This is a genomic window from Mucilaginibacter sp. MD40 (assembly GCF_002288635.1).
Taxonomy (GTDB): Bacteria; Bacteroidota; Bacteroidia; order Sphingobacteriales; family Sphingobacteriaceae; genus Mucilaginibacter.
In genome coordinates, this window is sequence record NZ_NRSW01000001.1 from 287,772 (window position 1) to 403,114 (window position 115,343).

Annotated in this window: 105 protein-coding genes, 1 tRNA gene and 1 riboswitch (2 of these 107 cut by a window edge); of the genes, 62 read left to right on the top strand and 44 right to left on the bottom strand. The window is 44.8% G+C overall.

Translation table 11 applies throughout. The annotated features are described in order from the left end of the window. From CKK33_RS01300 to CKK33_RS01310, 3 genes are all read right to left on the bottom strand, one after another. On the bottom strand, window positions 1-548 hold the 5' portion of the coding sequence (locus CKK33_RS01300; RefSeq protein ID WP_095702371.1) for a hypothetical protein. The gene continues 415 nt to the left of window position 1, outside the view; 548 of the gene's 963 nt are visible here — the first part of the coding sequence; its start codon is at window positions 546-548; the stop codon falls past the left edge of the window. Between the two features lie 66 nt (window positions 549-614). Beyond that, window positions 615-1,568, bottom strand: coding sequence for a tryptophan 2,3-dioxygenase family protein (locus tag CKK33_RS01305; RefSeq protein WP_095702372.1), 954 nt, complete (start codon window positions 1,566-1,568; stop codon window positions 615-617). A 19-nt stretch (window positions 1,569-1,587) separates the two neighbouring features. Further along, entirely contained in the window at window positions 1,588-2,082 is a 495-nt protein-coding gene (locus CKK33_RS01310; RefSeq protein WP_095702373.1) for a hypothetical protein, read from the bottom strand. Window positions 2,083-2,181: 99 nt separating this feature from the next. Further along, a riboswitch (Fluoride riboswitch) is annotated at window positions 2,182-2,246 on the top strand. Between the two features lie 28 nt (window positions 2,247-2,274). On the opposite strand from CKK33_RS01310, the gene CKK33_RS01315 reads away from it, so the two are divergent. Next, window positions 2,275-3,591 carry a voltage-gated chloride channel family protein gene (locus tag CKK33_RS01315; protein ID WP_095702374.1) on the top strand — a complete coding sequence of 439 codons (1,317 nt, stop codon included), beginning with the start codon at window positions 2,275-2,277 and terminating at the stop codon, window positions 3,589-3,591. Window positions 3,592-3,658: 67 nt separating this feature from the next. Next, window positions 3,659-4,138: a universal stress protein gene (locus tag CKK33_RS01320; RefSeq protein ID WP_095702375.1), complete on the top strand. Its 480-nt coding sequence runs from the start codon at window positions 3,659-3,661 to the stop codon at window positions 4,136-4,138. Window positions 4,139-4,308: 170 nt separating this feature from the next. On the opposite strand, the gene CKK33_RS01325 is transcribed toward CKK33_RS01320, so the two are convergent. The 3 genes from CKK33_RS01325 to CKK33_RS01335 form a co-directional block, all read right to left on the bottom strand. Next, window positions 4,309-5,622: an HAD-IB family phosphatase gene (locus CKK33_RS01325; RefSeq protein WP_233138126.1), complete on the bottom strand. Its 1,314-nt coding sequence runs from the start codon at window positions 5,620-5,622 to the stop codon at window positions 4,309-4,311. 108 nt (window positions 5,623-5,730) lie between these two features. Then, window positions 5,731-6,627, bottom strand: coding sequence for an SDR family oxidoreductase (locus CKK33_RS01330; RefSeq protein ID WP_095702376.1), 897 nt, complete (start codon window positions 6,625-6,627; stop codon window positions 5,731-5,733). Between the two features lie 86 nt (window positions 6,628-6,713). Continuing rightward, window positions 6,714-7,292 carry a Crp/Fnr family transcriptional regulator gene (locus tag CKK33_RS01335; protein WP_095702377.1) on the bottom strand — a complete coding sequence of 193 codons (579 nt, stop codon included), beginning with the start codon at window positions 7,290-7,292 and terminating at the stop codon, window positions 6,714-6,716. 101 nt (window positions 7,293-7,393) lie between these two features. On the opposite strand from CKK33_RS01335, the gene CKK33_RS01340 reads away from it, so the two are divergent. The 7 genes from CKK33_RS01340 (at window position 7,394) to CKK33_RS01370 (ending at window position 14,200) form a co-directional block, all read left to right on the top strand. After that, window positions 7,394-8,164, top strand: coding sequence for a Ku protein (locus CKK33_RS01340; protein ID WP_095705709.1), 771 nt, complete (start codon window positions 7,394-7,396; stop codon window positions 8,162-8,164). A 76-nt stretch (window positions 8,165-8,240) separates the two neighbouring features. Continuing rightward, on the top strand, window positions 8,241-8,786 hold the full coding sequence (locus CKK33_RS01345) for a ferritin-like domain-containing protein (RefSeq protein ID WP_095702378.1): 546 nt from the start codon (window positions 8,241-8,243) through the stop codon (window positions 8,784-8,786). A 174-nt stretch (window positions 8,787-8,960) separates the two neighbouring features. Then, complete coding sequence (locus CKK33_RS01350) at window positions 8,961-9,422, top strand: PA2169 family four-helix-bundle protein (RefSeq protein WP_095702379.1); 462 nt, start codon at window positions 8,961-8,963, stop codon at window positions 9,420-9,422. Window positions 9,423-9,552: 130 nt separating this feature from the next. Continuing rightward, complete coding sequence (locus tag CKK33_RS01355) at window positions 9,553-10,287, top strand: acyl-CoA desaturase (protein ID WP_095702380.1); 735 nt, start codon at window positions 9,553-9,555, stop codon at window positions 10,285-10,287. A 279-nt stretch (window positions 10,288-10,566) separates the two neighbouring features. Then, window positions 10,567-11,823, top strand: a complete 1,257-nt coding sequence (locus CKK33_RS01360) for a pyridoxal phosphate-dependent aminotransferase (protein WP_095702381.1) — start codon at window positions 10,567-10,569, stop codon at window positions 11,821-11,823. Window positions 11,824-11,888: 65 nt separating this feature from the next. Beyond that, complete coding sequence (locus tag CKK33_RS01365; protein WP_095702382.1) at window positions 11,889-12,599, top strand: SAM-dependent methyltransferase; 711 nt, start codon at window positions 11,889-11,891, stop codon at window positions 12,597-12,599. After that, on the top strand, window positions 12,599-14,200 hold the full coding sequence (locus tag CKK33_RS01370; protein WP_095702383.1) for an FAD-dependent monooxygenase: 1,602 nt from the start codon (window positions 12,599-12,601) through the stop codon (window positions 14,198-14,200). Before CKK33_RS01365 ends, CKK33_RS01370 begins: the two co-directional genes overlap by 1 nt. A 76-nt stretch (window positions 14,201-14,276) precedes the next feature. Here CKK33_RS01370 and CKK33_RS01375 read toward each other — a convergent pair whose 3' ends face one another. The 6 genes from CKK33_RS01375 to CKK33_RS01400 form a co-directional block, all read right to left on the bottom strand. Next, on the bottom strand, window positions 14,277-14,801 hold the full coding sequence (locus tag CKK33_RS01375) for a hypothetical protein (protein WP_143822877.1): 525 nt from the start codon (window positions 14,799-14,801) through the stop codon (window positions 14,277-14,279). Window positions 14,802-14,838: 37 nt separating this feature from the next. Further along, on the bottom strand, window positions 14,839-15,567 hold the full coding sequence (locus CKK33_RS01380; protein WP_095702385.1) for an intradiol ring-cleavage dioxygenase: 729 nt from the start codon (window positions 15,565-15,567) through the stop codon (window positions 14,839-14,841). 110 nt (window positions 15,568-15,677) lie between these two features. Further along, the gene (locus CKK33_RS01385) at window positions 15,678-16,373 is read right to left on the bottom strand and encodes a LytTR family DNA-binding domain-containing protein (protein ID WP_095702386.1); all 696 of its coding nucleotides are present in this window, start codon (window positions 16,371-16,373) and stop codon (window positions 15,678-15,680) included. A 5-nt stretch (window positions 16,374-16,378) separates the two neighbouring features. Further along, window positions 16,379-17,590, bottom strand: a complete 1,212-nt coding sequence (locus CKK33_RS01390; protein ID WP_095702387.1) for a sensor histidine kinase — start codon at window positions 17,588-17,590, stop codon at window positions 16,379-16,381. A gap of 70 nt (window positions 17,591-17,660) precedes the next feature. Beyond that, on the bottom strand, window positions 17,661-18,260 hold the full coding sequence (locus CKK33_RS01395; RefSeq protein WP_095702388.1) for a tRNA-(ms[2]io[6]A)-hydroxylase: 600 nt from the start codon (window positions 18,258-18,260) through the stop codon (window positions 17,661-17,663). Window positions 18,261-18,385: 125 nt separating this feature from the next. Beyond that, window positions 18,386-20,041, bottom strand: a complete 1,656-nt coding sequence (locus CKK33_RS01400) for an SUMF1/EgtB/PvdO family nonheme iron enzyme (RefSeq protein ID WP_095702389.1) — start codon at window positions 20,039-20,041, stop codon at window positions 18,386-18,388. Between the two features lie 229 nt (window positions 20,042-20,270). Here CKK33_RS01400 and porV point away from each other — a divergent pair, with 229 nt between their 5' ends. The 16 genes from porV (at window position 20,271) to CKK33_RS01480 (ending at window position 38,863) form a co-directional block, all read left to right on the top strand. After that, on the top strand, window positions 20,271-21,449 hold the full coding sequence (gene porV / locus CKK33_RS01405; RefSeq protein WP_233138127.1) for a type IX secretion system outer membrane channel protein PorV: 1,179 nt from the start codon (window positions 20,271-20,273) through the stop codon (window positions 21,447-21,449). Then, window positions 21,449-21,931 (top strand): 2-C-methyl-D-erythritol 2,4-cyclodiphosphate synthase, encoded by a 483-nt coding sequence (gene ispF / locus CKK33_RS01410; protein ID WP_095702390.1) that lies wholly within the window; start codon window positions 21,449-21,451, stop codon window positions 21,929-21,931. The genes porV and ispF overlap by 1 nt, the downstream gene beginning before the upstream one ends. Before the next feature lie 80 nt (window positions 21,932-22,011). Continuing rightward, complete coding sequence (locus CKK33_RS01415; protein WP_143822878.1) at window positions 22,012-23,310, top strand: hypothetical protein; 1,299 nt, start codon at window positions 22,012-22,014, stop codon at window positions 23,308-23,310. Between the two features lie 118 nt (window positions 23,311-23,428). Next, window positions 23,429-26,275, top strand: coding sequence for an excinuclease ABC subunit UvrA (uvrA, locus tag CKK33_RS01420; RefSeq protein ID WP_095702392.1), 2,847 nt, complete (start codon window positions 23,429-23,431; stop codon window positions 26,273-26,275). 119 nt (window positions 26,276-26,394) lie between these two features. Continuing rightward, a complete protein-coding gene (locus tag CKK33_RS01425) occupies window positions 26,395-27,387 on the top strand; it encodes a glycosyltransferase family protein (RefSeq protein WP_095702393.1) in 993 nt (330 codons plus the stop codon). Between the two features lie 70 nt (window positions 27,388-27,457). Beyond that, complete coding sequence (locus CKK33_RS01430) at window positions 27,458-28,444, top strand: DUF6427 family protein (protein ID WP_095702394.1); 987 nt, start codon at window positions 27,458-27,460, stop codon at window positions 28,442-28,444. 45 nt (window positions 28,445-28,489) lie between these two features. Continuing rightward, entirely contained in the window at window positions 28,490-29,182 is a 693-nt protein-coding gene (gene purQ, locus CKK33_RS01435) for a phosphoribosylformylglycinamidine synthase subunit PurQ (protein ID WP_095702395.1), read from the top strand. Continuing rightward, on the top strand, window positions 29,182-29,922 hold the full coding sequence (locus tag CKK33_RS01440) for a type III pantothenate kinase (protein ID WP_095702396.1): 741 nt from the start codon (window positions 29,182-29,184) through the stop codon (window positions 29,920-29,922). The genes purQ and CKK33_RS01440 overlap by 1 nt, the downstream gene beginning before the upstream one ends. After that, window positions 29,915-31,240: an outer membrane protein transport protein gene (locus tag CKK33_RS01445; protein ID WP_095702397.1), complete on the top strand. Its 1,326-nt coding sequence runs from the start codon at window positions 29,915-29,917 to the stop codon at window positions 31,238-31,240. Before CKK33_RS01440 ends, CKK33_RS01445 begins: the two co-directional genes overlap by 8 nt. An 8-nt stretch (window positions 31,241-31,248) precedes the next feature. After that, complete coding sequence (gene lptC, locus CKK33_RS01450; RefSeq protein WP_095702398.1) at window positions 31,249-31,827, top strand: LPS export ABC transporter periplasmic protein LptC; 579 nt, start codon at window positions 31,249-31,251, stop codon at window positions 31,825-31,827. 115 nt (window positions 31,828-31,942) lie between these two features. After that, a complete protein-coding gene (locus CKK33_RS01455; protein WP_369803584.1) occupies window positions 31,943-34,030 on the top strand; it encodes a SurA N-terminal domain-containing protein in 2,088 nt (695 codons plus the stop codon). Between the two features lie 81 nt (window positions 34,031-34,111). Next, complete coding sequence (locus CKK33_RS01460; RefSeq protein WP_095702400.1) at window positions 34,112-34,627, top strand: DUF2480 family protein; 516 nt, start codon at window positions 34,112-34,114, stop codon at window positions 34,625-34,627. A gap of 34 nt (window positions 34,628-34,661) precedes the next feature. Beyond that, on the top strand, window positions 34,662-35,444 hold the full coding sequence (locus CKK33_RS01465) for a DUF3108 domain-containing protein (RefSeq protein WP_233138129.1): 783 nt from the start codon (window positions 34,662-34,664) through the stop codon (window positions 35,442-35,444). Between the two features lie 8 nt (window positions 35,445-35,452). Further along, on the top strand, window positions 35,453-36,016 hold the full coding sequence (locus CKK33_RS01470) for a DUF3109 family protein (protein WP_095702401.1): 564 nt from the start codon (window positions 35,453-35,455) through the stop codon (window positions 36,014-36,016). Between the two features lie 76 nt (window positions 36,017-36,092). Then, entirely contained in the window at window positions 36,093-37,229 is a 1,137-nt protein-coding gene (gene gmd, locus CKK33_RS01475) for a GDP-mannose 4,6-dehydratase (protein ID WP_095702402.1), read from the top strand. 20 nt (window positions 37,230-37,249) lie between these two features. Continuing rightward, window positions 37,250-38,863 carry a gliding motility protein RemB gene (locus CKK33_RS01480; RefSeq protein WP_095702403.1) on the top strand — a complete coding sequence of 538 codons (1,614 nt, stop codon included), beginning with the start codon at window positions 37,250-37,252 and terminating at the stop codon, window positions 38,861-38,863. Between the two features lie 74 nt (window positions 38,864-38,937). On the opposite strand, the gene CKK33_RS01485 is transcribed toward CKK33_RS01480, so the two are convergent. Beyond that, window positions 38,938-39,423 (bottom strand): hypothetical protein, encoded by a 486-nt coding sequence (locus CKK33_RS01485; protein WP_095702404.1) that lies wholly within the window; start codon window positions 39,421-39,423, stop codon window positions 38,938-38,940. Beyond that, a complete protein-coding gene (gene tilS / locus CKK33_RS01490) occupies window positions 39,420-40,754 on the bottom strand; it encodes a tRNA lysidine(34) synthetase TilS (protein WP_095702405.1) in 1,335 nt (444 codons plus the stop codon). Before tilS ends, CKK33_RS01485 begins: the two co-directional genes overlap by 4 nt. 50 nt (window positions 40,755-40,804) lie before the next feature. Here tilS and CKK33_RS01495 point away from each other — a divergent pair, with 50 nt between their 5' ends. After that, a complete protein-coding gene (locus CKK33_RS01495) occupies window positions 40,805-43,201 on the top strand; it encodes an OstA-like protein (RefSeq protein WP_158223371.1) in 2,397 nt (798 codons plus the stop codon). A gap of 4 nt (window positions 43,202-43,205) precedes the next feature. Here CKK33_RS01495 and CKK33_RS01500 read toward each other — a convergent pair whose 3' ends face one another. Continuing rightward, complete coding sequence (locus tag CKK33_RS01500) at window positions 43,206-43,787, bottom strand: non-canonical purine NTP diphosphatase (protein WP_095702407.1); 582 nt, start codon at window positions 43,785-43,787, stop codon at window positions 43,206-43,208. Window position 43,788: 1 nt separating this feature from the next. Continuing rightward, a complete protein-coding gene (locus tag CKK33_RS01505; RefSeq protein ID WP_095702408.1) occupies window positions 43,789-44,400 on the bottom strand; it encodes a hypothetical protein in 612 nt (203 codons plus the stop codon). A 155-nt stretch (window positions 44,401-44,555) separates the two neighbouring features. Here CKK33_RS01505 and CKK33_RS01510 point away from each other — a divergent pair, with 155 nt between their 5' ends. Then, entirely contained in the window at window positions 44,556-45,947 is a 1,392-nt protein-coding gene (locus CKK33_RS01510; RefSeq protein ID WP_095702409.1) for a peptidylprolyl isomerase, read from the top strand. Between the two features lie 9 nt (window positions 45,948-45,956). Continuing rightward, the gene (locus CKK33_RS01515) at window positions 45,957-46,919 is read left to right on the top strand and encodes a MoxR family ATPase (protein ID WP_095702410.1); all 963 of its coding nucleotides are present in this window, start codon (window positions 45,957-45,959) and stop codon (window positions 46,917-46,919) included. An 89-nt stretch (window positions 46,920-47,008) separates the two neighbouring features. On the opposite strand, the gene CKK33_RS01520 is transcribed toward CKK33_RS01515, so the two are convergent. From CKK33_RS01520 to mutL, 6 genes are all read right to left on the bottom strand, one after another. After that, on the bottom strand, window positions 47,009-47,875 hold the full coding sequence (locus CKK33_RS01520) for a nuclear transport factor 2 family protein (RefSeq protein WP_095702411.1): 867 nt from the start codon (window positions 47,873-47,875) through the stop codon (window positions 47,009-47,011). A gap of 93 nt (window positions 47,876-47,968) precedes the next feature. After that, the gene (gene cysS, locus CKK33_RS01525; RefSeq protein WP_095702412.1) at window positions 47,969-49,459 is read right to left on the bottom strand and encodes a cysteine--tRNA ligase; all 1,491 of its coding nucleotides are present in this window, start codon (window positions 49,457-49,459) and stop codon (window positions 47,969-47,971) included. A gap of 45 nt (window positions 49,460-49,504) precedes the next feature. Then, the gene (locus CKK33_RS01530; RefSeq protein ID WP_095702413.1) at window positions 49,505-50,617 is read right to left on the bottom strand and encodes an endonuclease/exonuclease/phosphatase family protein; all 1,113 of its coding nucleotides are present in this window, start codon (window positions 50,615-50,617) and stop codon (window positions 49,505-49,507) included. A gap of 3 nt (window positions 50,618-50,620) precedes the next feature. Next, window positions 50,621-51,460, bottom strand: a complete 840-nt coding sequence (locus tag CKK33_RS01535) for a rhomboid family intramembrane serine protease (protein ID WP_233138130.1) — start codon at window positions 51,458-51,460, stop codon at window positions 50,621-50,623. Window positions 51,461-51,526: 66 nt separating this feature from the next. Continuing rightward, window positions 51,527-52,243, bottom strand: a complete 717-nt coding sequence (locus CKK33_RS01540; RefSeq protein WP_095702415.1) for a rhomboid family intramembrane serine protease — start codon at window positions 52,241-52,243, stop codon at window positions 51,527-51,529. Between the two features lie 39 nt (window positions 52,244-52,282). Beyond that, window positions 52,283-54,145, bottom strand: coding sequence for a DNA mismatch repair endonuclease MutL (gene mutL, locus CKK33_RS01545; RefSeq protein ID WP_095702416.1), 1,863 nt, complete (start codon window positions 54,143-54,145; stop codon window positions 52,283-52,285). 216 nt (window positions 54,146-54,361) lie between these two features. Here mutL and CKK33_RS01550 point away from each other — a divergent pair, with 216 nt between their 5' ends. Both CKK33_RS01550 and CKK33_RS01555 read left to right on the top strand, forming a co-directional pair. Continuing rightward, on the top strand, window positions 54,362-55,996 hold the full coding sequence (locus CKK33_RS01550; RefSeq protein ID WP_095702417.1) for an amidohydrolase: 1,635 nt from the start codon (window positions 54,362-54,364) through the stop codon (window positions 55,994-55,996). Next, window positions 55,983-57,803 (top strand): serine hydrolase, encoded by a 1,821-nt coding sequence (locus CKK33_RS01555; protein ID WP_095702418.1) that lies wholly within the window; start codon window positions 55,983-55,985, stop codon window positions 57,801-57,803. Before CKK33_RS01550 ends, CKK33_RS01555 begins: the two co-directional genes overlap by 14 nt. A gap of 104 nt (window positions 57,804-57,907) precedes the next feature. On the opposite strand, the gene serS is transcribed toward CKK33_RS01555, so the two are convergent. Continuing rightward, entirely contained in the window at window positions 57,908-59,179 is a 1,272-nt protein-coding gene (gene serS / locus CKK33_RS01560; RefSeq protein WP_095702419.1) for a serine--tRNA ligase, read from the bottom strand. A 109-nt stretch (window positions 59,180-59,288) separates the two neighbouring features. Here serS and rsmI point away from each other — a divergent pair, with 109 nt between their 5' ends. Continuing rightward, window positions 59,289-60,011, top strand: coding sequence for a 16S rRNA (cytidine(1402)-2'-O)-methyltransferase (rsmI, locus tag CKK33_RS01565; protein WP_095705712.1), 723 nt, complete (start codon window positions 59,289-59,291; stop codon window positions 60,009-60,011). Window positions 60,012-60,056: 45 nt separating this feature from the next. On the opposite strand, the gene CKK33_RS01570 is transcribed toward rsmI, so the two are convergent. Further along, window positions 60,057-61,460, bottom strand: coding sequence for an MBL fold metallo-hydrolase RNA specificity domain-containing protein (locus CKK33_RS01570; protein WP_095702420.1), 1,404 nt, complete (start codon window positions 61,458-61,460; stop codon window positions 60,057-60,059). A gap of 130 nt (window positions 61,461-61,590) precedes the next feature. On the opposite strand from CKK33_RS01570, the gene CKK33_RS01575 reads away from it, so the two are divergent. Further along, window positions 61,591-61,959: a BlaI/MecI/CopY family transcriptional regulator gene (locus tag CKK33_RS01575; RefSeq protein ID WP_095702421.1), complete on the top strand. Its 369-nt coding sequence runs from the start codon at window positions 61,591-61,593 to the stop codon at window positions 61,957-61,959. Between the two features lie 5 nt (window positions 61,960-61,964). Next, window positions 61,965-63,911, top strand: a complete 1,947-nt coding sequence (locus tag CKK33_RS01580; protein ID WP_095702422.1) for a M56 family metallopeptidase — start codon at window positions 61,965-61,967, stop codon at window positions 63,909-63,911. A gap of 62 nt (window positions 63,912-63,973) precedes the next feature. On the opposite strand, the gene CKK33_RS01585 is transcribed toward CKK33_RS01580, so the two are convergent. The 3 genes from CKK33_RS01585 to CKK33_RS01590 form a co-directional block, all read right to left on the bottom strand. After that, on the bottom strand, window positions 63,974-64,657 hold the full coding sequence (locus tag CKK33_RS01585; protein ID WP_095702423.1) for a PAS domain S-box protein: 684 nt from the start codon (window positions 64,655-64,657) through the stop codon (window positions 63,974-63,976). 32 nt (window positions 64,658-64,689) lie between these two features. After that, the gene (locus CKK33_RS19375; protein WP_143822879.1) at window positions 64,690-64,845 is read right to left on the bottom strand and encodes a lmo0937 family membrane protein; all 156 of its coding nucleotides are present in this window, start codon (window positions 64,843-64,845) and stop codon (window positions 64,690-64,692) included. Window positions 64,846-64,973: 128 nt separating this feature from the next. Next, window positions 64,974-66,770: a M61 family metallopeptidase gene (locus CKK33_RS01590; RefSeq protein WP_095705713.1), complete on the bottom strand. Its 1,797-nt coding sequence runs from the start codon at window positions 66,768-66,770 to the stop codon at window positions 64,974-64,976. 188 nt (window positions 66,771-66,958) lie between these two features. On the opposite strand from CKK33_RS01590, the gene CKK33_RS01595 reads away from it, so the two are divergent. Genes CKK33_RS01595 through CKK33_RS01615 form a run of 5 tightly spaced genes read left to right on the top strand, consistent with a single transcriptional unit; the run spans window position 66,959 to window position 73,765 of the window. Beyond that, window positions 66,959-68,032: an efflux RND transporter periplasmic adaptor subunit gene (locus tag CKK33_RS01595; RefSeq protein WP_095702424.1), complete on the top strand. Its 1,074-nt coding sequence runs from the start codon at window positions 66,959-66,961 to the stop codon at window positions 68,030-68,032. Window positions 68,033-68,040: 8 nt separating this feature from the next. Next, window positions 68,041-71,160: an efflux RND transporter permease subunit gene (locus tag CKK33_RS01600; RefSeq protein WP_095702425.1), complete on the top strand. Its 3,120-nt coding sequence runs from the start codon at window positions 68,041-68,043 to the stop codon at window positions 71,158-71,160. A 5-nt stretch (window positions 71,161-71,165) separates the two neighbouring features. Further along, complete coding sequence (locus CKK33_RS01605; protein WP_095702426.1) at window positions 71,166-72,497, top strand: TolC family protein; 1,332 nt, start codon at window positions 71,166-71,168, stop codon at window positions 72,495-72,497. Between the two features lie 27 nt (window positions 72,498-72,524). Next, window positions 72,525-72,905 (top strand): response regulator, encoded by a 381-nt coding sequence (locus tag CKK33_RS01610; RefSeq protein WP_095702427.1) that lies wholly within the window; start codon window positions 72,525-72,527, stop codon window positions 72,903-72,905. Continuing rightward, on the top strand, window positions 72,902-73,765 hold the full coding sequence (locus CKK33_RS01615; RefSeq protein WP_095702428.1) for an N-acetylglucosamine kinase: 864 nt from the start codon (window positions 72,902-72,904) through the stop codon (window positions 73,763-73,765). The genes CKK33_RS01610 and CKK33_RS01615 overlap by 4 nt, the downstream gene beginning before the upstream one ends. Window positions 73,766-73,771: 6 nt before the next feature. Here CKK33_RS01615 and lnt read toward each other — a convergent pair whose 3' ends face one another. Then, on the bottom strand, window positions 73,772-75,376 hold the full coding sequence (gene lnt / locus CKK33_RS01620; RefSeq protein WP_095702429.1) for an apolipoprotein N-acyltransferase: 1,605 nt from the start codon (window positions 75,374-75,376) through the stop codon (window positions 73,772-73,774). A 38-nt stretch (window positions 75,377-75,414) separates the two neighbouring features. Next, on the bottom strand, window positions 75,415-76,377 hold the full coding sequence (locus tag CKK33_RS01625; protein ID WP_095702430.1) for an isopenicillin N synthase family oxygenase: 963 nt from the start codon (window positions 76,375-76,377) through the stop codon (window positions 75,415-75,417). 180 nt (window positions 76,378-76,557) lie between these two features. Here CKK33_RS01625 and CKK33_RS19380 point away from each other — a divergent pair, with 180 nt between their 5' ends. Further along, entirely contained in the window at window positions 76,558-78,363 is a 1,806-nt protein-coding gene (locus CKK33_RS19380; RefSeq protein WP_143822880.1) for a DUF6600 domain-containing protein, read from the top strand. Window positions 78,364-78,418: 55 nt separating this feature from the next. Here the strand turns inward: CKK33_RS19380 and CKK33_RS01640 are convergent, their stop codons facing one another. Continuing rightward, window positions 78,419-79,270: a ferritin-like domain-containing protein gene (locus tag CKK33_RS01640; protein ID WP_095702431.1), complete on the bottom strand. Its 852-nt coding sequence runs from the start codon at window positions 79,268-79,270 to the stop codon at window positions 78,419-78,421. 10 nt (window positions 79,271-79,280) lie between these two features. Beyond that, window positions 79,281-79,973 (bottom strand): ferritin-like domain-containing protein, encoded by a 693-nt coding sequence (locus CKK33_RS01645; RefSeq protein ID WP_095702432.1) that lies wholly within the window; start codon window positions 79,971-79,973, stop codon window positions 79,281-79,283. Window positions 79,974-80,385: 412 nt separating this feature from the next. On the opposite strand from CKK33_RS01645, the gene CKK33_RS01650 reads away from it, so the two are divergent. The 12 genes from CKK33_RS01650 to CKK33_RS01705 all read left to right on the top strand — a co-directional run bounded on the left by CKK33_RS01650 (window position 80,386) and on the right by CKK33_RS01705 (window position 94,627). After that, complete coding sequence (locus CKK33_RS01650; RefSeq protein ID WP_095702433.1) at window positions 80,386-80,697, top strand: hypothetical protein; 312 nt, start codon at window positions 80,386-80,388, stop codon at window positions 80,695-80,697. A gap of 97 nt (window positions 80,698-80,794) precedes the next feature. Then, a tRNA-Val gene (locus tag CKK33_RS01655) sits at window positions 80,795-80,869 on the top strand. 289 nt (window positions 80,870-81,158) lie between these two features. Then, complete coding sequence (locus tag CKK33_RS01660; RefSeq protein ID WP_095702434.1) at window positions 81,159-82,394, top strand: site-specific integrase; 1,236 nt, start codon at window positions 81,159-81,161, stop codon at window positions 82,392-82,394. A gap of 565 nt (window positions 82,395-82,959) precedes the next feature. Further along, window positions 82,960-83,400 carry a very short patch repair endonuclease gene (locus CKK33_RS01665; RefSeq protein WP_095702435.1) on the top strand — a complete coding sequence of 147 codons (441 nt, stop codon included), beginning with the start codon at window positions 82,960-82,962 and terminating at the stop codon, window positions 83,398-83,400. Between the two features lie 45 nt (window positions 83,401-83,445). Beyond that, entirely contained in the window at window positions 83,446-84,855 is a 1,410-nt protein-coding gene (locus CKK33_RS01670; RefSeq protein ID WP_198952428.1) for an ATP-binding protein, read from the top strand. Beyond that, window positions 84,852-87,521: a Z1 domain-containing protein gene (locus CKK33_RS01675; protein ID WP_198952429.1), complete on the top strand. Its 2,670-nt coding sequence runs from the start codon at window positions 84,852-84,854 to the stop codon at window positions 87,519-87,521. Before CKK33_RS01670 ends, CKK33_RS01675 begins: the two co-directional genes overlap by 4 nt. Beyond that, the gene (locus CKK33_RS01680; RefSeq protein ID WP_158223372.1) at window positions 87,514-88,455 is read left to right on the top strand and encodes a PD-(D/E)XK motif protein; all 942 of its coding nucleotides are present in this window, start codon (window positions 87,514-87,516) and stop codon (window positions 88,453-88,455) included. The genes CKK33_RS01675 and CKK33_RS01680 overlap by 8 nt, the downstream gene beginning before the upstream one ends. A gap of 1 nt (window position 88,456) precedes the next feature. Next, window positions 88,457-90,502: an AIPR family protein gene (locus CKK33_RS01685; protein ID WP_095702438.1), complete on the top strand. Its 2,046-nt coding sequence runs from the start codon at window positions 88,457-88,459 to the stop codon at window positions 90,500-90,502. A gap of 109 nt (window positions 90,503-90,611) precedes the next feature. Then, a complete protein-coding gene (locus CKK33_RS01690; RefSeq protein WP_095702439.1) occupies window positions 90,612-91,742 on the top strand; it encodes a DNA cytosine methyltransferase in 1,131 nt (376 codons plus the stop codon). A gap of 3 nt (window positions 91,743-91,745) precedes the next feature. Then, complete coding sequence (locus tag CKK33_RS01695) at window positions 91,746-93,413, top strand: ATP-binding protein (protein ID WP_095702440.1); 1,668 nt, start codon at window positions 91,746-91,748, stop codon at window positions 93,411-93,413. A 505-nt stretch (window positions 93,414-93,918) separates the two neighbouring features. Then, the gene (locus tag CKK33_RS19860; protein WP_369803585.1) at window positions 93,919-94,164 is read left to right on the top strand and encodes a helix-turn-helix domain-containing protein; all 246 of its coding nucleotides are present in this window, start codon (window positions 93,919-93,921) and stop codon (window positions 94,162-94,164) included. A 64-nt stretch (window positions 94,165-94,228) separates the two neighbouring features. Further along, complete coding sequence (locus CKK33_RS01705; RefSeq protein ID WP_095702442.1) at window positions 94,229-94,627, top strand: DUF1398 domain-containing protein; 399 nt, start codon at window positions 94,229-94,231, stop codon at window positions 94,625-94,627. A 436-nt stretch (window positions 94,628-95,063) separates the two neighbouring features. Here CKK33_RS01705 and CKK33_RS01710 read toward each other — a convergent pair whose 3' ends face one another. From CKK33_RS01710 to CKK33_RS01730, 4 genes are all read right to left on the bottom strand, one after another. Further along, window positions 95,064-95,285, bottom strand: coding sequence for a hypothetical protein (locus CKK33_RS01710; RefSeq protein ID WP_095702443.1), 222 nt, complete (start codon window positions 95,283-95,285; stop codon window positions 95,064-95,066). Further along, entirely contained in the window at window positions 95,282-96,403 is a 1,122-nt protein-coding gene (locus tag CKK33_RS01715; RefSeq protein ID WP_095702444.1) for a S1/P1 nuclease, read from the bottom strand. Before CKK33_RS01715 ends, CKK33_RS01710 begins: the two co-directional genes overlap by 4 nt. Window positions 96,404-96,651: 248 nt before the next feature. Continuing rightward, a complete protein-coding gene (locus CKK33_RS01725) occupies window positions 96,652-97,239 on the bottom strand; it encodes an alpha-ketoglutarate-dependent dioxygenase AlkB (RefSeq protein WP_095702446.1) in 588 nt (195 codons plus the stop codon). Continuing rightward, window positions 97,199-97,567, bottom strand: coding sequence for a hypothetical protein (locus CKK33_RS01730; protein ID WP_095702447.1), 369 nt, complete (start codon window positions 97,565-97,567; stop codon window positions 97,199-97,201). The genes CKK33_RS01725 and CKK33_RS01730 overlap by 41 nt, the downstream gene beginning before the upstream one ends. A 132-nt stretch (window positions 97,568-97,699) precedes the next feature. Here CKK33_RS01730 and CKK33_RS01735 point away from each other — a divergent pair, with 132 nt between their 5' ends. The 4 genes from CKK33_RS01735 to CKK33_RS01750 are packed head-to-tail and all read left to right on the top strand — an operon-like array spanning window position 97,700 to window position 100,733. Further along, on the top strand, window positions 97,700-98,077 hold the full coding sequence (locus CKK33_RS01735) for a LexA family transcriptional regulator (protein WP_143822882.1): 378 nt from the start codon (window positions 97,700-97,702) through the stop codon (window positions 98,075-98,077). Beyond that, window positions 98,061-99,314 carry a Y-family DNA polymerase gene (locus tag CKK33_RS01740; protein ID WP_095702449.1) on the top strand — a complete coding sequence of 418 codons (1,254 nt, stop codon included), beginning with the start codon at window positions 98,061-98,063 and terminating at the stop codon, window positions 99,312-99,314. Before CKK33_RS01735 ends, CKK33_RS01740 begins: the two co-directional genes overlap by 17 nt. 36 nt (window positions 99,315-99,350) lie before the next feature. Continuing rightward, on the top strand, window positions 99,351-100,064 hold the full coding sequence (locus CKK33_RS01745) for an SDR family NAD(P)-dependent oxidoreductase (RefSeq protein ID WP_095702450.1): 714 nt from the start codon (window positions 99,351-99,353) through the stop codon (window positions 100,062-100,064). 54 nt (window positions 100,065-100,118) lie between these two features. Continuing rightward, window positions 100,119-100,733, top strand: a complete 615-nt coding sequence (locus CKK33_RS01750) for an SOS response-associated peptidase (RefSeq protein ID WP_095702451.1) — start codon at window positions 100,119-100,121, stop codon at window positions 100,731-100,733. Between the two features lie 131 nt (window positions 100,734-100,864). Here CKK33_RS01750 and CKK33_RS01755 read toward each other — a convergent pair whose 3' ends face one another. After that, on the bottom strand, window positions 100,865-101,296 hold the full coding sequence (locus tag CKK33_RS01755; RefSeq protein WP_143822884.1) for a DUF5655 domain-containing protein: 432 nt from the start codon (window positions 101,294-101,296) through the stop codon (window positions 100,865-100,867). 109 nt (window positions 101,297-101,405) lie between these two features. Between CKK33_RS01755 and CKK33_RS01760 the strand changes: the two genes are divergently transcribed. From CKK33_RS01760 to CKK33_RS01770, 3 genes are all read left to right on the top strand, one after another. Beyond that, complete coding sequence (locus CKK33_RS01760) at window positions 101,406-101,567, top strand: DUF3606 domain-containing protein (protein ID WP_095702453.1); 162 nt, start codon at window positions 101,406-101,408, stop codon at window positions 101,565-101,567. A 63-nt stretch (window positions 101,568-101,630) separates the two neighbouring features. Then, complete coding sequence (locus CKK33_RS01765; protein ID WP_095702454.1) at window positions 101,631-101,852, top strand: hypothetical protein; 222 nt, start codon at window positions 101,631-101,633, stop codon at window positions 101,850-101,852. A 188-nt stretch (window positions 101,853-102,040) separates the two neighbouring features. Then, window positions 102,041-102,262: a hypothetical protein gene (locus tag CKK33_RS01770; RefSeq protein WP_095702455.1), complete on the top strand. Its 222-nt coding sequence runs from the start codon at window positions 102,041-102,043 to the stop codon at window positions 102,260-102,262. A 405-nt stretch (window positions 102,263-102,667) separates the two neighbouring features. On the opposite strand, the gene CKK33_RS01775 is transcribed toward CKK33_RS01770, so the two are convergent. Then, window positions 102,668-103,483 carry a helix-turn-helix transcriptional regulator gene (locus CKK33_RS01775; protein ID WP_095702456.1) on the bottom strand — a complete coding sequence of 272 codons (816 nt, stop codon included), beginning with the start codon at window positions 103,481-103,483 and terminating at the stop codon, window positions 102,668-102,670. Window positions 103,484-103,770: 287 nt separating this feature from the next. Here CKK33_RS01775 and CKK33_RS01780 point away from each other — a divergent pair, with 287 nt between their 5' ends. The 4 genes from CKK33_RS01780 (at window position 103,771) to CKK33_RS01795 (ending at window position 109,655) form a co-directional block, all read left to right on the top strand. Next, window positions 103,771-104,889, top strand: a complete 1,119-nt coding sequence (locus CKK33_RS01780) for an alpha/beta fold hydrolase (RefSeq protein ID WP_158223374.1) — start codon at window positions 103,771-103,773, stop codon at window positions 104,887-104,889. Window positions 104,890-105,998: 1,109 nt separating this feature from the next. Further along, window positions 105,999-107,624 (top strand): sensor histidine kinase, encoded by a 1,626-nt coding sequence (locus CKK33_RS01785; protein WP_095702458.1) that lies wholly within the window; start codon window positions 105,999-106,001, stop codon window positions 107,622-107,624. Further along, the gene (locus tag CKK33_RS01790; RefSeq protein ID WP_095702459.1) at window positions 107,621-108,376 is read left to right on the top strand and encodes a LytTR family DNA-binding domain-containing protein; all 756 of its coding nucleotides are present in this window, start codon (window positions 107,621-107,623) and stop codon (window positions 108,374-108,376) included. The genes CKK33_RS01785 and CKK33_RS01790 overlap by 4 nt, the downstream gene beginning before the upstream one ends. A 52-nt stretch (window positions 108,377-108,428) precedes the next feature. After that, window positions 108,429-109,655, top strand: a complete 1,227-nt coding sequence (locus CKK33_RS01795) for a transglutaminase domain-containing protein (protein ID WP_095702460.1) — start codon at window positions 108,429-108,431, stop codon at window positions 109,653-109,655. Window positions 109,656-110,085: 430 nt separating this feature from the next. Here CKK33_RS01795 and mobC read toward each other — a convergent pair whose 3' ends face one another. The 7 genes from mobC to CKK33_RS01830 all read right to left on the bottom strand — a co-directional run. Continuing rightward, a complete protein-coding gene (gene mobC / locus CKK33_RS01800) occupies window positions 110,086-112,041 on the bottom strand; it encodes a conjugal transfer protein MobC (protein WP_095702461.1) in 1,956 nt (651 codons plus the stop codon). Between the two features lie 10 nt (window positions 112,042-112,051). Continuing rightward, the gene (locus tag CKK33_RS01805) at window positions 112,052-113,269 is read right to left on the bottom strand and encodes a relaxase/mobilization nuclease domain-containing protein (RefSeq protein WP_095702462.1); all 1,218 of its coding nucleotides are present in this window, start codon (window positions 113,267-113,269) and stop codon (window positions 112,052-112,054) included. Next, a complete protein-coding gene (locus tag CKK33_RS01810) occupies window positions 113,236-113,646 on the bottom strand; it encodes a hypothetical protein (RefSeq protein WP_095702463.1) in 411 nt (136 codons plus the stop codon). Before CKK33_RS01810 ends, CKK33_RS01805 begins: the two co-directional genes overlap by 34 nt. A 146-nt stretch (window positions 113,647-113,792) precedes the next feature. After that, window positions 113,793-114,038, bottom strand: a complete 246-nt coding sequence (locus CKK33_RS01815) for a hypothetical protein (protein ID WP_095702464.1) — start codon at window positions 114,036-114,038, stop codon at window positions 113,793-113,795. 132 nt (window positions 114,039-114,170) lie between these two features. Next, window positions 114,171-114,776, bottom strand: coding sequence for a ParA family protein (locus CKK33_RS01820; RefSeq protein ID WP_095702465.1), 606 nt, complete (start codon window positions 114,774-114,776; stop codon window positions 114,171-114,173). A gap of 96 nt (window positions 114,777-114,872) precedes the next feature. Continuing rightward, a complete protein-coding gene (locus tag CKK33_RS01825) occupies window positions 114,873-115,133 on the bottom strand; it encodes a hypothetical protein (protein WP_095702466.1) in 261 nt (86 codons plus the stop codon). Next, window positions 115,126-115,343, bottom strand: the 3' portion of a protein-coding gene (locus CKK33_RS01830; RefSeq protein WP_198952430.1) for a helix-turn-helix domain-containing protein. It continues 91 nt past the right edge of the window; 218 of the gene's 309 nt are visible here — the last part of the coding sequence; the start codon falls outside the window, past its right edge; its stop codon occupies window positions 115,126-115,128. Before CKK33_RS01830 ends, CKK33_RS01825 begins: the two co-directional genes overlap by 8 nt.

Sequence of the window (115,343 nt, forward strand, 5' to 3'; positions counted from 1 at the left end):
AATTCTTTAAGGTTAATACCTTTTAACAGGGCCGTACGCAGGTTTCCTTTTAATTCCGAAAAATCCATATCAGAGGTTGCCAATGCTATTTCTGTCCCCATCAAAATCAGGTTACCCTCGCTGGTGCCCCCACCTCTGAAACAACCTATAGCAAAGCACACACGTGGTACCTTATAGTCCGGAATAGCCGCTTTCATTTTTGCAAAACCGCTATCCAGCATGGCTGTGTATGCTGAAATATTTTCGGTCTTTAAACGAACCTGTTTCAGATATTTAGGGTAGCGGCGTATGGTATTCACCAATTCAGGAGCGGTATACCCGCGTATACTGATGAACATCTTTCCCTCAGTGCTCATCCTGTCCAGGTAATACTTTTGAATAATGGCAATACTATCCTCCCTGGTTTGGGCATCCTTTAAACTATCCACAGCTTCCCAAAAATGGCCGAGGTCGCTGATTACATAGTTTTCTTTAATTGTGAAAGAGGTAACGGCAAAACAGATGATACCGCAGGTAATGATGGTGAAAAAATAGCTAACAGGTTTCATGGCACTGCAATTTAGCTAAATCAAAACTATATTGAGGCCAATACAAACTTAAAATTGCTAACTGGACTACAGCTCGCTCACCACCTTTTCTACCCAACCTTTACCCCATTCGTTAACCTCTTGTTCGCTCCACAAAGAAGGGTAAAATATACGCTTCTGGAAACGGGGTGGCAGGTATTTTTGCCAGTTGGTACCACCGGTAGCCTTAATTTCCTCTGGCTCGCGGTGCAGGTAACGCACGGCAGATTTATAGTGACTCAACGGCCAGTTTACATTTACGTTAATATCTAACTGGCGCAATTGTTCTTCAAGGGCCCTGGTGTTTTCGCCCTTCAGCTGCATTTGGTGTAGCAAAGTGTTAAAATTGGTACGATGTACCGATTTGCCTAACTCGATAAATGTTTTGGCGTATTTTTTCTCGAACTGATTTAGCGTAAGCGTTTTTTTACCGGTTGATAACTCGGTAGCGCCATATTTCCAGTAGATCTGGTCAAATTGCTGCTCAACAGATGCGTCGCGTAGCTTGTCCCGATATGCGGGAGCAACCAGGTTAATAAAGTCTGTAGCGTGGATCTCTATCATGCGGTATTGCCCGCTCTGGAAACCGCTGGCCGGTAGCAGCGACATCCTGAACTGCAGGAATTGCTCTTTCTCCATACCATCCACCATGATCTCGAATGAGTTGGTTAATGCCTCAAAATACCGGTTAATCCTTTTTACACGTGCGGTAAAAAAATCTACGGTAAGGCTTTCCTTTTCCGCAATTTGCTTGCACTCGTGTAACGAAAGCTTAAAATACAGCTCTGTTATCTGGTGGTACATTATAAATATCTCCTCATCCGGGAACTGCGTCTTGGGGCTTTGCAGGCTCAGCAGCGTATCCAGATGAATGTAATCCCAATAGGTCAAAAAGTCGGCATGCAGCAAGCCATCCAGGTAGGAGGTCATGTCCTGCCCCATCGCATCATATTTTTCCTGCAGCAGGTTTAATCTTTTTTCAATTTCGGGCGAGATGCTCATAAGAGCAAATATAGGAAAGTTAATTTTTTGATTGCGATGCTTCAATTTTCTCAATACACCGCATTCGGTCTTTTACAATATCCGCCATACCTTTAAAATACCACGGCTCGGAGCTTCTATCAAAGCTGAATTTAAAATCTATCCATAAAAATTTGAAGCCTATTATATAGCCGCCGCCATCGGTACAGTCGGGGCAACCAAAGGTTCTTGTTAAGTTGGATAGCAGCAGCAAAGGGGCATTAAATTTAAGGTCGCTGAAGTCACCCTTGATTATCTGTATAGCCTCTACGCTTTTTTTTGAAGGCTTTTGAAGAATGAGTTGGTCGTCGGTAATCGCGTATTCCAGATTGCACATATCACATTCGCCTGCAAAATAACCTACGTACTCCGTTCCAAAACTAAGCCTAATGATCGACATGGCAAATAAGGCAGTAATGATCAAAGCCGCTTTTGTACGCTTAGAAAGCTCTGTCCAACTGATACTAATATTTACCGATTCTTCTTTAATACCCATATCATTAATAACCCTTAGATGATAAGGTAACCCGATTTCATAGAGAAGTAGTTGAAAATGTTTCTTGATTTTTAATTTTGATTTTTTAATTTTGACTTATTCACAAAAGGCAATGGTGTTCTGCCTATTTGAACCGCTGCAAAGCTGATGACGCCTACTCAAATGGATTTTTTATTTATTTGCTTGTAGGCTATGTTCAAAAATATCATCTCAAAACAGTTAAATCTTTTTAGTTATCTATTGCGGTGGACGCTTATTAGTATACCTGTAGCTATTGCCATTGGTAGCGTAGTCGCTTTTTTTCTGTGGCTGCTTAGCTGGGCCACCCATTTCAGGTTTGGGCATACCTGGTTACTTTATCTTTTGCCCCTGGCTGGTATTGCCATCCATTTACTTTATAAATGGTACGGGCAAAGCGCCGAACGCGGTAATAACCTCATCATCGATGAGATACACCAGCCGGGTGCAGGTGTACCTAAGCGTATGGCCCCGCTTATTCTGCTGACAACCGTTATCACCCATTTATTTGGTGGCTCGGCCGGGCGCGAGGGAACAGCGGTGCAAATTGGAGGGAGCCTCGCTAATTTATTTGGCTCCTGGTTTAAACTGAATGAGGCGGATAAAAAGCTGATACTTACCGCCGGCGTTGCAGCCGGATTCGGGGCTGTTTTTGGTACGCCGCTAACGGGTACCATCTTCGCGCTTGAGGTTATTGCTATAGGGCGCATACAGTATAATGCTTTGCTGCCTTGTTTAATTGCCGCTCTTATTGGAGATGTTACCGTATCAGCATGGGGTGTACATCATACCCAGTATCATATTGATGTGATAAACGCGGGCGGAGATTTTTACGGCAAGCATTTACCGCTAAGCTTTTTGTTACTGGGTAAAATAATACTATCATCTGCTTTATTTGGCCTGGCGTCAATGGCATTTGCCCGGGCGGTACACCTGGTTAAGAATACCGCTCTAAGGTTAATAAAGATAAGCTGGCTCATCCCGGCAATAGGCGGTATAATTATCATCGTTTTAACGTTTGCGTTAGGTAAACCCGACTATCTTGGACTGGGGGTGGATGCGGAATATCCTGGTGCGGTAACCATAGTATCCGCCTTTAAACATGGCGGTGCCGATGCTTTTAGCTGGTTATGGAAATTGATCTATACCTCCGTAACGCTTGGAACGGGTTTTAAAGGCGGTGAGGTTACACCCCTATTTTATATTGGGTCCACATTGGGTAATAGCCTTGCGGATATACTAAACGCGCCGGTTAGTCTTTTTGCCGCGCTTGGCTTTATCGCTGTATTTGCCGGTGCTACCAACACGCCGCTGGCATGTACGCTGATGGGTATTGAACTCTTCGGCGGAGAGTATGCCATGTTCTTTGCAGTGGCCTGTTTTACGGCTTACTTTTTTAGCGGCGAACAGGGTATTTACTCCGCGCAGCGAACAGACACTGCCAAGTTGGGTGGTTACCGAAACAGGCTATTTTCGAAATACAAACTTTAGCAACGAAGCCCTCAAAACATATTCGCGGCTGATTGTTTATAGCTTAAATCCTTAATCCTCATAAAACATGAAGATCAGCCGCATTTTGATCGGTATAGATGACAGCAAATATGCTGAGTACGCTACCAGCTATGGCTTTGATTTAGCTAAAACCTTTAACGCCCATGTAGCACTGGTACACATTGTTGAACCTGCCGTTACGCCTGATACCGGCAGCGGTGCCGATAACCTGATGGGTATGCCATTGCCTACGGCAGATTATAACGACGTTACCGTGATGGATATACAGCGCGAACATGCCGATAACATCATTCACCAGGTAATTGAAAAGTACGGTAAAGGTTTAGAGATCACCCATTTTAATGAATTTGGTTCAACTGCCGATGGCATACTTAACTGCAGCGAAGAGTTCAAAGCCGATCTGATCGTTATCGGTACGCATAGCCGTACGGGTATCGACAGGTTGCTGATGGGAAGTGTAGCCGAAAAAGTGATACGCAATGCGAAGGTACCGGTAATGGTAGTACCGCTTGGGGAAAAGGATTAAGCTTTAATCACTTTAGTCACGGCAAAGAGCTGAAAAAAATATCTTGTCATTCTGAGCAACAGCGAAGAATCTACTATCTCGCAGGTAGATGCTTCGTTCCTCAGAATAACAACTTTATAAATACACCTATGAGGTTGCCCCGCTACGCTCGCAATGACACCTTCAATAAGTTAATACAGCAGCCTAAACTTAATGGTGTGTTCAATAGCCTTTAACTCGTTAAGCACCTGGGTATCGTAACCGGCGTCCACATCGGTAATTACGTAACCAATTTGCGGGTTGGTTACCAGGAACTCGCCTACAATGTTAATGTTGTGGTTGGCGAATACCTCATTTATTTGCGCCAGTATGCCGGGTACGTTCTTGTGAATGTGTATCAGGCGGTGAGCATTGTTAACACGTGGTGGCTGCAGATCAGGGAAGTTGCAGCTCATATGGGTTTTACCCTCATTCATAAAGGCGATAACACGCTTGGGGATAAAATCTGAGTGACGAGGGTTTTGCTTCGGATCATCAAAAATGATGATGCCTTTTTCCCCGGCAGCTTCAGAGAGTTTTTTGCTGGCCACCTTTCCAAAGCAACCTATCACTTTCAATCGGCCCGCATTTTCTAATTGCTCAATGGTTGGTTGATGGTGTTCGTCGCAAAATAAAACGCCGGCCTCTTGCAAGTACTTATCCTCAATTGTGGATTGGTGGCGGATGTTATAGCCCTCGCGTTTCATCTGGCTTAGCGCTTCCTCGTCAATATCGCCCACTACCAAACATTTAATGCGGTTTTTAGGATATGATATAGCACGCGGTAGTTTATTGATGTACAGGAACTCATCAAAACTTGGTGTAATATGGTCAGCTTTTTCAGCTACCGATTTACGTTCGATATTCTCGGTAAAGGCAAAGAACTTTTTGATCATGCCCGACTCTTTCAACTGAAAATCAGAGTAGCCATCGCCTATGCCGTAAATATCGCCCTGCAGGTTAAGCTCTTTCAGCAATTTTACTTTTCCACCCTCTTGCGATAGCGGGTTTTCTTTATCGTAGCCGATGATATTTCCCTCGTCGTCAAACACAAAAGTATTGGCGTAGATATTCTCTTTCTTGATATGGTATTCCGTTACTACCGGCGTAATGAACTCCTTAAAGCCACCGGAAACGATCAACACCTCATCCTGGTGCTTTTTAAAGAATACCGTGTTGCGGGAGAACGACGTAGAAACCTTCTTTTTTAAATGACTTATCAGCATTTTAAGGTGCTCGCGGTTGGCGCAAAGCAACTTAACCCGCTGCTGCAAACTTTCGGTGAACGACAGGCGCCCTTCCATTGATGCATTGGTAAGGTCTTCAATCTGTTTATAGATATCCTCGCGCTGCGGATGGTTTTTAAGCGAAATGCGGGCCAACTCATCCAGTGCCTCTACCTGTGTAAAGGTGCTGTCGAAATCTATAATAAAGTATTGCTCAATTTTTTCGGGCTGCGACGTCATAATCACAAATGTGCAAAATTTTTGTGACGCAGGCTAAGTAAAGTGTAATTACCACACCACCCCTATAGATAAAGTTGCGGGGCGTTAATTGCTTACGCCCCTGCAATTTTACTTAAAATATATACCCGACTCGAGGTCATCCATTAGTGTTGGGCTTGTAGGTTCCCACCCGAGGGTTTCGCTGGTTATAGTATGCGATGTTGGGTTATCGAGCATTACAAAATGCTGGATCCATCCAAAGTGTTCCGTAGCCTCATCGCCGGTTTTTGAAACAACTGACAGGTTAAGGTTGCGGCCAATTACTTCCGCAATGTCTTTTAACGGCACCCCTTCTTCTGATGATGCGTGATAATTGGCATAGTCAGCCGCTTTCTCCAAAGCCAGTACGTAAAGTTTAGCGGCATCAAGGCGGTGTACGCCCGTCCACCGGTTGGTGCCGCCATCAACATAGGCAGATACCCCCTTTTCTTTGGCCAGCCTTACCAGTATGGGCACAAAGCCATGATGGTCGCCCTCGCCATGTACTGATGGAGATAAACGCACTATAGACACTTTTACACCTTTTTCGGCGGCAGCGCGTGCAGCCTCTTCTGTTGCTACACGCGGGAACTGTTCTGATGTAAAAGAAGGCTGCTTATCTTCAGTTGCTAAACCATTACCCGATAATAACGCTGTGCCCGATGTAATCACAAATGGGCGCGATGAACCCTCCAAAACAGAGGCTATGGCTTCGATCACTTTACGGTCTAACTCACAGCTGGCTTTAAAATTTGAAAAATCGTGGATAAAGCCGCAGTGGATTACGGCATCGGCAGCAGCAGCTCCGGCTTTTACGCTCTCTATATCTTCCAGCGAACCGCGATGCACATCGGCACCGGCATTGGCAACTGCCTGTGCCGCTTCGTCTGAACGGACAAGCCCCAATACCTGGTGCCCTGCTTTTATTAACTCCCGGATGACGGCCGAGCCCACAAAGCCCGAAGCGCCGGTTACAAATACTTTCATGTTAATGTGTTATTTATAAGTAAATCAATAACACAAATGTCTGCCGGCCCAGCGCCTAAAAAGAGGACATTTGTCCTTATTTTATTTTACCGCTTTACCTGCGCATGCCTTACGCGGGTTAGCGTTTTAAGCGATACACCAAGATACGAAGCCACCATGTGCAGCGGTATCCGGTTAAAAATATCCGGGTAGCTGCGTACAAAATCTTCGTAGCGTTCCTCTACGGTGGCACTCATAGTATTAAATACGCGTTCGCGTGTCATGGCCAAATTGCGGGCAATAATGTTTTCGCTGTATATTTTCAGTTTTGGGATAGCAACAGACAACGATACGAAGTCGCGTTTGGCCCATAGCAGCATATGTGTGTCTTCCAGGGCCTCAATATCATAAAGCGTAGGCGTGCCATTGCCAAGGCTTTCGGGCTCGGTCATCCAATGGTGTTCGGGCGCAAAATACATATTGTGCTCGCTGCCGTCCTCGCGGGTACGAAAAAGCCTGAGCATGCCACCGAGTATAAATATCTTATGGCGGCATATCTCACCAGCCTGCAACAACATATCCTTACGGCGCACCTTTTTTTCAGTAGCTACAGATAACATCAAGCTTATCTCTTCATCATTAAGGTGGATATATTCCTTTGCGTAGTTACTGAAGTTATTCATCATTTCAAAAATAACGAAAATGGCGGCTTGTTAGATATGCGACTCATGCGTTAAAACTCTTTAGCATAGCATTGGTTATGTTAATTCACATCAACAGTAACGCTATGAGATCGATATGGAAAGGTTCATTAGGCTTTGGGCTGGTTAGCATACCGGTTAAGCTTTATTCGGCAGTGCAAACTACATCGCTTGACTTTGATATGCTGGACAACCGCGACCATGAACGTATACGTTACCAGCGCGTTAATGAGAAAACTCACAAAGAAGTACCGTATGATAAGATTGTAAAGGGCTACAAGCTTAACGACGATTATGTGATAATGGATGATGCCGACTTTGAGGCCGCGGCCCCCGAGAAAAGCAAGGTAATAGAAATTGAAAGCTTTGTTGATATTGATGAAGTGAACCCGATGTTTTATGAAACATCCTATTACACCGAGCCCGACACCAAAAACAACAAAGCTTATGCACTATTGATACAGGCCTTAAAGCAATCGGGCAAGGCAGGCCTGGCACGTTTTGTTCTGCGCAGCACCGAAAGCCTTTGTATTGTGCACCCGGTAGAAAATGTGCTGGTAGTAACGCGCATACGGTTTGGCCAGCAAATACGCGGCACTGAAGAATTAAATGTTGCCGATGATGTGAAAGTAAGTAAGAAAGAACTGGATGTGGGCCTGGCCCTGATAAAGCAATACGCCGAAAAGTTTGATGTATCTAAATTCAAGGACGAGTATACCAATGAATTACTTAACATCATCAAGCAAAAATCTAAAGGTAAGCGGGCAACCATAAAAAAACTTAAACCGCATAAAACAAAAAGTAATGATCTGTACGATCAGTTAATGCAAAGCTTGCAGACCAAGAAAGGAGCTTAAATTAAATAATTATCCTAATAAGAAAACATATAGCGGTAGGTTGTGTTCTATAAAAGAACATTAACATCTATATGCTATGGCAACTAAAACAAAAAAATCACCCGAAACCACGGAAATAGCCGAAGAGTCGGCTTTGAACGAATTATTTATTGATGAGTTAAAAGACATTTATTGGGCAGAGAAACACCTGACCAAAGCGCTGGACAAACTGGCTAAAAAAGCCACCACAGAAGAATTGCGCAATGCTATATTAACACACAGAGACCAAACCGAAAACCAGATTACCCGCCTTGAGTCTGTTTTTGAATCTATCGATGAGAAAGCCGTGGCCAAGAAATGCGAAGCAATGGACGGCTTGATCAAAGAAGCGGACGAGATTGTAAAAAGTACCGAAGATGGCAGCATTACACGTGATGCGGGCATTATTTCGGCCTGCCAGAAGGTAGAGCATTATGAGATCGCGTCATACGGTACGCTTAAATCATTAGCCGGTGTCTTAGGTTATACCGAAGCGGTTGAACTACTGGACGCTACGCTGCAGGAAGAGAAGCAAACCGATGAATTGCTTACGCAATGTGCCGAATCGTCTATCAACCAACCGGCAAAAAGAGAAAAAGCATAATTAAAATCTGAACAGAATTGTAAAGCCGCAATCAGGCAATTGCGGCTTTCTGTTTATGTACCGGTCTTATAATTGTTTACCAACATTTGTTATTTCAATTTGAAAAATAATTAATTTCAAATTAAAGTATGGCATGGTGGTTGCAATAAATTTATTAAATTAAAAACTACCATTATGGAAACTACCACAGAAAAAGCAGTTGAAGTATTAAACGACTTAATAGAAATCAATAACGACCGCATTGATGGATTCACCCGTGCATCAAAAGACCTGGGCGAAGGTGATTTAGACCTTAAAGCAGTATTTGACAAATTTGCCAGCGACAGCCGCAAAAATGTACAGGAATTAAGTGCAGCCGTAGGTCAATTAGGTGGCGAGCTGGAAACAGGCAACTCTGTAAGCGGTACTTTACACCGCGCATGGATCGATGTAAAAGCTACCTTTAGCGGCCACGACCGTAAAGCCATATTAGATGAGTGCGAACGTGGTGAGGATGCCATTAAAAAAGCATACCAGGACGCGTTAACCGAAGATAATGGCCTGGCACCACAACACATTGAAATGTTATCGCGCCAGCAGGATGCCGTTAACGAAGGCCATGATAGCATTAAAGCACTGCGTGACCTGCATGCATAATACATTTGATTAATTTAAAGAGAGCCACTTGCTAAAACAAGTGGCTCTTTTGTTTTTTTGTTAGGATGAACAGTTTAGGGCATTTAACCGTATCTTTGTATCCTTTTATAAATACTGCAAATTTACAAGTGTGATTATTTTAATATTTTTTCTTGCGCATTGGTTTCTGTCGCTATTCTTTCAAACGTTTTTCCTGCACCGTTACGCGTCTCATAAAATGTTTACCACCAATAAGTTTTTTGAGCGTACATTTTATGTTATGACCTATATTTTCCAGGGGTCGTCATATTTAAACCCGCGTGCTTATGCTATTATGCACCGCGAGCACCATGCCTACAGTGATACGGAGAAAGATCCGCATTCGCCCCACTTTTTTAAGGACGTTTTCCAGATGATGTGGTACACCGCTCAAACGTATAAAATGCACGAACGACGTTTAAAAGAACCGGAAGAACGTTTTAGGGGCAACTACCCTGAGTGGAAGTTCCTTGACGTAATTGCTTCATCAATGGTATCACGTATCGTATTCGGTTTGCTATATGTAGCTTTTTACATTCAGTTTGCTACCGCCTGGTGGATGTTCCTGCTGCTACCCATACATTTTCTGATGGGCCCGCTGCATGGAGCCATTGTAAACTGGTGTGGCCACAAATACGGTTACGCTAACTTTGATAACAACGATAAATCAAAAAACACTACCCCTTTTGATTTCCTGATGCTTGGCGAATTATTCCAGAACAACCACCATAAACGCCCAAACAGCGCAAACTTCGGCGCTAAATGGTTCGAGATAGACCCTGTTTACCCGGTAATGAAACTGATGCACTGGGCAAAGATCATCAAGCTGAGAAAAGCGTACGCCTGATAGCGTTGAAAGTATAATATATAGAGGCGAAAGGTGATGAACTTTTCGCCTTTTTTTATTATTACCGAATACGTAAGCAATAAGCCTCACCTAAATCCTCTCCAAAGTACGGGACTTAAAAAGGATTGTGTTTTAGAACCCTCTCCTCTGTATAAGATAGATTAAGGCTAACGATTGCTTCTCTCCTTGTAATAGCGGGATTTATCCGGCGTTACTTCAGAGCAGGCCGGGTTAGGCTTCATCTCTTTTTCTTATCTTTGGCACTCAATATATCCTATAATGAAAATATCGGTATTAGCACAAAATCTTCATGGCTCTGAGATCATCAAAATAGCCGGCGAGATAAACGAATTGAAAAAACAGGGCCAGAATATTGCCAACCTCACCATTGGCGATTTCGACGCTGATATTTACCCTATCCCGGCCGAACTGCGCGATGGCATCATCGACGCTTACAATCATAACCAAACCAACTACCCACCGGCTGATGGTATGCTTAGCCTGCGCGAGAGCGTTTCTGCATTCCTTAACCGTACTTTGGGGTTGGATTATGCTGCTAACCAGATACTGATATCAGGCGGATCGCGCCCTTTAATATATTCTACTTACCTGGCCTTAGTTGACCCGGGCGATAAAGTGGTTTTCCCTACACCATCATGGAACAATAACCACTACTGCGACCTTACCGGTGCCGAAGCCGTATTGGTAGAAACCCGCCCCGAAAATAACTTTATGCCTACGGCAGATGAGATACGCCCGCACCTGAAAGGCGCTACCTTGCTGGCACTGTGTTCGCCGCTTAACCCCACCGGTACCATGTTTGGTAAAAAGGACCTGGAAGAAATATGCGACCTGGTGATTGCCGAAAACAAAAGCCGTAGCGCGGATGAAAAACCGCTGTACCTTTTGTATGATCAGATCTATTCTCAGCTAACCTTCGGCGAGTACAAACATTATGATCCGGTGACCCTTCGCCCGGAGTTGAAAGATTACACCGTGTTTATTGACGGCGGCTCAAAATGTTTTGCCGCTACCGGTGTTCGTGTAGGCTGGGGTTTCGGCCCGGCGTTTATCATCAATAACATGAAGGCTATTGTTGGCCACATGGGTGCCTGGTCGCCAAAGGCCGAGCAGGTTGCTATGGCCGAATACCTGAAAAATGAAGGTTTCGTGAACAGCTACCTGGATACCCTGAAAGACAGGATACAGGCAAGCCTGAATACCCTGCATGAAGGTTTCCAGCAATTAAAAGCGGAAGGCTTCGCGGTTGATTCGATAGAGCCGATGGGCGCTATTTATCTGACCATTAAGTTAGACTATACCGGCAAAACAACCCCGGATGGCAAAGTACTGGAGAACAGCGCCGACGTAAACTTCTACCTGATAAAAGAAGCAGGTGTAGCCTTTGTACCATTCTCAGCTTTCGGCACAGGCGAAGAAGTGACCTGGTTCAGGGCATCAGTAGGCGCCACTGCATTGGAAGATATCGAGCAGATGACACCACGCATCAGAACAGCTTTAGCTAAACTGAAATAAAGAAACAATCTCATCTTAAACCCTCCCTTTTAGGGAGGGTTTAAGTGGGACCATAAACCTTTACCATGCCAAACGGAACACTCTATCTCATACCTGTCCCCCTTGCTGATGATGCCGCGGCTAAATCATTTACGCCGTACCTTACCGATACCATTAACAGCATTAAGGAATACATTGTAGAGAATGAGAAAACCGCCCGCAAGTTCCTGAAACAAGCCGGACTAAAAACGCCGCAAAGCGAACTGCTGATACATGATTACGGCAAGCATAATCGCGACAGCGGACTGAAGGATTTTTTTAAGGGATTATTGGCCGGTAACGATGTTGGCCTCATGAGCGAGGCTGGTTGCCCCGGCATAGCCGACCCCGGCGCTGATATTGTTGCCGAAGCGCATCGCAAAGGGATAACGGTAGTGCCATTGGTGGGGCCAAGCTCTATCTTGCTGGCGCTTATGGCATCCGGATTTAACGGACAAAGTTTTACCTTTCACGGCTATTTGCCGATAGACAAAGCTGACCGCACACGCCGCATTAAGGAGCTGGAGAATGCTGCCGAGCGCCATAAACAAACGCAATTGTTTATTGAAACTCCGTTCCGCAATGATAGCATGCTGCAGGAAGTTTTAAAAACCTGCAAACCCAATACGCGCCTTTGCATTGCCTGCGATATTACGGCACCTACAGAATTTATAAAAACCCAAACCATAGCAGCCTGGCAAAAACAGGTGCCCGATCTGCGGAAACGACCGGCTATATTCCTGCTATTCCACGCCTGATGCTGAGGCCGCCGCAACATACCAGCGTGCTCATTGTAGGAGCAGGTCCATCAGGATTGATGATGGCCGCGCAATTGCTGCGCTACGGTATACAACCGGTTATTATTGATAGTAAGCCCGGCCCTACAGACCAATCAAAAGCTTTGGCTGTGCAGGCGCGTTCGCTGGAGATCTATCGGCAAATGGGGGTGGTTGACAAAATATTACAGGAGGGCAAGAAAGCCAAAGGTTTAGCCTATTTTAAGGATGGAGATTACCTTGCAGAACTCAACCTTAATCAAATTGGTAGCCAGCAAACGCTGTTTCCATACATCCTGCTCTATCCACAAAGTAAAAACGAACGTGTACTGCTCGATTATTTAACACAAGCTACCTGCCCTGTTTACTGGCAAACCTCGCTTGTACAATTACGCCAGTTAGGCACTAAAAGCGAAGCGACCTTGCAGGCGGGCGAGCATACTTACCGAATCACCTGCGATTATGTAATAGGCGCTGATGGCGCGCATAGTACTGTGCGCAAGCAAATGGGCATGCATTTTAGCGGTGATACCTACAAGCATAAGTTTTTCCTGGCAGATGTTAAGCTAAGATCGGTTATGGATGATCAGCTCATCACTTTGTACATGGATAAACAGGGCTTCGCCGGTTTTTTCCCGCTGCCGGAAGCCGATAGTTTCAGGATAGTAGCCAGTTTGCCCGACGAGTTAGAGGATGAAGAAAACCCAACGCTTGAGGCGGTTCTGCCTGCTTTAAACAGGATCACCAAAAGAGAGATTCATGTAGAAAAGATCAATTGGTTCACCACATATAAACTGCATCATCGTATGGCTACGCAGTTTAATGAGGGTAACTGTTTCCTGGTGGGAGATGCCGCTCACATCCACTCGCCGGTTGGCGGCCAGGGCATGAACACCGGCCTGCAGGATGCTTATAACCTTGCCTGGAAACTGGCCGCGGTGATCAACGGACAAATAGCACCTCACATCATTAACAGCTACGGAGAGGAAAGAATGCCGGTAGCCAAAGAATTGCTAAATACTACCGATAGGATCTTCAACGTGGTTACTTCACGCACCTGGTTTGGCAATTTGTTAAAGCGCTATGTGGTACCACGCGTGCTCAAGTTTGGTTGGGAGAAAGAAAGTGCCCGCAATTTCTTTTTTAAACGAGCATCACAGATCGGCATCAGTTATCGCGATAGCAAACTGAGCTTATCATTAGGCAGGCCGACCGAGATAAAAGCCGGCGACAGGCTACCCTACTTGGAAATTTTCGACGAAAAGAAAAAAGCTAACACTGATTTGCATAGCTGGTGCGCTAAATCCGGTTTCACGCTCCTTACCTTTGGCCAAGTGCAAGAAAGCTTTTTATTCACCATAGCCAAGTGGCTTACGCAGGATTACAACGGCGCTATCAATTTCTTTCATTTGCCATACTCATCATCAAACCAGCAAGTGTTTGATAGCTTGCAAATAGCAGAGGGCACACGCAAAGCCATCATCGTAAGGCCGGATATGCATATCGGTTACCTCAATGACCTGATAGATATCAGCATGATGAATAATTACCTGCGAAATATTGTTGGTTTTAAAACCCGCTAAAAAGCTATGCCCCCGCATTGCTGCAGAGGCATAAACACTAAACCAAACACTATTATGAAAAAAATCAGGCGTTCTGTTATGCGGCTAATACATTCTGTTTATTTGAGGTAGCAATGCCAACAGGCTGGTAGCTGCTTATGGCTAAATGATCCTGCATTTTTACGGTGAATGTAGTTTCGCCGCTATTGGCAGATAGTACCAGGTATTCGCCTATGGTATTTAAAAGCAGTAATTCACTGGTTATGTAATTAATGGCAACTTTGTGTGCGCTGACGTCGGTGATGTCAGATTCTATTAATTCCATTTGGGGTACCTCAAAATTGATGCTGTTCCCAAGTGTATCAGTAAGTACCGGTATCTTATTCTTAAGCGTCTCAATAAAGTACCCTATTACAAAACTTAGCTTGTAATGTAACGAGTTGGCCCTGCCATCGTTATTCTTCATCTCGCTAAATGTCCTTAATACGTTGCCGGGATTATAGGCCTGTGACTTTAACAGAAACTCCCGGTAAGATGCCGAGAGGATACTGCGCTCAAAATCTGTTTTGGCCGATGAATCGATAACCTGTTTATAAGTAAGTTTAATGATAGCTTTAGACATAACGGTAGTTTTTGTGATTGATATTGTCCCGGTGATCTTATAATGCAATGCCGAATGTATATGTGCCCGTGTAGCCAGCTGCAATGCTGCCTGTTAAAGATGGCGTTTCGTTAGCCAGGTCGGTAGCCGAGTTTCCCAGAATGCCGTCATTAGCGTTACGGGTGGTGTTTACCCCTACGCCGTAATGCGTATGCACCGCATCAGAGATATTTTCAGGAAAGGCAAACTGGGCTGTCTTTTTTAATACATTGTTCACAAATATCTCGAAGTGGATATGTGTTGCCCTGCCCTGGTACCAGCCCGGATAAACTGTGGTAAAGGTTACAGCACCCTTAGCATCTGTGGTTTGGTAACCGCGTAAGAAAGTTTCGCCTACAAAGCTTTTACCGTTTTGGTTTCCATAGCCCGAGTAGTAGCCATCTTTACTGCAATGCCATATATCAACTCGTGCATTCTGCACTACATTACAATTATCGTTGGTATTTACTACCAGTAAGTTAAGCACTAACGGCACGCCTGTTTGTCCGCCGGTAATGTCTGACCGGTCAAGCGGGTTCTTTAACTCACCGCCGGGATAAGGATAAGGGCCTTCTACCTCAGTAGGAGTTACACGGCAGGCGCTGCTGCCTGCATTAGTATCAGCCGATGTTGTAGAACCGGTGCTGTCAATCGCCGCATCTGCCGAATCCTTTTTACAGGCGTCCAACAGCATGGGCGTTGCCGCGGCGGCGATGGCGAATGATCTTAAAAAATGTTTACGTTCCATATTTACAGAATTAGCAGGGGTGTGCGTTTATTTATTTCTGTAAAAGTAGATAGCTGGTAGAAAGTATTGAAAAGGGTATCGGTAAACGCCTGTTTTGTATCGATTACGCTTTACTTCATCCAGTTACGGACGAAATCAGCATAGCTATCGCTCACCGGCAATTCAATAGCAGGTAGTTTAACCTTACGGTTTTGTATGGAGATGATCTTGTTTACAGGCACAATATAACTACGGTGTATACGCTGAAACCTACCCTCGGGAAGTTTCTCTAAAACCCGTTTAAGGGGCATAAGTGTAAGGATGGTTTTGTCAAACTGGAGATGTATCTTGATATAGTCTTCCATACTTTCTATGTATTCAATATCCTTGTGGTTTATCTTCACCATTTTGTACTCCGAATAAACATACAGGCTTTCACCCTCGCCATCACCGTTGGTAGCATTTTTGTAACGATGATAGTCGGCCGCTTTTTCAATAGCCTTACCAAAACGTGCAACGTCAATAGGCTTAAGCAGGTAATCTATGGCCTCCAATTCAAAACCCTCAAAAGCAAAGTTTTTATACGCGGTGGTAAATATCACCATTGGCTTTTTATCCAGCGCACGCACCAGGTCAATGCCGGTAATATCGGGCATGTTAATGTCTATGAATAGCAGATCAATGACGTTGTTCCGCAGGTATTCAGCGCCGGCAATGGCATCCTCAAAAGTTTGCATCAGGTTAAGCGACGGGAACTTGGAGATGTAGTTTTTCATCAGTTCCAATGCCAGCGGCTCATCATCTATGGCAACACATTTCAATTGCATATTTATCAGCTATATAAAGTAAGTATCACGGTAAATTGGTTATTTTCCTCGTTGATGTTGAGGATGTGTTTGCCGGGGTAAAGATATTTCAAACGCTCACGCGTATTAGTAATACCAATACCGGTACGCTCCAGGTTTTGGTTACGCTCAAATATGGGGTTTACGCAAAAGAACACAATAGCATCGGGCTTTACCAGCAGGTTAATGTCGATATTGCTTTGGTGCTGTTTACTTATACCGTATTTAAACACATTCTCCACGAAGGTCATCAATAGTATAGGCGCTATCTTTCTATTCGTCAGATCGCCTTGCACGGTAAAGCTAACCACGTTTTTGGCACCTAAGCGTAAGCGCTGAAGATCAATATAGTTGGCAATGCAGCTCACCTCATTCTGGAGGTCAACAAAATCTTCTTTCACCTCATCGGTAACGTAGCGCATAATGTTGGATAGCTTCATGATACTATCCGCCGTGTACTCATTGTTGGTGATAGCAAGCGTGTAGATATTATTAAGTGTGTTGAATAGGAAATGCGGATTGATCTGGGCTTTTAGAAATGATAATTCCGCGCTCGCTTTTTCAGCTTCGGCGCTAATGGCCCGCTGCTCGGTAGTTTGCCATTGTACAACAGTTTTAATAGCGGTACTCAAGGCCATGATCATCAGGAACAGGAACAAGCTCGACGAATCAAAATGCCTCCTTCTGCCATTGCGCCATCGCTCCCTGAACTGGGGAGGTGGCATTCCGCCGGGAGATATTCGGGCTCTTTGATTACTGTCAGGCTGTTGCATGTTTTGTGGCGGCGGTGGCTGTTGTCCATTGCTATCGGGCTTAAAATTGAGAGAAGCGCCCGCCGGAAAACCCATCGGTGGCGGGCCAAATTGCGATGCGGCCATTTGCGCAAAGGCCTTTTTATTTATGCTATGTAATAACTTATCGTAAGGTTTAAGTACATATACAGCACTAAGCAGGCAAAAGCAGATAATAGCATAATCAATATATTTTTTCCTGAGAAAGAACCTCGGAAAAAGGAAGTTAGTGTTGAGATAAAAGAGGGAAATATAAGTAGCACAAAATAGCCAGTAATAAGGAGACGCAATGATAGTGCCCATGGAAACGTTGCCATCGGGGCCGTTCAGGAACAACAGCGGGAAAGCCATAAATAACAGCCAGCAGGCTATATGTATAAGTACCGAAAAGGTTTTTAAGCGTAGCATCCCCAAAAGAATGGTTAATCAGCTTAAAAATAAGTAAAGTATCGGTAAGCAGGCAGTATGTGTAGACGAATTACCCGTGTATGGTTTCGGCTTTGCCGTAGTTTTGTATCACCTGCGCTTCGTAAGCCAAAAACTCCGTCCAGCGTTTGTCAACATCTACCTCAACAGCGTATTTTTTTGCCAGCCGGATAAACATGGCATAATGTGTAGCCTCGCTTACCATCAGTTCGTAGTAAAAGTCTGCTAATTCCTTATCATTAATATTGTCAGACAGCACCTTGAAGCGTTCGCAGCTGCGCGCCTCTATCATGGCTGAAAATAAAAGCCGGTCTATCAACTGTGCTTCACGCCCGCCTCCTATAATGATAAACTTGCGCAGCTCGTTCACGTAATTGTCTTTACGTTCTCGGCCCAAAGTGTAACCGCGTTGAATTATGAGCTGGTGAACGCGTTTAAAATGTTCCATTTCTTCCTGCACCAGGTCGCTCATTTCCTGCACCAGGTCGCTTAGGTTGGGGTTTTGTACAATTAACGTAATGGCGTTGCTGGCCGCTTTTTGTTCGCAAAAGGCATGGTCGGTAAGCAACTCTTCAATGTTACTTTCCACAACGTTCTTTACCCACAAAGGGTCGGTAGGTAATTGCAGCTTTAAAATGGTTTTCTCGTTCACAACTACAAAGATAGGGGTTAAAAGCAGAAAGGTGAAAGACTAAAGGCAAAAGCAAAACATCGCTGTAAAACAAAAAAGCCGCATCTTAAATAAGAAGCGGCTTTAGATATTCTGTATTACTAATTTTAGCGTGCCTTAAAGTTTTTTGCCTTTTTAACCGGCAGGTGAGGTTTTCCCTGTGGGTGTATCTCCGGCGCGCCCACCATAGTCATGGCGCAACGGAAACCTACTTCGGCGCTTGATTCATCCTGGTCCATAAAACGGCGTGCGGCAGGGTTTAACCAGTAAGCCATATCATTCCATGAACCGCCTTTGTACACCTTAGAGTGGTTATTCACCAAAGTAGTGGTGCCATAAAGCGCGGTATTAACAGTATCATTAAATCCTCGAAAATCGGCTGTATATGCTTTACCGGCTAAAGGATCTTTGGTTTGCGGCGTAGATGCACCAGCCTGCCCATTATTGCCGTTGGCGCCCTGTTGTTGGTTAGCCGCTTGCCCGCCCTGTTGCATGGCAAGCATTTCGCTGTATTTAAGTTTTTTATTTGAACGTGCCGGGTCTTTTATAGGACGGCCGTATTTATCTTTTGCGTAAAGGCCTTTTGAGGGATCAGACAGGCGTTTGTTGGAAAACTCGTTACCACGGAAAGGATTAAAATCATCCACTTCTTCAAACGATGTTTGGCGGTAGGTATCTGCCACCCATTCGTTTACATTTCCGGCCATGTTGTACAAACCGAAATCATTAGGTTCGTATGAACGTACCGGCGCAGTAATGTCGGCCTTATCATTCAAACCACCGCCAACACCGGCGTTATCGCCGCTGCCACGTTTAAAGTTAGCCAATATTAAACCCCTGGTCTTGCTTTTTGGCGAGCGTACGCCAAGGCCGTTCCATGGGTATATTTTACCATCGTTAATGTTTTCAAACTGAGTATTACCGGCCAGGGCAAGAGCAGCGTATTCCCACTCCGCTTCAGAAGGCAGGCGGTAACCTTGTTTCAGTACACCATCCTCCATACGTACCGGGCGCACGGCGCGGCCATTTTTACCGGTACCTGTATTTTTAGCGTTAGGGTTAAGGTCTGGTATCATTTTTTTACCATCAATACCCTGGCCGCGATATTGCCCGTTCAGGTAAATGTCAGTATTAAATGGCTGATCGGCTCCGGCACCTGCCGAGGCGTTACCCTGCCCCTGTTTGCCTGCTTTATCTTTCCAGGCAACCAGGTTACCGCGCTCACGCAATATGTTCTCATTCGTACGGTCGGTTCTCCATACACAATAGTCCTGTGCCTGGTCCCAGGTTACACCTACCACCGGGTAATCCTGAAAAGCCGGGTGACGAAGGTAATTATCAACGTAAGGTTCGTTGTAAGACAGCGGCCTGCGCCACACTAAAGTATCCGGCAGGGCATTATAATAAAGTTCCTGGTCGTTAGGGAAAGTAATATTTATCCAGTGCAGGTAATCGAGCCAATCCTGGTTAGATACCTCTGTTTCATCCATATAAAATGAAGGCACGGTAACCCTGCGCCTAACGTTGTTATATTCATAGGTAATATCCTGGTCGGCACTGCCACCCAGTACAAAAGTACCGCCTTCTATAGGTACAAGGCCTGGGCCGGGGGTTGGGTGCGTTTGTCTGAAACGCAAATAACCACCGTTGGTCCTGTCATTATAGGCCATGCCGGTTTTTTGCGATTGCTCCTTTTTACTGCAGCTGCTAAGCATCACACCTAAACCCAACATCACTAAAGCAGTATTAGTAATTACTCTCATGTTTATTTTGTAAATATTTGCTGGTAAATTTATAAAAAAATCAATAACAAATTCTCGTGTTAGAGGGCATGGGCAAAGCCGTTTACACCCTGTGGCTTTTTTAAACGGATAAAACCTACCGGCGGTTACAATTATTTGTACAAAATGGTAAAGCCACTGCGCTATTATTACGTATAATAGCGCATTATTTTTTGTTACTTATTAAAAATAATAAGATTAAATTGCACCAATGAAGTTTTTGAACACTAAGCACCTTGCACTAATTATATTGCTCGGCTTTCCTGCTTTCGCAAAAGCACAAAGTTCAACCAATGGTAGTGGCGCCAACGCCATACCTACGGCGGTGCCTTTCCTTAACATCACGCCCGATTCGCGCTCGGGTGCCATGGGCGATGCAGGCGTTGCGCTGTCGCCTGATGTTAACGCCAATTACTGGAACCCCGCTAAACTGGCCTTCTTAGAAGAAAACCACAATATATCGGTATCATACAGCCCATGGCTGCGTAACCTGGTGCCTGATGTTAGCCTCTCTTACCTCAGTTACGCGCACAAGATTGACGAGCGCAACAGCATTGGCGCATCATTACGATATTTTAACCTGGGGTCGATACAACTGATCGATGGTAACCAAACCGACCAGGGATCCTATACCCCCAATGAACTTGCACTTGATGTAGCTTTCGCGCGTAAATTTGGCAACAACCTGTCGTTAGGCTTGCAGGCACGCTATATTTATTCCAACTTTAGTAACGGTTCGTTCGTTACCGGGGGCAGCCAAACCAACAAGGCGGGAAAAGCTTTCGCGGCAGGCGTATCGCTATATTACGTTAAAGGTTATGGCGATAACAAAACCTTTTCATTTGGTACCAATATCTCTAACATAGGAACCAAAATAAGCTACGCGGATAACGGCCCCTCATACTTCCTGCCTACCAACTTAAAATTAGGCGTGGCCAATTCATGGAGTATTGATAGTTTGAGCAAGTTCACTGTAGCATTTGATGTGAATAAGCTACTGGTGCCTACCCCGCCCATCCGTGATAACCAAGGCAATATTATTCGCGGGCATGATGATAATGTATCTGTTCCAGCCGGTATATTCCAGTCGTTTGGCGATGCCCCGGGTGGCTTTAGTGAGGAGCTTAAAGAGTTTACCCTATCGCCCGCGGTAGAATATATGTATAACGACCTGCTTGCAGTGCGAGCCGGATATTTTTACGAGAACCCCCAAAAGGGCGGCCGCCACTACCTTACCACCGGTTTTGGTGTAAAGTATAAAGATTACCGGTTTGATTTCGCTTACCTTATTGCCAGCCAGCAGAACAGTCCGCTGGCCAACACCCTGCGTTTCACCCTTTCGGCCAGTTTTGGTGGTACAGGCAACGCGTCAACAGCAGCAAAAAAATAATGGCTAAAATAAAAGTAGGCTTTGGCTTTGATGTACATCAGCTCAAGCAGAACCACCCTTTCGTTTTGGGTGGTGTTACCCTCGAACATACCAGCGGCGCTTACGGCCATTCTGATGCAGACGTAATGTTGCACGCCATTTGCGATGCCCTTTTAGGCGCGGCTAACCTGCGCGATATTGGCTACCATTTCTCCAATAAAGACGACCGCTGGAAAGGCATCAGCAGCCTTATCCTCTTGCAGCATGTGGTAAAACTACTGGACGAAAAAGGCTGGAAAATAGGCAACATCGACGCGATGGTTTGCCTGGAAGCACCCAAAATTAACCCGCACATACCTGCTATGCAAGCCAATATTGCCAAAGCGGCGGGGATTGATATAGAAGACATATCTATTAAAGCTACTACCAACGAACAGCTTGGCTTTATTGGCCGCGAGGAAGGTGTGGTGGCTTATGCGGTATGCTTGATCGAGAAGGGGTAAAAAACTTTCAGGTTTAATGAAAGACATGTGTATGATATCAGTGTAACAACTTGTCGTAATATCACGTCTTAACTCCCGACATGAAAACAAGAAACCTTTTCCTATTCTTTATGCTGTACACTGCATTATGCAGCCGCGCTCAACAGCCGGATCATAAAAAAGTCTACACTTCAGATATTGATCATTTCTGGCAAGCCTTTGACAGCATAGCCACAACTACCGACACCTTAAAGCAGGTAGATATGATGCAACGCATATATGTAGACCAAGGCACACCCGGCCTAAAGGCGTTTATGAAAGCGAGAGATTACAATGCTGAGTTATGGGTAAAACTCATTCATCGCTATCCCAAGTTCTGGAAAAGCATCAGGAGTAATACACTTAGCGTTAAGGAACAGGTACCCGCCATCAATAAGAGTATAGATAACTTTGTAAAGCTTTACCCCCAGGCAAAGCCTGCGAAAATGTATTTCACCGTAGGCGGCCTGCGTTCCGGAGGCACCACTACCGATGATATGGTGCTCATAGGAGCTGAAATTGCCACGGCAGATGAACACACTGATGCCTCAGAACTTAATGATTGGCTTAAAAACGTTTTTAAAAATCAAAGTGGCGCCAATTTAGTGGCGCTAAATGTACACGAGTACGTGCATACCCAGCAAAAAATGAGTGATGCGGAACTTTTACTTGCACAAACTATTAAAGAAGGCTCGGCAGATTTCGTAGCAGAACTGGCAACCAAAATACCCAATAACAGTGCTTACATGGTATACGGCAGGGCGCATGAACAGGAACTAAAAGATAAATTCCGCATTGAAATGTTCAGTACCTCTACCCGCAACTGGTTGTATAACGGTTCTGATAATCCCCATCCTGATCTGGGCTATTTTATGGGTTATGTTATTTGTAAGGCCTATTATCAGCATCAAACTGATAAAAAGAAGGCTGTAAAAGATATTCTGGAACTTAACTACGGTGACGAGAAACAGGTAGAAGATTTTTTAGAACGATCACAATATTATCAACAACCCATTAATAAGCAGGAATTGATAGATGCTTATGAAAAACTGCAACCCATAGTCACCATCCTGTCGCCGGATATCAATGGTAAAAAAGAGGTTAGCGCCAGCTTAACCGAGCTTACCATTAATTTTTCGGAGCCTATGGCCAAAGGTTATTCTATAAGTTTTGGCGAAGGCGGCAAAGAGCATTTCCCTTTATCAGGCGTTATTGGTTTTTCAGAGGATAAAAGGTCCTTTATAGTAAAAATGGCTTTGCAACCGGGCAAAATTTATGATTTCATCATTACCGGGCGGTCGTTTTCATCACAGGCAGGCTACCCGCTAAAATCATACACCATACACTTTGAAACACACTAATGCTTAATGTTTGCAAGGTTAGGTAAAACCATCGCTTTTGAGTAACTTTGCGAAAATTTTTAGTAAACCGCCGGGAGCTAAAACCCTGGCAGCGTTTATGATGTTTCCATAGAGATATATGAGCGAAAAAATAGTAGATCTGGGCGAGCAAAGCGAAGTTGAGGTTTATGGCGCACGGGTACATAATTTAAAAAATATCGACGTTTCTTTTCCGCGCAACAAACTGGTGGTGATTACCGGGCTTAGTGGCAGCGGGAAATCATCATTGGCTTTCGATACCATTTATGCCGAGGGCCAGCGTCGTTACATGGAAACATTTTCAGCCTACTCGCGCCAGTTCATGGGCGGTATGGAGCGGCCTGATGTGGACAAGGTATCAGGCCTTAGTCCGGTAATTGCTATTGAGCAAAAAACCACCAGTAAAAACCCACGCTCAACCGTAGGTACCATTACCGAGATATATGATTTTATGCGCTTGCTTTTTGCCCGCGCGGGTGATGCCTATAGCTACACCACCGGCGAGAAGATGGAGCGGATGAGCGAAGACCAGATACTGAAAACCATCGCCGAAAAGTTTGACGGTCAGCCGGTAAATATTTTGGCACCGGTGGTTAAAGCGCGTAAAGGGCACTACCGTGAGCTGTTTGAGCAAATACGTAAACAAGGCTATTTGAAAGTTTACGTTGATGGCCAGATAATGGATGTAGAGCCCAAAATGCAGCTGGACCGTTACAAGATACACGATATTGATATTGTGGTTGACCGCCTGGTGATCAGCGAAGCCGATAGTAAGCGTTTGTATACCTCCGTTCAATCAGCGTTAAAAACAGCTAAGGGTATTATCCGTATTGCGGATAAGGATAATAACGTATCCTATTTTAGTAAATACCTGATGGATCCGGTATCAGGCATCTCTTATGATGAGCCGCAGCCTAATACCTTCTCGTTCAACTCACCTTATGGTGCCTGCGAAAAGTGTAATGGCCTCGGCTATATTTTTGAAGTGGATGAAGCTTCGGTGATCCCTAATCCCAAGCTGAGTATTATGAATGGTGGGCTTGCGCCTATCGGCGAATACCGCGAAACCTGGATATTCCAGGTACTGAAAGCTCTTGCTAAAAAGTACGACTTCTCCTTATCTACTCCCCTGGAGAAACTTACACGCGAACAACTGGATATCATCCTTAACGGTACGCCGGACATGATCACCGTACCGGTAGAATACAATAAATGGAACGTACAAAACTACCAGATCAGTTTCGACGGTATTATCCGTATGCTGGAAGAGCAGCAGGAACGCCGCGGCGATGAAGGTATTGATGACATGGAGAACTACCGGGTGTTGCGCACCTGCCCGGTTTGTAACGGCGCACGCTTAAAGAAAGAGTCGCTGCACTTTAAGGTTGACAAAAAGAACATCTTTGAACTGGCCTGCATGGACATTACCACGCTTGATGCCTGGTTCACCGGCCTGGAAGACCGCCTGAGCGAGCGCCAGAATGTGATCGCTAAAGAGATATTGAAAGAGATCCGTGCACGTATAGGCTTCCTGCTTGATGTTGGCTTGAGTTACTTAACGCTCGACCGTACCGCTAAAACACTATCAGGTGGCGAAGCGCAGCGCATCAGGCTGGCAACGCAGATAGGTTCGCAGTTGATGAACGTCATGTACATTCTGGACGAACCCAGCATAGGCCTTCACCAGCGCGATAACGAACGTTTAATAAATGCGCTTAAAAACCTGCGTGACCTGGGCAATACCGTATTGGTAGTAGAGCACGACAAGGACATGATACTGGAAGCCGACCATGTGATAGACATGGGCCCGGCAGCCGGCGTACATGGCGGTACTGTGGTGGCTCAAGGCACCCCGACACAGTTAATGAGCGCTACTACGCTTACCACATCTTACATTAACGGCAAAAAGGAAATAGCCGTCCCTAAAAAACGCAGGGAAGGTAATGGCAAAGTTTTAAGCCTTAAAAAGGCGACAGGCCATAACCTTAAAAAAGTTTCGGTTGATTTCCCGTTGGGTAAACTGATAGGGGTAACGGGAGTATCGGGCTCTGGTAAATCCAGTTTAATTATCGAAACCCTTTATCCTATTCTTAATCACCACTTTTTCCGGGCCAAGAAGCATCCGCTTCCATATGAGAAAATTGAGGGATTAGAGCATATTGATAAAGTAATTGAAATAGACCAAACACCTATTGGCCGTACGCCGCGCTCAAACCCGGCTACCTACACAGGCGTTTTCTCTGATATCCGCAACCTGTTTGTGGCTTTGCCGGAGTCGCGCATACGTGGTTACAAACCCGGCCGTTTCTCGTTCAACGTAAAAGGTGGCCGTTGCGAAACCTGCCAGGGTGCCGGCATGAAGGTGATAGAGATGAACTTTTTGCCGGATGTACAGGTCCCTTGCGAAGAATGCCAGGGCCGCCGCTACAACCGCGAAACTTTGGAAGTACGCTACCGTGGAAAATCTATCAGCGATGTGCTGGACATGAGCATTGAGGATGCTACGCCATTCTTTGAGCATATCCCGTCCATCTACCGTAAGGTAAAAACCTTGAATGATGTCGGTTTGGGTTACATTACCCTCGGCCAGGCGTCTACCACCCTATCCGGCGGTGAGGCCCAGCGCGTGAAACTGGCTACTGAGCTTTCTAAAAAAGATACCGGTAACACCTTCTATATATTAGATGAGCCAACCACCGGTTTACACTTTGAGGATATTAACGTACTCCTCGGCGTGTTGCAGCAACTGGTTGATAAGGGCAATACCGTATTGGTGATTGAGCACAACCTGGATGTAATAAAAGTGGTTGACCATGTGATAGACGTAGGCCCAGAAGGCGGCGCAGGCGGAGGCAAGATATTATTCAGCGGCACGCCCGAAGGGCTTTGTAAGGTTAAAGAAAGCTTTACCGGCAGATTTCTTAAAAAGGAAATGAATATTAAATAAGTTTGATGCAAGAATAGCAAATCCGGTACCTTATTCTTAGTTGCCGGCTTTACGCTTATTTCATCATTTAATAATTTTCAAAACACATTTCTTTACTAAATTGCCGCCAATTCTATTCTATGAAAATATTGTTCGGTATACAGGGTACAGGTAACGGCCACATCAGTCGCGCCCGTGAAATTGTGCCCCTGCTGCAGCAATATGGCGATGTTGACCTGTTGGTAAGCGGCACCGAAGCCGAGGTAAGTCTGTCCCAGCCGCTTAAGTATAAATTTCATGGTTTCAGCTTTGTATTCGGGAAGAATGGCGGTGTTGATAATTGGGCTACTTTCAAGATCATGAACCTGCGCCAGTTATGGAAAGATATGCATAGCCTGCCGCTGCAAGACTATGACCTGATCATTAACGATTTTGAACCCGTAAGCGCCTGGGCCTGCCGCCTGCAAAAAGTACCATCGGTATCGTTAAGTCATCAATGCTCATTCGTTTCCAGTAAAACGCCACGCCCTGCCAAATGGAACTATGCTGAATGGCTATTTAAATATTATTCGCCTACCACACACCATATCGGCTTTCATTTTGAACGGTATGATGATTTTATACATACCCCGGTTATCCGCGGTGATATCCGCCGGATGGAAACTTCTGATAAGGGGCATTACAGTGTTTATCTGCCGGCTTACAGCGATAAAACACTGGTAAAGCACCTAAGCCAAACTCGTGATGTAGAATGGCACATTTTTAGTAAACGACAGAAAACACCTTATCGTGAAGGAAATGTGCAAATCTTTCCGGTAAACAACGAGGCTTTTAACGCCAGCCTGGCCAGTTGTACCGGCCTCCTTACCGGAGGCGGCTTTGAAGGCCCTGCCGAAGCGCTATATCTGGGCAAGAAGGTTTTGATGATACCTATGAGGGGGCAGTATGAGCAGCAATGCAACGCTTTATCCGCTTCAAAACTGGGGGTAGAGGTAATCCATACCATAGGCCCTGATTTTGTACAACGTATTAATAAATGGCTCGGCGATGATAAGCGCATCGTAGTAGATTTCCCTGACGAAACCGCGCAGATAGTGGATAACATGGTGAAACAATACGCCAGGCAAAGGTAAACCCCACCACACCTCACTTTTATTTACGTGTATTTGTGTTAATTTTGCCGCTTCAGGTAACCGCCCGTGTATGATCAATATTTTCAAGGCATTTAATCCGCTCAATGTACTATGGCTGGCTATCCTGGTGTTCATACTGCGCCTTGGCTACATTATTGAAGCGCCCGATAAACTACAGTTTGTTTTTGTTGAACCCTTTGCCCGCCTTTTACTTCCGGTTGGCTACGAGTATGCCTTCTCGCCGGTAGAAAATGTTTGTATAGCAGCCATATTGGTGCTGGCACAAGCCCTCTTGCTTAATTTCCTGGTAAACAAGTATAACCTGCTGGGCCGGTCAACCTTTTTACCTTCATTAATGTACGTTACGGTTACGGCACTTTTTCCGCAGTTCCTGGTACTTAGCGCGCCGCTCATTTGTAATTTCCTGCTGATATGGATGTTATTTAAGCTTTTTAGCTTTTATAAGGGCGAGGATGCTAAATCAACCGCGTATGACCTGGGCATGATCGTTGCGCTGGGATCCATCATTTACCTGCCCTACATTTATTTATTCCTGAGTATATGGATAGGTCTGGTTATTTTTAAACCCTTTAATTGGCGCGAGTGGATATCAGGTATACTGGGTTATATTACCGTTTTTTTCTTTTTCGCGGTTTACTATTACCTAACCAATCACCTGCACAGCTTTTACCAGATATGGGCACCATTAGGAACTAAATTTCCTAATAGTATTAACATCAAGTATCTTAATTACCTTGTATTGATCCCTGTTATCATACTTATTGGCTTGTTTTTGTACAGCTTTCAGCAAAACTATTACAAAAGCTATGTGCAGGTGCGTAAATCATACCAGCTATTGTTTTTCATTTTTTTAATAGGAGGCTTATCCTTCTATGTTAAAAGCCGGTTTAACCTGCAGCATTTTTTGCTTTGCGCGGTGCCTGTAGCGGTATGCATATCCTATTATTTTGCTTACGCCACGCGCAAGTGGTTGTACGAAAGCCTGTATTTACTGCTGCTTATCAGCGTTATATATTTTCAGTTTAACACTTTTTAACTTTTACATTCGCTCATATTTGAGCGGTTATGTTAGCTTTGTATCATGAAATTTGGTGTAGTAATTTTCCCCGGTTCTAACTGCGATGAAGATATCATCCATGTGCTACAAAATGTAATGGGCCAGCAGGTAGTACGGTTATGGCATAAAGACCATGACCTGCAAGGTGCTGAGTTTATTGTATTGCCGGGCGGCTTCTCCTTTGGCGACTACCTGCGTTCAGGCGCTATCGCCCGTTTTTCGCCTATCATGCAGGAAGTTATCCAGTTTGCTGCCAAAGGCGGTAAAGTAATGGGTATTTGCAATGGCTTCCAGATATTAACCGAGGCAGGCCTTTTACCAGGCGCCTTGTTGCATAACCGCAACCGTAAGTTTATCTGCCGTAACATTTACCTTAAGGCGCAAACACCAAACTCTTTGGTTACCCGCGGTATTGATCCGCAACGCGCGCTTAAGATACCTCTGGCACATGGCGAAGGCAATTATTTTGCCGATGCCGATGTTTTAAAAGCGCTGAATGATAACGACCAGGTGCTTTTCCGCTATTGTGACGAAGCCGGTAATATTACCGATGACAGCAACCCCAACGGATCATTAGAAAATATTGCAGGTGTTACTAACAGCGGGCGTAATGTTTTCGGCTTTATGCCCCACCCCGAGCGTGCCGCTGAAGCACTGGTAGGCAACCAGGATGGTTTGGCCATATTTGAATCAATACTGTCACTGGCTAACGCCTGATGCTGATACTGGCTGCAGATATTGGCAATACCTTAACCAAACTGGCTGTTTTTGATAACAACCAAATGGTACATATCGGGCAGCATGAACAGGTGAGTACAGAGGATATTGAAGTTTTGCTGAGCAGGTATAACATCAGTAAAATCATTATCTCCACTGTTAAAGGCCATGAAGAATGGCAAAAGCAGCTTAGCGAACGGTACGAGGTAGTAATGTTTGACAGCCATATTAAGGCAGGCATCATTAACCACTATAAAACGCCTCATACACTCGGCACCGACAGGCTGGCGGCTGTAATAGGCGCCAATAATTTATACCCCGGAACTAATAATGTGGTTATAGGCGGTGGTACCTGCATCACTTATGATTTTATTGATGCCAATACAAATTATTTTGGCGGCAGCATATCACCGGGCTTAAATATGCGTTATAAAGCGGTTAATTATTATACAGCGGCATTGCCACTGTTAACTGCCGATGACCGTTTTGAGGCCAATTATGGGGATGATACCGAGTCGGCCATCCGATCAGGCGTACAAAACGGCATAAAATACGAACTCGAAGGGTTCATTAACAACTATACAAAAAACGGTATAACAGCGAATGTTGTACTGCACGGGGGCGACAGTATTTTTTTTGATACTCTATTGAAAAATAGCATCTTTGCCCCCTATATTAAAATTGAGCCTTACCTGGTTCTAAAAGGATTAAACGCAGCGATACAAAAGCATAATGACTAAATATTTAAGGCTTACCACTCTTCTGTTACTACTTTGCACTACGGCTCTAAGTGTTAAGGCGCAAAACACCGCAACAACCAGTTCGCCGTACTCGCGCTTTGGCCTGGGCGATATTGTACCACAGGTATTGCCTCAAAATATTGGCATGGGTGGCATAGGTGTGGCAACAAACCGTATAAGTGGTTACAACAACGTAAACACATTAAACCCTGCTTCATACGGCCTTATTGGCCTTACCGCCATTGATGTGGGTATTGCCGGCAGTTTTAACACGCTTGAAAAAACAGGCCAGGCATCGCAAACCAATTCAAACTTCAGGTTAAGCCATATTATGTTTGCCATACCGGTAACTAAACGGTCGGCCCTGAGTTTTGGCCTTATGCCGTACAGCCAGCTGGGTTATAGCTACAGAAGCATAAGCCCTAATTTTGGCACCGGCGATAAAGCCGATACCAATGCCGTCAACTACATTTACAGCGGCGATGGCGGCCTTAGTAAATTTCATGTGGGTTATGGTTTTGGTATAGGCAGGCACTTGTTCATAGGCGCCAACGCGGCCTACATTTTCGGTAACCTTAAAGAAACGCAATCTACAGAGGTACCTACTGTAGCCACTTTCCTTAACTCCAGAATAGAAGAAAGCAACAGCATCAAAGGCTGGACTTACGACTACGGCGTTCAGTATGTTTTTGATTTCTCACAGCGTAAACATTTAACACTGGGTTATTCTGCATCAGCCAATACCAAACTCAACAGCGTAAACAGCCTTATTGTAAGCAGCTATTACCGCAACGCGAGCAGTGGTAACGAGGGTATCCCTACAGATAGTTTGATCAACAGGCAGCAACCTTCTGCCAAGATACAATTGCCTATGACCAACCGTTTCGGTATATCTTACCAATATGATGGTAAATACCTGATAGGCGCCGACTATACCATGACAGATTGGTCAAAGCTGAGCATAGCAGGCGTAAATAAAGGCTTGCAAAACAGCCGTACTATTAATGTGGGCGGGCAGTTTACGCCAAATATCAACTCACTTAACAACTACTTCGCATCGGTTGATTACCGCTTCGGTTTCATATACGATAAAACGTACATGAACATCAACAACACTGATATTAAACGTTATGCAGCCACCTTTGGCCTGGGCTTACCCCTGCGCGCAAATTACAGCAGCATTTACAAGATCAACTTTGCCGCTGAAGTCGGCAGGCGTGGTACACTGGTAAATAACCTGGTAAAAGAAAACTATATTAACCTGCATCTGTCCTTCACTCTTAACGATAGGTGGTTCCAGAAATATAAGTTTGATTAACATTTCACATGCTTAGAAGGCTAAAACACGTATTTGCCTATCTTCCTTTACTATGCGCGGGCATAGGTTTAACTGCCTGCGAGAACGACCTGAACAAGGTAAGGGCTATTGCCGCGGCTGATGCTACAAAGCCCATACAGCGTACTACCGGCGTTGATATGATCTTTAGCGACTCGGCCATTTTGAAGGCCCGCCTGCTTACACCGCTTTTGCTGGAGTATGACACCAAGGATTCATCATCCTACAAATATATGCCCAAAGGGGTAAAGGTCTTTCTATTTGACAAGGGCAGCACCAAGCCCGAAGCAAATGTGGTGGCCGATACCGGCTATTATTACGATGCCAAAGAGCTGGTGGTATTTAAAAAAAATGTAGTGGCCGTAAATGACGAAGGCACCAAATACCAGTCGGAAGAATTACGGTGGGACAGGAAAACCAATAAGCTTTACTCCAACAAAGAAGTACTGATGACCAAACCTACGGGCGACCAGATGAAAGGAACCAGTTTTGAAAGCATCGGTCTTAAAAATCCGGTGTTCCAGAATGCTACTGCCGTTATCCACGTAAACGGCGATCTTACGCAATAATGCTCAAATATTTACGCAAACTTTTGTATGATAAAAGTTTAGTAAAAATTGTATCTTGCGCCTCTTTTTGAAGAAAAAATAAAATATATACAGTTGTATGGGTATCATGAGTTATATGCGGGAGCGGATGGGAAAACTCCTCGCAATATTTATTGGTGTAGCGCTTTTAGGCTTTATTGCTGAAGAGGTTATACGTTCAGGCAGTTCGTTTTTCAGGGGTGATGCAACCACTGTAGCTATAGTGAACGGCGAAAAAATTGACTATAAAGATTTTAATGCCCGCATTGAGGCAAGCACACAGCAGTTTAAACAACAATACAACCAGCCTTTAACGGCACAGGTTACTGATTATATCCAGAATACCACCTGGAACCAGCTTTTAGCCAGCCTTTTATTGAAAAAAGAAAGCGAAAAATTAGGGCTGGTAGTTGGCGACGCGGAAAGCGCAGCCATGATCAGTGGTAACAACCCCGACCCGCAGATACAAAGCCAGTTTGCTGATGAAAGCGGTAAGTTTGATAAAGCTAAACTTAACCAGTTCCTTGCCTACGTACAATCAGGCAAAATGGCTCCTGCCGAAATGCAGCGCTGGGGCGAGTTTGTGAACAACCTGATAGAGAACAAAAAACAGCAAAAATATCTTGCGTTGATCAGCAACGGATTATATGTAAACTCGCTTGACGCGCAGGACGACTATACCAACAAAAATAAGCTGGCCAACTTTAAATACACGGTACTTGACTACGCATCTATTCCTGATGCCAGCGTTAAACCAACCGATGATGATTACAGCACTTATTACAACGAGCACAAAGCCTTATTCAAAAACACGGATGAAACCCGCAGTTTTGACTATGTAAGCTTTAATGCCGCTCCCTCAAAAAAGGATAGCGCGGTAATAAAAGAGCAGGTTGATAAATTGGCAGCCGCTTTTAAAGAAAGCAAAAACGACTCACTATTTGTACAAATTAACGCGGAAACCAAACAGCCTATCACGTTTCTTAAAAAGGGACAATTAGAGCCAAAACTGGATTCGGTAATGTTTAATGCCGAAAAAGGCTTTATGTATGGCCCTTACCTGAGCAACGGCAGCTATAAAATTGCCAAGCTCGTTGATGTGAAAGTTGGACCGGACTCTGTTAAAGCAAGACACATTCTTTTAAACCCTGCTACCGAAGGTGGTATGGATAAAGCCGTAGCCAAAGCAGATTCATTAAAGAAATTGATACAGGGCGGCAAATCATTTGATGAACTGGCAAAAACCTTCTCAATTGATAAGAACTCCGCAGTAAAAGGCGGTGACCTGGGTACTTTTGCCCGTGGTGCCATGATACCAGCCTTTGAAGATGCCGCTTTTGACGGTAAACCAGGCGACCTTAAAGTTGTTAAATCGCAATTTGGCGTACACTTGCTGCAGATAGAGAGCCAGAAAGGTTCATCAAAAGTAGTAAAGGTAGCCATTGTTGATAAACCATTAAGCCCAAGCAGCGAAACGCAAAACGCGGTTTATGCTAAAGCTCAACAGTTCTTAAGCACAGCTACAGCAGATAATTTTGCAGCACAAGCTAAAAAAGCGGGCCTTACCGTAAAAACATCTGATGATGTTACCCCAACCGCTGCCAGCATCCCTGGCCTTGAAAGCGCCCGCCCGGTTATTAAATGGGCTTTCGGCGCAGATAAAGGCGCTATAGCCGATCAGGTGTTTGCAGTAGGTGACCAATACATTGTTGCACGCCTTAACAGCATTAAACCTAAAGGTACTTTACCATTAGAAGACGTTAAAAAACAAATAGAACCTGCTGTAATTGCACAGGTAAAGGGCAAAATGCTTTCAGAAAAATTGCAGTCGGCACTTAACGGCGCAACTACTATTGACCAGGTAGCCCAAAAGGCAGGCAGCAAAGTAGTACCTCTGCAGAATATCGTGTTTGCTAATCCGGTTATCCCGGGTGCTTCTGCCGAGTATAAGCTTGTTGGTTCTATATTTGGTTCGCAGCCAAACAAACTATCAAAACCGGTTACCGGCCAGTCTGGCGTTTATGTATACACCGTTGATAGCTTTGTAAACCCTGCGGCGCTAACCAACACGGTTAGAGAAAAGCAGCAGCTTGACCAGGCATTGGCCCAGCGTACACCAAGCCTTGTACTTGATGCTTTGAAAGATAAGGCTAATGTAAAAGATAACAGAGCTAAGTTCTTATAACATAAAATTAAAGTAATTTTGTATCCGGCAGCGAATCATACTCCTGCCGGATTTTTTTATTTTATAAAAAGGATAAAGTTAATGGAGATACAGGAGAACATTGTTAACAAAGTGGCACAAAGCGGCCTGGTTACCTTAGATCCGGCACAGTTTTATGTGGCAGGCGAACGGGTGGTATATGATATCAAAGACAACCTTTTCCACGGGCTTATCCTTAAAGAAAAAGATTTCAGGGAGTTTGTAAAAGGCCATGACTGGGCACAATACCAGGATAAATATGTGGCCTTAACTTGCACTGCCGACGCTATTGTACCGGCCTGGGCTTATATGCTGCTGGCTAACCGCATTGCGCCCTATGCTAAAGAAGTAGTATTTGGCGATGCAGAGGTACTGGAAACGGTTTTGTTTATAAAAGCGGTAAGCGCGTTTGACGCAGAGCAATACCGCGACCAGCGTGTAGTAATAAAAGGTTGCGGCGATGTACCTGTACCTGTGGCAGCCTATGTAGAACTTACACAAAAACTCACCCCGGTTGCTAAAAGCCTCATGTTTGGCGAGCCTTGCTCAACGGTACCCATCTATAAACGCAGGGATTAAACCGTAGCATGGTAATTGCGTCAAAAACCATTAAATGAGAAAATACCTTACAGCGCTTATTTTGATCATGGGCAGCCTGGCTGCTTTTGGACAGGAGCAGGCGACAAAAACAAAAGAAGTTGCATTTAAAGCAGGCGAGCAAATTACTTATAAACTGCGCTACGGCTTTTTAAGCGCTGCCGAAACAGTGATACGCGTTGAAGATACACCCTTAAAATTTGAAGGCCACCAGGCACTGCACATTAACGCGCAAGCTAAGACCGTAGGCACATTTAATTTTTTATTCAAGGTTCGCAACGAATACCACAGCTATATTGACCCGGTTACCCTGCTGCCTTATTATTATTCGGAGAACAGAAAAGAATCCAGATATACCCACTCTGACCGCGTAACCTTTGATCACGAAAAAAATGTGATCACGGCTGATAAAGGGCAGTTCCCGTTCAAAGGCAATGTATTTGATTTCCTATCGTGTTATTACTTTGCCCGTAATATTGATATCAGCGGTCTAAAGATCAACGAAAAGCTGGAATTACGCTATTTTCTGGAGGATGGTATACACTCCCTTACCATTACCTACCTCGGTAAAGAGCAGGTAAAATGTGGTTTGGGTACTTTTAACTGCTTAAAGTTTAGCCCTACAATTATACCCGGGCGTATATTTAAAAAGAATAGTAAGCTATATTTGTGGATTACCGACGATAAGAACCGCATACCGGTTAAAGCCAATGTGGAAATTATTGTAGGTAGCCTTACAATGGATCTTACACAGGCGAGCGGCTTAAAGTATCCGCTCAACCCTGTAAAAAACAATTAATTGCTATGATGATAGAAGTGGGCAGCGTGCTGGTGAACGAGGAGGTGGTATCTAATAACTTTGTTTGTAATTTAACTAAGTGCAAGGGCGCATGTTGCCTCGAAGGTGATTCGGGCGCGCCGCTTAACCATGATGAGTTGCATATCTTAAAAGATATTTACCCCAAGGTAAAACCCTACATGACGGCCAAAGGCATTGCTACTGTAGAACAGACCGGCACTCACGTTACCGATTTTGAGGGCGATTATACCACCCCCTGTGTTGATACCAATAAAGAATGTGCCTACGTTACCTGGGAAAATGGCATTACCAAATGCGCTATCGAAAAAGCTTATGAGGCGGGCGATATCAGCTGGCAAAAACCCATATCATGCCATCTGTACCCTATACGCATCACCGCGTACCCGGAGTTTGATGTACTTAATTACGACCGTTGGAGCATATGCAGCCCGGCATGTGCTTTTGGAGATGAATTAAAAGTTAGGGTGCATGAATTCTTAAAAGGCCCGCTTACCCGTAAATATGGCGAGGAGTGGTACCGCGAATTGGAAGATGCCGTAGCGCAACTGTAATACCGCTTAGCATACCGCAACCGATACAAGCTTTTACAATTAATTTAGATAATATTGCAGTTTATATTATTTATTAATGAAAAAGGCTTTAATTACGGGTATCACCGGGCAGGATGGTGCATATTTAGCTGAATTTTTACTTAAAAAAGGTTATGAGGTACACGGCATTAAACGCAGGGCTTCCTCGTTTAATACCGACAGAATAGACCATTTATACCACGATCCGCATGAAAGCGGCACGAGGTTATTTCTGCATTACGGCGACCTTACCGACTCTATGAACCTCACCAGGCTCATACAGGAGATACAGCCCGACGAAATATATAACCTGGGCGCACAAAGCCACGTAAAGGTCAGCTTCGATTCGCCGGAGTATACGGCCAATGCCGATGGTATTGGCGTGCTGCGCATACTGGAAGCCATACGTTTATTAGGGCTTACACAAAAAACACGCCTGTATCAGGCTTCCACATCAGAACTATACGGCTTGGTACAACATGTTCCGCAAAGCGAGAGCACGCCTTTCTATCCGCGTTCGCCATACGCGGTGGCCAAGTTATACGGCTACTGGATAATTGTAAACTACCGCGAAGCCTATAACATGTATGCCTGCAACGGCATCTTGTTTAACCATGAAAGCCCTATTCGAGGCGAAACTTTCGTTACCCGTAAAATCACACGCGCCGTAGCTAAAATAGCGCTTGGTTTGCAGGATTGCCTGTACATGGGCAACCTGAGCGCCCAACGCGACTGGGGCCATGCCAAAGACTATATTGTGGCTATGTGGCTCATGCTGCAGCAGGATAAGCCACAGGATTACGTAATTGCTACCGGTGTAACCACCACCGTGCGCGACTTTATACGCATGGCCTTTGCTGAGCTGGGTATAGAAATAGAATTTAGCGGCAAAGATGAGGCAGAAAAAGGCGTGATCATTGACATTGACGCTGAAAAAGCCGCATCATTCGGGTTAAATACCGATGCCTTAAAATTCGGGCAAACCATTGTAAGGGTCGATCCGAAATACTTCCGCCCTACGGAGGTTGACCTGCTTATAGGCGACCCATCAAAAGCAAAAAAACAGCTGGGCTGGGAGCCTGCTTATGACCTGCACGCGTTAATAACAGACATGGTACATGCAGATCTGCATGCAGCAAAAAAAGACGAGTACATCAAAAAAGGCGGATTTAAAACATTAAACTACTTTGAGTAGTTTAACCATCTACTTTATATATGAAGAAAATATTTATCAGCATCAGCTTGTTATTGGCTGTTACAGGTGTTGCCCGCTCACAGGCAATATATCAGCCATATTCTTACCAGTTATACCAAAAGTTTGATGCTGAAAATTACTCCACCAAAACCCGCTTACATACGGCGCTGAAACCTTCTTTAATAGGCGATTCGGTGTTGATGCGCAGTTACGATTCCATCATGAACTACGGGCGCTATAATGGTGATAACGCTTTATATAATAAGCTTTTTAACGAGCACCAGGTTGACGTAAAAGGTAATAACTCCACCTTTTACGCTGATCTTTTACCCGATTTTAACATAGGCCGCGATTTTTCTAAAAAACAAAATACTTGGTTAAGCTCACTCGGTTTACAGGTTGGTGGTACCATAGGCAACAAGTTCTATTATAATGTTACGGGTTACCTCAACCGCTCGGTAGTACCGGCTTACATTTCTACCTACATACGACAGGTAGGTGTTGTACCGGGTATGGCATACGCGGGTACTTACAACAGCAACCCCAATGCCTATGCCTGGGATTATATTATGGCCATAGCCTCGTATACGCCAAATAAGTATATTAATATCACCGCCGGGCGCGATAAAAACTTTATCGGCGATGGTTATCGGTCGCTCCTACTGTCAGATTACGCTTCACCTTACCCTTTCTTCAAGCTTACGGCTAACCTGGGTAACGTAAGGTACATGGCTATGTGGGCTTACTTTAATGACCCTGCCAACACCAGCCAGCTACGTACCGATCAGCACAAATGGGGTGTTTTTCATTACCTGGACTGGAACGTAAGCAACCGCCTGTCATTAGGATTTTATGATTCTGTGATATGGGGCAACGTAGATGATAAAGGCCATGTACGCGGTTTTGATTTCAACTACATCAATCCGGTTATATTTCTGCGGCCTATTGAAGCGGCCAGCGGCTCACCGGATAACGCGCTTATTGGCATTACTACCAAGTATAAAATTACCGATGGCATAACCGCCTACGGGCAATTCTCATTGGATGAGTTTACCGCAAAAGAGTTTTTCGGCAACTCCGGGTACCTCAATAATAAATTTGGGTACCAGGTAGGTTTCAGAGGCCCTAACCTATTTGGCGTTAAAAACCTCAATTATCTGGTGGAAACCAACACCGTAAGGCCATACACTTATTCTGAGCGTTACAGTATTCTCAATTATTCTGAAAACAGCGAAGCTTTGGCACATCCCTGGGGTGCTAATTTCCGCGAAGTGGTAGGGTTGCTGAGTTACTCCATAAACCGTTTCGACTTGATGGGCGAAATTGACTACGGCCACTACGGACTGGATGCCAACGGGATAAATTACGGCAAGGATATTTTCAAGAACTACACCGAAGCCCCTAAGCTTTATGGCAACAACATAGCACAGGGCGTGGCAACCAATATGGTATACCTGCAAGGGAAGGTAGCCTATCTGATCAACCCTAAGTACAACTTGAGGCTTGAGCTTGGCGGTATTTACCGTACAGAAAAGAACACCGCGTTTAATGATAAAACGGCCATGGTCACATTTGGCATACGCAGTTCGTTCCGCAACATTTATACGGATCTGGCCAGCTATAAAACACACTAAACCAATTTGGTTACATAACAACAAAGGCAGCGTTAGCTGACTTTGTTGTTATGATGGTACGAGATCATTTGTGCTCAATCCGCTTTCATTTCATTTTTGATGGCCCTCAGGAACTCATTAGCATGTTGCGAGCCAATAATATAAACCAGTCCATCACGATCTGTCAAGTGGATGGCATCGTTACCTGCTGCGTAAAAGCGTATAGTGCCCTTAGTATGCAGGTTGTATACCGGGTTATTGAACAGGTAGCGGCTGTAAGTACCCTTTTCAACCTTAACAATACTGTGCAGATCTATCTTTACACGGCGGGTACTCCATAACCCATCAAGTAAAATGCTCTTGTTGATCACTTTGGTACTAAAGTGCAACAGAAAGCCCATGATAATGGATATAATGATGATAACGAAACCTACTATAGCCAGCAGGTCGCCATTGCGTTCGCGCTCATCGGTAAAAAAGTAAGCGGCAAAACAAAACAGGGCCAGCACCAGGCGGATGGTGATGGGTATCCACTCGCGGCCAAGGTATTGCTTTTCAATAAAAACGGCTTTTTCGCTCATATTTTGTACAGCTCGAATATAGTAACTTTTTTAGTGGTATTGCTCACCTTATAATCATCATGCAGCCGGTAGCCTCCGATCCACACGATGTCGCCATTGCCATTTATTAGTAAGGGTATATGGTTCTTTGCATGCAAGGGCACTTTCTGATGAATAAAAAAATCGCTGAGCTTTTGCCGGGTACGCATCCCCAGCGGCTTAAAGCTATCGCCCTGCTGCCAGCCGCGAACCGTTAACGGATATACCAGTTTATCCGCGTCTACAGAAACAGCCATGGGGTTATCTTTAATGATCAGCGGACTGTCGTCATGTAAAATATGCATCCGGTAATCCATCCCATCGACGCTCTTGTCTTTTTGGTTTATGCTTACCGCTTCCTGCGGTTTGTGGCTCAGTGGGGTAATGATCAACTCCTCCCTGTCAACCACCAGCAAATAGCCCGGGCTCTTAAAGCTGCGCCCCGCGTGTTTGTTCAGGGCCGGTATCAGGTCGTCAACAATGCTTTCTGTAAAGCCGTAAGGCTGCAAAAGCTTATACAGTAATAATCTTTTAGGCACAAGCGAATTAACGCGTTCAATATTTATCCGTAGCTCATCTCCCTGTACGCTAAGCAACTCCTCTGTAATTTGCTTAACATGCATATCAAGCAGCAGTTCCATATCCCTGAAATTGCGCAGGTTGTTCTCAAAGGTAGCTTCCAGGTTGGGGTTAAGCTCTTTTAGAACAGGTACCACCAGGTGCCGAAGTTTATTGCGGGCATATTTAACCGATGCATTGGAAGCATCCTCCACATAAGTTAACCCTTCGGTAGTAATGATACTTTGTATCTCGTCGCGGCTTAAAAAGAGCATCGGCCGTGTTAAATTACCATTCTTGGGTAAAATGCCATGCATGCCCGCTATACCTGTACCCCGTGTAAGGTTTAACAATATAGTTTCAATCGTATCGTTTTGATGATGAGCAAGCGCGATGGTATCAAAACCATGCTGGCTACTCAGTTGTTGGAACCATTGGTAACGCAGGTCGCGGGCAGCCATTTGTACAGATAGCTTATTTTCGTCGGCATACTGCTTTGTTGCAAACCGGGTAGCATAATAATTAACGCCGAGCGTTTTGGACAGTTCGCGGGTAAATAGCTCATCGGCATCGGCATCTGCTCCCCTCATGGTAAAATTGCAGTGCGCTATGGCAAAGTTATAACCTGCCGCTTTGAGCAGGTGTGCCATCAGCACCGAGTCCATGCCGCCGCTTACCGCTGCCAGTATTTTGCAAGCAGGTGTAAATAACCTATTTTGTTCAATAAATTCAACAAAGCGTTTAACTGGCAGCATAGGCCAAAATTATTAATTTAATAAGCCCGGCAAAAAACTAATTTTGCATCGTGATAAAATACATCCTTTCTACACTTCTCTTACTGGCAACTTTAACTGTTTCAGCGCAGAAAAGATCTGTTGTGAAGTTAATTTCTTCTAAGAACAGCCGCCTGGTCACCATCAATGGCAAGGATGTAATTAAGGTGTATGATGGTGTTTTTACGCAGGACTATTCCACCATGCGGTCTGACAGCGGATACTTTTACGCCGACCAAAACGCTTTTGATGCCTTTGGCAATGTACATATCACCCAGGGCGATACGCTCAACATCTATTCTGATAAACTCAATTATAACGGGAATACCAAGATTGCCATACTGACTGATAATGTAAAACTGATTGACCGCGACGCTACACTTACTACTAATTACCTTACCTACAATACCGCTACACGGGTAGGTACCTACACCGGCGGTGGTAAGCTGGTAAATAAGGATAATACACTTACCAGCAAGAACGGATATTACTTTGCCTACTCCCGCGACTCATACTTCAGGTACAACGTAAATTTGCTTACAGCCGACGCGCTGATAAAAACCGACACTTTGCGATATAACACCGGTAGCCGCATAGCATTTTTTTATGGCCCTACCAATATTTACGATACAAAGGGCAAGAAAGACACACTATATACCGAGAACGGGCTTTACAATACCATCACAGAACAGGCCTTTTTCGGTAAGAAGAACCTGTACAAACAAGGCACCAAAACCTTAACCGGCGATAGTTTATTTTACGACAGACTAAAGGGCTACGGCCGTGCCGTAAAACGGGTAACATTTAAGGACCGTGAACAAAATATTACCCTAAAGGGCCAGCTGGCTACGTATTACCGGGCTACAGAGCGCACCGTTGTAACGCAAGACCCATATGTAATTTTAGTTACCGAAGAAAAAGACACCACTAAAACCGATAGTGTTAAGGCCAAAATAAACACAAAGATCGCCTCGAAAACTGTTAAAAAAGCCGATCCCTTAGCGGTGAAAACACCACCTGGCACTATGCCGGTAAAAAGCCTTTCTACATCAGCTGCAGACACAACCAAAGCAAGCCTGGTTAAGCCCACACCACAAAAAGTAAAGCGCGACTCCATTTATATATCAGCCGATTCGCTGGAAACGCAAATGGTTACGTTTAAAGATTATAAACAAATGCAGCTGAAACCTGTGCGTGATACCAGCGCCAAGGCAAAAGGTGCAAAGGTGGCCGGCCGTAAGGCTGTTTTAGAATTTAATCCGCCATGGCAGGTTACAGATACTGCAAGGGTGCGCTATACCGGTTACTTCGCTGAAATGCTGAGGCAAAAGGCTGAAAAGGCCAGCAAGTTAACATCCGGAGCGAAAAAACCGTCTGCCAATACTGCTCGCCCCGGAGTAGGAGGTAATCCAAAGGGAGATGGCGCGGCAGCAGTTGACGATACTGACGACCTGAACAAAGACCCGATATTTTATACACCTCCGCTCAATCTTAAAGATACGGCACGCATCAGGATTGTGAAAGCCTACCATGGCGCTAAACTGTTTAAATCGGATCTGCAGGCTAAAGCCGATTCCATGTTTTACAGCTACGCTGATTCAACCCTGCGTTGTTATGTTAACCCGATGATATGGGCGCAGGGTTCGCAGTTATCGGGCGATACGATCACCATTCAGATGAAGAATAAGAAACTGGATAACTTAACCATGTATCCTTCATCATTTATCGTGAATATTGAGAATAACGACTCCACGCATTTTAACCAGATAGCGGGCAAACGCATGAAAGGCTATTTTGTAAAGGATAAGCTTGACCGGATGTTTGTTGTGGGCAATGCCGAAAGTATTTACTTTAGCCGCGACAGTTTGAAAAATGTAGATGGTATGCAGCGCTCTATCAGCAGCCGTATGAAAGTACATTTTAAAGAGAACAAGGCCTCTACCATTGTTTTCCTGACCAAGCCCGAACACCGTTACGGCCCGCTTGCAAAGTTTACCGAAGAAGATAAGATACTCAAGGGCTTTATATGGAAGCCGAAGGACAGGCCTGCTTCAAAGGAAGCTATCCTGCCATCATATAACCGCAAAATAGCGGCCCGTGAGGCTAAATCAGCGCCGGCGAAACCGGCAGGTACCAAACCCGGCGCGCCGGGAGCAGCAGGAGGGCGTACGTTAGATTCGCTCCGCAACAAACCGCCATTGAACACCCCAGCGGGGCAACCTAAAAAGGAATCAACAGCGCAACCAAAAGCAACAGGCGGAAATACTAATAACCGGGATAGTGTAGCGGTAAGAGTGCCTGCCGCTGTGAATACCGATAGCACAGATAATACACCTGCACCTATCAAGAACCGTCAGCAGCAGGGAACACCCGCACCATTGATGCCTAAAAACGTAAAACGCGATACCGTAGTAACCAAACAGCTTTAACCGGCTAAGCCTGGCTATTGAGAAAAGCTACCAGTTGTTCAACAGCCTTTCCGCGATGACTGATAGCATTTTTTTCGGCCATGCTCATTTCGGCGAAAGTAACATCATATCCGTCAGGCTGAAAGATCGGGTCGTATCCAAAACCTCCCGTGCCGCTGCGCTCCTGCCTGATGGTTCCTTCAACCACTCCTTCAAAAAAGTGTTCGGTACCGCTCCATATCAGTGATATCACGGTACGGAAACGTGCCCTGCGATCAGCTTCGCCATACATACGTTGCAATACCTTGTTCATGTTGGCATCATGGTCGCCATGTTGGCCGGCATACCGTGCGGAATAAACTCCCGGTTCATTGTTTAATGCTACTATCTCCAATCCGCTATCATCACCAAAGCAATTCAGGTTATATTTCTCATAGATATACCTGCTTTTAAGCGACGCGTTGGCATTAAATGTATCGCCAGTTTCGGCTATTTCATCGTTACAGCCAATATCGTCCAGGCTGAGTAGCTTTATGCTATTACTCACCTTAGCGGCTACTTCTTCCAGTTTATGCCGGTTATTAGTGGCAAATACTAACTTATGCATATTAAAGTGTTTTCATTTGTTCCCAAAAGGCCTTTTTATTCTCGTTGCTGCTCATCATATCGGCAAAGCTGAAACTGTACAATACATGTATCTTTTTCCCCTGTACGGCTTTATTGATTGGCAAATTTCCTATACCTGTAGGCAAAGCATTATTACCCATTATGACCAGTCGCGTTGGGTTAAAGTAAGCGGTTAGCGCGCTTAGCTGTACCGGTCCTGTCGTGTTTACATTCAGCAATGCCACATCTTCCTTGCTAAGCCCTTTACGGCTAAGTATGCTTTCCAGCGCAACACGGTGTTCGTCGGGTATATGTTCAACTCCGCCGTAGTTCACCAGTATCAGGAATTGCTTTTTATTTTCACCCCAATAATTAAAAGGCGGTTTTGTCGTTTCCTGTACAGGCTGAGCAATAACAACTGGCGCAGAGCTTTTAGTTTCATCCAGTGGCCTGGCTTCAGGTTGAATGGGTTCTGATACGACGGTAATAACTTCGTTTACCTGATCATCAGTAGGTACAATAGGGCTTGAAGCGGCTGAAAGCTGATCTTCGGGCAGCAGGTAAAGTTCCTCCTGCATAATAAATTGATAAGCCTGCGGATGTTCAACTTTCATACATTTAACAAATTTTAACCAAAAATACCTATTCCGACTGAAGCTTTATCAGCATATTCGCACAACGGCTTAATTATACGTCATATTTGATAAATTTTATCGAAATTTGCTTACTTAACGGATTGAATATCCGCCGTATTACTTTTAAATATTCCATGAGAAAATTAGGACTTTCCCTTTTAAATATCCTATTGGTTTTATCTGTTGCACAGGCACAAACCAAGCGTACGCTTGATAAAATAGCAGCTGTTGTAGGTGGCAACATTGTGCTGCAATCTGATATTGAACTGCAATACGCGCAGTACATTGTTAGTGGGCAACAGCCCAACCCGGCAATTAAATGCGTGATACTGCAAAACCAGCTTACGCAAAAATTACTGGCACAACAGGCCGTGATAGACAGCGTACAGGTAAAAGATGAGGAAGTAGACGCGGAAGTTGACCGCCGTATGCGCTCTTTTATGCAACGCGCCGGCGGGCAGGAAAAACTGGAGCAGTTTCTGGGCCGTTCTGTTATTCAATACAAAGATGAAATGCGCCCGGATATAAAGGAATCCCTGATCGCGCAGCGAATGCGTGCCAAAATCACCGAAAAGGTAAACACTACCCCGCTTGACGTAAAAAACTACTTTGATAAGATCCCTAAAGACAGTATACCTACTTATAACAAAGAGGTAGAAGTGGGCGAAATTGTTTTTCAGCCCAAACTTACCCGCGAAGAAAAAGAATCGGCTAAACAAAAGATCACCGAACTACGCGAAAGGGTAAAAAAGGGTGAGGATTTTGCTACGCTGGCCGGCCTTTACTCACAGGATGGTTCAGCAGCTGAAGGTGGCGACCTGGGTTTCTTTGATCGCCAGCAAATGGCCAAAGAGTTTACCGCTAACGCTTTCCGCTTAAAAGCAGGCGAAATATCACCTGTGTTTGAAACAGAATTTGGCTTTCACTTTTTGCAGGTAATTGAACGCCGCGGTGAAACCGTACATGCCCGCCATATTATTATTATTCCGGCCATTACCGATGCGAGCCTTGAGCGTACGCATAAATTAGCAGACAGTGTTTATAAAGCGATGCTGGCTGTAAAGAACTTTGATTTTTCAAGCGCGGCTGCTTATTATTCTGACGATAAGGAAACCAAATATAATGGTGGTATGATGCTGAACGCTGATAATGTGCAAACCCGTACCACTTATATTCCTACGAATAAACTTGACCCGCAGGTAGCACTTGTGGTAGATACCATGAAAGTGGGTTCGATCTCTAAACCACAATTGTTTACAGACGCGCAAACCGGCAAAAAAAGCTACAAGATACTATACCTGAAATCGGCCACCAATGCGCATAAAGCTAATCTTGAACAGGATTTTGCTAAGCTAAAAGACGCGGCAACCAACGAGAAACTTAACCGCACCATTGCGCAATGGTTTGATAAACGCCGCAGCGAAACCTATATCAGGATCGACCCTGAGTTTCAGAGTTGCGATATACTTAAAAGCTGGATAACAGCATCTAAGAAAGATAACGCCCAGGCCAAAACCACAGAATAAGCATCATTTATGCAGTACCGCTCCGAAGTAGAGGCAGCAGATGCTTTAAAAAATGCCTACGATGATATCCGTGCTGAAATAGGTAAGGTAATTGTAGGGCAGGAAGAAGTTATCAAATTTGTGCTCATCTCTATCTTTAGTAATGGCCATTGCCTGTTAGTAGGCGTTCCGGGGCTGGCTAAAACTCTCCTGGTACAAACGGTAGCACAGGTACTCGACCTTGATTTTAAGCGCATACAGTTTACGCCCGACCTGATGCCGTCTGACATTATCGGCGCGGAAATATTGGGCGAAGACCGGAACTTTAAATTCATAAAAGGCCCTGTTTTCTCTAACATTATCCTGGCCGATGAGATTAACCGTACGCCGCCCAAAACACAGGCGGCGCTATTGGAAGCCATGCAGGAAAAAGCCGTAACTGCGGCGGGTGTTACACATAAATTAGCCGCGCCTTTTTTTGTACTGGCTACGCAAAACCCCATTGAACAGGAAGGCACTTATCCCCTGCCCGAAGCGCAGTTGGACCGCTTTATGTTTAACGTGGAGCTGGGTTACCCATCATTTAAAGAAGAGCTGGCCGTGGTTAGAAACACCACCGGAAACACTAAGCCCTCTATAAGCAGGAAGCTGGATGCCGCGCAGATCATCTATTTTCAGCAACTGGTACGCAATATCCCGGTGAACGATCATGTGCTGGAGTATGCCGTTAAGCTGGTAGCAAAAACCCGCCCTAACGGAGAATTTGCTACACCCGAAATTAAACGCCTGCTGAGCTGGGGCGCCGGGCCACGTGCCTCACAATTCCTGGTGCTGGGAGCCAAATGCCACGCGGTACTCAATGGTAAATACTCGCCTGACATTGAAGATGTGCGTGCTGTTGCCAAACCTATACTCAGCCACCGAATTGTTCGCAGCTACCATGCGGAAGCCGACGGACTAAGCGCCGGTGACATTGTAGAAAAACTGTTTTAAACAACCTTATACCTTTGCGTTAAGGTAGCCATAAAAAAAGGAAGGCGTGTTACTTTTAACACGCCTTCCTTTTTTGCTTTAGCAGTTATTTAATTTTCTACTGTTGAGAATATCTCTACCAATAAGTTCCAGCGGTGGTTGGCATCAATTTCCCATACACGTACATAGTTATAATTATTAACTACGTTACCCTTTTTTATACGGGCGGTACCGTATGAATATGCCAGATCATTACTGCTTGAACGGCCCGCGCTAACAGTTTGCCCGGTGATATTGATGGCCTCATTGGCTAAAAATTTCAATATTTTATCCGTTCCGGTTATCGGTTCGAAACCAGGAAAATAGTAACGTGCCTCGGGGCTTAAAAACTCTTTGTAGCCCGCAAGAGTTGAGAGTTCAAGCGAGTGGTTCAGGGTTTTATCTGTAGCCATGATAATATCCTTACCCGCAAATGGGTCTTTACTTGGCGCTTTTTGCTTTGTCAGGTCCGGCTCTTTAAAATCAATGGTTGCCTCCTGCTCTGGCTCCGGGTGCTGCTCACCTACGTTAAAAAGTAATTTTAACCTTCCTGAAGCCAGGTCTTTACGCCATATAGATACATAATCGCCATATATTTTATCGTCATCAGTTTTACCATTCTGGTAAACATAAGGGCCGGCCGTAACACCCAGGTCGCCGTTGGCAGATATACGGGCAAACTTTGGTTCGCCGTTGAGCTTACCTGGCTGCTTATCAATACTGCTGTAAAAGTCGGTTATTTTTATCGCGTTGGGCCTGAAAACCATTCCCTCGGCATCAGCAACAGATAAAAAACCATCTTTAATACCTTTACGCGAAACTTGTTTGTTAAAATCCTGATCTGCCGATACTACCTGGTTTACATTAACACTGTTTTGTGCAATGGCCGATATAACGGACCCGGAAAATAGTAGTGCAGTAAATATTGCTTTCTTCATGCTTGTAGATAGTATAGATTTGGTAAAGGCAAATTAATGATTATTTAAACTGATACATAAATGCACCCTTATCCAATTTGTTTTATTATTTTTTTAAATTCTTACCCAGTCTGTTGTGCCTTGCTTATTATCGTTGAGCTGGAATCCAATGCTTTTTAATCCCTCGCGTATCTTGTCAGATGTTGCATAATCTTTGCCTGCTTTAGCCTCATTACGCAGCTTAATGATCAATTGCATCAGTTCATCAGTATCACCGCTGTCGCTATCTTCCACCTTAAGGCCCAGCACATCAAAAAAGAAATCTGTGTACGTCTTTTTCATCCGCTCAAATGTTTGCGCCGTTATCTCTCCGGAGTTACGGATGCTTGCCGCATAAGAGTTGATCCACTTAGACAGGTTATTCAATGCCTCTAACGTTTTAGGTGAATTAAAATTGTCATTCATGCTATAATAGCAATCATCACAAAAGCCGTTGATCGCCTTGTCGGTTTCTTCATCAACAGCCGTCAATGCATTTTGCTGCAGTGAAGCCAGTTTACGAGCGGTTTCCGATAGTTTTTTGTAGAATATTTCAGCGGCATCAATGGCATCATTTGAAAAATCAACCGTGCTGCGGTAACTTGCCTGTAAAAAGAAAAAGCGTATCACCATAGGGCTATAGCCTTTTTTAAGCAAGGCATGTTCGCCAGTGAAAAGTTCATGCGGCAAAAAGCTATTGCCTAATGATTTTGACATTTTTTGCCCATTGGTGGTCAGCATATTGGTATGTATCCAATAATTAGCCGGCGTTTTACCGCAGCAAGCAATATTTTGAGCAATTTCGTTGGTGTGGTGAGTAGGCATGAGGTCCATACCTCCACCGTGGATGTCAAACTGGTGCCCCAGGTATTTATTGCTCATGGCCGAGCACTCAAGGTGCCAGCCCGGAAAGCCCATGCCCCAGGGAGAAGGCCACTGCATTAAATGCTCAGGCTTAGCTTTTATCCATAAGGCAAAATCAAGCTTGCCGCGTTTTTCATCCTGCCCGCCTAATGTGCGGGTATTGTTCAACATGTCTTCCAGCTTACGGCCGTTAAGCGCGCCGTAATCGTTGTTTTGGCTATATTTCTCTACATCAAAATAAACAGAGCCATCTACCTCGTAAGCGTAGCCGGCCGCAAGAATAGACTTTACCAGCTCTATCTGTTCTATGATATGGCCTGTAGCCGTCGGTTCAATACTTGGCGGTAGGGCGTTAAATATATCCATCACCTTATGGAAATCAATGGTATAACGCTGAACGATCTCCATCGGCTCCAATTGCTCTATCTTGGCCTTTTTTGATACTTTGTCCTCTCCTACATCACCATCACTCTCCAGGTGGCCGGCATCGGTTATATTTCGCACATAGCGCACCTTGTAGCCCAGGTGCAGCAGGTAACGGTAAATAAGGTCAAAGGCTATAAATGTGCGGCAGTTGCCCAAATGCACATCACTATATACAGTAGGGCCGCATACGTACATGCCTACGTGGCCCGGGTTAAGTGGCTTAAATTCCTCTTTGTTACGTGTTAAAGAGTTGTAAACAAATAATTTTTGTTCCATGAAGGCAAACTTACAATTTTAAGCGGTGAGTTTATTTGGCCGCCATTATTTTAATGCCACAACTGTACTTAAAGGATAGTGGTCTGACAATTTTTTTTCGATAATATGATACTCTGCAATATCAAACTGAGCGCTGGCCATTACATAATCTATCTGGTAGTTGGGGAATGCGCCGTTGTAGGTACGACCTAACCCTGCTCCCTTTTCCCTGAAAGCATTTTTTAATCCCTTAGCCATTTGGTTAACCGCGAATGACGAAGGTGTATCGTTAAAGTCGCCGGATATAATGTAGGGATAAGGGCACTGTTTGGCGTGGTTTTTTATAATGAATACATGTTCGCTGCGCTTCTGGAAAGCCATTTTCAATTTCCAACCTACCCGCTTGGTAGCACCAATATCGGTTTTACCCTTTGATGATAGCTTGCCCAGATACTCATAATCCTGCGGATCGAAATTGATGGACTGAAGGTGCACACTGTATACTCTGAAAATGGTACTGTCTTTCTGCACATCAACATAAATACACTGGTTCCCGCTTTTTTTCTGCGATAACTGCACCAGGCCGTATGAGCGTATAGGAAATCTGGAAAATATAGCCATACCGATTGATTCGCTCTGGCTGGTCATGATGGGTTCAAAGTAATATTGCTGCGCCCGCATTACCCGTTTAACCGAATCTATCATATCATACTGCCCGCGTTTCTTGGTAAAAAACTCCTGTATGCCAATCACATCCGGCTGCTGTTCCTGTATAATGTTCAGGATATCATGCTTGGTAGATACATCATTCTTTTCGCCATAACGTTTAAAGTTATGCACGTTGTAGGTCATGATGCGTAACTGCTTTTGCGGTGGTGTGCTTTTTTCTCCGGGAGGAAGCCTGATGCCTACATTATTAAGCAACATGTTCCAGCCAATAGCGATACCGGCAATTGAGATAAATATGAACCATTTCCGGCGTATCAGCCAATACAGAATAAGCAGTACATTAAACAGTAATAAAAAAGGGTATGCAAGGCCAAAAAAAGCTATTGGCCAAAACTTTCTGGGGTCGGTAACAGGTGCAAGGTAACTTACCAGTAATGCCAGGCAAAGCAGATAGTTTATCCAGAGAAATAATTTATCGGCAAAAGGGAGCTTGCTGTTAGTGCGTTTCATTTATTAATGCTTGCTTAAGCTATCCAGGCTTTCTTTTTCCTGCTTGCTTAAACTATCGTAACCTGTAGCTGATATTTTATCTAAAATACGGTCTATTTCATCCTGGTGGGGCACACCTGCTGCCTTCCGGACTGAGTAATTAGTGCTTACCACTTTTAATTTAGGCTTGGGCGCAAACAGTTTACTGATACCGCCTATCCAATCGTTACCGCGTTGTAGTTGTTTGATGTAAATAAAGCCCATAAGCGCGCCACCTAAATGCGCTATTTCGCCACCGGCATTGGCACCGGCAATGCCTATAAAATCAATAACAACATAAAATACAGCAACCCATTTTAACTTCACGGGCCCTAACAGGAATAATTGTATGGTATAATTAGGCAGCAGGGTTGCCGTGGCTATAATAATGGCCATAACACTGGCAGAGGCGCCAACAATGGTTGCACTACTAGCCGCATCTACATGAGTAAAAGCGGGTATAAGGTTATAAGCCGCTACAAATAAAATCCCGCCAGCTAAACCGCCCAGCAGGTACAAGCCTATGGTGCGTTTATGGCCCAGGTATTCCTCAAATATCTGCCCCATCCAGTACAGCCAAAGCATATTGAACAGGATGTGAAAAAAACCCGCATGCATAAACATATAAGTAATGGGGGTCCAGAAACGATGCACCAGCGCCGACAATGATGCCGGAAGTACCAGGTATTGACCGGCAAAATTAAGTATAGCACTATTGCCAAAACCTCTTACCAATTGCTCTACAGTGGCCGGGACGTATATCCCCAGAAAAACAATAACATTGATGCCAATCAGCAGGCTTAACCGGCTGTGCGATCTTAACATTTTGTACTGAATGTCCTGCCAAAGGGTGCTCATAACCTACGCTTAATATATATGGTTAAACCATCGTCAATAAAAATTGTTGGGGCGTTTAACATTCCAAAGCTTGATAAGCAGAAAGCCAAACAACGCCCCGCCCAGGTGGGCAAAGTGCGCGACATTATCGCCTGAAAACCGGCCTATGCCCGAGAACAGCTCAATAGCCGTATAGCCTATAACAAAATATTTCGCTTTGATGGGTATCGGCAGAAAGATGATCATCATCTCGAGGTTAGGGTAAAGCATAGCGAAAGCTACCAGCAAACCAAATATTGACCCTGATGCACCAACCATTGGGAAATTTACCAGCGCATAAAGCTTTTGCGCGACTTCCTGACCACCGCCGTATTGAAAATAAGAAGCATCAACACCCGGATTTGGTACCGCGAAAGAACCGGTAATGGCATGTATCTGTATGGCTTGCACAGCCATGTATAAAGCGTAGCCACCTAAGCCGGTGATAAAATAATAGTTGAAAAATCTTTTAGAGCCTAATGAGTATTCCAACAGCGGCCCGAAAGAGAAAAGCGCGAACATATTAAAAAATATGTGCGTAAAACCTCCATGCATAAACATGTAGGTAATAGGCTGCCATGGCTTAAACATAGGCGACGCCGGGTAATAGGCGGCAAACAACGCCTCCATATTGATCACCTTAGCTAAAGCATACGTAGCTATAAAAAAGATAATATTTATGATGATGAGGTTTTTTACAACCGGCGTTAAATTGGCAAATGGTGATTGCATTCTTTAGTTTTTATTGTAATTATGGTTTAAGCATTGCTGCTATTTTTCAAATCGTTCGGCCAGTTCGGCCAGTGTAACCGTGCTGATAACCGGTTTGCCATTAAGGGCAAGGTTAGGCATCTGGCAGGCAAAAAGCTGGTCGACCAGTTGGTTCATCTCTTCCATTGATAGCTTGGTGCCGGCCTTCATGGCGCCGTTACGGGCCAGCGAACGGGCCAGGTTATCACGCTTATCTAACTTCAGGATAGCCAGGTTGTTTTTAAAACCTTCCAATAGCTGCTCCAGCAGTTCGTGCTCGTTGGCGTTGGTCAGGTCGGCTGGTATACCCTCAACTACTACCGTGTTACGGCCAAACTCGCGTATGTCAAAACCCAGCGCACGTATATCCGGCAATAACTCTTTCAATAACTCAAAATCGGCGCTGTTTAGTGTAACCGATTGCGGGAATAAACTTTGCTGACTTACACCCGAGTGGTTTTGCAACTGCTGCAAAAAACGCTCATATAAAATACGCTCATGCGCGGCCTGCTGGTTAATGAGCATAAAGCCTGATTTGATCTGCGACAGAATGTACCGGTTATGTACCTGGAAGAACTGCTTTTCGCTGCTCTTTGCTACATCCTGCTCATTTACAGACAAGGTAGCTTCCTCGTGCATCTGCTGTTGTACCACTTCTTCCTTTTTAGCTATCTCGTATAGGGTATCCCAGTTACGCGGGATGGCTGTACGATGATCGCTTACGTCGGTATTTCTATAAGACGCAGGTTCGCGTTCGTTCGTTTTCTTTTCTGTAACAAAAGGATTAAAATCAGGGTTAAAAGCAATGCTTGGCTGCACTATCTCCTCAAAAGGTTTTGGAGTGATGAGGTGTCCAATGCTATTCTCCTGGTCAAAATCAAGCGTTGGCGTAATGTTATATTTGCCTAACGAGCGCTTCACCGCCGAGCGGATGATAGCGTAAATGGATTTCTCGTCCTGGTACTTGATCTCCGTTTTTGTTGGATGCACGTTGATATCGATCTTAGCCGGGTCAATGTCAATGAACAATACGTACAGCGGATACGTTTCATCAGGCAATAATTCCTGAAAGGCCGTTAACACCGCATGGTTAAGGTAAGCGTCCTTTATAAAGCGGTTATTTACAAAAAAGAACTGCTCGCCTCGTGTTTTGCGTGCAAACTCCGGCTTGCCCACATAGCCATGCAGTTTAATAATGGTAGTATCTTCCTCAACCGGAACTAACCGCTGGTTATAATTATTGCCAAATAAATGTACGATGCGCTGCTTAAGCGAAGCGGCAGGCAAATGGTATACTTCCTGCCCATCATGATGCAGGGTTAAAAATATCTGCGGATTAGCCAGCGCAACACGCTGGAATTCGTCAATAATATGGCGCATCTCCACCGGGTTACTTTTTAAAAAGTTACGGCGGGCAGGTGTGTTATAAAACAGGTTTTTTATAGAGATAGAGGTCCCCGTTGGCGCGGAGCAGGCTTCCTGGCTCATCACTTCCGATCCTTCTATCAGGATACAGGTTCCCAACTCGTCCTCATGGCGGCGGGTCTTTAATTCAACCTGGGCAATGGCGGCAATTGAGGCCATTGCCTCTCCCCTGAAACCCATGGTACGGATGGCAAACAGGTCTTCGGCCTTGCGGATCTTTGAGGTAGCATGCCGCTCAAAACACATACGCGCGTCGGTCAAACTCATGCCGCAGCCGTTATCAATTACCTGTATCAGGGCCTTACCTGCATCTTTCAGTATCAATTGTATCTTATCGGCACCGGCGTCTATGGCGTTCTCTATCAACTCTTTTACCGCGGATGCAGGGCGTTGCACCACCTCACCAGCGGCAATTTGGTTGGCAACGGCATCGGGTAAAAGCTGAATTATATCTGGCATTAAAAATCTTCCCTTCTCTGTTCGGCCTCTCCCTTCCCTCTCCAATGGCGAGGGTCAAAAAGGTAAAGCCCATCTCCTTTAGAGAGGGGTTTGGGGGAGGCTTTCTTTAAACACCTTTTCAGGTGCTAAATTAATTATTTGATTGCATAACTTTACCGCAATATAGTTGTATATACTAATTGTGATCGTAATATTTACATCCGCCTGTTTATCCATATGAAGAGATTTCTCCCCGCGATACTGCTGCTGGCAGCCGCCTGCTCGCCTAAAAGGGAATACAACGCCGACCTGCTTGTAAAAAACGCTGTAGTTTATACCACAGACAGTAGTTTTACTATCGCCAACGCCTTGGTGGTTAAAGGTGGCCGGATACAAGCTGTAGGCGACCTTGACTCTCTGGACAAAAAATATTATGCCCGCGAGGTGATTGACGCGCAGGGAAAAGCTATTTATCCAGGCTTTATTGATGCGCATGCGCACTTTATGGAATATGGCCTGGGCTTACAGAATGCTAACCTGGCAGGCCTTAAAAGCTGGCAGGCTGTTTTAGATACCGTTAAAAATTACGCCGCACACAAAACCGATGGCTGGATTGTGGGCGCAGGCTGGGACCAGAACCTCTGGACAAACAAAGCTTTTCCGGATAAAGCCAAATTGGATTCGCTGTTCCCGGTACGCCCGGTTATTTTGCACAGGGTTGACGGGCACGCGGCTATTGCCAACCAGGCAGCACTAAATATTGCCGGGGTAAAGCCGGGCCAGAAAATTATTGGTGGTTCTATAGAAACCGTTAACGGTAAGCTTACGGGTATTTTGGTGGATAATGCCGTTGGTATTGTAACCCGGAAAATACCTGCCCCAACCGAGCAAATGATACAGGCAGCTCTGCTTGACGCGCAAAAGAATTGCTTTGCTGTGGGTTTAACCACCGTTGATGATTGCGGTGTACCCTATCAACTCATTAATGTGATTGCACAGTTACAGCACAAAGGCGACCTTAAAATGCGCCTATACCTGATGCTGGCCGATCAGCCCGAAAACTACGACTACTTGTTTAAACGCGGCGCTTATAAAACACCGGGCTTAAATGTACGCGCCTTTAAAGTGTATGCTGATGGTGCTTTAGGCTCACGCGGCGCTTGTTTACTAAAACCCTACGCCGACCAACCTAAATGGAACGGCTTTTTGCTGAGTCCTAAAGCGCATTTTGAAGAGGTTGCCAAAAAGATAGCCGAGCATGGCTTCCAGATGGCCACGCACGCCATTGGCGACTCTGCCAACCGGGTGATCTTAAAGATATATGCAGAGAACCTGAAAGGCAAGAACGATAAACGCTGGAGGATCGAGCACGCGCAGATCATTTCGCCGGAGGATGTTAAACTGTTTGGCGATAATAGCATCATACCATCCGTACAGCCTACCCATGCCACGTCTGATATGGCATGGGCCATTAAGCGGTTAGGTGCCGACCGGCTTAAAACGGCTTACGCGTACAAAAACCTGCTTAAGCAAAACGGATGGATACCCCTGGGTACTGATTTCCCGGTTGAAAACATTAACCCTATGTACACGTTTTATGCAGCTGTTGAACGTAAAGATCTAAAAGGACAACCAGCAAGCGGATTCCAGATGGAAAACGCGCTTATCCGGCAGGAAGCCCTGCGTGGTATGACCATTTGGGCTGCAAAGGCAAATTTTGAAGAGAAGGAAAAAGGCAGTATTGAGCCGGGCAAATTTGCCGATTTCGTGATCCTTGATCAGGATATCATGAAGGCAAAAGGCAGCGAACTGCCAAAAGTTAAAGTGTTAAAAACGTTTGTAAATGGTGTTAAGGTTTATGAGAAGAAATAAGCGCGGTTTATGTTTAACCGCACTGTTTGGGTTGATTTTGGTTCATTCGGCTTGTGCGCAGCCACAGCCCTATACAGGTAAAGCTTATGTGCAGGAGGAAAAACAGGCAGAACAGGCTACGGTATTGCTTAATAACGAAAAGAATGTTGTGCCGCTACACAACCTGGATAATAACAGGGTAGCCAGCATACATTTTTCAAGTGCTTACGCGATTGGTTTTGACAGCCTATTGAACAAATATGCCAAAGTTGATGTAATTAACGGCAACGATTACATGGGCGCAAAGCCCCTGGATATGCTGGTGCAGGATACCAAATTTTACCACACCCTCATCCTACAGCTTACTGATGCTGAACTTGCTAACCCACAGATCATTCAGTTCATTAAAAATAACCAGAAGATAAAGGATGTGGTGGTTGCTTTTATGGGTAACAGCTCATCATTGGTACAACTGAATGATGTTACCGCGCCGGTGATCTGGTCGGCAAGGGTTTCGCCGGTTTCCGCTCTGTTTAGCGCGCAGGCCATATTTGGTGGGGTTGCTATTACGCAACGCCTAACCAAAAGCTATTCGCCTAAATATACGGCTAATACCGGATTTCTGACCTCAAAGGTACGCCTGCAATACACCGTGCCTGAGGATGCGGGCATTAATTCAGACAACCTCAATAGCGCGATAGATGCCATTGCCCGTGAGGCCATTGTACAGCGCGCAACCCCGGGCTGCGTAGTGTTGGTTGCCAAAGATGGCAAAGTAATATTCAATAAAGCTTACGGCAACCATGTGTATGATAACACTACACCTGATAAGATAACCGATATTTTTGACCTGGCATCCATGACCAAGATATCGGCTACTACGATGGAGGCTATGCAATTGTATGACCAGGGCAAGCTTAACCTGGATTCAACCATTGGCACCTATATGCCTATTGCCCGCAACACCAACAAAAAAACGTTAACTGTACGCGAAATACTGGAACACCAGGCAGGGCTGATACCTGACATACAAACTTTTGAAGTAATAAAGCCATCAGACCATTCGGCTGATTCATCTGCGGCATTCCCTACCAAAGTAAATGAGGGTTATTACCTGCGTAAAGATTATTTTGATGATGTGATGCTGCCCGCCATGCTGCGTTCAGCGGTTAAAACACGCGGGCAATACGTATACAGCGATGTAGGATTGATATTTACACAACAAATAGTAGAAACTATTACCGCAACTCCGCTTAATGTTTTTGTGCAACAAAAGTTCTACAACCCGCTGGGGATGCAAACAGCAGGCTTTTTGCCTTTAATGCGCTTCCCGGCCAATCGCATACCACCCACCGAAGACGACCGTAAAGACCGTAGAGCCCTATTGGATGGCTATGTACATGACCCTACTGCCGCACTTATGGGCGGTGTTGCGGGGCACGCCGGTTTATTTGCCAGTGCAAATGATGTAGCTATACTTTACCAGATGATGCTTAACCGTGGCACCTATGGCGGCGTACAGTATATTAAGCCCGAAACCGTTGACCTGTGGACCTCAAAACAATCTGCTGTTAGTCGCCGAGGCATAGGCTTTGACCGCTGGGACCCTATCGCCGACAGGCACTATCCTTCAAAACTGGCATCGGACCAAACCTACGGGCATACCGGGTTTACCGGTACCTGTGTTTGGGTTGATCCTAAATATAACCTGGTTTATGTTTTCCTATCTAACCGGGTATACCCTAACGTAAGCAATAAATTAGGCAGCCTCAATATACGACCACGCATACAGGACGCCGTTTATGAAGCGATACAGAAAGGGCTGTAAAAACCTAAAAAAACAAATGCCTGAATTTTATTCAGGCATTTGTTTTAAACATCTCAACCAGCACTCAAACTGTCTGGCTATTATATTCTGGATTTTTATTCCATTTAGTCGATCCACTCAAACTTGGTGTAAGGCACCAGCACCTCAGGTATTTTAATACCTTTTTCGGTTTGGTTGTTCTCCAGCAGGGTTGCCACAATACGCGGCAAAGCTAAAGCGCTGCCGTTAAGCGTGTGCGCTAATTGGGTTTTACCTTCCGCATTGCGGAAACGCAGTTTTAAGCGGTTAGCCTGGTAGGTCTCAAAGTTTGATACGGATGATACCTCTAACCAGCGTTGTTGCGCAGCGCTCCAGGTTTCCATATCGTAGGTTAAAGCGCTTGTGAAACCCATATCGCCACCGCAAAGGCGTAACACGCGATAGGGTAAACCAAGCTTTTGCAGCAGGCTTTGCACATGTACGCTCATATCTTCCAGCACTTCGTATGATTTATCAGGTTGTACTATTTGTACAATTTCCACTTTATCAAACTGATGCAGGCGGTTCAAACCACGTACATGCGCACCATAAGAACCCGCCTCGCGGCGGAAGCATGGCGTATGACCACAGTTTTTTACCGGCAGCTCTTCACCTTTTAAAATTACATCACGGTAAAGGTTGGTGATTGGCACTTCGGCAGTAGGGATAAGGTAAAGCCCATCCTCGTTCACAAAGTACATCTGGCCCTCTTTATCCGGCAACTGCCCTGTGCCAAAGCCTGAAGCTTCGTTCACCACCAAGGGTACGCCAACTTCACTGTAACCCGCTTTTTCGGCCTCATCAATAAAGAAATTGATTAGCGCGCGTTGCAGTTTAGCGCCTTTGTTTTTATATACAGGGAAACCTGCACCGGTTATTTTAACACCCAATTCAAAATCTATCAGGTTATATTTAGCAGCCAGTTCCCAGTGAGGTAGAGCATTGGCAGGCAATTCGGGCTTAACACCGTTCTCTAAAACAATCTCGTTATCATCAGCAGAAACACCTTTAGGTACAGAGGTATGCGGCAGGTTAGGTAACAGTACCAGTTTCTCCTGCAATTCGGTTTCAAAGGCAGTTAACTGCTCGCCCAGTTGTTTGATCTCTTCTTTCCACTTACCGGTGTTGGCTTTAATGGCTTCGGCCTCATCCTTTTTGCCATTGCGCATCAGTTCGCCAATTTGTTTGGCCGCCGCGTTAGCCTGGGATGATACGTTATCCGATTGGTTTTGCGCCTGGCGACGTTTCTCATCCAAAGCTATTATCTCATCAACCAATTGGGGCTGCTTAAAATTTTTGACAGCCAAACGTTCTAAAACTTTATCCCTGTTCTCGCGGATATAACTAACTTGCAACATCATTTTAAGATTAAAAGGCAAATATAACAGTTTGCAGTTTGGAGCAGGCAGTTTGCAATTTTTTTGTAAGCGCTTTATGCAAACTGCAAACCGGCAACTGCAAACTACAATGAGCGGAAAACTTTACTTAGTGCCTACTCCTATCGGCAACCTGGAGGACATGACCTTTAGGGCTATACGCATATTAAAAGAGGCCGATCTGATACTGGCTGAAGATACGCGTACATCGTCACCCATGCTGAAGCATTTTGATATCCAAAATAAAGTTTTTGCGCACCATCAGCATAACGAGCACCAGGCCAGCAACGAGATCATTAAGTTTTTGCTGCAAGGGCAAAATATAGCGCTGATATCTGATGCGGGCACGCCTGCCATATCCGATCCGGGATTTTTCCTGGTGCGCGAGGCTTTAAAGTTTAACATCGACATAGAATGCCTGCCCGGCGCAACGGCCTTTGTACCGGCTTTGGTAAACTCCGGCTTCCCTACAGATAAGTTTTGCTTTGAGGGTTTTTTGCCACTTAAGAAAGGGCGCCAAACCCGTTATAAGTTCCTGGCGCAGGAAGAACGGACGATCATTCTTTACGAATCTCCGCACCGTTTATTAAAAACGCTTGAGGAAATGGCTACTTATTTTGGTGCCAGCCGCCAGCTTTCCGTTTCACGCGAGCTGACCAAAATGTTCGAAGAAACCGTACGCGGTACCGTAGCCGAAGTAAAGCAGCATTTTGAAACCCATCCTGTAAAAGGTGAGTTTGTGATATGCGTAGCCGGTGCCGAAGAAGCGGACAACAAGAAGAAAAAAAAGTATAACAACGATGACGAAGAATAGCATTTACGCTGCTATTGATACTGCCATCTTCGCCTAAATAATTAATTATTCCAGTACGACTTTCTGGTGTTGATAAGGTATTTCAATATTTTTGAAACCCTTTTCTTTGAGTTTAGCCTCAAAATGCTGCTGAACTTCGTACTCGCCATGTACCAGGAAAACCTTTTTTACTTTTGCCGGATCCTGGCATGCCAGGAAATGAAGCAGGTCTTCATAATCGCCATGGGCGCTCATACTTTTTATTGACCGTACCTCGGCGTTCACCTGATAGGGTTCGCCAAATATATGTACCTCTTTCTCGCCCCGAGCCAAACGCCCTCCCAATGAACCCGGCTCGGCGTAGCCCACCATTAAAATGGTGTTCTTTTTGTTATTAATATTATTCTTGATATGGTGCTTAACCCGTCCTGCTTCGGCCATACCTGAAGAGGATATGATAACGCACGGACGAGCATCATCATTTAGCGCAATGGATTCGGCTGTTGACTCTATGAATTTTAAGCCTTTAAAACCGAAAGGATCGGCATCTACCTGTAATACTTTTTGTACATTTTTATTGTATTCTTCCGGGTGGTCCTTTAAAACCTTTGTAGCCTGCTCAGATAATGGGCTATCCACATAATAAGGAACATCAGGCAGATCGCCCCGAAGTTCAAGAGAGTTAAGCGCGTAAAGCAGTTCCTGCGTACGCCCCACACTAAATGCAGGGATAATGACTTTTCCTCCTTTGCGCTCACAGGTTTCTTTGATCACTTCCAGCAAGGCATCTTCAATAGGACCAATATCCTTATGCAGACTATCGCCGTAGGTTGATTCTAACAAGATATAATCGGCTTGCTCAAATGTCTGGGGGCTTTTTAATATAAGATCGCCGTAGCGGCCAACATCGCCGCTAAAAGTAATGTGTGTTTCCTTCGCGTCCTCAAATACTGTAATATGTACCGCCGCGCTGCCCAGTATATGCCCGGCATCGGTAAACTTAAAGCGCAAGCGCTGGCTAATGGCATATTCCTGGTGATAATCTACAATCTTAAAAAGGCGCATGGCGGCGATGGCATCGTCCTCGTTATACAAAGCTTCCAATAAAGGTTGCCCATGCTTAGCCCGTTGCTTGTTAGTATATTCAACATCCTGCATCTGTATCCTCGCCGAATCCATCATCAGTATACGGGCGAGGTCCATGGTGGCTGATGTACAGAATATAGTTCCTTCAAATCCCTCCTTAACCAAGCGCGGGATAAGACCGCAATGGTCAATATGCGCATGAGAGAGTATCAGATAGTCAATCTTTTTAGGGTTAAAGCCAAAATGCTCGTTCATGCCGTCAGTCTGTTCGCCCAGCCCCTGGAACATGCCGCAATCCAGCAAAACTGTTGTACCATCGTTTAAACGTAATAAATGCTTACTGCCGGTTACATTACGGGCGGCGCCGTGAAAAGTAATTTCCATTTATAATTGAGTTATAGACACAACCAAAATTTGTAAATAAAGTTTATTATCTGAAATAACTAAAAAATTAGTTGCAAATGTAAAACACAATATATACCTTAGTAAAACTAATTTATTAGTTACGTAACATATGGAAATTAAAGAACTTACACGCGCGGAAGAACAAATTATGCAGGTATTGTGGCAGTTGGAAAAAGGTTTTGTAAAAGATGTGCTTGACGTTTTACCAGAGCCTAAACCGGCTTACAATACGGTATCAACCATTATCCGCATTTTAGAAACCAAAGGGTTTGTTAGCCATAATGCTTATGGCAAAAGCCATGAATATTACCCTATTGTTAGTAAAGACCAGTACAAGGATTTTGCTGCTGAAAAACTCTTGAGCGGCTATTTTGATAATTCGGTAAACGGTATACTCTCCTTTTTTGTGAAGAAGGAAAAGATAAACCTTAAAGAGGCCGATGAAATTATGAAACTGATTGAGAAACTAAAAGATTAACCGTTATGAGCTGGTGGCAATATTTGGTGCTGGTAAATATTTACCTGTGTTTGTTTTACGCGTTTTACAGGATGCTACTGCAGCGCGAAACCTTTTTTCAGCTTAACCGCCTATATCTGGTGGGCACAGCCATCCTATCTTTCTTTATTCCATTGATGCAGAGCGAATGGATAAAGGAGCTTTTTATAACAAGGCAAGTGCAGCACACTATCTACGGCAGTAGCGCCCTTACTATTGTTAATATTGCGCCCATTAACAATAACCCGGTAACATTTGGCCAGGTTTTATCTATCATTTACGTTGCAGGTGTAATTATACTGTTCGCCAAATTATGTTTACAGCTAATTATGCTAAAGAAGATCATTAAGGACCCTTCACCCGAAGTAGCTTATTCTTTCTTTAATAAAATAAAAGTTGATAAAGGCATTGATGGTGAAGACGTAATACAACACCACGAACAGGTACATGCCCGGCAGTTCCATACGGCAGATATACTGATCATTGAGGCGGTAATGATCATCAATTGGTTTAACCCGGTTGTTTACCTGTACCGCTACGCCATTAAACATGTACATGAGTTTATTGCCGACAAGCACACGCTTGAGGCAGGAACAAACAAAGCGGATTACGCCATGCTGTTGCTCAACCAAACATTTAACGCGCCGGCTCATCGCCTGGTAAACCCATTTTTTAACCATAGCCTATTAAAACAACGAATTATGATGCTACAGAAAAACAAGTCGCAACGTATTAAGCTCATTAAATATGGCTTATCTGCACCATTATTTGTGTTAATGCTGGTATTATCTTCGGCTACTATCAGTAACAGCAATACGGTAAAAAACATCAACCGTAAAGCTGGGGATGTATTAGCAAGCCCGGCAAAAGAGGTAATAAGCGGGCAATACCAATCATCCAAAAATGAAAACACTGAAGGCAATGCACAAATGGTGATTGACACAGTACCTAAGAAACAAAAATTCACCGTTACGGTAGCCCCGAGCTTCCCGGGCGGAGAAGCAGCATTTGCACGCTTCCTTGCATCTAATATCAAATATCCTGTTGCAGCAAAAAACAATAAGGTACAGGGCCGATCGCTGATCGCTTTTACGATAGGTACCGATGGCTCACTGAGCAATTTTAAAGTGGCCAAGGGCATAGGCGGCGGAGCCGATGAAGAAGCGATCCGGGTGATAAAAATGTCGCCTAAATGGGCTCCCGCTACGGTAAATGGCCAACCAGTGAAGACAAGTTATGTAGTACCGGTTAATTTTTCATTAGACGGAAGTGTGACCAGTGTAACTAATAAACCCGATGGCGCTGATTTAAAAGAGGGTGAGGAATTGTTTACGGAAGTGGAGCAATCGCCATCGTTCCCTGGTGGCGTAGAGGCTTTTGGTAGTTTTTTAGCTAAGAACATCAGATACCCAAAAGAAGCAAAAGAGAATAATATCCAGGGCCGTGTTATTGCCACATTTATAGTAGAGCAAGACGGTTCGCTTTCGAATATCAGGATTGTTAGGGGCATTGGTGCCGGAGCCGATGAAGAAGCTGTGCGTGTACTGGCTATTTCTCCAAAATGGATAGCCGGTGTGCAAAACGGGCATAAGGTACGTGTGCAGTACACTGTCCCTATCAATTTTGCACTTGCCGATGAAGACAACGGAAAGGAAAAGAAGATTGGTCTTAGAAAGTACCCTTCACAATCAAGCTCTGTACTTTATAAAGACACTATAGCAAATGGTGCACCTTTGAAACTGAGAGGCTTTAATAATCCACCACTTTATTTGGTGGACGGCAAAGTTGTGAAAGACATTCAACATGTCGACCCCAACACTATTCAATCCATGACTGTTTCAAAGGATAGATCAGCTATACTTAAATATGGAAGCGATGGTGTAAACGGAGTCGTAGAAATTACAACCAAAGCCAAGGCAAAAGCAGTGAAATAAAATCAGTTAATTTAAACCATATCCAAACCGGGCCGGGAGTGTAAAAGCATCCGGCCTTTTATTTATAAAGGGGCTCCCTGGGCCACAGCTTCCTGCTGCTCGCGCATGTTACGGATAATTTTGGTGTAGCCACGGTGCTGTTCATAATCATCATACAACGGGAACATCAGCCCTGTTCCCCAAAATCGGGAACGGTCCTTACGCACATGATAGCGTTCATCAATGGCCCTGCCATCTGTTTGGGCGGTTTCCATCTCTACCCCGGGTGAGCCTTTGGCTATATCTTCGGGTGTAAAAAATATTTCGGCGCTGCAACCTATTACTTCGTTCGCCGCATATCCCATCAGTTTTTCAGCGCCTTTATTCCAGCTATTAATATCACCGTTTTTATCGGTAGTAACCACTGCGTAATCGTCCAGGCTATCCAGCACCAGGTGAAAAAAGTCTTCACTCATCCTAAAATAGCTGTCTTCAAATATATCATCACCCGTAACACCGGGATTATTGATATGGTAATCAATCTCCACACTTACGCCTTCAATACCGCATGCCATTTGCATAGGTTCGCGCGTAATGCGATAGAATGTTTCAAACCCCTCAGGCAACTGTTCTAACCTTGGCTTAGTGCGTACCGGCTTAAATAAAATACTTTCCTGGTCGTCGGCAGATCTCTCGCTAACTAATACGTAATTATATCCCTTTTCGATCAAATCGCCCAGTAATTGCGGTGTTAACGGTATTCTCATGATTGCTCTGCGTCTAAAAAAAGAATAATAATTTATACAGCAGTAGGCCTGCGAATGATCTTTAACAGGAAAATGATAAGGGCTATTACCAATAATATATGAATAATGCTACCAATAGCGGTAAAGAAAAAACCTATAGCCCAGCAAATAACCAGGATAACGGCAATGGTGTATAATAATGAGTTCATTTGGTTATTATAATTTAGTTAACGTTATAATAACCCAACCATAGCAAATGTTTTACCAAAGCCGCATAAACGAAAATCCCTTTGCTTAATTAAGCAAAGGGATTTTTGTCAAATACTGTATTAAGCAATTACAAATGCAGCCATTTCTTACGCACATCCAGTTGTTTAGCGTTGGCATCTGGTAGTTCGGTGATGCTGTATTTAACCGCGTCGTTACGTTTTAAGGTTACCGGTATAATTATCCGTTGGCCATCGCGGGTTACGGTAACATTTACCTTGTCTCCTATTTTTTTTCCTTTAAGTATGCTGCCCATTTCGGTAACAGGGGTATCGTCAATAGCGGTTAATTCGTCGTTAACGTTAAGGCCGTCAACCCAACCTGCACCACCGCGTAATACGGTAGTAATTATTTTACGCGAGTTGGTAAATACGCCTAATGATGGTTCGTTGTTATCGGCAAATTCATCCGTTAGCTTATAACCGGCATAATTAAGGTATTTGTTATAGTCGATAGGTGCCAGGCCGTTGATGTACTTAGCATAAAAATCGTCCAGCTTTTCGCCTGCGAATTTCTCAAATCCGGCTTTAAATTCAGCGTCGGTGTACCCGCGTTTTTTACCTTTATAATAGGTATCGTACATGTACTTCATCACATCATTAAGCGAATACTTAGTGTTGCTGTTGTTAATGATCTCCAGATCAAGCAACATACCTACTATGGCACCTTTGTCATAATATGAGATACCGGTATTGTATGAGTTCTCATTAGGGCGATAGCCTTTTATCCAGGCATCAAAGCTCGACTCGGCCAATGGCTGCACCTTCGTACCCGGCTGGTTCTCTACGGTATTGATGTCGCCTGCCATATCATTCAAATAATCCTGCGGGCTGGATATACCGGCATAGCGCAATATCATATTTTGGTAGTAAGCCGTGAAACCCTCGGCGATCCACAGGTTGGTGGTGTAGTTTTCGTTATCATAATCAAACGGGCCTAATGCTATAGGGCGCAGGCGTTTAACGTTCCACAAGTGGAAGTGCTCATGCGCCACCAGGCTCAGGAAACCGCGGTAACCACCGGGAGTACCATATTGGTCGCGAGAGGCACCTAAAACTGTTGAGCTTAAATGCTCAAGACCACCACCATTGCGCTGTTTATTATGTACTATAAATGTATAGTGTTTGTTAGGGTTTTCACCGAAAACGTTCACCTCGGCACGGATCACTTTAGCCATATCCACCTTTAGGCGTTCTTTATCATAATTGCCGCCACCGTACATAGCCACCTCGTAATGCGTACCATCAACATCAAAGTCAAAAACATCCTGGGTACCAATTTCCAGCGGCGAATCATACAAGATATCATAGTTTGGCGCGGTGCGGGTGAAAACATCCCCGTTTACCATTTCCAAACTCGTTGATACCTTATTCCAGTCTTTATATGGTTTAATGTGCACGGTTGAAGGTTGGCTGATCATCCCTTTAGGATACAAGAATATGCCTGTGCTGGAAAGGAAAGCGTGCGAAGCATCAATAAAACTGGTACGTACCGATAGTTCAAAGGCATATACTTTATATTTTACAGTAACCGAGCTTACGCCTGTCATATTCATCTTCCAGGTATTTTTATTGATCTTGGTTACAGGCAGCTCCTTGCCGCGGGTGTTGGCACTTAACGATTCAATGTTTTTAGCGAACTCCCTTACCAGGTATGATCCTGGTGCCCAAACGGGCATTTTCACTTCCAGCGTTGGCTGGGCCAGGCCGGTAATATTCATTTCTACTTCTGCATAGTGCGCCTGGGCTTCGGGAAAGCTAACCGTATAGGATATTTTAGCGGGAACGGCAGGTGGTGTTGCTGCAAAGGCAGGGGTGATCATAATGGTTATTAAATAAGCTAATGCTGATGAGTACAATTTTTTCATGCTGCAAGTTAAAAAATTAATATTCCTAAAAAGATAGGTCAAAAACAGTTGAGGTGTAAAATGGTTGATACATGCAAGCTTTTTGATAATGAAGGCTTTATTATTGCACCGTTTTGGCCGGCACGCTATTTCAAGTGCTATAAACATAGTTAAAGTTAAGTATTGCAGCAACCGTATTGCTCTTAAAGATGAAAACACGTTATGTAATTTATACCGTTTTGGCGCTGGTGTTAGCTTATTTGTTGTACAACAAATTCTTTAGTAAGGGCGCTAAGGAAAAACAGGTAGCCACTGCCGGTAAAGGCAAGCGCAAGAACGGCCCGGTGCCGGTTAACCTGATGATTGTGAAAGACACCACCGTTACCGACCAGATTGATATTACCGGAACCATTGACGCTAACGAAAAAGTAAACCTCGTAAGCCAAACCGCCGGTAGCGTAACCGGTATTTATTTTAACGAGGGGCAACATGTAAGCAAAGGGCAGCTGTTAGTTAAAGTATATAACCAGGACCTTGAAGCTTCTCTTAAACAAGTAGAGGCGCAAATGGCGCTGGCACGTGATATTAACCGCCGTAACGAAATACTGGTGCAGAAAGAAGCCATCAGCAAGGAAGAATACGAAACTTCACAATCTTCTTACAACGCTTACAAGGCGCAGGCCGCGGCGGTACGTGCGCAAATTGGCCGCACTGAGATACGCGCGCCGTTTTCGGGCGTAATTGGTTTAAGAAGCATTAGCCCGGGTGGTTATTTATCACCTACCGCGCCTATAGCCACCTTGGTAAACATCGACCCGGCCAAAGTTACCTTCTCTGTGCCTGAGCGGTACCTGGGCCTGATCAAAGCCGGTAGCAAGATCAATTTTAATATTGAAAGTTCACAGCAAAATTTCTCTGCAACGGTTTATGCGATTGAACCAGCGCTGGATGCTACTTCGCGCACTATTACGGTACGCGCCAAAGCGCCTAATGCTAATAACTTATTAAGGGCCGGTTCTTTTGCCAAGATCAACCTGACGCTTGACCAGATACCGAAAACCATTATGATACCTACAGAAGCGGTAATACCCGATCTGAAAAGCAGTAAGGTATATGTATACCACAACGGCGTAGCCCTGTCTAAAAACGTAAAAACCGATTTGCGTACTGATACCAGGATACAAATTGTTGACGGCCTTAAACAAGGCGACAGCGTAGTGGTTTCGGGGTTGATACAGATACGACCTAAAGCGCCATTGAAAATTCTAAAAGTGATTAAATAAGCACAAGTATGAGTTTATCGTCCATTAGTATAAAACGGCCAGTATTGGCAACAGTAATGTCTGTTGTGATAGTGGTATTCGGTGTTATTGGCTATAAGTTCCTGGGCGTGCGCGATTTCCCATCGGTAGACCCGCCCATCATTTCGGTATCTACCAGCTACTCGGGCGCTAACGCCGATGTTATTGAATCACAAATCACCGAACCTTTGGAAAAAGCCATCAATGGTGTGCCGGGCATCCGTAATATATCATCTACAAGTTCGGTAGGCCAGAGTAACATTACGGTAGAGTTTAACCTTGATGCCGACCTGGAAACCGCTGCCAACGACGTACGCGATAAAGTGGGCCAGGCGCAGCGCCAGTTACCACAGGATATTAACGCGCCACCGGTTGTAACCAAGGCCGATGCTAATGCCGACCAGATCATCACCCTTACCGTTAGCAGCAACACCCGTAATATTATGCAGGTGGATGACTATGCCGAGAACGTATTACAGGAGGGCCTCCAAACCATACCCGGCGTAAGCTCTATTAACATACAGGGCCAACGCCAGTATGCCATGCGCTTATGGATCGATCCCAATAAAATATCTGCATTGGGTTTAACCGCAACTGATATAGGTGCCGCTCTGAGTAAAGAGAACGTGGAACTGCCTGCCGGTAAAATAGAGGGTAATAATACCGAGCTAACCATAAGGGCGCTTGGCAAATTAACCGACGAAAAAGATTTTAACAACCTCATTATCCGCTCGGATAGCAATCGGGTGGTTCGTTTAAAAGACATTGGTTATGCTGTTTTAGGATCAGCCAATGAGGAAACCGCGTTCAAGGAATCGGGCATTCCGCAGGTAGGCCTTGCAGTGGTACCGCAGCCCGGTGCCAACTATGTACAAATAGCCAAAGATTTTTATGTTCGCCTTAAGCAGATAGAAAAAGACTTGCCGCCAGATATTACCGTAAAAGTGGCGTTGGATAATACTAAGTTCATTAATAACTCTATTGAAGAGGTTAAGGAAACCCTTATCATTTCTTTTGTACTGGTGGTAATTATTATTTACCTGTTCTTCCGCGACTGGCTTATCGCTTTCCGCCCGCTGATAGATATACCGGTATCGTTGATCGGCGCATTCTTTATTATGTATGTATGCGGTTTCTCTATTAATATCCTTACGCTGCTGGGTATCGTATTGGCAACGGGCCTGGTGGTGGATGATGGGATTGTGGTAACCGAGAACATCTATAAAAAGGTAGAAGAAGGCATGGATATCCGCAAGGCGGCCTTCCAGGGCTCGGCTGAGATCCTTTTCGCCGTTATTTCTACGTCTATTACCCTGGCAGCGGTATTCCTGCCCATCATGTTTTTGCAGGGCTTCACCGGAAGGTTGTTCCGCGAGTTCGCGGTGGTGGTTGCAGGTTCGGTATTGATATCAGCTTTTGTATCGCTCTCGTTAACGCCTATGCTTAACGTAAAGCTGATCCGCAAAAACCAGAAGAAATCAAAATTTTATTTAGCTACTGAGCCGTTCTTCGAAAGGATGACCACCGGGTACACCGAATCGCTGGTTAAGTTTATGAAACGCAGATGGGTATCATTTGTGATATTGGGTGGTTCACTGATCATAACAGGCGTATTACTCAAGGTCACCCCATCAGAACTGGCCCCGCTGGACGACCGCAGCTTACTGCGCTATACCGTTACAGGCTCAGAAGGAGCCACTTATGAGTACATGACCAGGTATATGGATAAAGTAGCCAACCTGGTAACCGACTCCATACCGGAAGCAAATGTGAATATTGAGATCGTTTCGCCTTCCTTTGGCGGGGGTTCAGCCAATACCGGTTTTGGCCGTATAGGTTTGGTAGCACCAGACCAGCGGGAACGCACCCAGCAGCAACTGGCCGACTGGCTCAACAAAAAGCTGTCCCGCATGCCCGATGCCCGCGCGATAGTAATACAGGAGCAAACTATTAGTGGCGGCGGTAGCGGGGCCAGGACTTCTTTACCTGTCCAGTTTGTGATCCAAAACCAGGACTTTGAAAAAATAAGAAAGGTACTGCCGGAGTTTTTCGCAGAAGTATCTAAAAGCCCTGTATTCCAGGGATCTGACGTTAACCTGAAATTCACTAAGCCCGAACTACGGGTAACTACCGATCGTGACCGGGCACGCGACCTGGGTGTATCGGTTGCCGATATAGCCCAAACGCTGCAGCTGTACTACAGTGCAGGCCGTTTAGATTATTTCCTTATCAATGGCAAGCAATACCAGGTAATTGCCCAGGTTGACCGCGCCAACCGCGATCAGCCACTTGACCTTAAATCGGTATATGTGCGCAGCAGCAAAGGCACGCTGGTACAGTTGGATAACGTGGTAAAAGTTTCTGAAAGTGCCACACCACCATCTATCTATCACTTTAACCGCTTTAAATCGGCCACGTTGCAGGCAGGCCTTTCGCCGGGCCATACCATTGGCGATGGTATAGCTGAAATGAACCGCATAGCCAAAGGCCTTCTGGATGAATCATTCAGTACCGAACTGGCCGGCCCTTCACGAGATTATGCGGAAGGTTCGTCCAACATTCTTTTCGCGTTCGGCTTTGCTTTGTTGCTCATCTATTTGGTACTGGCCGCACAGTTTGAAAGTTTTGTTGACCCGTTTATTGTAATGCTCACTGTACCGCTGGCTATCGCGGGGGCTTTTATATCACTATGGCTGTTTGATCAAACCTTTAATATATTCAGCCAGATCGGTATCATTACGCTGGTGGGCCTGGTAACCAAAAATGGTATCTTGATCGTCGAGTTCGCCAACCAGCGCATGGAACACGGGCTAAGCAAGTATGAGGCCGTGGTTGAGGCCGCTACATCGCGCCTGCGCCCCATTTTAATGACGAGCCTTGCCGTGGTATTAGGCTCTGTGCCTATTGCCCTCGCATTGGGCGCGGGGGCTAAAAGCCGTGTATCATTAGGTATCGTAATTATTGGCGGCATGTTGTTCTCACTGGTATTAACCCTGTATGTGATCCCCACCATGTACATGGTTTTTGCAGCTAAAACGCGCCGCGACCCAGATGATGAACCCGAAGATACCACTGAACCCAAAACGCCTTTACTGATAGATAAACTTTAAGCAATATGAATATCAAAAAAACACTTTGCTTTTTGGTTTGCACTACTGCATTAATAACCGGGTTACGTGCGCAAACCAGTACCAACCCCGCCGCGCCGCGCCTAACACTGCGTGAGGCAATAGAAATAGCGCTTAAAAACAATTATAATATAAAGCTTTCTCAAAATAATTCTACCATTGCCAGCAACAACGTAACATTAGGCAACGCGGGCTTTTTACCGGTAGTTACAGGCGACGCTGCTTTTAACGCCAGCCGGCAAAAAATTAAACAAACCCGTAGCGGCGGTGCCGTTAATAACCTTAATGCCAACAACACCAACAATAACTACGGCGTTAACCTCAACTGGACCATTTTTGACGGCTTTAACATGTTTGCCAATTATGACATGCTTAAGCAACAGGATAAACTGGGTACACTTCGCCTGCAGGACACCATACAATCTACCGTGGCCAATGTAATTACTACTTACTACAGCCTCGTAAGCCAGAACGTGCAGATAAAGGCCCTGCAAGGCGCCATTGATATATCGCGCACGCAACTACGCTATGCCAATGATAAATATACCGTTGGCCGGGTTGCCAAGCTGGATGTATACAATGCCCAAATCAATCTTAATACAGATACCGCCACCCTTATCTCGCAGATACAGCAATATAAGAACACCCAAATACAACTTAACCGCCTGCTGGTACGCAACCTGCAAACAGATTTTTCTGTGGGCGATACCATATTGGTAAGCAATAAGTTGGTGCTGGGCGATATTCTTTCCAAAGCGCAAACGCAGAACCCGGCCATCTTGTCGGCACAGATCAACAAACGCCTGGCCGAAATTAACCTGAAACAAGTGCGCTCCAACCGTTACCCTGTGGTAGGCGTAACATCGGGCTATACGTTTAGCAACAGCCGCACCCCGGCAGGCTTTACACTTACGCAAAACGCGCATGGGCTGGCCTACGGTCTTACCGCATCTATTAACATTTTCGATGGCTTTAACCAATGGCGTAAAGAGCGAAATGCCAAACTACAGATTGATAATGCCGAGATCAACCGTAAACAAACGCAGTTAGAAATAGAAGCACAGATCAGCAACTTTTTTGTCGCATACCTCTCCGGCCTCGATCTCATCAAGATCAGCCAATCAAATGTGGAACTGACCAAAAAAAATCTGGATATATCACTTGAAAAATATCGCCTGGGCAACATTACCCCGCTGGAAATACGCGAGGCACAACGTAATTATCTCAATGCCGAATCTGTGTACGCCAATGCCCTCTACCAATCAAAAATGGCTGAGGTTACGCTCCAGCAAATAACAAATAGTATAAATATTCAATAATTTACATAAAATGTATATTTTTGATAAATGCCTAATAAATTCCATACCTGTTTACTGGTTGACGATAATTACATAGATAATTTCGTTACGCGCAGGATATTGGAAAGCGTTGATTTCGCTGATGACATTGTTGTTATCCAATCGGCAACAGAAGCACTGGATGCATTGCAAAAAGGCGCTGTTAAACCTGATGTTATATTTCTTGATATTCGTATGCCGCAGATGAGCGGTTTTGAGTTTTTAAAAGCTTACGAAACATTGGGAACCGATAAGAGCGGCACAAAAATATTTATGCTTTCATCGTCGTTAGACCCTACCGACATGAACAACTCCCTCAGCAATAAATATGTTACCCAGTTTGTGCATAAACCTTTAACGCATGAGGCGCTCGAGGAACTTTGTACATGATATTAGTAGCAGATAGCGGATCATCCAAAACAGACTGGCTGCTGGCTGTACCCGGCCAGGGCAACAAGGCTTTCAAATCAGCCGGTTTAAACCCTTATTTTTTATCAGAGAAAGAAATTGCCCGGATCATCCAGGATCAATTACCTGAAATGACAGCCTACGCGAACGAGGTAACCGAAATATACTTCTTCGGCGCGGGGTGCTCCAGCCCGGACAGGCATGAAATTGTGAGCAATGCTATCAGCAGTATTTTTACTGAGGCTTATGTAAGTGTAGATAGTGACCTGCTGGCATCGGCCTATGCCACTTGTGGCCACGAGAAAGGCTTTTGTTGCGTATTGGGCACCGGCTCAAATATTTCTTTTTTTGATGGCGACAACATCCACGACGGGCAGCATGGCCTGGGCTATGTTTTGGGCGACGAAGGCAGCGGCACCTGGTTTGGAAAAATACTGTTAACCAACTATCTGTACGGCCGTATGCCGGCAGATATAGCCGCGAAATTTAAAGAAGCCTTTAACCCCACTAAGGAAGCGGTTATAGAAAACGTATATCGCAAACCACGAGGTAATGCCTACCTGGCAGCCTTTTCTAAATTTTTAACAGATATCCGCACTACCGCATACGCCCAAAATGTTTTGCAAAAGGGGTTACAGGAGTTTGTTGACACCAATATCAAGCAATCGTACCCGCAGTATGATAAGTTTAAGTGCCATTTTGTAGGCTCTATAGCTTATGTTTTTGCTGATGAACTAAAAGCGGTTTGCAAAGCCAACGGCATACACGTGGGGAAAATTATACGCCAGCCTATTAACGACCTGCAGGAATTTATCCTGAAACGGGATAATCCGGTGGAGTAAAACGTTTTATTTCTTACGGATGCGGATCAGTATAAATACGACGCCCACCAAAGCCAGCACGCTGCCGGTTTTTGGCAGATAATCGCCATGTTGGGTGTAGAAAGTAATATCACTGTTCAGGTTGATGTCCTGTTTTAAAGCGGTGCGTACCCACCATTTACTTTGCTGTACAATATCGCCCCGCTGGTTAATAAAGGCAGATATGCCGGTATTGGCAGAGCGGCAAACCCATCGGCGGTTCTCAATAGCGCGTAGTTTGGCATAATCCAGGTGCTGGTCTTTTCCGGAAGTATTTTCCCACCAGCCATCATTGGTAATAACTGCGATAAATTGTGCGCCCTGCTTTACCGAGCGTGCCACCCAGTTACCCCAGATAGATTCATAGCAGATAATGGGCGCCGCGCCAATACCGCTTTGCGAATAAAATACGCTTGGCTCCGTTTGCAGCCCATAAGCGCCAACCGCACCGCCCAGATGCTCAAAAACGGGTTTGATAAAAGATAGCGTGTTACCAAACGGTAATGATTCCGCACCCGGCACCAGCCGCGATTTATGGTAGAATTGTACCTTATCAGAATTTTCGATGTTGAGGGCCGAGCTAAAACGATCATAGAACATGCCACCATCTGTTGGGCTTGCCGTTGTAGTGGCGCGGGTAGTATAAAACTTGTGCGTTTCGCCACCGGTAATTACATTCCCGTTTTTGTATTTGCTCAGGAATTGCTTTACCTGCAAAAACGGTATTTCGGTATGGATGCGGTCTTCATCCATATCCTGCACCAGGGCAGTTTCGGGCCAAATAAAATACTCCGTATTTGGCTGCGCCAGCGAATCAGATAGGTGAGTTAATATGGATAACTGCACGTTAGGTGGCATCGATCCTTCTTTTTCATAAGGATCAATATTTGGCTGCACCACAATGATGTTGGATGGGTTAGGCTGTTCATCATAATGATAATACGTATATAACGAAAAGCCCAGCGGCGCCACTATGAAGAAGACAAGCAAGGCAATAAGTTTTAAACGCGTTGCCTTAGACTGATTTTCGCGCAGGCCAATGTAGATAAGAAAAGCCAGGATATTAACGATCCAAACCCAGATAGTACCGCCATATACCCCTGTATAACTATACCATTGCACCCATTGATGCGTAACGGCGAAGCCATTACCGAGCGTCATCCACGGGAAATTAAGGTCCCAGCTTTGGTGCAGGTACTCATACCCTATCCAAAAACATACTAATGCGCCAAGGCTAATGCCCCGGCTGGTAATTAGCCTTAACCTGTAATATAGCCAGCACGCCGTTGCCATCAACAGCGGCCCCAGCGCGTACGGGATAAGAGTGATAGGAACAGCGGTCACCGGCCCTATCATTTTAAGGGCATTGTACACCCAGTAAATGCACAGCACATTCCATACAAAAAAGCCCAGGAAAGTGGTGTTAAATATTTTTTTACCCTTGCGCTTAACGTCGGCCCCGATGATGTTCTCCATTGCCACCAGCATAGGCACAAAGCCCACAAAAAGCATAAAAGTGGTGTAATGGGTAGGCGGCCAGGCCAGCCAAAGCATCAGCCCGGAAAAAACAGACAGCATTACATTCCTTTTCATCAATTCTTTTTCAGGCTGGTGCGTCAACAACAACAAACTTATTTCTTAAGGCCAATTTCTCTCAAACGCTCGTCAAGATATTCTCCCGCTGTAATATCGGTATACAATTTTGGGTGCTCTGCATCTATAGTTGACGGTAAACTGGTGAGATCCATGTTTGATTTAGGATGCAGGAAGAAAGGAACCGAAAAGCGTGAGTTCTTCATTTCTTCGCGCGGAGGGTTCACTACCCTGTGCGTAGTTGATTTTAATTTATTATTGGTTAAACGCTGCAGCATATCGCCTACGTTTACTACCAGGTCTTCGCCGTGTGCTTTCACGGGGAACCAGGTATTATCTCTTGTAAGCAGCTCGAGGCCATCGGCGCTGGCGCCAATTAGTAAGGTAATGAGGTTAATATCCTCATGAGCGCCGGCACGCACCGCGTCGGCAGGCAAAGCATCAGGGTTCTCAATAGGAAAATAATGCAGCGTACGTAATATGGAGTTACCGTTATGCACCTTATCATCAAAGTAATGCTCATCGAGCCCAAGATAAACCGCTATAGCCCTTAACAAGTGTATACCTGCGCCCTCCAGCTTTTTGTATACCTCTTCGGTAACCGCATTAAACTCGGGCTGCTCTTCCACCTTAACATTATCCGGATATAATTCCTTTTCAGGAGCGCCGTCGGTAACGGTTTGGCCAATTTGCCAAAACTCTTTCAGATCAGGCACCTTAAAGCCTTTGGCTGTTTCTTTATTTTTACCGGTATACCCGCGCTGTCCCGCAAGGCCGGGGATCTCATATTTCGCTTTTATCTCCTCAGGCAGGGCAAAAAGCGCCTTTACCTGGGCGTACAGCTTATCAATTAGCTCTTTACTGAGCCCGTGATTGGTAATGGTTACAAAGCCGGTTTCATTAAATGCTTTACCTATAGCATCAGAAAAAGCTTTGCGCTCATCGGCATTGCCATTGATGTAGGTGTTAAGATCCAGGCGAGGAATATTTACGGTACTCATATCTCAAATGTTTAAAGCCAAAATTATCCATTTTTTAGGGACATTACATGCAGCAGCGGTAAAAAAGCAATTACATGCATAATTGCTCGGGGTAGCCAAAACAATTACATGGTTAAACGTTTGAGTTATTGTACAGTCTGACCTATAACATCACAACCAAAACCAATAATAAATAGAAGCATGAAAAAGTTAAACCAAATATGGGGAACAGCACTTGTGGCTCTTCTGCTGATCATCTCGGCACCCAATAAAATATTCGCTCAGCCGGGAGGCTACGTTTCCAACCAGGAGTTTTATGACGAACTGGCTCCTTACGGCACCTGGGTATATGATGAACAGTACGGCAACGTATGGATACCCGATGTTGACCAAAACTTCAGGCCGTATGCTACCAACGGCTATTGGGCCATGACCGAGTATGGCAATACCTGGGTGTCTAATTACCCATGGGGATGGGCAGCCTTCCATTACGGCCGCTGGCGCTTTGATAACTACTACGGATGGGAATGGATTCCGGGTAGCGAATGGGCACCGGCATGGGTAAGCTGGAGAAATGGTGGCGGTTACTATGGCTGGGCACCCCTTGAACCAAGGATAAGTATTAACGCTTACTATTCAAATGATTATTATATACCGGATAATTATTGGGTTTTTGCCCCTCAGCAATGCATCACCTACCCCAATATTTACAACTATTATGTACCCAGCTACCGGGTAAGGACTATTATCCAAAACACCACTTACATAAATAATACATATGTGTACAATAACCGCACTTATGTAGCAGGCCCGCGACGTGCAGATATCGAAAGGATAACCAATCGCCCTGTAAGGGTTTATAATGTGGTTAACGCAACTCAACCGTCACGCATCACCGTAAATAACAATAATATTAATATTTACAGGCCGGAGGTACGCCGTGATGCTAATGCCCGCCCAGCACGTGTGGTAGATGCAGCGGCATACAGGCAGCAAAATCCAAATCAGCGTATTGCGAGTGTTGATAATCGCCGCGGAGCTGGATATAACCCATCTAATGCAGCAAGGCTGGCGCAAACTGTGCGCAGTGAAGCGCCAGACACCAGGGTAGTTCGCGTGAATAGTACTGTTGATGGGAGAGGGAATGCTAACCCTGCGGCTAATGGCAACCGCCCGAACCGTACGTTTACACCCGGCAATATCGACCAGCAGCAACAGCGCAACTATGACCGTCAGCAAGCCGAGCAGCAACAGCAAAGGCGAAACTATGACGGCAACCGCCCTGCTCGCGGCTATCAGGATGCTCAGCAAATGCAACAAGCGCGTGAACAACAACGTCAACAACAAGATCAACAGCGCCAGCAGCAGATGCAGCAGGCTCGTGAACAGCAACGCCAGCAACAGGATCAACAGCGTCAACAGCAAATGCAACAGGCCCGCGAACAACAACGCCAACAGATGGACCAGCAGCGTCAGCAGCAGATGCAGCAAGCTCGCGAACAACAGCGGCAGCAGCAAGAGCAGCAGCGCCAGCAACAAGACCAACAGCGCCAGCAGCAAATGCAGCAAGCCCGCGAACAACAACGCCAACAGCAGGAGCAGCAACGCCAGCAACAAGACCAACAGCGCCAGCAGCAAATGCAGCAAGCTCGTGAACAACAACGTCAACAGCAGGAGCAACAGCGCCAGCAGCAAATGCAGCAAGCCCGCGAACAACAACGCCAACAGCAAGAGCAACAGCGTCAACAACAAGACCAGCAGCGTCAGCAGCAGATGCAGCAAGCTCGTGAGCAACAACGTCAACAGCAGGAGCAGCAGCGCCAGCAGCAACAAGAGCAACAGCGTCAACAACAGGAACAACAACGCCAGCAACAAATGCAACAGGCTCGTGAACAGCAAAGGCAACAGCAAGAGCAACAGCGTCAACAACAAGAACAAGCTCGCGAACAACAGCGGCAGCAGCAAGAGCAGCAACGCCAGCCAGGCCAGCGCCCGGTACGTAATTAAAACAAAAAGCCCGGTGAATACCGGGCTTTTTTTATACAATCGTTATTAAATAAGCTTATTGCACAATAAATGAACCTACTACTAAGCTGGTTACCTGATCTTTAGTAAGCGGTTCATCAAAAGCTGCTGATGCTGCTTCTGTAGAAACATTAAGTGCAGTTACCAGGTTAACACCACCCTGGGTTACATTCTCCTCGCCTGCGTAGTTAGCGTCAACCAAAGATAAACCGGTATCGTTACCTAATGAAGCTGAACTTACAATGTACGGTTTGTTATTAGGCGCCTGGTTAAGGTCGCGGCGCAGTTTACGGATGGCAGAAGCATGGCGTGCCTCAACCGCATGTATAGATAATGCCGCGGTTAATACAGTTTGGTTACCCAATAATACAGGCGCCTGGCCTTTATAAGCACGCACACCGGTATCTTCAAATACCTGCGCTACCGCTAAAAAGGTTGCGTAATTGGTAAATACATCTTTAAAAGGACCATTACCTTTGTTGTTACCGCCTGTAAAGTCGTACGTTGAAGCCTGTACCGGAGTAGCGTTAAGTGAAGTGATCACATTCTGCAAAAACTTAACGTGCGCGTTTTCGTCACGTCTGATCACACCTATGTAATCGCTGTTACCTGAAGGTATTAAGCCTGTGCTGGCAAAGCCCTGGTTATAAAACGCGGCCTCCAGGTATTCCAGTGTTAAAGCAAAGTTTAACACACCTACCACATCTGTTGTAGAAGCTGCACCATAAGCCCTCTTAAGCATAGTACCTAATGCGAAAGGCAAGGCTGCAACAGCTACTTTTGAACCAAAGCTGGTAATATTTTTTATGGCAGCACGGCGCGGGTTTAAACGTTCTGTTATTTCCGGGTCTACCTTTTCAATTTCGTCTATAATGTTAAATATATTCATGGCCGTAGGGTTAAATGGTGTAATTAAAGCTTGAAGCGGAAACTTTGGTTTTCAAGAACGCGTTAGCGATTGGCAATACATCGGCAATAGCTTTAGAGCCGTTTAATCCGTTGGCATCTACCTGGTCTGATGATACAAAGCTTCCTCCATTGATCAGGTTAGCAATTAAAGCCGCATGCCTTGCCTCAACAGACACAATTTTACCGGCTATGGTTAAATAAGTAGCGCTCTGAATGAGATAGCCTGCACCGTCATAAGCCTGCACACCAAGGTCTTCAAAAGCTTTAGCAGTAGCCAAAACGTTATCGCGGCTGCTAAAATTGATCTTACTGAAATCAGGAGTAAGTTGCTTAATAGCGCTGGTACCTAAAGCCGCTTTAAAAAATTCGCGGTGTATCACCTCATGGTCGCGTATATCAGTCATGTAGGTTAGCTCGAGGTTTGTAATGCCGCTATAAGGAGTAGCAACTACCTGGGTGTAAAAGGCTGCTTCTAATTGTTCCAGGGCGTAAGCATAGTTAAGAATACCAATATCGCCCGATCCAATATCCGAACCGTTTACGGGGTCAACCATAACGCGGTCTTTGTGGCAGGCGGTGGCTCCCAAAACTGCTACAGCCGCAGCCCCTGCTCCGGCATAACGCAAGAACGACCTTCTGGCCATATTTGCCCCGCCTGAAATTGGGTTAATGTCTGTTTTCATAAAAAGTTGTTTTAGTTTATATTAAGTTTTATACAGGGAATTACGCCGCTTTGTTTAATGCGGATTTTATACTTTTTAACTTTATAGCAAATGGGAGTGATTATAGCAAATGGGAGTGATTAAAAGGCACAAAAAAGGCCGAAAGACTCTCGCAGTATTTCGGCCCTACATCTACCTATGAAAAACTCCCTTTGAGAAGGGTATTTAAACTTATACAAACATAATGCCCACTATTAAAAAGCTGAAATTTGCTTAAAAATGCCATTATTTAAAGAAGAAGGAAAAATTGCTGTAGAATTTGCTTCTCATAGTGTAGAAATTTAACTCTTAATCGCATTTTAATTTCCACTATAGGAAACGGCTGTTTACAACTATTTCTAAACTAATTGTAACTATCAATGTTAGAGATAGTATGGAACACAATGTGTATTTATTAGCAACCGACCCTGGTAACCCTTGCCGGGATGTGATACACTCAAGAGATACCAACTTGAAAATACGTGTGTACTGCTTAAATGAGGATAATTTTACGGCAAGTGACAATGAAATACAGTTGTATGGCTATGCCCATAATAAGTTATATGCGTTTGAAACCATCAACATTAACGCGGAGGACGCTTTAGATGTGGTAAGCGCTATACAATGGTATGCCGACTATATTGACTACCCTCAAATGGAAATTTTACCTGAAGACCCTCGTCACGGCCATGACAAAGCCATGTAATAAAAATAATTAGCTGCTTTACTGCAACTTATATTTTTTTTAAATATTTTTTTTGACACAATAAAACTAAACTCTATATTTGCATTCCCAAACGCAAGGGAGCATAGCTCAGCTGGTTCAGAGCATCTGCCTTACAAGCAGAGGGTCACAGGTTCGAATCCTGTTGCTCCCACTAAGTGGACCATCAGAAACCACCAAAACCCTGTAAATCAGCTGATTTACAGGGTTTTTTGTTTTAACCCATATCAATTTTACGCAAAGTTTCTCAATGTTCTGGATACCAAAGTGAGTACCAAAGTAAGATGCTTACTTTTGTGGTACTCACTTTGCTCACAAGTTACTGATATATAGATCATTAAATCGGTATTTTGGTGCTTTTTGAGCTTGTTTGATACGGTATTTAAGGCTGTTTTTTTTGCCGGATACCAAATTACTGTGAAACGTATCAAATTAAATGAAGCATGAAAACAACAAACAGACTGAGCATTCACTTTAAAGTGCGTGTGGAAAGAGAAAAAGACGGTAAAGCACCGGTCTACATGGGATTAACCGTAAATGGCTCAAAATGCTACATAGCCCTCAAGAGCCTTCAGGTGGACCTTGCCCATTGGGACATTGCAAAAGGAAGCGGACGATGCAATACCAAACAGGGCAGGAAGATCACCGAGTACCTGGACGATGTCAGATTAATTATCAAAGAGCATTATCGTCAGTTGGAGATTAAAGGACACCGGGTCACTACTGAGGCGCTTAAAGATGCTTTCTTAGGCAATGTAAATGAAGAAAAGTTGATTACCTTTAACGATTTGGTTGCCTATCATAATGAGCAAGCGATAACCCTTTTAAGCGAGGGAACGATGAAGCACTATTATGTAACCCAGCGCTACCTGACCAAATTCTTTCAAAAGAAATTTAATCGGGACAATATCAACCTAATTGATCTTGATTATAAATTCATTGCCGACTTCGAACTGTTCCTGTACAATCACAAACCCAAAGATCATCAGAAGCCGATGGACACCAACGGGGTGCTTAAGCATTTAATACGACTTAAAAAGATGGTCAACCTGGCTGTTAACCTGAAGTGGATCCCTGCTAATCCTTTTCTTGGTTTTAAAATGAGCCGAAAGAAGGTAGATAAGGAGTTTTTAAACGAATGGGAACTGAAGTCCATTGAGACAAAGCAGTTCGACATAGAACGCCTTAACCTGGTAAAAGACATCTTCATCTTTGCTTGTTACACCGGACTCGCTTATGTAGATATGATCAATCTTAAACCAGAGAATATTGTCATTGGCCTCGATGGTGAACGGTGGATCAGAACATTTCGTCAGAAGACGCTAGTGCCAGTCAATACACCTATTTTGCCGAAAGCAATGGAAATCATTGATAGGTATAGAAATAATATTCGTGCGGAAGCGAATGGCACCATCTTTCCGGTAATCTCGAACCAAAAGCTTAACAGCTATTTAAAAGAAATAGCAGACCATACAGGCATACAGAAAAATCTGACTTTTCACGTGGCCCGCCATACCTTCGCAACTACCATCACCCTATCTAACGGAGTTCCAATTGAAACCGTTAGCAAGATGCTTGGCCATACCAAACTTGCCACAACGCAGATTTATGCCAGAGTATTGGAGAAAAAGATTAGTGAAGATATGCTGCTGCTTAAGAGTAAGCTTCAACATCTTTAATCCCAATTGAAAAAAAGTCAAGTATCTAAACTTTCAACTTAATTAAAATTTTTCACAAAAAGTACATGTATAGAAAAAGGCCTCTTTCTATACATGTACAATACCATATGCATGCTTTTTTGATTTTTTGTATATGTAATATATGCGGTATAAAGAAACTCTTCACAACGCATACCGCACATACGTTTGCCATGACTAATACATAAGATAACAACGTGCCTCTTGGAACGGCAGGCAAAATGCTTGGCCATAAAGAAATAAGGAATACGAAAATTACCAAACGTAAAATTGCCAATAATATGGATGCACAGGAAAGCAAATTATTACTCCTAAAGGCAGGCTTAAGACAAATTATTAAAAATCATAGTTTCCATGTTCTATAGATTTATAATAACCGATAATAAATAGTTATCTATTATTAGCAAACATGATTCTAATTACTATTTAATTAAATAAATTCGATGAAAACAGATTGTCGAAATATAATATGAGCGAAATTATAAGATAAATTATTGCCGCAGCTGAGCGTGTTTTATTCGAAATTTGCAGAAGACCAATTGATCAGATGGCTGATAACCACGATAAAGCGACAAGGAGCTACAATATGTCCCGGATACGGGCCAAAAACACGCGCCCCGAACTGCTGGTGAGAAAAGCAATATTCGCGAAGGGCTTTCGCTATCGGCTGCACGGTAAAGACCTGCCTGGAAAGCCGGACTTAGTGCTTTCAAAATATAAAACAGTCATTTTCATACATGGCTGCTTTTGGCACGGACATCATGGATGCCGGAAAGCAGTCATGCCGAAATCAAATACGGATTACTGGCAGCCTAAGATACTCAGGAACCAGTTGCGTGACGAGGAGCACATAGAAAAATTGAAAAAAGCAGGCTGGCGGATCATCGTACTTTGGGAGTGTGCGCTGCGCAAAAAAAATATCGATGCTGCAATTGCCGAAGTCGTTGCACAGCTATTAGAGAATCTGCCTCATAAAAATAATTTATAATGCAATAAAAATACTATTATTGCTTTTATAAACCTTATTTTGACCATGATCACGGCGGAAATTGTAGATCCGAATATTGCCAATTTCATCAACTCCCTTCGGGATATCGGCTATTCCTTCGAAGTAGCTGTCGCCGACCTGATTGACAACAGCATTGCCGCTAAGGCTGCAAATATTCATATTTATACTGTTATACACCCATTACCTGTATTTGCCATGCTCGACGACGGAGCCGGAATGGATGACCTGGAACTGGTCGAAGCCATGCGACTATCTTCCAAAAGCCCCCTGGATGCGCGGGATAAAAATGACTTGGGGCGCTTCGGCCTCGGACTTAAAACCGCCTCTTTTTCGCAATGCAGAAAACTGACCGTCCTGTCAAAAAAGAATAGGACAATTTCCGCGCGGCAATGGGACCTCGATTATATTTCAAAGGAGAATAAGTGGCTACTGATTACCCCTGAGGAGATAACATCACTGCCGCTTTACGATCGATTGGACGCCGCTGGCTCAGGAACACTGGTGTGCTGGCAGGTGATTGACCGGCTGGATAAAAATGGTCATGCCTATATGATCGACAAACTGCGAAAACATTTATCATTGGTATTTCATCGCTATCTCGAAGGCATCGACCGCAACAAAGCGCTAAAGATCGTCGTCAATGAAAATCCGGTTGCGCCTTTCAACCCCTTTAATACCTCAAATGCCTTTACGCAGGAACTTCCCCTTGAAAAAATCTGGCTTCACGGTTCGCTGATCAGAATACAGCCCTATATACTTCCGCACCATTCTAAGCTTACCCAGCAGGAATATAACCTGTATGCGACCGAAGACGGTTATATCAAGTCACAAGGTTTCTATCTTTACCGCCGCAATCGCATCCTAATCTACGGGACGTGGTGGGGCCTACATAAAGCACTCGATGCGCATAAGCTGGTACGTATTAAGATCGATATTGAAAATGACATTGACAGTCTTTGGGGTATTGACATCAAAAAATCGATTGCCCGTCCTTGTGACGAGATCAGGAATGATCTCAAGCGAGTGATCGACCAGGCAACCCAGCGCGGGGCCAGACCCTACACAGGCCGCGGTAAAAAGATCGAAGATAAAAAGATCATTCAGGTGTGGGATATTCTGCCCATCAATAACGAACTTCGATTTACGCTCAACAGCCAGCACCCGCTTTACCATGCTCTGAGCGATCTGCTTGACCCTCACGAAAAGGCGTTGCTGAACAGTTACCTGCGAAGCATTGAGGCCTATCTGCCACTCGACGCCATTCAATATAATCTTCAGGCGAACCCGCATGCAATCAGGCAGGAAGGAGCATTGAACGAAAAGGATCTTGCTGAACTGGCCGAACGCCTCCGGAATGCAAATTTCCCGGACGATTATATCACCGAACTTCTTAAAACTGAATTATTCATAAACCGACCGGAACTTTTATCATGATGGACAGCAAGAGCTACGAAGCGCTGCGCGATTTTATTTCAGCCAAGCTTAAAAAAGTTGAAGGCGCACTGCCTCGTACGAAGATCATCGAAGAAATCGAAAATACTTCTTCACTTATTCAGACAGTTACCCCTGAGATGTTCGGCAAACTGCTGTCACTGGACAATTTTGAAACGCCGGACGAATCAGACTGGCAAAAGCTTTCCCGTGACTTAGAGCTGCATTTTGATGTCCGCATGGAGCATGGCATCCTGATCCAGGGCGAGGAACAGCGGGAACGTGATACCAAATGGTGGACCAGTATCGCTAAGCAGCAGTCGAAAAACTATTACTGGAGCAGGCTTAGAAAATATCTGGAGGACAGCCTCCCGCCGGAAGTGATCAAAACTCTGGACGTTGATACCGATATTGTCATGAATAATATTGAAAACCCGTCTTTTTCGGCGTTTTCGCGTTACGGCATGGTCGTCGGACATGTGCAATCGGGCAAAACGGGTAATTTTTCCGCGCTGGTCTGCAAAGCCGCAGATGCCGGCTACAAATTTATCGTAGTGATCTCCGGCGATAAGAATAATCTTCGTACGCAGACGCAGGAGCGACTGAACGAGAGCTTCGTCGGCCAGACCAATGGGGTTCAGGTCGGTGCCGGAAAAGGAAACAGCGATAAAGAACTGCTGCCAATCAGTCTTACCACGATCGAGCGGGATTTCAATAAAGCGGACGCGGATAAATCTTCCCAGGGTCTGAATTTTGATAATGTCAGGGTTCCTATCCTGCTGGTGATCAAAAAAAACACCAGCACGCTCACCAATGTAATCGAATGGCTGCAGCGGCAGTATGTCAATAAAGTGCGGAATCACGCCATGCTGGTTATTGACGATGAGTCAGATTACGCTTCTATCAATACCAAAGAGAGCGATGATCCAACAGCCATCAACAAAAAGCTGCGCACACTGCTCGGACTTTTCCATAAAAGTGCCTATGTAGCCTATACGGCAACGCCATTTGCCAATATTTTTATCGATCACCAGATCGAAACTGAAGAATTGGGACGAGATCTCTTCCCGAAAGACTTTATTTATGCGCTCGACGCGCCGACGAATTATTTCGGGGCGCGGAGGATATTCCTGGATGGCGGCAGAAAACACCTCGTGCCGATAAGTGACTGGGACGGTGACTTGCCGCTTAAGCATAAAAGCGACCTGAAGCCTGCAAAGCTGCCTACCAGCCTGCTTCATGCCATCAGGTGCTTTACCTTGGTTACCTCCATCAGAAACCTTCGCGGCCAGGCCAGTAAGCATAACAGCATGCTTATCCACGCGACCCGTTTCACCGACGTTCATAAAGGCCTGAGCAAGCTGGCCGAAGATTACCTGGATCAGCTTAAGGATGCCGTGGTTTCCTACGGAAAGCTTCCGGATGCTGAACATCAGAGCGAATATGTCGCCGCGATCAAGGCAAGTTTTGAGGCCTGCTTCGCTGAAACGGAATTTAAATGGCCGGAAGTCATAGGGAGGCTGGCGGATATTATTCCGGGAATTGTAGTTAGAGAGGTTCATCAGAAGACAGCCGTGCCGTTGGAATATCGCAAGGATATGCCGACGAATGCGATCGTAGTAGGCGGTACCAGTCTGGCAAGAGGGTTTACACTTGAAGGGCTGAGTATCAGTTATTTCATTAGGAATACGATTTTCTATGATACGCTGCTGCAGATGGGGCGCTGGTTCGGCTACCGTACCGGCTACGAAGACCTTTGCCGCATATTCATGCCGGGAGACCGGATCGCGGACTTTGCGGAGATCATCCGCAGTACCGAAGAACTGTTCGATGACTTTAAAGTGATGGCGGAAAATAACATGACTCCGAGCGATTTCGGGCTCGCAGTTAAGGAAAATCCTGACAGCCTACTACAAGTCACCGCACGCAATAAACTAAAGTCAGCCAAAGAGATCAATCATTCAATGCGTCTGGAAGGCAGATTGAAAGAGACGAGTTACCTGCGAAGCGACGAAAAGGATGTTTCGGACAATTTAAATGCTGTTCGGGCACTGCTCGACAGTCTGCCTGCGCCGTCCAAAACGCCGGACGAGACCAGCGGCTATTTGTGGCGCTCGGTTGACCGCAGTCTAATCAGAAAGTTCCTCGGCGCGTATAAAGTATATGGAAACGACCGGCTGGGACTTACGTCGAGAATGCCGATCGCATTTATTGAAAAATACGCCGAAGACAATCCTGCATCCTGGGATGTAGCCCTGCACAGCGGTTTCGGAGATCCTTTTACTTACAAGGATCTGCGCATTAAAAAGGAGCGCCGGATGTTTAATAAACAAAGCGGTTTCCTGGAATTGCAGAATCGTCAGGTATCATCCGGAACTGCTGAATCTATCGCTATTGAAGACGAAGACCTGAGGAAAGAACTATCGCGAAGCAGAGGTAAGACGAGGGAACATCTTCGCTGTCCGTTGCTGATGCTGCATATTCTGCAGGAAAGCCTGGACGATGACGGGAAAGAAAAAGAGAATGCTCTGCAGGAAATAGCCGCTTTCGGCGTTAGTTTCCCCGGTAATGCAGCGAGCAAATCAGAAACGATCACGCTTCGCATCAATACCGTCTATTATCAAAACATCCTGCGGGAGCTTGAGGAAAGCGAGGAATCAGATGACTGACCAGGTTACACCGCCGTGGCTATCGATGCATTCTGACTCGCAGCGGCGGGTTGCCGGTGTGCGCCATGATATTTTCTGGATTAAGGATTACCAGGGCAAGTATGGCCTGATGCTGCGATTTTCCGCTGACCAACATGGCTTCGCGGAAAAAATCAGGCTTAGGGGATTAACGCTTGTTGAGCATTTAGCCGACACAGCGCTGGAGCTGTACTTGATCCTTAATGACTCAAATGACGGCGAATTGTTTACGGCACTTTGCGGCGATCTGATCAGCGCATCGGCGGTGGCAGTGTTACCTGGCCAGCTGGCCGGGATCATCATCGGCCGTTTAAAGCAATGGCAGCGGTTCCTTAGCGAAAGCTCCGCAGTGACTATGACCGAGCAGCTACAGATGGGGCTGTTTTCAGAACTGCTTGTGCTGTGTCGGGAACTTGCGCCCAGAATCGGGATAAAGAATGCACTGAAAAGCTGGACCGGGCCAGATTTTGATAAAAAAGATTTTTCAGCCGCAAACTCCTTTATAGAGGTCAAGTCGGTGATCTCAAGCAAGGCGCCGTTCGCGGTCATATCATCCATTCACCAGCTTGATACAGCAACGAAGCCATTGTACCTCGCTGTATGCAACCTTACCAAAAGTGACAGCGGGGCAAGCCTTCAGGATATGGTTTCGGCTGTCCGGGACTTGATCGGTAGCGATACGGCTTTGCTCGATCAACTGAATAACCAAACCGCAGCTTATGGTTATACGGAAGGAATTACCCAGCCACCGTTTTTTAAATGGCTAACGGACATGCTTTCTGTCTATCATGTTAGAGAAGATTTTCCGAAAATAACATCAGCCGCGATCTCTCCGGAGATCATCGATGCCAGTTACCGCATCGACCTATCGCTTTGCGGCAGATTTTTAGCAGAATTTAACGAAATTGATATTTGATATGTCTGATTTAGCTGAATTTCACGAAGACATTCTGCAGTCTATTCTCGCTGATTCGGAAAGCCGCGGGCTTTTAAAAGCCCAGTCTTTTTTTGAAATGGTTTGTGAAGACCTGATCACCGCCGGTGACTTAACCAGCAATTATGCCCCTGCAGATTATTCAAAAAAAGGAATGGAGGTCTCCGGTTTCGACTATGACGAAGAGCGGAAGATACTAACCCTGCTGAACTATCATTTTTTTCAGGATAACAGCATTCAGACGCTGACCAAAGGAGCAATAGATACGAAGCTTTCCCGTCTTCGCGCCTTTTATCAGAAATCCACGGAGGGGCTTTTTAAAAATATTGAGGAGACTTCAGAGGCCTACGCGATGGCATTCAGTATTTACAAGTACGCCGAACGCGGCCAGATACAGCGGGTGCGCTTAATGGTGCTTACAGACGGCAAAGCAACCAGAAACCTTATCGATCTGCCCTCAGAAACGATCGGCGGCATCCAGTTTGATTACCGAGTGATCGATCTGGAATATCTGCACAAAATTTATGAATCAGAATCGGGATCTTCTGTTTTTGAGGTAAGCGTTAATTTGCCTTGTCTGAAGGTGAATGATAAGCGCCACGCCTATCAGTCCTATCTGACCGTTATAGACGGCGACACGCTTGTCCGCATTTATGAAGATTTCGGCCAGAAGCTTTTTGAGCAGAACGTCAGAACCTTTCTTCAATTTAAAGGCAATGTTAACAAAGGTCTCCGTAATACCATCGAATATAAACCGGATATGTTTTTCGCCTATAACAACGGTATTACTGCTACAGCGGCGGCGGTGGAGCTTGACGAGAAAACCGGTAACCTGAAAAAGCTTTGGAATTTCCAGATCGTTAACGGCGGGCAGACAACTTCCGCGATTTATGCGGCCAATAAAAATTCCAGCCTGAGCGTCAGCGATATTGCCGTACAGATGAAGTTATCGGTTGTTAGGGATCAGGATCACCAGGACGACTTCATCTCCAAAGTTGCAGAATACGCAAACACGCAGAATAAGATCAATAACTCGGATTTTTTCTCGAACAGCCCTTTTCATAAGGATATGAAGGAATATTCCGCGCGTATCTATGCGCCTGCAATTGGGGGCTCGCAGCGGCGGACGCATTGGTTTTATGAAAGGGTCCGGGGTGAATATCTGAACAGCCAGGCTTATCTAAAAGCCGATCAGAAAAGGAAATTCCTGCTGGAAAACCCCAAAACGCAGGTTATTGATAAAACACTGCTGTCCAAAACAGAAAATCTATGGCTTCAGCGGCCGGATGTCGTTTCAAAGGGTGCGCAGGAAAGTTTTAAGAAGTTTGCCGAATACATTACAGGGCTGCTGGAAAAAGATAATTTAGCGATCAACGAATCGTTCTTCCGCGATGCGATCTCACGTGTAATACTGTTTCGGACCACTGAACGAATTATTACCAAGGCTGATTGGTATGATGGCGGCTTTCGGGCACAGACTGTAGCTTATTCGATAGCATACTTATCCGCAGTTGTAGAGTCCACAGGAATGTTTTTGAATTTTGACCTTGTATGGGAGCAACAGGAACTTCCCAATGCATTGGTGTCGATGCTGGAAATGATCACCGCAGAGGTTTATCAAACCATTACTCATCCGCCAACCGGCTATGCTAATATCACGCAATGGACGAAGAATCCAGGCTGCTGGGAAAGAGTAAAACAGATCGATATCGAATTCCCTGAACTAGATGCATCACTGTTTGTCGACCGCCAGGAGAATAAGTACAAAGCCAAAGAAAGCAAGGAGGTTAAAGCATTGGATCAGGGTATTGACCGACAGATTTTTGTGATTGAAAAGCCCGGTGAAACGTGGCAGCAACTGCTTGCATTTTATCGCGGGCGGAAAGGCGAGCGGGTTTTAAGCGGGATGCAGCTCGACATTTTGGAAAAAATGGCGGACAGCAAAATAAGTTATCCGTCCGAAAAACAGTCCAAGATTTTGTTTCAGATTTATCAGGACGCTGAAAAGGATGGATTTGAAATAGCTTGACAATGCTAATTTTTTTAGTAAATTTGACCCGCTGGCAAAAAACTTGCGGTAATATTATATTTGGAAAATATTAAATAAATCTTATCAACGATTTTTAACCAGGCACAAAGTGAAAGCAGCAGCAAAAAAAGAAAGAATAGGGGTTGACATTTTCAGCGGAGCCGGCGGATTAAGCTGGGGCGCTGAGAACGCCGGCATCCGTATCGGGCTTGCGGTTGAAAAGGATACTTCGGCGGCAAAAACCTTCAGTACTAACCATCCGGGCGTACCTATTTTATGTCAGGATATCACCGAGATAAGTCCAAAAGAGTACGTAGGAAGTGCGCCATTCATTGTCTTTGGCGGCCCGCCTTGTCAGGGCTTCAGTACCTCAAATACCAAAACCAGAACAGAGGATAATCAGAATAATAAATTATTCTATCAATTCGTCCGCTTTGTAAAAGAGCTGCAGCCGGAATGGTTCCTGTTTGAGAACGTAGAAGGGATTACGACATTCGGCGAAGGCGAGACGGTCCGAATCATTAAAGCCTGCTTTGCTGAGATAGGTTATGAGACCGAAGAAAAGGTACTTTACGCTTCAGATTACGGCGTTCCTCAGCACCGAAATAGATTTTTCATGGTGGGCAACCGTGTCGGTAAACAATTTACTTTTCCCGAAAAATTTCATTACCGCGTGAGTGTTGAAGACGCGATCGCTGATCTTCCGGAGCTGGTGAATGGCGAAAAGAAAGATGAACTTCCTTACAAAAAGGATTTGAATGCGGTGAGCACCTACGCGGCAGCTATGCGCCGGCAATCAGCAACAGCCAAGCAGAATCTTGTTTCTCGAAACGAGGACTACGTTATTGAACGCTATAAACATATCAAACAAGGGCAAAACTGGAAAGCGATACCCGCTGAATTGATGACCAATTACGCCAACACAAACAATTGCCATAGTGGCATTTATAAACGGCTTAATGCAGCACTCCCCTCTGTCGTAATCTCCAACTACAGAAAAAATATGTTGATACATCCGCATCAAGATCGCGGCCTTTCTGTACGTGAGGCAGCGCGGCTGCAAAGCTTCCCTGACCACTTTGTTTTTGAAGGTTCATTGATGCATATTCAGCAGCAGATCGGAAATGCGGTGCCGCCGCTTCTGGCTGAAGCGATATTCAGACAGATTCTGATATGTGATGAAGACTCGGAAGGAAGTCCCGCAAAAACCGATGCTGTTAAACAGTTAATATCTGCGTAAGCTATGCCCGGAAAAAAGCAGCCTGCACTTTTCGAAGATCGCTTTATCGAGTCATTTGTCGGTAGTTCGATATACAGTGACCAGCGTACAGCGATCATTGAACTGATCGCTAATGCCTGGGATGCGGGTGCAACCGAGGTACAGGTTAGCTGGCCGAAGAATATCGGTGATGTGCTTTCCGTGCGGGATAACGGCCATGGGATGACGGAAATTCAGTTTATGAAACGCTTCCGTACTCTCGCTTATGACCGAATCAAAGAACAGACTGGTTTTGCTGAAATTCCTGCCGATCACGCCCAGCTGATCGGAAAACGGCCAGCTTTCGGAAGGAACGGAAAAGGCAGGCTCGGCTCATTTGCTTTCGGCGATCCATTTTTCGTTACGACAAGTAGAGATGGTTTCCGAAATCAATTCCAGATCAATAAGGACCAAACAACAGTATTAGCATTTCAAAAAGTAGGAGAATCTGAAGTAACGGACTTTCACGGCACGGAAATCAGTGTCACCTGCCAAAGCCGGATCTCACTTTCAGAGGACGATGCGCGCAAAGAAATAGGGATGCGCTTTCTGACAGACCCGCATTTTGAGGTGTCACTCAACGGGCAGAAAATCACCTTTGCTGATATCCCCGAAGATCACATGGACGTTATTGATGCGGAGGTCCCCGGTATCGGTACATTTTCGATCCGTGTGATTGATATTCAGGCCGCAGATAAAAACACCCAGCAACACGGCATTGCCTGGCATGTAAAAAACAGAATGGTGGGCGAATGCACTTGGAAGGGTAGCGGAAGCGAACATCTGATCGATGGCAGGAGTTCAGCGGCTAAACGGTATATTTTTATCGTTAATGCCGATCTGCTTGAACAAGCTGTCACGCCGGATTGGAATTCATTCTATCCGACCGATCCGGCCTATAAAAAATCCCTCTCTGGTATTCATAAAGCTATCAGGCAGCACCTGCTGTCTTTGACCAAAGGCCAGCGGGAAGACGCTTTTGCAGAGATCGAGAACGCGGCACGGCCTCAGCTAAAAAAGCTAGGGCTTGTTAAAAGGGAGAAATGGGAGAATTTTATCAAAAGCGTTCAGGAAGAATGTCCGTCTATTGCGCAGGATGACCTTCAGCGTTTAAGCATTCTGCTTGCGACATTAGAAAGTTCGGAATCGAAATATGGTTTGATCGAACTTTTAGCAGCGTCTACTGCGGGACAGCTTGATGACCTGCACGGGTTACTGCAACGCTGGGATGTCGATTTTGCCAAAATTGTTTTGGATGAAATTGAATATCGGACAACACTGCTTGAACGCCTGCAGTCTAAAGTGCTAAGCAGGGCAACGGATGAGGTGCAGGAACTACAGCCACTGTTTCATAGGGGTCTGTGGATATTCGGGCCGGAATATGAGACTATACAATTCACCTCCAACAAAGGCATGACGGCGGTTGTGCAGTCTCTTTTCAAAGACCAGCAGGGTTCCGGCTCCCGGGACAGACCTGACTTTGCTATTCTCCCGGACAGTACCGTGGGGTTATACAGCCTTCCGAAATTCAGTGATGATGATGGAGCGGAGATCGGCATAAGCAGACTGACGATCATTGAGCTTAAGAAACCGGAAATCCCTATAGGTGCTGAGCAAAAAAATCAGGCCTGGAAGTATGTGTGGAGATTCTGATGAANTAACATACACTTATGTGCGACATTTGGCAATATCGCGCGCTGAAATTGCTAATGTTTACACCGTATTGCCTGATACTTCGTTGGTAGTTGGATTTCAGTTCAGTGGGCGCATTAGTCATCTTATTGAAAATACGGAACGATCACTCGATGTAAGCGGCGTTACCGGGCTACTGGATCAGTACCGCGTTTTCAAAAATTCAGTGGGTACAGGTAGCATTTTGATCTTCTTTACAGAAACAGGGGCCGCTGCTTTTCTTGCAACACCGCTGCATGAGCTATTTGGACAAAGCCTCTCTTTAGAACATTTTTTCAACCGCGATGATATAGACGAGACCCGTGAAAAGCTTGAAGCTGCCCGAACCGACAACGAACGACTCAAAGTCGTCGAAACTATCCTGCTTCGGCAATTAAAAGAGTTGAAAGCTGACCAAATGGTCGCAGGAGCACTTTATCATATTTATCAATCAAAAGGCACCATCCGTATAGCGAAACTTGCTGAAATGTTGAATATTAGTCAAAGTCCTTTAGAAAAGCGCTTTCGTGCACTGGTAGGTGCTTCATCTAAAAAGTTTGCCGGGATAGTAAGGGCACGACATGTGTTAAATGCGCTGAACAAAAATGACCAGGACACAGCGGACTATCTCTCGGCTTTTTATGATCAGGCACATTTTATCAAAGACTTCAAAAAATTCAGTTCGATGACGCCGGAACATTACCTGAAAATGCTTCGTCAAAGGCAGAAATAAACGATTTTTTACAATACCCGTCGCGTTACTCCAGCTAATTTTAGTAATTAAAAAGGAGAACATCATGTTTACGTTACAACAAATGAAGGCAGCTCATGCCAAAGTAAAAAGCGGAGCGGATTTTCCGCGTTATATTCAGGAAATCAAAGCGCTGGGATTAAAAAAATACACCTATAGCGTCAGTGATGGTGCAATCACCTATTACGGTAAAAACGGATACCATGTGCCTGCGCCAGCCATTTATGAACTCAAATCCATCAACTCAGATGCTTCTCCGGAGCAGCTACGGCATGTTATTGCGATTCATCAGCAAGGCCAAACTGATTTTCCTACCTTTTGCCAACAAGCTGCTATGGCAGGTGTTAAACAGTGGGTGATCGATACCGACCGTATGCTTTGTATATATGAAGACAGCAATGGTAGAGAACTGGTATCGGAACCTATACCCGACGCTGGTTACTAATCAACTGTACAAGTTCGCTCACATACAGCCGCGACAAAGCGTGCACCGCACAAAATTTTACATGTTTGTTGCGGCTGTTTTCTATAAAAGCTTAGACTAGCTAAAATTGCCTAATCTTAAAAAATAAGTTTCCTCTGCGTTCTTGTAGAACAAGCCTGGGTGCTATCTATATAGTTGGGCAACTTAGGTTACAGACTATTATTTCTAAAACCTTATCCGTCCTTTTAATATTGGTTACCTGTTTTCATCATATAGAATTGATTAAACTTCAACCTTACGCAACAATCTGCGAGATCGATCACACTACTTAAATCATCAGTTTTATCCAAGTCGCTGTTAAGAACAACTGCATGGTAATCAATTTCAAATCTTGGCCCATTGAGGTACTTGTAAAAGAATTGCTTTTCGCATATTATGGTCGGTGATTAGATTCAGATCACAATCGCTTCAACTTATCCGCAACTGCTTTCAATAAACCTGGATCGGCATCACCGCTCCCCAGCACCCGGTAGGTTCCCTCTTCGTCGGGCTCAAAAATATAATTATGGTCATCAATAGAAACCGCGATACGGTAGGTATACCCATAGCGTTGAAAAGCCGCCGGAAACTCCAGCGGCTTGTTCTGATAAGTCACCTCTAAAACAAACGGTTCGTTCATTGTACTTTGATCTGATTGGGATTTGTGACGATGATCTCGGGTTTACCTTTGTAATCGATCACCTCACCGGTCACGGTGATCGTTTTCCCTTCGAGTTGGTTACCCAACGACCTGGCTTCACCCTTGAAAGCCAGTGTGAGCAATTGATGCGGATAAGCTGCACCCAGGTTCACCAACACCATACTGCCGATGTCTTTGGCACTGTAAGCTTTGGCGGTTGTATAAATGGTCTTGCCAGTAAAATTGGCGACATCCTTAATATCCACCGGTCCCTGCGCAATGCCCTTGGTCGCGTTGTTTTCCGGCGGATCCGTTAAATTACCTGTTTTCGCCGGAGCGGGCGGCTGGGCGTTGGCAAATAGCTTGTTCAGTTCCCCTGCCAGGCGGATCCCCGCCTGGTCGATCCGTTTGCGGATCACCGGGATATATTTCTGGTAATAGGCTTCATTAATGGTCTGACCTGGTTGGATGCCGGCATATAACGCACTACTGATTTGGTAGCTTTCCCAGATCCATTCCATCGGGCTGTCGCTTTGCCATTTTTTGATCTCTGCCGGTGTAGCCTGATCATAAGTCCGGGCAATATCTTCCTGCGATAAGCCCTCGTGATCGATCAGTTTACTGTCCCACAGGCTGTGCAGGTTGGTCCCTTTATCATCAAACCTTAACTGGATCGTATTACCGCCTTTATCTTCTTTCCTGCTGACATGCATAGGCTGATGTGCATCGCCTACCAGATGGATCAGGTATTTCAGCGCTTCGTTCTTCTGATCGGCGCTCAGGCTCTGATCCTTCAACTGTGCCTCTGTCTTGATAATAGCGCTATACACATTGCCGTCACTTTCCGATACGAACTTCACAAATTGCTCGTGGTTCAAACCCAGCGGCAGATTCAGGAAGTGCCATGGAGCTGTTTGCCGGTTGCGGTTTTCATCTGCCCAGGTGCTGACATCCGCCATACTTTGACCTTGCAGGTAAGCCGATACGACATAAGCCGTATTGCTGGTCAGGTGTTTTTGTGCTATGGTCGCTACCGCACGGTGGCCTTTGAACCCCCAGGAAATCAGGATAAAAGCGCTGCAAAGGGCCAGCGTGCCCCATAAAGTTTTTTTCATCATATCAATTTAATCTGTGCCAGATAGGGCGTTAACAAATCACGGGAACTAAACGCGCGAAACCGCAGGATCTTATTCGCGACCGGATCATAGTATACTTCCACATAAAAGCAGCTCACACTATATAACTGTACCTTTAAATCATTCTCCTCCCGGTCCGCCAGGAAGGTGCCTGACCAGACCGCATCCGCCTTTTCATCCTCCGGTAAAACGTTAAAATCATACAAGGTAAGCATGCTCAAAGATAATGATCAGATCACTAAACGGAAGGTCAGGTTGATCCTGGGTTTCATGGGACGCGTTGATTTGGCAATGCGGTGCTCCCAATCTTCCTGTAATCCTTTCTTCATCAATAAAAATGAGCCATGTTCCAGCCTGACCGAATAATGCTCGGCATGTTCTTTTTTCCGGCGGATATCGAAACTGCGCACCTGTCCGAAGCTGACCGAGGCAATGACCGGCTGACTCCCCATGATACTTTCCTTATCGCTGTGCCAGGCTACTGAATCGTTACCGTCACGGTAATAATTGAGCAGTACGCTGTTAAACCGGATGCCAGCCAAAGGCTCTACCAATTCCCGGATCAGTTGCAGTTCCGGCGTCCAGGGCAAGGTGCCTGTGATACGCTCTGTATCACCGTACCAGCAGATCAGGCGTGGTGTCAGGTATTCCTTCTCCCATAGTTTTTGCTTCGTCTGCTTCCAGGGGGTGGCAGCGATGAAGTGCGCCAGCATCCGGTCACTTTCCGCTGCGCTGATTAAACCGGGGCGATAGTCCAGCAAGTGGCCGGGTAAGTCCTTACTTTGTCCCGCTTCCGCGAACAATGCCAGTTGTTCCATAAGTTTCCTCCATCATTACTTTGCCGAATAACCGCTTGCCTTCTATGGGAAACAGTAAAGAGCTGCGTGGTATCTCCTTGACGTACCATTCCGTATCCAGTAAACTGGCGAAAAAGAAATCCACTGCTTTCTTCAAAGCATCCACATCCCGGCATTCATCGGTCACTTCAAACACATAAGTCTTCACCGGAACAAAGCCACCCTGGACCCGGTAAAGGTGTCCCAGTAAAAAGGGTTTCTCCACGTTGATTGTACCGCTATATACCCGGATCTGTACCTCGCCACTGATTACTGTTTCCTCGCCTCGTTGAATGACCTCGTATCCCATACTGACAAATTTATGCTAAAAAAATTAGCAAATTCAAATCTGATCTGATAATTTTGTTGTCCTGAAAAAGAAGGGATGCTGCGATTAAGGAAACATAGAGCCAAAAGGGACGTGCTGGGATTCCGGCTACCCATGCTGACCCATGAGGAACCGGAACTGGATATTTCCGAGATCATCGTGATGGATCCGGATAATACGTTTTACATGAAAATGGGCAGTTCTGCGATGACCGATTACCATATTCTACCCAATCACATCCTGGTCATCGACCGTACCCTGCAGCCGGTAACCGGTAGTATCGTTGTTTTCTATCACGAAGGGGATTTTTATACCAGGGAATACTGTCCCCAGGCCAAACGGCTCGTGCTGAAAGCGAATACACCGGCGGAGACGATCACCATTGAAAACAGTGAAAGCTGGACCTGCTGGGGCGTCGTTATGCTCACGTTGAATCCCGTTCTGCAACCGCAACATCAAACAGGGAGGTACAGCCGTGTTTGCGCATGTTGATATCAATAACTGTTATGTCAGCTGCGAGCGGTTGTTTAATCCGTCACTGGAAGGTCGCGTGGTCGTGGTCTTGTCCAATAACGATGGCTGCGTGATCGCCCGGAGTAATGAAGCCAAGGCCATCGGCATCAAAATGGCGGATGCAGAGTTTATGGTCCGACAGAATCTGAAAAAAAATAATGCCGTCATCTTCAGCAGCAATTATCCCTTATATGCCGACATGAGCGCCCGGCTCATGAATAACCTGGCACGTTATACGTATACACTCATGGTTTACAGTATTGATGAGGCCTTTATGGCGCTGGGGGATATCCGGGGGATAGACCTGGAGCAACATACGGGGACGATCAGCAGGAACGTGATGCAGCACACAGGACTACCGATCACGGTCGGCGTCGGTCCAACGATGGCCTTAGCCAAACTGGCTAATAAAGCCGCCAAAAAGCAAAAGCGTCCATATTTGGTGCTGGACACCACAGAAAAGATCAGTGAAACACTCCTGGATTTCCCTATTGAGGATGTTTGGGGTGTGGGTTTGCAGTATTATCACAAGCTGACGGAATGCGGTGTGAAGACCGCCCAGGACTTCCGTGCCTTGCAGCCCGACTTTGTACGGCAGGAAATGACGGTACAGGGTTGGCGCCTGCACCAGGAATTATGGGGTAAGCCTTGTAATGTGATAAAAGATGTCGCGGAACGCTCCAAAGGTATCGAAAGCAGCCAAAGCTTTAGCAGCTATCAGACAGCACTGGAACCTATCGAAGAAGCTGCGGCCATGCATGCCGCCACTGTTGCGTTAAAATTGCGCCAGCAGAAAAGCATGGCGATGACGTTAACGATCTACCTGCGCACCAACAAACATAATGTCAAGCATGACCAGCATTATCCGAGTATTACTGTCAAAATTCCCTTTGCGGCCAACAGTACACACCAACTGACCCGCATAGCGGTGCAGGCCATACGTGCCATTTTCCAGCCTGGTTATAATTACATGAAAACCGGTATCAGGGCAACCGGTATTATACCGGAGGGAGAAATTCAGTATAATTTGTTTGCCGGGTACGAGCATAGCCGGGAACAACAGCTTGCCGGGCTGATGGATCAGTTGAATGACCGTTATGGCCGTGGTACGTTGCGCCTGGCCGCAGACAGCTTTGAGCGAAAATGGGCGATGAAGCAGGAATTCCTGAGCAAGCAATATACCACCGATTGGAAAGATTTAGTGATCACCCGGTAGCACCAAACAAAATTCACCTCCGAACATTAAACAAACATGGCAAAGATTTTCATTACCGGTTCCGCCGATGGATTAGGTTTGTTGGCCGCAAAAAGTTTGATTGAACAGGGGCATCAGGTGGTGCTGCATGCAAGGAATAGTCAACGTGCGGACGAGGCCTTGAGGCATATACCCGTCGCAAAAAATATCCTGATCGGTGACCTGGCTGACGCCGACCAGACTAAAGCCTTAGCTGACCAGGCCAACACCTTGGGGACTTTTGATGCCGTTATCCATAATGCCGGTGTTTACCAGGCCGGTCACCAGGCCTTGCTCCAGGTCAATGTTGTAGCGCCTTACCTGCTTACCGCGATGATGCATCGTCCGGAAAGACTCATTTATCTGAGCTCGGGTATGCATTTATCAGGCCATCCTGAATGGACCACGTCACCGTCGTATGCCGACACCAAACTACAGGTGTTGATGCTGGCTAAAGCCATATTTCGCAGGTGGCCGGATGTCTATGCCAATGCCGTTGATCCGGGTTGGGTACCGACCAAAATGGGCGGCGCCGGAGCACCGGATGACCTCGACCAAGGTTACCAGACCCAAACATGGCTGGCGACAAGCCATGACCCAACTGCGATGGTCAGCGGTCGCTACTTTCATCACCTGCATCAGACCCGTTGCCACAAGTCCGCTGATGACCTGGCTTTACAAGATGACTTATTGCTCAACCTCGAACGGTTCACCGGTGCTAAACTTTTGTAAAACGAGAATTTATTAATTACTAAAATAATTAGCATTTTTGTTCGTTTAAAGATTATGTGCGGACACGTAGAAGTAGGCGAACAGAAAGATTTGAAGATCATCAAGCGCGATGGCAGCGCTTACCAGGCAAGAAGCAATACAGCAGGTAATCCCGGAAGCGTGCTGCCGGTGGTCACAGACGCCATACCTGACAAAGTGCAGCAGTTTCGCTGGGGACTGTTGACGGCTGATGATGATAACATCCACAGCAAAAATAAACATGCCAGGGTCGAGTCCCTTTTCACTGTGGGTTTATGGCGGGAAAGAGTGGGGCGTAAACATTGCGTGATCCGCATTCAGGCTTACTTCGAGTACAACAAAGCGAATGGGATCACCTACAAGTTCGAGCGCAATGATGGCAAGCCTTTTTACATCGCAGGCTTGTGGGAGCATTGGCTGGACATCAAAACCAATGTATTGCTGCCCACATTTGTCATGATCACGGTACCGCCTAACCGGGCAGTAGCCGAGGTCCATGACCGCATGCCCGCAATCTTGGAAAGGGGAAATATCAAGCACTGGATCCATCCGCATTTGAGCGGCCCTGACCGGGTCAGTTTTTTACGTAATCACCCATGTCAGGCGGAAGCCTTAAAGATTACGGTACATCGCGATTCCCAATCATCATAATACATTCGTTAAACTACGCAAATACCCAATTAGAGTGTTTATTAACCTATGCAGATTTTCGTTTAGGGGTATATGCGTACCTCATAATCGTTCAAAATTAAAGGTCGTTCGGTGGTTCGCTTCAATTACAGCTATGATGTAACATCGTCCTGGCGTTTCTTGCGCATCAAATCGTAAGACTCCCGGATGTAAACGAATAAATCCGGCCGGATATCATCTGCCGTATCAACGCGAATGTGATTCTCGTATTTGTTGCCCACCTTAATGCTCCTGACAACCGGCTTTTCAGGATGAGCCACCGCTGAATAAAATTTAATGTCCAGCCATTTTTTCATCGGGCGTATGATGAGGAAACCAACTCTTCGGGTAAAAACAATACAGTTCGGTGTTACACCTACCAGCACTTTCTCCCAATCCGCTACTTCCGCCAGTATCTTATCAAACGCTAAAACCAATTCGGGAGATCGTCCATCGAACAAACTGTCCAGGCTGACCCGCTGACAATAATGCCGGTAATCCTTCCAGGGCAATTCCCGGTCACATTTAGGGCAGCTCCAACTCATTGATTAACTTTTTACCTGATACAACAGCAAATATGCCGGACCTGTTTCAGGGGCTCAAAACCTCTTGGAATAAATTTTGTTAATTAATAAGAAACCAAATCATTTACCTATGAGCACAAGAGGAAGCAAAGTGGAAAGGAATTCAGTATCGGATCAGCCACACGAGATCAAATATGAGGCGCATAAAGAAGGCACAAGCCAGCAGGTGATAAAAAACGCGAAAAAATCAGCGGGTAACCAACGCAGCGCCATTGAAAAAAAGGTCAAATAACATTAGCATTAAACAAGCGCGGAGCCCTGTTCATCGGTGCTTTTGCGTCTAAAATACATCATCATGAGCAGCGCCTTTGTTAAAGAAAGCGAAAACGAGCAGCTAAAAGATATTGCCCCGAATATGGCCTCCTTACTCATCTTCCTTAAAAGGGAAAATGGCGGTGCCGTTCGTGAACTGCATACCCGGTTTAGCGAAAAATATCAGAAAGAAGTGCATGAAATGAGCGATGGTCTTGGCTATATGCTCAACGATCAAGATCAATGGCAGGTGATCTTAGACTAACAACGCGGATCGAGCCATTCATCAATAGACTGCACAGCGTAATTAAACATAGCTTGAGCTTACGGAGTGTTCGAGTAAATAATTACTAGGATTGAAGATTGAACAGATCTCCGAGTCATTTTAATCCATACACAGGAAGGTATTTGTTTAGCCAAACGCCTTGAAAAGGAAAAATCATATTTATCAATATGGGAAAACACGGACTAATGATCGATATGGATGGTGTAATCTACGCCGGCGAGGAACTGATCGCAGGTGGCGATATATTTGTACAACGCCTTCTTAAAGAGAAAATCAATTTCACATTTTTATCCAACAACAGTTCACGAAGCCGTAGGGATGCGGTCGAGAAACTGGAAAAATTGGGTATCACCGGTGTTACAGAACGAAATAAATTATTATGTTTATGATTATAAATATCTTATAATCAATTTATTAAGAGAAAATAATTTTTTATAATTCATTTTTGTCGCGGATAAACCCTTATCTATAGTGATACCTATCAATAAAGAGGTGATTGATTTGGTACAAGATGCGATATCATGTTGTATACTTTTAGTATAAGGATAAAAATAGGGATAAAACGATCTTATCATTCCGTATGATCATAAGATTGTGAACATTTGCCTGTTGATTGCGGACATAAGGGAAAATAGCGTCCCCGGTTTGAAAGGCAGAAAATTCATCGCCTTTTTTAATATTTTTTGACTGTGAAAAAAACATGTTCTGTGCAAACTAAGATATAGTATAGTAAAATCTTCTTTGTCATTGTTGGTTGTATTTTGATCGGTAAGTATAATTTAAATTCTGCACCATTAAAGTATCGGCCTCATCATTTTTTTATAATAAAGGGGAGTTGTTCCAAGGGTCTCTTTAAAGTTCCTTGTAAAATGGCTTTGGTCGGAAAAGCCGCAGGCGTAGGCTATATCGGTAAGCGATGCATTGGTTTTCAATAAGATACCCAAGGATTTTTCTATCCGTAATTTTCGTATATATTCAGATATGGTGCAGCCAAAGAATTTTTTAAAATATTTGCACAGGTGGACGGGATGAACATCTACCTGCCGGGACAGCATTTCCAAAGTCAATTTTTCAGCAAATTCCGATCGAAGGATTTCTTCTGTTTCTGCGATCCATTTAGGAGCCAGGGAATGTTTGCTAAAAATTTTACAAGGGTCACCCGTGAAAATGTTTACGAGCAATTCCTCGACCGACAGCGGAGTTGTCATATCGTTTATTTTGCTTTCCAGGTTCAGCCGGTGAAATAAAATTTTAATGCTGGGATTGATGATTTCAGTGAATTTAGGCAAACTTTCAAGATTGATGTCCAGCCGACTGGCCCACGCAGGTTTGATCTCTAAATACAATGCGGCAGATTGGTTTTTGAGCTGCGGATTGTAATGCGGCTCCCCTGCTTGCTGAAAAAGCACCGTTCCGGCACCGTAGTTATACTTCCCCTTTTTATTCACCTCGGAGATTATCCCTCTTTGAATAAAGGAAAAAAAAGCATTTTGATGATAGTGCCAGTCAATATTTTCAATTTGATATTCTACCTCAGTAAGTACAATATCGTTAGCCTCCCGGCTGCTCTTGGTTTCGCCTGAAAAAAGCCCTGAGTTTAAAATTTTCATTTTATGGACACAAAAATGTAAAAAGCATACTAGTTTTAATAAGCTGAGACAAAGTATCTTACTTTTTGTCGTTCGCACTGATTGCTCGAAATTATTACACCAGTTGTACGTTTGCTATACCTGTTAATCATTAGTCGACTACTCCCTGCCATCATTCAAACGATGCTAATTCCATTCTATTTCCTTCCTAAATGCCATGTGTATATTTAACGGCATAAATAATTAGTTTGAAATTCATGGAAAAAAGAGATAACCGTTCAAAGTCTTTACATATCCGTTTTACAGGAGTGACCCGGATACTGGCAATTTTCATCAGTGTGCTGATATTGCCCAAAACTTCTACAGCACAAACGGCTATGTTTGCCGCCTGGAACGACCCCTCTCCGCATAAGGTGCAGTTCGTAACTGTTGAGAAAGGTGTAAAGCTGGAGGTCCTCGACTGGGGAGGAAACGGCCAGCCGATTGTTTTACTGGCAGGGCTTGGCAACACTGCTCATGCGTTTGATGGTCTTGCGCCTAAACTTACCCGAAACTTTCATGTGTTCGGCATAACACGGCGTGGTTTTGGAGCATCGACCATTGCACAATCTGGGTATTCTGCAGACAGGCTTGGCGATGATGTCATTGCGGTTCTTGACTCACTCAAGATAAATAAGCCGGTAATTATCGGGCATTCAATAGCCGGTGAAGAGTTAAGTTCGATAGGAACCCGGTTCCCGCAAAGAATAAATAAACTCATTTACCTGGAAGCTGCTAAACCTTATGCTTATTACGATAAACAACATGGGGATTACCTGCTGGATGCCAAAACGTTGTCGGCCGATCTGGATTCCGCGAAAAACAGTCCTTACGACATTAAGCTAATGAATGCATTAGAGGCAGATCTACGTATTCTCCAGCAAAGTCTGCATAGTACCAAACTCGTTATTCAAGCCGATATCGCTGCCCGTTCCGGACCATCTGGCGGACCCACAGAATCCGACTTGGCGAGTTTTACAGCAATGCAAAGGTTTGTGGCAAAGCAGCTTGGCGGCTTATTGCCCGAAGCGGAACTTCGTCAAACATTTAGTCAGACAACGTACGGCAAGGTAGGAGATCAAAAAACACCATCATTTGTTGGTGATTCAGTATTGAATGGAGAGCAGAAGTATGACGGTGTTAAAGTACCTGTTTTGGCTATAGAAGCTGTGCCTCGCAACACAGGTAACAAAATTCATGCGGATCCCGCTAAACTTAAGGCTGCGAACGACTTACGTACAGCCGAGATATTAAAGCAGATAAACGCGTTTCAGGCAGGAAACCCCTCGGCCAAAATAATTAAAATTCCCAATGCCTATCATTATATCTATTTATCTAACCAGGACGAGGTTATAAAAGCTATCACGGAATTTATAAAATCACGTTAGATATTCCGTAGCGGGACCGGGGGTGAGGCAACCTACCGGTGCCTTTTTTTGGCTGCACAAAAGAACAAAACCTTAGGTACCAATGGTACGGCCGCCACCATTCGCAGGGGGGCTGGCCATATACAAAGGGCAATACAGATGTGCTCACAAGGTTTCTATTTGAGCCATAAAAACTGCACTGCAAATTGCACCGCACAAAAACAACTAATTATCATAATAAATTGACTATCAATTTATTATGATAATTAGTTAGCGGAAAAAGGGCGAACAACAGCGGCAAGGAATCAAACAGTCACATGAATTTTCCGTTTAGTCAGCTTAGTCATAGCTTTCTGCAATGATGTTTATCACTGAACGATCATTTACGTATTTACCTGTCTTTTTCCAGATCATTTTCAAAGGAACGGGAACAGGAAATGCTAAAACAGGTACAAAAGGGGTATAGGAGAATCGGTCATAAAAGACCATATCCACAACTTTAAAACCATTGAGGTCGCAATTCCTACCTCCTTTATCACAATCGATAACTCTTCAAGCGTAGGAAATAAATTGTTACTACTGCACTCCATTCCATATTTAACTTACTCCAATAATTGTTATCTATCTTATGTACCTAAGTGAATGTCAGACGTAAACCTTATTTCTTATATGCCCAAAACAATACATCTCTTTTAGATAATGCGCGCGGTCAAAGAAGCAATTTAATGCTACAAGAAAAATCGATCTACAAAAAGTGCTTGAAAAAGCACTGGAAGCTTACAGGCGACCAAAAGATAAACTTTCCAGAAGCCTGCTCGCTTTTAATAATGGGATAATCAGGCGCAGATAAGAAAGGACGCTCGTCGTTCCCGCACACCTTGAATTTATCGAAATAAACTTATTCGCAATATTTAGCAACAACAATAATTTCCAGACCAAGATCCGCTTTTATGCGTTTGGGCTTAGCTCAGTGAACATTGCCATATCTTTAAATAGAATGCAAGTGAGGTTTATTAAATGCAAGCCACTTTGCTTTTGATCGTATACCGATTCACGGCGCACATCACCACATTCACATTAGTGAAAATTGATCCGTGAAAAAGTCTCATTTTTGAATTAAGCAATTCATAATGATCAAAGTCATAGTATTTTTTGTCCTTGCACTGACCTCCTTTCGGGCCGCACATGCACAGATCGACTGGTCCGCTTATTCGCAAAGCACACTTAACGGCATTGTGAATAAGCCCGCTTCGATCGGCATGATCGTTTGTATATCTAAGGATAACAATTCCTTTTGGGGAAACGATGAAAACGTAAGATATTTCAGGCAGTTATTGAAGGACACCACCTTTCTTCACGAACACTCCGGCAACATCATCGCGAGGACCACATTTGACACCGCGAGCGTACATTTCTTTATGCACGGCATTGACAGGCATAATGCGGACAACTATCAATTCCGGATCATGGAATATCCCAACCGGGTGGTCGAGCCTTGGCAACCGATAATCCGGTTTACCGATCCCGGATCTACGAAAATAAACGGTTTACCGCAAATGGCCTATATTGGGGGCTATAGAGCTAGGTTAAGCAATATGCTGGTCGTAGACGTACGAAGGATCGGCGATGATCACATAACCAGTACTGCGGTGGTCGCCTGGGTCCCTATTGTTCCTATTGTGACCAATATTTACACGTCCGATACGTTCGATGCGTTTTTGCAGCGCCTGCAATATCCCTGGTCCAATCAGGCGTTAAAAAAAACAGGAATGGTCACGCAGGATATCAAACGATCCACAGCCAATACTAATTTTATTTTTTTCCTGAAAGCGGATATCTATCACCGTAAACAGGTACAATACCAATTGATCCGCAATGGGGAAATAACGATCCCATGGAAGAATAACGACTATGACAACAGCTTTGTCTGGATCAAAGAGAATCGGCCAGGAACATACCAGGTAAATATCCGGTATGCGGTCCAGCCGCAGCATGTAGCGATCTATAATTTTGAGGTTGAACCAGCCTGGTATCAAACTGCAGGATTTAAGATTTTGATAAGTATTCTAATTGTTGCCATTGGAGGCGTTATCTTTTTTATGATAATGCTTGTGCGTCAAAGAAAAATGACAAGCCGGGAATCATCTTATAAAACAAAACTGCAACTGGAGTTAAAAGCCATTCATGCGCAGTTGAACCCACACTTTGTTTTTAATGCCCTAAGCTCTATTCAGGGACTGATCAATTCAAATGATATTCGGGGAGCAAATACATACCTGGCCGATTTCGCCAGACTGATGCGCGAATCATTAAAATTCGGTAACAAAGATGAAATACCGCTTCAAAATGAGATAGAGGTACTGGAAACTTATCTGAAACTTGAACAGTTGAGGTTTGGGTTTAATTACCGGATTGTTATTGACGAGGATTTTAACAGCTACGAGATCAATATGCCATCATTATTGCTGCAACCGCTGGCCGAAAATGCGGTTAAGCACGGCATAGCAGGCTTGAGACGTGATGGCCGTATTGGTGTCAATTTCAGCCGGAAGGAAAACGCACTAATTATCATCATTATGGACAATGGTGGCGGATTTGACAAAGAAAGCATAAGCACTGGTTATGGGCTAAAGCTTACCCGTGACCGCATCACTTTACTAAACGAGTTGAACCCTTTTCAAACTATAACCTTGCAAATTCAAAGTGATACCTCCGGTACGCTGGTTACTTTAACACTTAAAAACTGGTTTTTATGAGTATTAGCGCGCTATTGGTTGACGACGAAGAGCATAACTTAACGAACTTGAAGCTATTGCTTCAACAATACAGCCCGCAGGTTTCGGTATGTGGCATGGCTACGAATGCAGAACTTGCCCGGACGATGATTATAAATCATCAGCCTGAGCTGCTATTTTTAGATATTCAAATGCCTGGCGAAACCGGCTTTGATCTGCTGCGCAGCCTACCCAATCCAAATTTTGAAGTAATTTTCGTTACTGCCTATGACCAGTATGCGCTACAGGCCATGCGATTTGCCGCCGTGGATTATCTGCTTAAGCCCGTTAATATAAATGAACTCCAGCTGGCAGTAGGCCGCGCCATCAGGCAACGGGATTTGAAACAGGGGCATCAACAACTTAAAAACCTGATAAACCTGATCAGCAATCAGTCTGGCAAGGAAGGCCAGCGTATCGCTCTCTCCACGTTAAAAGAAACCCGGTTTGTGAAGATAAATGATATTCTAAGATGCGAATCGTCGAATAACTATACAACGTTTTATTTGACCGACGGAGACGTCCTGCTGGTCAGTAAGCCGATCTATGAATATGAAGAGTTGCTCAAAGACTTTGGATTCATCCGGTGTCATCAATCGCACCTGGTTAATAACGGGTTTATTAAAAGCTGGAAAAAAGATCACGGCGATTTTTTGCTTTTGACCAACGGCACAGAGGTTCCGGTTTCCAGGGGGAAGAGGGAACAGGTTAAAGCGCTATTGCGGATCCAGTGAATTGGAAAACAGATCGGGTATATTTAATAATCAATAACACAACATTCAGAAAATGAAAAAAGTAACATTAGTAATACTTTTACTAGGGGCGTTAAATTTTGCACAGGCCCAGCAAAAGGCAAATACAGTAACATTTACAAAGTACACGGAAGCCATGAACGCCAAGATGCAAAAGGCTGACCAGGCAAAGGACCGCAAACAGGTTTTGGAATTAATGACAACATGGCTCCGAGAATACGATCGCCAGGAAGCCGCTGAGCAAAAGCATTTTAAGAGCTATCTTTCCAACATTTATTACAACCTGGCTTGTTACCAGGCCTTGGAAAGCCAACAGGAACTGGCGGTTACCAATTTCCAGAAAGCTGTTGAAGCTGGTTATGTTAACTATGCCCATTCGCTTAAGGATAGCGATCTGGATCCCTTGCGACAAGATAAGCGCTTTAAGACTGCGCTAGCGCAAATGCGCCTTAAAGGAGATTATGGCTACATTTTAAAAACTGCAGGTGATTATCGGCCAAAGGCTTACCCTGCGTTGCCGTCGTTTACCTATCAAACCGCATCGGCGCCAGAATTGGTTACTTTCCGGAAAAAATTCAACCTCGACTCAATAAGCGGCAATGGCGATGAGATAAGCCGGATCAAGAACCTGTTGTATTGGGTGCATAACCTGATCAGGCATGACGGAAATTCCAACAACCCCGCATCCAGAAATGCTGTTGATCTCATCAATGTATGCCAGAAAGAAAACAGGGGTCTTAACTGCCGCATGCTGGCCACTATTTTAAAGGATGCATACCAGGCCGAAGGTTTTACTGCTCGAATGGTGACTTGTATGCCCAAAGATACAGCTGATTTTGATTGCCATGTTATCAACGTTGTTTGGTCTAAAACTTTAAACAAGTGGCTTTGGATGGATCCTACGAACAATGCCTATGTCAGCGATAATAAAGGTAACCTTTTAAGTATTCAAGAGGTACGAGAGCGACTGATACGCAAGCGACCCTTAGTATTGAATGCTGATGCTAATTGGAACAATAAGCAAAAGCAAACCAAAGAAAACTACCTGGACTCATATATGTCCAAGAATCTCTATTGGTTACAGTGTTCTGTTAAAAGCGAATGGGATCTGGAGAGCAGAAAAGAAAATCAATCACCAGTCGAATATATCAATTTATATCCCGGTGAATATTCTACCATCGGCAGCCTGCCCAAAAAAGCTAATAGAAGTCAGGTCATATACGCAGCTGGAGATCCAGCTATGTTTTGGAGTAAGCCCTAATTAAATAAACTTAGATATGAAATTTGTAAAATCGCCTCATTTGTCATCGTCATAAACTGTCGGGTTTAATAATAAATATCGATCAAAATTCTTTGATGTCGCAGATCGCGACATCAAAGAATAAAGCTCAGGAACTCTGTTATAGAACGAAAGGTAGCATACATATTTTCTTTCAATCCTTAAAAGGATGTTCTATCGTGATTATCCAACCACTCATCTTCGAGAGACCAGCCATTGCACCGAGCTGTTAACTCGCAGCACGGTAGCCGCCGGAACAGCTTAAGGCGATCCGTTGGACCGGGGGGAGAATCAGTGATTGATTCATTTCGAAAAAGTAGGTTGAGGTGAGCGGCCTTCATATTAAATTTACAATTTATTTGCTTCATCTGTAAGTATTTATCAATTTTTTTGAGATCAATTATTATGCAATTCACCCTTGATCGCTACATGATTTTTTTACTTCCCGGTCAATGATCGAGGCGATGTCCTGTTTGATATTTAAATAATTGGAGAGCACTTTCTCATGAGTGATCTCCCGAAGAACGGGGAGATCCTCATACGCCCTTTCCTCCGCACGAATCGCTTCGTGGTCGTTGATGATCCGGTTATGAAATATTTTCAGGTCTATAGGCTCGTCAGGATCATCGGCTACCATACCGACGAACTCACCGGATGAAAGAGTCGCGATCTTTGATGCCGGAACAGCATAATCAAGCTGCGTTGACCGGCTCACAGAGGTATCCTGGCTATTGATGGTCAGGCTTTGTTTTTCCTGGTTGATCTTACCGAACCGCTCGCTCAGTTGCCTGGCCGTATCACCGGTTACCTGGCCGGAGATCACGTTTCCCACGATATTCATAATTACTTCTGCCTGATCCCTGCCGTAATCTTTTTTCAGCTGGCTGTAATCCTGGACGGCTAGCGTTGTTGCGACCTTGTTGGACCTCGCGGTCGCGATCAGGCTGTCGATGTTGTTAAAGTAAATAGTTGGGAACTCATCAAAGATGAGATTGCACTTGAGCTTATTCTTCTGATTGACCAATTTGATCGCCCGTGCGATATACAGGCTCAACACCGCACCGTAGACCTGCTGCTTGAGCGGATTGTTCCCTACGCAGATCACTTTGGGTGCATCAGGGTTGTTCAGATCCAATGTAAAATCATTGCCGGACATGACATAATACAAAGCGGGCGAAGCCAGTCTGGCCATACTGATCTTGGCACTAGCGATCTGACCCTCCAGCTGGTCGGTCGCCTCATTACGCCAGGCGGAAACGAATGGATTGATCAGTACTTCGACCTCCGGTTCTGTCTGCAATAACGCGAACAAGTCATCATACTCCGCCTGCGCCAGTTCGATCACATGAGGTAAGGTGCAATATTTTCCGTCCTGGTATTTCCGGAGAAACCAGATCAGGGCGGTCACAAAATTGATCGGCGATTGTACAAAGAAGTCGCTTTGCTTTTTAATCCAGTCGCGGTTAAGGCCGAGCATGAAGGTCAGCGATGATTCCATCGCATCGGTGATGTCGTGCATACCCGAAGGATCAAGCGGGTTGCAGCGATGTGTGCGGGAGAGGTCTTCAAAATTAATGGTGTAGAACTTAGCCGGGGACTCATAGCAATGGCTGTATCTGCGCAAGGTATTGTAAGCGATCCGGCTGAGGTCATCATATTTAAAGTCATATAATAACATGGCGAATCCTTTCCTGATGTGCTGGGTGATGATATGGCGGATGATAAAGTAGGACTTACCGGCACCCGGACTACCCATGACCAGCGTCCCCCTGAAGGGATTGATGATATTGATCCAGCTTTTCCTGACCTCTCCTTTGAGTGTATATGTTGCCGGGAGATTGATGGCATATGGATTTTCAAGCTTTCGTTCCTCCTGTGGAAAGGTCTCATTATAACGGTTGAAGATGTCTGTGTTCAGTTCGATCTTCAGCAATCGGAATAATTTAGAACCGGCAGCGATAAGGATGAGGTAACCGACCACTGTTGCCAGGATATAAAGGCCGTTCCTGAGATCAGCCCGGCCATTTATTTTGAGGAATACACCCGATGAGCAGTAGATCATCATACCTATCGCCCCATAAGTAAATACCGCTTTGCGGGTGATCTCCGTGTCCTTTTTCCCTTTACTGCCGATCAGGGAAACGAGTAAAAGAAGCAAGATCGCAGTTTTTGCAAAAAGAACAGAACCGAAGATCGGTAGACGGGCAATATGCACCAAAACGGCGTTAACGATCTTCCAGGTCGCGCCATGATCTTTAAATGTTTGATAACAGCATAAGTACAGATGGATGATCAGCATACTTACGCTTAGCAATCGGGTAAAGTCTATGATCTTTCGTAATGCCTGTTCGTTTTCTCCGGTTTGCATAATCCTAGATTTAGAGGTTCAAACTTTTGCGTTTCTTTCTTTTAAATTGATTCAAGGCACCAAGGTCCTCCTTCTCCGGTTTAAATAGCACATTATACAATTCGGGGTTGTCGGGCGAACGATTATAGCCGGCCGTATCAGTTTGGCCAGGATGTTTACTTTTTTCTATTAATTTTAATTTAACTTCAGGAAGGAGACTTTCATAAATCTGATTGGCGCTATAAGCTTTACCGAGGTTGCTTCCATTAAAGACAACTTTATTTTTCTCATCGATGAAAGTGATGCCATAGAGTCGACCATTCTCATTTTTTCTTAAAACGGGTGTGATGTCTCTTTTTTTAAGTGCCAGTATAAAACTATTTTCCGTTTGTGGCCTGGCAATAACTTCGTTCAAGCGTTCAATTACTGATGCCCTGCTTGGTTTACGTAGCCTATCATTAAGCTGGAATTTTTCTTCTAAAGCCTTCAAGGTCGGCTTTCCGTAGATACTGCTGGCTTTGATCGGTACGCCTGTTTTATGACCCTCCGCATCAAGTATCCAGTATATCAGCCCGTTTCGGCTAAACATCCGGGACCCTTTAGCACCTCGGTCAGCTTGGATGTTATAGCCTTGTAGCACCGCGTTCAGTTCCCCGACGGTCGTGTACTTGTAAGACCTGGTCACATAATTCAGGATATTTGTAATGGATCGCTTTGTTTCTTCCACTCCATAGATAGCTGAAGCCACATTTACTTTTAGATCAGGTCGCTGTTTTTGCTGTTCTTCTGCTTTGATCAAACCATATTGATTTTCGATGGCCTTACGTGCTTTTTCCGATTCGTTTTGCCCAAGGTAATGCAGGCTGATCCTGTTCCCGTCAGCTTTAATATTGGTAGTCACGATGTGGATGTGCGGATGCCCCGCATCCTGATGTCTGTAAACCAGGTAAGGTTGGTTTTCAAACCCGATCCCTTTCATATAGTCAGCGGTGACCGCCAGGAGTAGTTCATCCGTTAAACTTTCTCCATTCCCGAAGTTCAGCGAGATGTGAACAGTATTGGTTTTGGTTCGCTCATTCCTTTCCGCCAGATCAGTTAGCCTAAAGAGCTTGTCATGGAAATTAAGCTGATCCAAATCTTTGGAAAATCGAACAGCGCCAATTATCCTGGCTGTTCCGAGACTGACCTTACGCTCGTTATAGTTGAGCGCACCGATCAGGCTTTTACCGCTTTTAATTTTTGCGACCATACCTCTGCATAATTGTTCATCTGATCCCTGATCTGCTGTATTGCTGGCTCCAATTTTCCGGTGACAATGCTTAATAGGTTCATCCAAAGTTTGGTGTCGGCATTACCATGGGCTGCATTGATACTGCGCATCGCCTGGTTCAAATTGTTACCGATGGCATTCAGTTCCTGGCGCAGGTTGACAATTTCTTCTAATAGCTCATCCATGGATTTATCCCGGTAAAACACAGTGACCGGCTTCCCCAGCAACACGCTGCGGACATATTCACTCAACTTTCTGAATCGGGTTTGCTTGAACCTATTGCTAATCTGATCGTACTCGGCCTGCTTAAATCTGGTGAGCAGGACACGGGTTAAATTATCTGCTTCTGTTCCCATTGCATTATTTTAAAAAAGCCGACTTTGGAGGCTTTTGCATTAACCCCGGCTGACTTCGGAGGCCCGGGGCAAGATTCGTTTGTAATACAAACGTACATCTTGCTGACTGCTGTAAAACGGGCAGTCTTGTCCCTGATGTTAACTTTTCAACTGCCTTTTAAGTAAGCCTTAAGGGCTTTTATGTTGAGTTCTTTAAGAGATAAATCAAGTTCAAGGGCTAATGTCTTCAACTGCTTCAAAAGTGATTTCGGAATGTAATTGTTAAACTGAACTTCAACCTCCCTCCCAACGTTCGCAGTTTTTAAAGGACTGACTTTTTGCAGAGGAGTTGGTGGTCCGGCTTCTTTAAGTTTACTGGCAAGTCCGCCCAATTTTTCTTTGTAGTCTGCCATAACATTTAATAGAATTATAGAATACCAATACTTACACGAAGGCATTTAGAATATTAGGATCCTATTGGCCTATAGAAATAGAACCTTATAATTCTCACTTTTTACCTTTATAGATTCCTATTTTTATAGGCATCAATTGCTTATCAGATTAACCAGTTCTTCAGCAAGTGATGTGATCTCCTCTTTTGCTTTCTGATCTGTCCCTTTGAGTATGCCGCCCGTAAGCGCGGAGCGTGCAATACTTACGCGGTCATGAATCTTAGAATTTAACAGCGGAGCATCCATGCCGGTTAAAAGATCCGTAATTTCTTTAGTAATGGATGAGCGGTGTTTGACCATGTTTAACACGACACCTAACTTAATACGAGGTTCGATCAGTTGCGCGTCTTTGACCATTTGAATGGTTGCCCGGATGGCCATCACATCGAAAATTCCAGCCTTTGTAGGCACCAGGATAAAGTCAGAGTTAGCAAATAATACAGGAAGTCGATCAGATAAATATGGTGGCGTGTCTACGATGACCAGATCTTGAGGAAAAAGCCTCATTTCTTCAAATTCATTCACACCAATAATTTGTAACTCGGGAAATTCTTGTCGTATATGATAAAGACTTCCCTGGAAATCAGTATCAACTAAGGCAACGCTCAGGTGATCCTGGAAACATAAAGCCAGGTTTATAGCCAATGTACTTTTGCCAACCCCACCTTTTTGGTGAGTTACTGTTATTACTTTCGCCATGATTATAATTACTTAGCGTTTTAAAATATTAATTTATTGACCACCATCGCCAAAAGTTGGGCATACATTTCTTCAAATAAGTGTGAGCCTATTTGCCTAACTACCGCTTTCCGTCCGATGGTTAAAAATCCACTCTGCAGCCAATACCTTCCAGTTCTTGTAAGGTGTACCGGCTGGGCTTTGCCAACTCAGATCGTCGTAATATTTAAAGAAAATTTGAGCCTGTTCCGGAAGACCTTTCTGATCAAAATAGATATCCACAAAATGCGGACAAGGCGGCAATTCGTAGCCAAACCCCTTTTTTCTTTCATTTGAAAGAATTGGCTTAAGCCTGCGCTTTGCTTTTCGTTTAATCATGCCCTTCCATCATTTGTTCAATTTTATCCGAGTCATAATAGGTCACCCCACCAAGTTTGGTAAAAGGAATTTGCCCTCTGTCTCTTAAATATTGAAGTTTGCCAGCTGAAATTTTGAGAAGCTTTCTCACTTCAATGGCTTTTAGCCATTTCTGACCTGAATAATTTCCAGAACTTCTTACTAATTTCCTGAATTCGGCGATTAGCTGAT

Coding starts and splice junctions, on each gene's coding strand:
- CKK33_RS01305 (WP_095702372.1), bottom strand. CDS start 1,568: ATGAGCATCTCGCCCGAAATTGAAAAAAGATTAAACCTGCTGCAGGAA.
- CKK33_RS01310 (WP_095702373.1), bottom strand. CDS start 2,082: ATGGGTATTAAAGAAGAATCGGTAAATATTAGTATCAGTTGGACAGAG.
- CKK33_RS01315 (WP_095702374.1), top strand. CDS start 2,275: ATGTTCAAAAATATCATCTCAAAACAGTTAAATCTTTTTAGTTATCTA.
- CKK33_RS01320 (WP_095702375.1), top strand. CDS start 3,659: ATGAAGATCAGCCGCATTTTGATCGGTATAGATGACAGCAAATATGCT.
- CKK33_RS01325 (WP_233138126.1), bottom strand. CDS start 5,622: ATGACGTCGCAGCCCGAAAAAATTGAGCAATACTTTATTATAGATTTC.
- CKK33_RS01330 (WP_095702376.1), bottom strand. CDS start 6,627: ATGAAAGTATTTGTAACCGGCGCTTCGGGCTTTGTGGGCTCGGCCGTC.
- CKK33_RS01335 (WP_095702377.1), bottom strand. CDS start 7,292: ATGATGAATAACTTCAGTAACTACGCAAAGGAATATATCCACCTTAAT.
- CKK33_RS01340 (WP_095705709.1), top strand. CDS start 7,394: ATGAGATCGATATGGAAAGGTTCATTAGGCTTTGGGCTGGTTAGCATA.
- CKK33_RS01345 (WP_095702378.1), top strand. CDS start 8,241: ATGGCAACTAAAACAAAAAAATCACCCGAAACCACGGAAATAGCCGAA.
- CKK33_RS01350 (WP_095702379.1), top strand. CDS start 8,961: ATGGAAACTACCACAGAAAAAGCAGTTGAAGTATTAAACGACTTAATA.
- CKK33_RS01360 (WP_095702381.1), top strand. CDS start 10,567: ATGAAAATATCGGTATTAGCACAAAATCTTCATGGCTCTGAGATCATC.
- CKK33_RS01365 (WP_095702382.1), top strand. CDS start 11,889: ATGCCAAACGGAACACTCTATCTCATACCTGTCCCCCTTGCTGATGAT.
- CKK33_RS01370 (WP_095702383.1), top strand. CDS start 12,599: ATGCTGAGGCCGCCGCAACATACCAGCGTGCTCATTGTAGGAGCAGGT.
- CKK33_RS01375 (WP_143822877.1), bottom strand. CDS start 14,801: ATGTCTAAAGCTATCATTAAACTTACTTATAAACAGGTTATCGATTCA.
- CKK33_RS01380 (WP_095702385.1), bottom strand. CDS start 15,567: ATGGAACGTAAACATTTTTTAAGATCATTCGCCATCGCCGCCGCGGCA.
- CKK33_RS01385 (WP_095702386.1), bottom strand. CDS start 16,373: ATGCAATTGAAATGTGTTGCCATAGATGATGAGCCGCTGGCATTGGAA.
- CKK33_RS01390 (WP_095702387.1), bottom strand. CDS start 17,590: ATGCTACGCTTAAAAACCTTTTCGGTACTTATACATATAGCCTGCTGG.
- CKK33_RS01400 (WP_095702389.1), bottom strand. CDS start 20,041: ATGAGAGTAATTACTAATACTGCTTTAGTGATGTTGGGTTTAGGTGTG.
- porV (WP_233138127.1), top strand. CDS start 20,271: ATGAAGTTTTTGAACACTAAGCACCTTGCACTAATTATATTGCTCGGC.
- ispF (WP_095702390.1), top strand. CDS start 21,449: ATGGCTAAAATAAAAGTAGGCTTTGGCTTTGATGTACATCAGCTCAAG.
- CKK33_RS01415 (WP_143822878.1), top strand. CDS start 22,012: ATGAAAACAAGAAACCTTTTCCTATTCTTTATGCTGTACACTGCATTA.
- uvrA (WP_095702392.1), top strand. CDS start 23,429: ATGAGCGAAAAAATAGTAGATCTGGGCGAGCAAAGCGAAGTTGAGGTT.
- CKK33_RS01425 (WP_095702393.1), top strand. CDS start 26,395: ATGAAAATATTGTTCGGTATACAGGGTACAGGTAACGGCCACATCAGT.
- CKK33_RS01430 (WP_095702394.1), top strand. CDS start 27,458: ATGATCAATATTTTCAAGGCATTTAATCCGCTCAATGTACTATGGCTG.
- purQ (WP_095702395.1), top strand. CDS start 28,490: ATGAAATTTGGTGTAGTAATTTTCCCCGGTTCTAACTGCGATGAAGAT.
- CKK33_RS01440 (WP_095702396.1), top strand. CDS start 29,182: ATGCTGATACTGGCTGCAGATATTGGCAATACCTTAACCAAACTGGCT.
- CKK33_RS01445 (WP_095702397.1), top strand. CDS start 29,915: ATGACTAAATATTTAAGGCTTACCACTCTTCTGTTACTACTTTGCACT.
- lptC (WP_095702398.1), top strand. CDS start 31,249: ATGCTTAGAAGGCTAAAACACGTATTTGCCTATCTTCCTTTACTATGC.
- CKK33_RS01455 (WP_369803584.1), top strand. CDS start 31,943: ATGCGGGAGCGGATGGGAAAACTCCTCGCAATATTTATTGGTGTAGCG.
- CKK33_RS01460 (WP_095702400.1), top strand. CDS start 34,112: ATGGAGATACAGGAGAACATTGTTAACAAAGTGGCACAAAGCGGCCTG.
- CKK33_RS01465 (WP_233138129.1), top strand. CDS start 34,662: ATGAGAAAATACCTTACAGCGCTTATTTTGATCATGGGCAGCCTGGCT.
- CKK33_RS01470 (WP_095702401.1), top strand. CDS start 35,453: ATGATAGAAGTGGGCAGCGTGCTGGTGAACGAGGAGGTGGTATCTAAT.
- gmd (WP_095702402.1), top strand. CDS start 36,093: ATGAAAAAGGCTTTAATTACGGGTATCACCGGGCAGGATGGTGCATAT.
- CKK33_RS01480 (WP_095702403.1), top strand. CDS start 37,250: ATGAAGAAAATATTTATCAGCATCAGCTTGTTATTGGCTGTTACAGGT.
- CKK33_RS01485 (WP_095702404.1), bottom strand. CDS start 39,423: ATGAGCGAAAAAGCCGTTTTTATTGAAAAGCAATACCTTGGCCGCGAG.
- tilS (WP_095702405.1), bottom strand. CDS start 40,754: ATGCTGCCAGTTAAACGCTTTGTTGAATTTATTGAACAAAATAGGTTA.
- CKK33_RS01500 (WP_095702407.1), bottom strand. CDS start 43,787: ATGCATAAGTTAGTATTTGCCACTAATAACCGGCATAAACTGGAAGAA.
- CKK33_RS01505 (WP_095702408.1), bottom strand. CDS start 44,400: ATGAAAGTTGAACATCCGCAGGCTTATCAATTTATTATGCAGGAGGAA.
- CKK33_RS01510 (WP_095702409.1), top strand. CDS start 44,556: ATGAGAAAATTAGGACTTTCCCTTTTAAATATCCTATTGGTTTTATCT.
- CKK33_RS01515 (WP_095702410.1), top strand. CDS start 45,957: ATGCAGTACCGCTCCGAAGTAGAGGCAGCAGATGCTTTAAAAAATGCC.
- CKK33_RS01520 (WP_095702411.1), bottom strand. CDS start 47,875: ATGAAGAAAGCAATATTTACTGCACTACTATTTTCCGGGTCCGTTATA.
- cysS (WP_095702412.1), bottom strand. CDS start 49,459: ATGGAACAAAAATTATTTGTTTACAACTCTTTAACACGTAACAAAGAG.
- CKK33_RS01530 (WP_095702413.1), bottom strand. CDS start 50,617: ATGAAACGCACTAACAGCAAGCTCCCTTTTGCCGATAAATTATTTCTC.
- CKK33_RS01535 (WP_233138130.1), bottom strand. CDS start 51,460: ATGTTAAGATCGCACAGCCGGTTAAGCCTGCTGATTGGCATCAATGTT.
- CKK33_RS01540 (WP_095702415.1), bottom strand. CDS start 52,243: ATGCAATCACCATTTGCCAATTTAACGCCGGTTGTAAAAAACCTCATC.
- mutL (WP_095702416.1), bottom strand. CDS start 54,145: ATGCCAGATATAATTCAGCTTTTACCCGATGCCGTTGCCAACCAAATT.
- CKK33_RS01550 (WP_095702417.1), top strand. CDS start 54,362: ATGAAGAGATTTCTCCCCGCGATACTGCTGCTGGCAGCCGCCTGCTCG.
- CKK33_RS01555 (WP_095702418.1), top strand. CDS start 55,983: ATGAGAAGAAATAAGCGCGGTTTATGTTTAACCGCACTGTTTGGGTTG.
- serS (WP_095702419.1), bottom strand. CDS start 59,179: ATGTTGCAAGTTAGTTATATCCGCGAGAACAGGGATAAAGTTTTAGAA.
- rsmI (WP_095705712.1), top strand. CDS start 59,289: ATGAGCGGAAAACTTTACTTAGTGCCTACTCCTATCGGCAACCTGGAG.
- CKK33_RS01570 (WP_095702420.1), bottom strand. CDS start 61,460: ATGGAAATTACTTTTCACGGCGCCGCCCGTAATGTAACCGGCAGTAAG.
- CKK33_RS01575 (WP_095702421.1), top strand. CDS start 61,591: ATGGAAATTAAAGAACTTACACGCGCGGAAGAACAAATTATGCAGGTA.
- CKK33_RS01580 (WP_095702422.1), top strand. CDS start 61,965: ATGAGCTGGTGGCAATATTTGGTGCTGGTAAATATTTACCTGTGTTTG.
- CKK33_RS01585 (WP_095702423.1), bottom strand. CDS start 64,657: ATGAGAATACCGTTAACACCGCAATTACTGGGCGATTTGATCGAAAAG.
- CKK33_RS19375 (WP_143822879.1), bottom strand. CDS start 64,845: ATGAACTCATTATTATACACCATTGCCGTTATCCTGGTTATTTGCTGG.
- CKK33_RS01590 (WP_095705713.1), bottom strand. CDS start 66,770: ATGAAAAAATTGTACTCATCAGCATTAGCTTATTTAATAACCATTATG.
- CKK33_RS01595 (WP_095702424.1), top strand. CDS start 66,959: ATGAAAACACGTTATGTAATTTATACCGTTTTGGCGCTGGTGTTAGCT.
- CKK33_RS01600 (WP_095702425.1), top strand. CDS start 68,041: ATGAGTTTATCGTCCATTAGTATAAAACGGCCAGTATTGGCAACAGTA.
- CKK33_RS01605 (WP_095702426.1), top strand. CDS start 71,166: ATGAATATCAAAAAAACACTTTGCTTTTTGGTTTGCACTACTGCATTA.
- CKK33_RS01610 (WP_095702427.1), top strand. CDS start 72,525: ATGCCTAATAAATTCCATACCTGTTTACTGGTTGACGATAATTACATA.
- CKK33_RS01615 (WP_095702428.1), top strand. CDS start 72,902: ATGATATTAGTAGCAGATAGCGGATCATCCAAAACAGACTGGCTGCTG.
- lnt (WP_095702429.1), bottom strand. CDS start 75,376: ATGAAAAGGAATGTAATGCTGTCTGTTTTTTCCGGGCTGATGCTTTGG.
- CKK33_RS01625 (WP_095702430.1), bottom strand. CDS start 76,377: ATGAGTACCGTAAATATTCCTCGCCTGGATCTTAACACCTACATCAAT.
- CKK33_RS19380 (WP_143822880.1), top strand. CDS start 76,558: ATGAAAAAGTTAAACCAAATATGGGGAACAGCACTTGTGGCTCTTCTG.
- CKK33_RS01640 (WP_095702431.1), bottom strand. CDS start 79,270: ATGAATATATTTAACATTATAGACGAAATTGAAAAGGTAGACCCGGAA.
- CKK33_RS01645 (WP_095702432.1), bottom strand. CDS start 79,973: ATGAAAACAGACATTAACCCAATTTCAGGCGGGGCAAATATGGCCAGA.
- CKK33_RS01650 (WP_095702433.1), top strand. CDS start 80,386: ATGGAACACAATGTGTATTTATTAGCAACCGACCCTGGTAACCCTTGC.
- CKK33_RS01660 (WP_095702434.1), top strand. CDS start 81,159: ATGAAAACAACAAACAGACTGAGCATTCACTTTAAAGTGCGTGTGGAA.
- CKK33_RS01665 (WP_095702435.1), top strand. CDS start 82,960: ATGGCTGATAACCACGATAAAGCGACAAGGAGCTACAATATGTCCCGG.
- CKK33_RS01670 (WP_198952428.1), top strand. CDS start 83,446: ATGATCACGGCGGAAATTGTAGATCCGAATATTGCCAATTTCATCAAC.
- CKK33_RS01675 (WP_198952429.1), top strand. CDS start 84,852: ATGATGGACAGCAAGAGCTACGAAGCGCTGCGCGATTTTATTTCAGCC.
- CKK33_RS01680 (WP_158223372.1), top strand. CDS start 87,514: ATGACTGACCAGGTTACACCGCCGTGGCTATCGATGCATTCTGACTCG.
- CKK33_RS01685 (WP_095702438.1), top strand. CDS start 88,457: ATGTCTGATTTAGCTGAATTTCACGAAGACATTCTGCAGTCTATTCTC.
- CKK33_RS01695 (WP_095702440.1), top strand. CDS start 91,746: ATGCCCGGAAAAAAGCAGCCTGCACTTTTCGAAGATCGCTTTATCGAG.
- CKK33_RS19860 (WP_369803585.1), top strand. CDS start 93,919: ATGTTGAATATTAGTCAAAGTCCTTTAGAAAAGCGCTTTCGTGCACTG.
- CKK33_RS01705 (WP_095702442.1), top strand. CDS start 94,229: ATGTTTACGTTACAACAAATGAAGGCAGCTCATGCCAAAGTAAAAAGC.
- CKK33_RS01710 (WP_095702443.1), bottom strand. CDS start 95,285: ATGAACGAACCGTTTGTTTTAGAGGTGACTTATCAGAACAAGCCGCTG.
- CKK33_RS01715 (WP_095702444.1), bottom strand. CDS start 96,403: ATGATGAAAAAAACTTTATGGGGCACGCTGGCCCTTTGCAGCGCTTTT.
- CKK33_RS01725 (WP_095702446.1), bottom strand. CDS start 97,239: ATGGAACAACTGGCATTGTTCGCGGAAGCGGGACAAAGTAAGGACTTA.
- CKK33_RS01730 (WP_095702447.1), bottom strand. CDS start 97,567: ATGGGATACGAGGTCATTCAACGAGGCGAGGAAACAGTAATCAGTGGC.
- CKK33_RS01735 (WP_143822882.1), top strand. CDS start 97,700: ATGCTGACCCATGAGGAACCGGAACTGGATATTTCCGAGATCATCGTG.
- CKK33_RS01745 (WP_095702450.1), top strand. CDS start 99,351: ATGGCAAAGATTTTCATTACCGGTTCCGCCGATGGATTAGGTTTGTTG.
- CKK33_RS01750 (WP_095702451.1), top strand. CDS start 100,119: ATGTGCGGACACGTAGAAGTAGGCGAACAGAAAGATTTGAAGATCATC.
- CKK33_RS01755 (WP_143822884.1), bottom strand. CDS start 101,296: ATGAGTTGGAGCTGCCCTAAATGTGACCGGGAATTGCCCTGGAAGGAT.
- CKK33_RS01760 (WP_095702453.1), top strand. CDS start 101,406: ATGAGCACAAGAGGAAGCAAAGTGGAAAGGAATTCAGTATCGGATCAG.
- CKK33_RS01765 (WP_095702454.1), top strand. CDS start 101,631: ATGAGCAGCGCCTTTGTTAAAGAAAGCGAAAACGAGCAGCTAAAAGAT.
- CKK33_RS01770 (WP_095702455.1), top strand. CDS start 102,041: ATGGGAAAACACGGACTAATGATCGATATGGATGGTGTAATCTACGCC.
- CKK33_RS01775 (WP_095702456.1), bottom strand. CDS start 103,483: ATGAAAATTTTAAACTCAGGGCTTTTTTCAGGCGAAACCAAGAGCAGC.
- CKK33_RS01785 (WP_095702458.1), top strand. CDS start 105,999: ATGATCAAAGTCATAGTATTTTTTGTCCTTGCACTGACCTCCTTTCGG.
- CKK33_RS01790 (WP_095702459.1), top strand. CDS start 107,621: ATGAGTATTAGCGCGCTATTGGTTGACGACGAAGAGCATAACTTAACG.
- CKK33_RS01795 (WP_095702460.1), top strand. CDS start 108,429: ATGAAAAAAGTAACATTAGTAATACTTTTACTAGGGGCGTTAAATTTT.
- mobC (WP_095702461.1), bottom strand. CDS start 112,041: ATGCAAACCGGAGAAAACGAACAGGCATTACGAAAGATCATAGACTTT.
- CKK33_RS01805 (WP_095702462.1), bottom strand. CDS start 113,269: ATGGTCGCAAAAATTAAAAGCGGTAAAAGCCTGATCGGTGCGCTCAAC.
- CKK33_RS01810 (WP_095702463.1), bottom strand. CDS start 113,646: ATGGGAACAGAAGCAGATAATTTAACCCGTGTCCTGCTCACCAGATTT.
- CKK33_RS01815 (WP_095702464.1), bottom strand. CDS start 114,038: ATGGCAGACTACAAAGAAAAATTGGGCGGACTTGCCAGTAAACTTAAA.
- CKK33_RS01820 (WP_095702465.1), bottom strand. CDS start 114,776: ATGGCGAAAGTAATAACAGTAACTCACCAAAAAGGTGGGGTTGGCAAA.
- CKK33_RS01825 (WP_095702466.1), bottom strand. CDS start 115,133: ATGATTAAACGAAAAGCAAAGCGCAGGCTTAAGCCAATTCTTTCAAAT.